Raw genomic sequence first — 109819 nt, 5'->3', positions numbered from 1 at the left:
GTCTGGACGCGCGCGGCGAAGTGCTGACGCCGCTCACTGAAGCCGATCTCGACCGTATGGTCGGGGAACTGTCGAAGCTCGATGTCGAATCCGTCGCCGTCTCGCTGCTGCACTCCTACATCAACACCGATCACGAGAAGCAGATCGAAGCCAGGCTGAAGGCGGCACTGCCGGGTCTCTCAGTGTCGCTCTCCTCGGATCTCGCCCGCGAGATCAAGGAGTTCGAGCGCACCTCGACGGTGGCCGCCAATGCCTATGTCAAGCCGCTGGTCGCGACCTATCTGAAAGAGCTTGGCTCACGCATCGAGGCGATCCGCCCAAGCATTCCGCTGCGGGTAATGGTGTCGAGTGGCGGCTTCAGCTCGGCGGAATCGGGCGCGGAATCCCCCATCCTGCTGCTGGAGTCGGGGCCTGCCGCCGGCGTCATGTCCGCTCTCAACACCGCCCGGCAGAACGGCGTCGACCAGGTGCTCGCCTTCGACATGGGTGGCACCACGGCCAAGGCCTGCGTCGCCGTGGGCGGCGAGGCGCCGATCGCGCACAGCTTCGAATGCGCCCGTGTCGAGCGCTTCAAGCGCGGCTCCGGCCTGCCGATCCTGATCCCGAGCATCGAGCTGATCGAGATCGGCGCCGGTGGCGGCTCGATCGCGCATTGCAACCGGCTGGGCCTGCTCAATATCGGCCCGGAATCCTCCGGTTCGGTGCCGGGGCCTGCCTGCTATGGCCGCGGCGGCACCGATCCCACGGTGACCGACGCCGACCTGCTGCTCGGCTATCTCAGCCCCGACAATTTCCTCGGCGGCGAGATGAAGCTCGATGTCGCCGGCGCCGAACAGGCGATGTCGCGCCTCGCCGGCGAGCTCAAGGTCGGGCCGACCGAGGCGGCCTGGGGCATCTGCAACGTCGTCAATGAGAACATGGCGAGCGCGGCCAGGATCCACATCGCCGAGAACGGGCTCGATCCGCGCGACTTCACCATGGTGGCGACCGGCGGCGCCGGCCCGGTCCATGCCGTCGAAGTGGCGCGCAAGCTGCGCATCCCGCGCGTGCTGATCCCCATCGCCGCCGGTGCGGGTTCCTGCCTCGGCATGCTGGCGGCGCCGGCCCGCATCGATCGGGCCTGGTCTAACCCGCAGCTCCTGGTCGATGTCGATTGGGCCAAGGTGGCGGCAAATCTGGCCGCGCTGCGCCGGCAGAGCGAGGTCGAGTTGGCCGCGGCGGGCGCCGAACAGGTCGAGTGGGTGATCGGCGCGGAGATGCGCTATTACGGCCAGGGCGCCGAGATCAGCGTGTCCATTCCCTATGAGGAGGTCTCGGCGTCGACGGCGAAGGTGTTGCTGGCCGCCTTCGAGGCCGAGTATGAGCGGCTCTATGGCCGCCTGGTGCCCAATGCGGCGCCGCAGGTCATCACCTGGCGCCTCGTCGGCCGGGCGCCGAGCGTAGGCCACCATTTCGAATGGGGCGATGATCGCGTCAAGGCACGGTCAGCGGCGACCGGCGCGCGTGCGATCTATCTGCCGCTCAAGGCCGGCTACGGAATGGTCGAGGTCTATAATCGCTACTCCGTCCAGCCGGGGCAGACGCTCAAGGGACCGCTTATCCTCGAGGAGCGGGAATCCACCATCGTCGTCGCCGTCGAGGCGGACGTCACCATCCGGCCCGATCTCACCGTCGCCGTGACGATCAAGGAATTCGACTGACATGGAAAACCTGGTTGCAGAGCGCCCGTCTTCCCTGGCAAGCGAGGCACCCGTCCCGAACGAGAAGTTCGACGCGATCGAGCTGGAAATCCTGTGGAAGCGTCTCATCAGTGTCGTCGACGAGGCGTCGGCGGCCTTTGTGCGCACCTGCTTCTCGACCCTGGTGCGAGACGGCAATGATTTTGCCATCGTGCTGACCGATGCGCAGGGCCGCTCGCTGGCGCAATCGACCATGAGCCTGCCGGGATTCATCGGCTGCCTGCCGGCGACGGTGCGGCATTTCCTCGACCGGTTCCCGGCCGAGACCATGAAGCCGGGCGACGTCTTCATTACCAATGATCCCTGGAAGGGATCGGGCCATGTCCATGACGTCACCACGGCGACACCGATCTTCCACAAGGGCAAGCTGGTGGCCTTCGCCGCCGTGGTCTCGCACCTGCCGGACATCGGCGGCAAGCTGCGCAGCAATTCCAGCCGCGAGATCTATGAGGAGGGGCTGCAGATCCCGTTGATGCGGCTGCTCGACGGCGGCAAGGCCAATGACATCCTGATCGAGGTGATCTCGCAGAACATCCGCGTTCCCGAACAGGGCATGGGCGATATCTGGGCCCAGGTCTCCGGCTGCCGGACCATGGCCGAGCGCCTGCAGGGCCTGCTCGACACTGTGGATCTCGACGATCTCGGCGCCGAGGTGCGGGCGAGGTCCGAACGGGCGATGCGGGACGCGATCCGGCAGATTCCGGACGGGGTCTATCGCTCGACCGTGCAGCATGATGGCTTCGACAAGCCGATCGTGATCGAGTGCGAGCTCACCGTGAAGGGTGACGAGATCGCCATCGACTATGCCGGCACCAGCCCGCAGCTGCCACATGCGCTCAATGTCGTGCCGATCTACACTTTCGCCTACACCGTCTATGGTCTGAAGGCGCTGCTCTGCCCGGACATTCCCAACAATGAAGGCAGCTTCCTGCCGATCTCGACCAAGGCGCCGCTCGGCTCGCTGCTGAACCCGACCTATCCGGCCGCCTCCGGTGGCCGCAGCGCGATCGGCCACCTGCTGCCGGCAGCGGTGTTCAAGGCTCTGGCCGACGTGCTGCCGGACAAGGTGTGGGCGGCGGGCTCGCCCAATTCGTCGCTGACCATGTCGGGCGAGTATCGCGCCAAGCGTTTCGCCGTCGTCAATTTCCTCAATGCCGGCCAGGGCGCGAACGCCCGGCGCGACGGTTTCTCGGCATTGAGCTTCCCCGCCAATCTCGGCAACACGCCGGTCGAGATGATGGAGAACCTCGCGCCGATCAAGGTGCTGCGCCGCGAGATCCGCCGCGACAGCGGCGGCGAGGGTCGCCACCGCGGCGGCGGCGGCATCAGCTTTGAATTCGAGATCCTGCCGGATGCCTCCGATGTCATGGCCTCGTTCCTGATGACGCAGTTGAAGTCGCCGACCTCGGGCTTCGCAGGCGGCGGTGCGGGCAAGCCGGGCCGGCTCATCATCAACGGCAAGCAGGTCGACCCGACCGAGCCGCGCGTGCTCAAGGCCGGCGACCGCATCCTGATGGAGACGGCGGGCGGCGGCGGCTACGGCGCGCTCCACGGCTGATCCGCCATGGTTTCAATCAGACAGGGAATGTTCATCGTGGACGACATCACGCGCATCGACCAGAACCACCGCCGCAGCCGGGCGCTGACCCATAATGGCATCGCCTATACGGCGGGGCAGATCCCCGACGACATGAGCCTCGATATTGCCGGGCAGGCAGGGCAGGTTCTGGCGAAGATCGACGACCTGCTGAGGGAGGCCGGCACCGACCGCAGCCGCATCCTCACCGCGCAGGTGTGGCTGCGCACCATGGAGGATTTCGCCGCCTTCAACGCGGTGTGGGACGCGTGGGTGGTGCCCGGCCGCACGCCCGCTCGCTGCTGCGGCAAGGTAGAGATGAACAATCCCGCCTGCCGGGTCGAGATCCTGGTGACCGCTGCACTGTAAGGCCGATCGGTCGCGAAGCCGGAGACGATGCCCGGCTGCGCGCCCGCGTCCGGCTAGACCTTGCCGAGATCCTCGTAGCTCGCATGCAATGCCCAGTCGCCCGGGCTGAACCGGTCGCGGGCGAAATTGTGCTGGTGCCAATAGGGATAGATGTACGGCACCCGGCTGGCCTGGTTGAGGCGCTCCAACTCGGCTGCTTCCAGTTCAAGGTCGACGGCGGCGATGTTGTCGAGGAAGTGTTGCTCCTCGGTGCCGCCGACCACCAGCGACGCGACGCCCGGCCGCGTCAGCGTCCACGCCAGTGCGACCTGAGCGGCGGTGACGCCGCGGGCCGCGGCGATGGAATCGAGCACGTCGACGATGTTCCACAACCGCTCGGCATCGCGGATCGGCGGCTCGGTCCAGCCAGCGGCCTGACGGGATGAAGCCGGCGCCCGGTCGCGCCCGAACGCGCCGGAGAGCAGGCCGGCCGCGAGCGGGCTCCACACCATCACGCCGACGCCCTGGTCGATCGCGATGGGGAGCAGTTCGTATTCCGCCTCGCGCGCTTCAAGCGTGTAGTGGATCTGCTGCGCGACGAAACGCGGCAGCCTCATTGCCTCGGCGACACCGAGCGCTTTCATCAGGTGCCAGCCGGAATAGTTGGAGCAGCCGATATAGCGGATCTTGCCCTGCTGGATCAGCGTATCGAGCGCGCCGAGCATTTCCTCGACCGGCGTGACGCCGTCCCATTCATGCATGAAGTAGATGTCGATGTGGTCGGTGCGCAGGCGCTTGAGGCTGCGCTCGCATTCACGGATGAGGTGGTAGCGCGAGGTACCTTCGTCGTTCGGCCCGTCGTCGATGCGCATGCGCGCCTTGGAGGAGATCAGCACACGGTCGCGGCGCCCCTCCAGCACCTCGCCGACGATCTCCTCGGACCGGCCCAGCGAATACATGTTCGCGGTGTCGAACACGTTGATCCCGCCGTCGAGACACACGTCGACGAGGCGGCGCGCCTCCTTGACGCCGTGATTTGCAACCTTGGCGAAATCGCCGACCCCGCCGAACGAGAAGGTGCCCATGCTGAGCGCCGATACCTTGAGGCCGGAACGGCCGAGCGTCCTGTACTTCATCTTCCTGCTCGCGACTGACGGGTGAGAGGGTGCAGCGTCGCCGGCCTTCAGGCCGCGGCGAGCTGCGTGGCAATGTAGGAAACGCCGAGCTCCGGGCTCGTGAGCACCGGCACCGTCGTGGGCTCGGCCGAAGTCAGCGCGCCGGCCATCGATGCCTGCGCCAGCACCACGATGTCGACCCGCGTCGCGAGCTCACCGAAGGCGGCGCGCACGTTTTCGTCGTGGCCGGAGCGGTCCCCCACCATCAGCCGTTCGAATGCGCCGTCGCAGACCCGATCAATCACGGTGCAGTCGCGCCCGGCGATGGTGGCCTCGGTACGGATGAGCCGGCTGGTCGGGCCAAGTGTGGTCGAAAGCGTCGCCAGCACCCCGATGCGCGGCGCCCGCGTGACCGCTGCCGCCGCCATGCCGCGGTCGATGCGGAACAATGGGACCGGAATGAGTGGGCGCAGCGCGTCCGTGGCGTCGCCCAGTGAGGAGCAGGTCACCACAATGGCGTCGGCCCCGGCCTCCGCGGCTCCGCAGACATAGGCGGCGAGCCGGCGCACCGTCACCTCGGAAGGGCTCCCGTCCCGGATCGTATCCTGCAGCAGGCTCTCGTCCGCAATGTTGTAGCTCTGCCAGTCCGGCAGTGCCTGCGCGAACAAAGGTCGGAACCGTTCGATCAGCGCGGGGACGGTATGGACCAGGGCAAGGCGCGGCATTGGTTCCTCCCGTCCCGACGATTATTCGCCGGTTTCTTTCATTCCATCAGGCCGATTGCGTCGCCCGCGGCTGACGCAGAACGCGGGCGATAGTCGGCGCCGAACCGCCGGGCACGTCGCTGGCGCGCGTGATCAGCTCGGCGCCGACGAGGATCTTCACCGGCGGCTGCGTCTCGGGCGCATTGATGATGTCGTCGAGTACCGTGACGGCGAAATAGCCGATCTTGCGCTTCGACACGTCTATGGTGGTCAGCGGCGGTTCCATGGTCGAGCTGAGCGGAAGATTGTCGAAGCCGATGATGGCGACGTCTTCCGGGATCCGCACGCTGAACTCGCGCAGTGCCTTGATGAAGCCATAGGCGATGACGTCGTTGGTGCAGAAATAGCAGTCGGCGAGGTCGATACCTGCGCCGAGCAGGCGGACGGCGTCGGCATAGGCCCCATCGAAGGTCGATTCGACCGAGAGGATGTGGCCGGGATTCGCCTCCAGGCCAAGCCGCGCCATGTTGCGGAAGAACGCCTCCTGTCGCAGGCGGAAATTCGTGGTGTCGACGTGGCTGGCAACGAAGCCGATCCGGCTGAAACCCTGGCTGCGCAGCCGTACCAGCACTTTGTGGACCGCATCCTCGTTGTTCATGTTGACGAAATTGGCGTCGATCACATCGAAGACGGTGTCGATGAACACGGTCGGCAGGCCGAGGCTCTGGATCATCCGGATGTCGGCTTCCGACAATTCGGTGCCGAGCGCGATAACGCCGCTGACCGGCGCGGCGGCGAGCGACTCCGCGACTGCGCCGATCGGCTGGCCCTCGAAGGACACGACCTCGAGCGTATAGCCACGTCGCGTCGCTTCCGCCGACATACCGTCGATGTAGTCGGAGATGAACACGCTGTGGTCGCGGTTCACGGTATGCCCGTGCTTTGCGATCTTCAGGAACCTGATGGTCTCGCTGGCTTCAAGGCGCGGTCGCGGGATTCGGGCGACATAGTTCAGCTTGGCTGCCGCCTCGAGCACGCGCGCGCGGGTGACGCCGGAAATCTCCCCTTTGCCATTCAGCACCAGAGACACGGTGGAGGGTGACACGCCGGCCAAAGCCGCAATGTCCCGGATCGTGAGAGATCGCTTCTGCTTCATCGCCCGAAGCGCGTCCGCGCCCTTTTGCGAGCTGCCGGATGGCAATTTTGTTTAGTAAACAATGCAGCTCTCTCCTTGACGGTTACGGCAAAAAACTACGGCTTGCAACAGGCTTGCCATCCGAGCTGTAGATGATGGCGCGCCGCAGCGAAGTCGTGATGCGCTGCGGTATTGCCGAGCTTCGGAGTCGGCCGGCACTGGGGCCCACGCTCTGAAGGCGTCGAGCGAGGGCCTCCTGTCGGCTTGCGCATCGCGGAAGGCTTTGCTAGGAATTTTAGTGAAGCTGGTCTGAATTTACTAAAAAACTCCGGGAGGAGGCCATGCGGACAGGCGGACAGCTCGTCATGCTCGTCGCCATCAATGTGCTGCTGCTCGCGCTCGGAGCGGTGATCTCCGGCGGCGCGTTCCTGTCCCTGTTCAATCTCCAGTCGATGGCGAGCCAGCTGCCCGAGATCGGCCTCCTCGCCATTGGCGTCACCTTGGCCATGTGCGCCGGCAATGGCGGCATCGATCTTTCCGGCATCGCGCTGGCCAATCTGTCGAGCGTGCTCTCCGCGGTGCTCGTCGGGCTGGTCCTCTCCAGCGCGGATCAGGAGGCCGCCTACTCGCTGGCCTTCATCGTGGTCGCGATCGCCGTGGGCTGCATCGGCGGCACCATCAACGGCGTGCTGATCAGCCGCCTCAACATCACGCCGATCCTGTGCACGCTCGGCACGCAGATGGCCTTTACCGGCGTCGCGGTCGTGGTCTCCGAGGGGAGGGCGGTCACGGTCGGCAGTCCGGAGCCGCTCGCCAGTCTCGGCGAGGGAACGCTCGCGGGCGTGCCGATCGGTTTCCTGATCTTCGTGCTGGTGGCCACCTTCATCGGCGCGATGCTCAAATACACGCCCTACGGACTCTGGCTCATGCTGATGGGAACCAATCCCAAGGCGGCGACCTATGCCGGCTTCCCGAAGACGCGCGTGCTGATCGCCACCTATGCGCTGAGCGGCACGCTGTCCGGGCTCGCCGGCGTCATCATTGCAGCACGCAACGTCAACGTGAAGTGGGACTACGGCACGTCCTACCTTCTGATCGCGATCCTTATTGCGGTCATGGCCGGCGTCCGCCCGGAGGGCGGCTATGGCCGGATCATCTGCGTCGTGCTCGCGGCGATCGCCCTGCAGCTGATGTCGAGCCTTTTGAATTTCGGCGGCCTTTCGAACTTCGTGCGCGATTTCGCCTGGGGTGCGCTGCTTCTCACCTTCCTGGCCGTCGGCCGCTACGACCTGGTCGGCTTCGTTTCCCCGAAGAGGAGGCGAACGCTCGTGTGATGCGAAATCCCTCACGCATCGCGAAGGTTCTTGAGGGAGGCAACAATGGAGGAAACTATGGGCGCATTCTCGAAGAAGATCCTCGTCGGTTCCGTGATGGCGGCGGCGATCGTCGCCGGCTCGGCCGGCGTGCTGGTGGCGCAGGACAAGCCGGTGATCGCCACCGTGGTGAAGATCAGCGGCATTCCGTGGTTCGATCGCCTGAACACCGGCGTCGTGGCGTTCCAGAAGGCCAATCCGGACGTCGTGGCGACGCAGTACGGACCGGCGACCGCCGATGCGGCGCAGCAGCTCCAGATCATCCAGGATCTCACCGCCAAGGGCGTGAACGCGCTCGCCGTGGTGCCGATGGACCCGGCGGTGATTGAAGGCGCGCTGAAGCGCGCGATGGACCGCGGCATCGTCGTGGTGACGCACGAGGCCGACAACCAGAAGAACACCCAGGCCGATGTCGAGGCGTTCGACAACGCCGAATACGGCAAGGCGCTGAACGAGCGGCTCTCCCAGTGCATGGGCGGCAAGGGCAAGTGGACCACCTTCGTCGGCTCGCTCGGCAGCCGCACGCACCTGCAGTGGGTCGGCGCCGGCGAGGCGAACGCCAAGAGCCACCCGGGCATGCAACTCGTCGACCCGAACAACGAGTCGTTCGACGACGCCAACGCCACCTATGAGAAGGCGAAGGAAATCCTGCGCAAGCACCCTGATATCAAGGGCTTCCAGACCTCCGCCGGCAATGACGTGCTCGGCGTCGGCCGCGCCATCGACGAAGCCGGCCTGACCGGCAAGGTCTGCCTGGTCGGCACCGGCCTGCCGAACCCCTCGGCGGACCTGCTCGAATCCGGCGCGATCACCGCCATCGGCTTCTGGGATCCGCAGAAGGCGGGCATGGCGATGAACTCGGTCGCCAAGCTGCTGCTCGCCAAGAAGCCGCTCACCGACGGCATGGATCTCGGCGTGCCCGGCTACAACAAGGTGAAGATCACCAAGGGTCCCGGCGAAGGTGTGCTCATCATCGGCAACGGCATGGTCCTCGCCGACAAGAACACCTACAAGGAATTCCTCTTCTGACCCGTTGCTGTTGAAGCTATCCCGGAGGCTCGACCCGAGCCTCCGGCCGCCGGGTCGTCCGCGTCCCCGGCGTAGCGTGAATGAGGTCGCGCGCGTGTCCGACAATCACAACGATCCGCATCGGCCGGACCATTTCCTCGAAGTGCGAGGAATTCATAAGCGGTTCGGCGGCGTCCATGCCCTGCGCGGCGTCGGCTTCTCGCTCGAGGCGGGCGATGCCTACCATCTGCTCGGCGAGAATGGCTGCGGCAAGAGCACCGTGATCAAGATCATGTCCGGGGCGCTAGCGCCGGACGAAGGCGAGATCGTGCTCGACGGCCATTCCTTCCGGGCGCTATCGCCGATCCAGGCGCTCAGTGCGGGCATCGAGACCGTCTACCAGGACCTCTCGCTCATCCCGAATCTCACCGTGGCCGAGAACGTCGCGCTCAGCGAGCAACTGGTGATGAGCGGCGGCCACCTTGCCCGGCTGTTCGACCGCGGGCGGCTGCGCCAGACCGCGAGCGCCGCGCTCAAGACGGTCGGCCTGCCCACGGACCGGGGCTTCCTCGGCACCGTGGTATCCGAGCTGCCGCTGGCGTCGCGGCAGCTCGTCGCCATCGCCCGCGCCATCGCCACACGGGCGAAGCTTGTCATCATGGACGAGCCGACCACCTCGCTCACGCGCCGGGAGGTCGACAATCTCATCCGTGTCGTCGCGCGCCTGCGCTCTGAGAACGTCGCCGTGCTGTTCGTCACCCACAAGCTGGAAGAGTGCTATCGCATCGGCGGCCACGCCATCGTCTTCCGCGACGGCCAGTGCGTCGCCCAAGGGCCGATCGAGAGCTACACCAGGCGCCAGCTCGCCGAGCTGATGACCGGACGGCAGATCGATTCCCAGCGCTACCGGACCGGGCGGCCGCAGGACGAGGAGCTTCTTCGCGTCGAGCGGCTTTCTCGGCAGCCCGGCTTCGAGCAGATCAGCTTCGCCGTCCGCAAGGGGGAAATCCTCGGCATCACCGGTCTCGCCGATTCCGGCCGCAACGAGCTCGCCACGGCGATCGCCGGCATCACGCCCGCCATTGAGGGCAAGGTGACGATCGAGGGCCGCGAAATCCGCGTCCACCACCCCTCGCAAGCCATCGCCGCGGGCATCGGCTATGTGCCGGAGGATCGTCTGGCCGAGGGGCTGTTCCTCGACAAATCGATCTTCGAGAACGAGATCGCCCTTGTGGTGCGCAAGCTCGCCAACAATTTCGGCATCGTCGACAAGGCAAAGGGCCGCGCGCTTGCCGCCAAGGTGTCCGAAGACATGCGGCTCAATACGCGCGATCTCGAACTGCCGGTGGGCGCGCTTTCCGGCGGCAACCAGCAGCGCGTCCTGATCGGGCGCTGGCTCAGCATCCTGCCCAGGTTCCTGCTGCTTCACGGCCCCACGGTCGGCGTGGATGTGGGCTCGAAGGATACGATCTACCGTGTCATCCAGCAGCTCGCCGAGGCGGGGATGGGACTGGTCATCGTCAGCGACGACCTGCCCGAACTCCTGCAGAATTGCGACCGCATCCTGGTGATGAATGCAGGGCGGATCGTGGCGGAGTTCGACGCCGAACAGGCCGACGAGAACTCGCTCTACCGGGCCATGCTGGATTCAAAGACGGAGATGGTCCAATGAGCTCGTCGCAGCTGGAAGGAATTCAACCCAGCACGCGCGAGGCGCGCTCGTTCGGTCTCGTCCAATTGGTGAGCCGGCGTCCGGAGGCGATCACCTTCGCCCTGCTGGTGGCGATCTGCTTCGCCGTGGCGGTGATCAATCCGGCGTTCCTGCAGCCCTCGACCCTGATCGACATCGGCCGGGCCAGCGTGGTGATGGGGCTGTTCGCCCTCGGCGTCTTCATCATCCTCGCCGCCGGCGGCATCGACGTGTCGTTCACCGCGATCGCCGCGTTCACCATGTATTCGCTGACGCTGCTGGTGGGGAAGTATTTCCCCGGCGCGCCCATCGTCCTGGTGTTGCTCATGGCCATGGCCGGCGGCGCGCTGCTCGGCGTCGTCAACGGCCTGCTGGTGCACCATCTGCGGGTGCCCTCGCTGATCGTCACCATCGGCACCCAGTATCTGTTCCGCGGCATACTGCTTGCCTTCATCGGCACCGTCTGGATCATGTCCCTGCCGCCCCAGATGGGCGCGTTCGGCCGCATGCCGCTGGTGCAGTTCGAGGCGTCGAACGGCGCCCTCATCACCTTGCCGGTCTATTTTCTCATCCTGCCGGTGGCGGCGCTGGTCACCTGGTGGATGCTGAACCGCACGCTGATGGGCCGCGCCATCTTCGCGGTCGGCGGCAACGCCAATGTCGCCGCGCGCGTCGGCTACAATCTGCGCACCGTCCACGTCTTCCTTTTCGCCTATGCGGGCGCGCTCGCCGGGCTGGCCGGCATCATCCATGTCTGCGCCAACCGCCACGCCAACCCGTTCGACCTGGTCGGCACCGAGATCAACGTGATAGCCGCGGTCGTGCTTGGCGGCGCGCGGATCACCGGCGGCACCGGCACGGTCCTCGGCACCATCCTCGGCGTGCTGCTGGTGGTCGTGGTGAACAGCGTGCTGGTGATGGTGGGGATACCGAGCACGTGGCAGCGCGTGGTCGTCGGCGGCTTCATCCTGCTCGCCGCCGCGTTTTTCGTGATGTGCCAGAGAAAAAGCTGAACTGAAACTGCGAACCAGCGATAGCGCGACCGAAGAGGGACAAGATGAAAAAATTTCTCAATGACGCGACGACCTTCGTCGACGAGATGCTGGAGGGCATCTACCGCGCGCATCCGCAGGTGACCTATGTCGGCGACGACAAGCGCTGCCTCGTGGTCGCCAATCGGAAGGCCGGCAAGGTCGGCATCGCCACCGGCGGCGGCTCGGGCCACCTGCCGCTGTTCCTCGGCTATGTGGGCGACGGCATGCTCGATGGCTGCGCCGTGGGCGGCGTGTTCCAGTCGCCGAGCGCCGACCAGATGCACGAGGTCACCAAGTACATCGACCAAGGCGCTGGCGTGCTCTACATCTTCGGCAATTACAGCGGCGACATCATCAATTTCGACATGGCGGCCGAGCTTGCGGACATTGACGGCATCCGCGTGAAGCAGGTCATCGGCAATGACGACGTCGCCTCCTCGGTGGTGGGCGAAGAGCACAAGCGCCGCGGCGTCGCCGGCATCTTCTTCGTTTACAAGGCGGCAGGCGCGGCGGCGGCCGAGGGTCTTTCGCTCGATGAGGTGGCGCGCATCGCCGACAAGGCGCGGCTGAACACCCGGACCATGGGCGTCGCGCTGTCGAGCTGCGTCGTTCCCGAAGTGGGGCACGCCACCTTCTCCATCGGCGAGGACGAGATGGAAATCGGCATGGGCATCCATGGCGAGCCGGGCATAAGCCGGAAGAAGCTCGCCCCTGCCGACCAGGTGGTCGACGAGATGATGGAGCGCATCTTCGCCGAACATCCGCTGACCACGGGCGACGAGGTTGCCGTTCTGGTGAACGGGCTGGGCGGCACGCCACGCGAGGAGCTCTACATCCTGTTCCGCCGCGTGTCCCAGCTGATCGAGGGGCGCGGCGCCAAAGTGAAGCATGTGTGGATCGGCGAGTTCGCGACCGCCATGGAAATGGCCGGCGCCTCGATCTCGGTGCTGACGCTCGACGCGGAACTGGATCGCCTGGTGGCGGCCCCGGCGCACACGCCGTTCTTCACCCACGTCGCGGTGTGAGGAGACGGCCATGGACGCGATCGGACCCGCGGAAATCATCCGGCTTTTCGAAGCCTGGCGAAACGTGTTCGCCGAGCAGCGCGAGTTCCTGATCGCGCTCGACGGCAAGGTCGGCGACAGCGACCTCGGCATCACCATGAGCAAGTCCTTCGCCGCGGCCTACGATGCCGTCGTGGTGGAGGGTGCGCCGGCGGGACTCGCCAAGCTGCTGCGCACCGCCGGTGCGGCCATGGCGAAGGCCGCGCCCTCGACCATGGGCACGCTGACCGCCACCGGTTTTCTGCGCGGCGGCAAGGCGCTGGAGAGCGCCGAGGCGATCGGCACGGCGGAGGCCGCGGTCTTCTGGCGCGCCTTCGCCAATGGCATCGCCGAGCGCGGCAAGGCGAAGGTGGGCGACAAGACCATCCTCGACGTGCTCGATCCTCTCGCCCGCACACTCGAGGCGCAGGCCGAGGCCGGCGCGCCGCTCGGCCCGGCACTCACTGCCGCTGCTGCGAGCGCCGAGCAGGCGCTCGAGGAGACCAAGTCGATGGTCGCCCAGCACGGCAAGGCCGCCGCCTTCCAGGAGAAGTCGCGGGGGCTGCAGGACGCCGGCGCCACGGTTGGCGTGTTCCTGATCCGCACGATGCGGGACGTCGCGCAGTTGGACGCGTGATCGGCCGATATGACCGCGATCCTGCCTGAGATGAGCTGGAGCGCCACCTCGCGATGAGATAAAGGGCTACGACGACGGCAAATAGCGCGCTGAGATGAAGGTGGAAGAATGTCGGCTCAGCAAATAATGATGACCCTTGGACTGGCTCTGATTATCTTCGGCGCGATCCTTGCGGGTGTACAATTTGCTATATCTAGGCGGCAGAGCGTGTCTAATGCTGGAAGCCGAGACAGAGCCGGGGCTCCTGGCAAAACGACATATGTCGGCCTTGTAATCATGGCGATTGGCGCAATTCTGGAGACAGTCGGTTACTTCATGTAGTGGCGCGACCAAGCGGGCAACCGCCGCGATCGAAAGTGTGGCGCCGGGACTTGGCGGCTGCCGAATGGCGCTCGGCTTCGCTTAACCACTGCGAATGGCGCCATTGGACATTGCCGGGATTGAAGAGCAGATTTTCACCATAGCCGGCACGGGAGGAAGTGATGGATAGACGTTCTTTCCTTTTCGGACTTTGTGGAGTGGGCACCGCCGCAGTGGGGGCGGTAGCGCTCAGCCCACTGCTGACGCAGCCTGTTGAAGCGACGCCACTCGACCTGCTCAAGGATGTGCCGGCGCCCGAGCCCGCGCAGAGCGATGACGTCTATGGCGAGGCACCGGACGGCACGCCGGCCGACAGCACCTATTGGGTCTGGCGCAATGGTCGCCGTGTCTGGGTCGCGCCGCGTCGCCGCCGCGTCTGCCGACGCGTTTGGACGCGATGGGGCTGGCGCACTCAGTGCTGGTGGCGCTGAAGCTGCGGTCAGCTTTTGCGTAACATGCTCTAGAACGCTGCCACCTGCCCATCCGAGCGCGGATCCGCGGCGCCGGCCAGGACGCCGTCGTCGCGGATTGCGATGATCTGTGCGTGGCCCATGCGGTCCTCGAACCGCCCGAGGCTTTCGACCTCGTAGCCCAGGCCCTGCAATGCCCAGACGAGGCCGTCGTCGACGCCGTCTTCGATCATAAGGCGCGGTCCGCCCGGCGCGGAGCGGTCGAGATACCAGCGTGGGCGCGACACCGCCTGCTGCGGGTCGAGGCCGCCGTCACACAGATCGCGCAGCAATTGTAGCTGCGTCTGCATCTGGCCGTCGCCGCCCATGCAGCCGAGCACGATGGCCGGTTTGCCCTCGCGCAACGCGATGGTCGGCATCAGCGTGCTCGGGGGACGCAGGCCAGGGGCGAGCCGGGCGACCTTGCCGTCGAGCGTGAAGGCGGCACCACGATTCTGCAGCACGAAGCCGCCTTCCGGCACGGCGATGCAGGCGCCGAAATCGAAGAACAGGCTCTGGATCAGCGACACCGCCATGCCCGAGCCGTCGACCACGCACAGATGCGCGGTGTCGCCGCGGGTGATGCGGTCGGTACCCTGCATGCCCGCCGCACCGCGCGCCTGCCTCGTGAAGGCGCGGGCAAAGGCGGCGCGTCGCTCCTCGCTCCATGTCTGCTCTATCGGCTCGGCAAGCCGCGCGCGGTCGTCATTGACGGCATCGCGGGTCGCGAGCGCCGCGGCCGACGCCTCGATCTCCAGATGCAGGCTTTCCGGCGTGAAGCGCCCCACGCCTTCGGTGGGTACGCTCTCCACAAAGCCAAGCGCCATCAGCAGGCTGAAGCCTTGCGTCGAGGGCGGCGTGGTGAAGACGTCGAGGTCACGGAACCGACCCTGCACCGGCGCCACCCAGTGGCTGGCATGCGCGGCAAGGTCGGCTGCATCGAGCCAGCCGCCGGCGTCGGCAACGGCGCGGGCGATGGCAGCGGCAATCTCGCCGCCATAAAGGTGGTCGGCACCCTGGCGGCCAATGCCGCGCAGCAGCGCCGCCAGCGCCGGCTGCTTCATCCGGTCATAGACCTGTGGGCTCTGCCCGCCCCAGAGGCGCAGCGCATCCTTGGCGGCGAGTTCGCCCAGGCAAACCTGGAAGCTGGCGTGCAGATGGCGGGAGACAACCACGCCATCCTCCGCCAGCGCGGCGGCCGGTTCCAGCAGCGCGGCGAGTGGCAGCGAACCGAAGCGTCGACGCGCGGCGCTCCACCCTTCGACCGCGCCCGGCGCGGTCACCGCGTAACCCGAGCGCGGCGGGATAGTGGTAAGGCCCTGCGCGCGCAGGATTGCCGGGTCGGCGTGGCGGGAGGCCCGGCCGGAGGCGTCGAGCGCGTAAACCTTCCCGTTGGGCTCGGCGATCAGCCAGAAGGCGTCGCCGCCGGGGCCGCACTGCATCGGGCAGGCAACCATCAGTGCGGCGCTGGCGGCGATGGCGGCGTCCACCGCATTGCCGCCGGCCTTCAGCACATCGCAGCCGATGGATGAGGCCATGGCGTGCGGCGAGGAGACCATGCCGCGCGTACCCAGCACCGGTCGATGCCCGGCGAGGTGGGGGAATTGCTCATAGGCGTCGAGGTGCGGCCAGGCCGGGCCGTTCTGCTGGATGCTCATGCCGTGCCCGCTCAGCGCACCGCCTGGAGGAAAGCCCGGGTCCGCTCATGCGCGGGTCGCGCGAACACCTCGCGCGACGGGCCGCGCTCGATGACGACGCCGGCGTCCATCACCATCACATGGTCGGCGACATCGCGGGCGAAGCCCATCTCGTGGGTGACGACAATCATCGTCGTGCCGGACGTGGCGAGTTCGCGCATCGCGTCGAGCACTTCGCCGACCGTCTCGGGATCGAGCGCGCTGGTCGGCTCGTCGAACAGCATCAGCCGGGGACGCATTGCCAAAGCGCGGGCGATGGCGACGCGCTGCTGCTGGCCGCCGGACAGTTGGCCCGGAAAGGCATGCAGCTTCTCGCCGAGCCCGACCCGGCGCAGCAGTTCGATCGCCTCGGGCCGGACCTCCGGCTCCGGGCGATGCAGCACCCTGAGCGGGCCGACCATGACATTGGCCAGCGCGTCCATGTGCGGGAACAGGTTGAAGCGCTGGAACACCATGCCGATGTGGGTGCGCTGGCCGGCAATCTGCCGCTCGGAGAGCCGCTCCATCCGTTCGCCGCGTTCGCGATAGCCGATGAGATTCTCATCGAGATAGATGCGGCCGCCGTCTATGGGCTCAAGCTGGTTGATGCAGCGCACCAGCGTGGTCTTGCCCGAGCCGGAGGGACCGATGACGGCCAGCACCTCGCCTCTCTCCACCTCCAGCGAGACGCCGCGCAGGATCCAGTTGCTGCCGTGCTTCTTGGCGATATCCACCACGCGCAGCACGGGCGCGGATGTCGGCTGAGATGCGGCGGCGAGGCTCATCGCTGGCCCGCCAGCAGGGAGCGCTTGGAGAGCGCAGCGGACAGGCGACGCGCGGCCGGGGCCTCGTGCCGCGCCATGCGGCGCTCCAGCCATTTCTGCGCAAAGCCGAGGATGGTCGTCAGGATCAGGTACCAGATGGCGGCATAGAGGAAGAGTTCGAAAGTGCGGAACGTCGCCGAATTGATGTTCTGCAGCGTCCCGAAGAATTCGCGCACGCCGATGATGCTGAGCAGCGAGGTGCCCTTGATCATCAGGGTGAACTCATTCCCGAGCGGCGGGATGACGATGCGCAGCGCCTGCGGAAAGATCACCCAGCGGAACGAGACGGCGGGCGTCATGCCCAGCGCCCGCGCCGCATCGGTCTGGCCATTGTCGATGGTGGAGATGGCGGAGCGGAAGATTTCGCTCATATAGGCGGCCTCGTTGAGCGCCAGCGTGAGCAATGCCGCCTGCAGTGGACCAGTGAAGACGAAGGGCCCCAGCACCAGATCGGGGTAGCGGTAGATGCCGGCAGCAGCTACGCCGGTATAGGCCAGCATCAATTGCACCAGCAGCGGCGTGCCGCGCCAGAACCAGACATAGAAGATCGCGAAGCCACGCAGCCAGCTACTGGTGGAGAGCCGCGCCAGCGCGACACCAAGCCCCAGCACCACGCCCAAGGCCTGCGCCAGCACCGAGATGTAAATGGTCACCAGCAGCCCCTCCCACACGATGGCGGGAGGGTTGAGCAGGAAGTTGAGGAAGTAGCCGAAATCCATCGGGCGTAACCCTTGCGTCCCGGGTGGATGCTAGGGCGCGATGGCCATTGACTCGAAGCTCCACTTCTTGACGACGCCGTCATAGGTGCCGTCGGTCTGCGCCTTCTTGAACGCGGCATCGATCGCGGCGTGCAGATCGGCGTCATCCTTCAGCGTGGCAATGCCGGTATAGAAGGTCGTCGTCTGCGGGCCGGCCAGCTTGACCTGGACGGTGTTCTTCTTGTTGAAATCCGCCTCCGTGGCGGTGCCGCTGTAGAAGGCATCGACCAGCCCGGCGAGAAGCTGCTGGATGGCGTCCGTTACCTTGGGCAGCGAGACGACGTCGATCGGCGGCTTGCCCTGCTTCTTCAGTTCGTTGCTGGCCTGGACCGCTTCTTCCTCATTCACCGAACCGCGCTCGACCGAGACCTTCTTGCCGGACAAGCCGGAGAGGTCCTTGACCGCGAGCGTGCTGTCGGCCTTGACGATGACGGCATTGCCGACCAGCGCGTAATTGACGAAGTCGACGACGGCGCGCCGCGCCGGCTTGTCATATAGCGAGGAGAGGATGGCGTTGCACTGGCCGGCCTGGAGAGCCGGGATGAGCCCCTCGAACGCCATGTTCTTGTACTCGGCGGTGACACCCATCTCCTTCGCGACCGCGATCCCGACATCGACGTCGAAGCCGTCGGGCTGCATGGAGGTCGGGTTGAGATATATGAAGGGCGGTGCCGAGAGGTCGCTGCAATAGACGATCTTGCCGGATGCCTTAACGGAAGACAGCGCGTCCTTCGCCTGAGCATCGGCGCCGGAAAGTAAGCACAGCCACGAAGCCGCTATGGCCGCAGCGATCGTCGACGAAAGGCGGCTGTCCCTGAGCCAGCAAGAAGGTATCATGTCTTTTGCCCCGCAGCATGAGTGATGTATTCTATCTAGAAATACGTCGCTTCCATTGGCGTAGTGCCTCCCAAGGTCCGGTAGAATTGTAGTTATTGTTGAGATTTGAACGGCATGATCGACCAAAATGAGTTGGTCGAAAATAGAAATAAAGCGAAGCTTACATCGGCTTTTATCGATGCAAGGCATTGATAAGTTCCGTATCGTCAGGCCGTTCCTGCATACAACCTCATCCTGAGGTGCTCGCGTAGCGAGCCTCGAAGGATGCTGACGCAGAAGGCGGCCACCAGTGGGGGCATCCTTCAACGCCCGGCGCTGCCGGGCACCTCAGGATGAGGTCGCCTTCGGGGATGACTTCCGAACGGGAATAAATCCCCGGCTGCCGCGTTTCCTCGGAGATACGAGGGAGAGAACCGGCATGTTTCACTTTACACCCCGAGACCCGGGCATCGTCCGCTTTCTCTGCCGACCGGAGGATCACGGCGTTATCGCGCCGCCGGTGCCGGCCAAGACCGTGCTGCCGGACTGGTTCCGGAAGCTGCCGCCCGTCGACACGCAGCATCGCTCGGTCGCCAATAACGGCCTGACCATCAAGCGCTGCATGCCCTTTCTCGATGCGATGACGACGGGCTGGCTATTGCCGCTCGCCGCCACCGTGCGGCTGGAGATCACCGATGGCGGGCGCTCGGTCAATGCCGGCTGGGAGTTCGATCGCACCATGGTGAGCAATCATGGTGCGCATCAGGTTGCCGGCAATCCGAAGGAGCCGGTGCCGCCGTGCAAGTTCCATAATTACTGGTCGATCCGTACGCCGCCGGGCTGGAGCTGCCTTTTCGTACCGCCGATCAGCCGGCCCGGGCAGCCCTTCGAGTGCGTCGCCGGCCTGGTGGACACCGACACCTACAATGCCGAGATCCATTTCCCGTTCTTCGCTACCGCGCCGGACGGCCTGCATGTGATCGAGATGGGTACACCGCTGGTCCAGGTGATCCCGATCCGGCGCGACGGGCCGGCGCTCGATGTCGAGATCCGGGCGGAATCCGCGCGCGAGGCGATGGAACGCGACACCATCCATCGCCGCACGCTGGCCGGGGAGGGGTGGTACCGCAAATTGGCGCGCGCAGCCCGGTGATGTCGGGTGAAGTCATCGGGCGGGTGCGATGTGAAACGGGGGCCATTCGGCCCCCGTTCCCGTGCTGCGCTCAGCGCCAGGAGCGGCCGCCCCAGCTCTTGGAGCCGTTGGACGAACGGTTCGAGGAACTGTTGGACGAACTGTTCGAAGACCGATTGGACGAAGAATTCGAGCTCGAATTCGAGGAAGAGTTCGAACTGGAGTTCGACGAGGAATTGGAGCTCGAATTGGATGATCCGTTGGACGACGAGTTCGAGCTCGAATTCGACGAGCTATTGCCGGCGACGATGAAGCTGCCGTCGCTGCGATTGGTCGTGGTCGGCGCCTGCCGCTCGACGTCGGGTGCGATGCGCGCATATTCCATGGCGTGCGCCGCCGGAGCGGCGAATGCCGTCAGGCCGGCGAGCGCGGCGGAAGCGATTTTCCAATGTCGTTTCATGTCCGTTACTCCGCTGTGGAACGGGTCTGTTGTGTCGACCCAGCAAAGTAACGGATGGCATCGCAATTTATTCCGATATCATCGCATGTACAGGGCGGGATGATCTGGAAATATTGCACGCGCGCATGAAATGTATTTAAAACTGGAGTTTCAGTTCTGCGAAAAATACTCCCGCAGCACGTCCGCCACCCGCGCCGGCTCGCCGCTGTCGTCGGCGGCCAGGTGCCCGAGCCCGGCGAAATCGACCCGCTGGCAATTCGGCAGGACATCCTCGAGGGCATCGACCGCGGCAAGCAGGAAGGGCGTGCTGCTGGTACCGGCCATAAGCAGCGTTGGAGTGTCGAGGGCCCGGAAGCTCTCGACCCGGCCCGCCATTTCGCGGACCAGGGCGATGTCGAACTGCATGGTGGGAATGAGCCGGCGCAGGGAGTAGCGGCGGTCGCCCAGCATGCTCTGGGTCCACAGCGCCGTCGCGATCATCGGTACGAAGACGAAGCGCGGCAGGCGGGGAAGCATCGAGGGATCGCCGACGCCCTTGATGATGGCGACCATCGCCGCCGCCAGATTTCCGTCCGCCAATTCCGATTCATAGGCCGGCATCCATGCTTGAGGCGACGGCTTGCCGTCGATCTCCAGCGGCGGCTCATAGATCGCCAGTTTGCGTACAGCCGGCAAATTGGTCGCTGCCTGAAGCGCGATCAGGGCGCCGGAACTCAGGCCGAAGACATGGTGCGCTCCGGTCGCCTCGAGCAGGGCCGCGAGGTCATCGACTTCCGCCTGCATGCCGTAGCTGTCACCCGGCGGCCCGCTGAGGCCGCGGCCGCGGCGATCGGGAACATAGATGGTGAAGTTGTCGCTGAGTTCGGCGGCGAGCCGGCTGAAGCTGCGACTGGTCTGCAACGCGCCGTGCAGCAGCACCAGGCCGGGACCGTCGCCGCTCCTGGAATAGCCGATCCGGGTGCCGTCGCGGGAATGGACGGCGTGCGTGGTCATCGGGATCGGCATTCGGGCATCCGTGCGCGTTCGATCGTGCTGGCCTTGAGGCTAGCATGATCGGCGTCACGCCCTCGCGACAGGTCTATCGCCGGCGCGCCGATGCGTAGATGCTCTCCGCCATCTCGGTCTCGTCGAGCGTGAAGCGGTGGTCGGTCTGCGGATGGGCGCGCTGCTCGCAGTCGAGTCGCGGGCAGATCCGGCAGCCGACACCGATCGGCACCGACTGGCTGGGATCGCTCAGATCCATGCCGTCTGAATAGACCAGAGCCGGTGCGTGGCTGATATGGCAGCCGAGCCCGATGGAGAGATGCCGGCGCGGTGCATTGTGTCTATGGCCGCCCTTGGTGATCGCCTTGGCGATGCAGAAATAGCGCTGGCCCTCCGGCATCTGGCTGATCTGCACATTGATCCGCTCAGGATGCAGGAAGGCGGCATAGACATTCCAGCGCGGGCAGGCGCCCGAATGCCGGGAAATATGGATCCCCGACAGCGAGAAGCGCTTGGAGATGTTGCCGGCTATGTCGGTGCGCACCAGATGCAGCGGAATGCCGGCACGCCCGGGCCGCTGCAGCGTGGTCATGCGCTGGCAGACCTGCTCGAAGCTGGTGCGGAAGCGCCGCTGGATGCGCTCTATGTCGTAGCGCGTCTCCTTGCAGGCCTTCAGGAACGGCTCATAGGGCATCAGCAGCGCGCCGGCGAAATAGCTGGCAAGCGCGTTGCGCGCCAGCACCGGTGCGTCGGCCGGCAGGTTGCTGGCCTCGATCAGCGCGTCGATCTGCACCGAGGCCGCCAGGGTTCCGAGCTGGTGGGCAATGCTGAATATGGCGGATTCCGCCGGCAGCACGTCGGAGGTAAGGATCTCGCGTTTGTCCGGATCATAGCGCCGGGCGATGCCGGCGGGCAGCGGCGCCATCCGCCATTGCAGGCCGAACACATTGAAAAGATAGGTCTTCAGCCCGTACTCGAAGGAATCCGAGGCGCTCTCTATGTCGTGCCGCACCCGCTCGGCGGCCTCTTCCAGCAACGGGAAATAATTGCCGGCCTCCTGGATGAAGTCCGACACCGCGTCAGTCGCCGGGTGGTAACCGGCATTCTCGTCCGAGACGGTGCCGGTGAGCTTGGCGGTGCGCAACGCGCGGTACTGGTCGAACAGCCGGACAATGGCGCGGCCCACGGTCGGGTTCGAGGCGGCGAGGTCGCGTATGTCCTGATTGGTCAGTTGGCTCTCGGTGAACACATCGTCGCCGAAGATTTCCATCAGGTCGCCGACGAGGCGCGACTCGTCATTCTCCACCAACTCGCCGGGCTCGATGCCGAACTGCCCGGCAACCTTCATCAGCAGCGGCACGGTGATGCGGCGTCGATTGTGCTCGATCAGGTTGAGATAGCTCGCGGAAATGCCGAGTTGGCCGGCCAGCTCGGCCTGCGAGATGCGGCTCTGGCGGCGCAGCCTCTGAATGCGGCTGCCGATCCGCGGCTCGGTTTCCTGCATGCGCCTGCCTTTGCTCGATTTACAAGATCGGGACCGGAAATTTACAAGGCTTATCAACTTAACCAGCTGATTTTCATATATTTATTGCATAACGAGGTCGCTTGGCAAATCTTTACATCACCACCGCACGGAGATGCAGAGATGGCCAGCCCAGAGACCCGCGACGACGACGAATTCGTCACCATCATCGGCCGCGACGCCGAGGAGATCAGCAAGACCTTCCGCACCGAGGGGCTCGCCGAGCAGCAGTTCACCATCGTGCACCGCATCGGCCGGCACCGCTTCGCCTTCGCCGATGGCGGCCCGATCGGCGGCCTGTTCGACGGACGTCCGATGCTCGCCGCCACCTTCGCCCGCTCCGCCCGACGCTGAGCGCACGAGCCGAACCTTTCTTCCGACCTTCGACAATGAGGACGACAATGCTCGACAAGGTCCGCACCGAACCCGCCCCCGAAACTTTCCCCGCGCCGGAATGGGCGCCGGACCGCTGGCACGGCATTCGCCGCTCCTATGGTCCCGAGGACGTGGCCCGGCTCGCCGGCTCGCTGCCGATCCGCCACACACTGGCCGAGCATGGCGCGCGCCGGCTCTGGGAACTGCTGCACACCGAGGCCTATCTGCCGACGCTCGGCACCTATACCGGCAACCAGGCGGTCCAGCAGGCCAAGGCCGGGCTGAAGGCGATCTATCTCTCCGGCTGGCAGGTCGCGGCCGACGCCAATTCGTCGGGCGACATGTATCCCGACCAGAGCCTCTACCCGGTCGACAGCGTGCCCAACGTCATTCGCCGCATCAACAAGGCATTCCAGCGCGCCGACCAGATCCAGACCATGGAGCGCGCAGACGGCAAGGGTGGCACCGAGATCGATTATTTCCTGCCCATCATTGCGGACGCCGAAGCCGGCTTCGGCGGCGCGCTCAATGCCTTCGAGCTGACCAAGGCAATGATCGAGGCCGGCACCGCCGCCATCCATTTCGAGGACCAGCTGGCTTCGGAGAAGAAGTGCGGCCATCTCGGTGGCAAGGTGCTGGTGCCGACCCGCACCTTCATCCGCACGCTGAACGCCGCGCGGCTCGCCGCCGACGTCATGGGCGTGCCGACCGTGATCATGGCGCGCACCGATGCCGAGGCGGCGCGGCTCATCACCTCGGACATTGACGAGGCAGACGCGCCCTTCGTCACCGGCGAGCGCACCCAGGAAGGCTTCTATCGGCTGAAGGGCGGCTTCGGGGCCGGCATTGCCCGTGCCATCGCCTATGCGCCCTATGCCGACCTGCTGTGGTGCGAGACCTCGACGCCGAGCCTGGAGGATGCACGCCGCTTCGCGGAAGGGGTGCACAAGGTCCACCCCGGCAAGATGCTGGCCTACAACTGCTCGCCGTCCTTCAACTGGGCGAAGCACATGGACCGCGCGGCGATGGCCCGCTTCCAGGCCGAGCTCGGCGCCATGGGCTACAAGTACCAGTTCGTCACTTTGGCCGGCTTCCACAATATCAGCTTCACCACCTTCGATCTCGCCCGCCGCTACCGGGAAGAGGGCATGGCAGCGTATTCGGAGCTGCAGCGCGCCGAGTTCGACAGCGAGCAGCACGGCTTCACTGCCATGCGGCACCAGCGCGAGGTGGGGACCAGCTATTTCGACGCCATCGCTACCGTGCTGAGCGAAGGCGCCAGCGCCACCACCGCCATGCACGACTCCACCGAGACGGCGCAGTTTTGAAGCGTGCCGCAACCCGCCCCACCGGGCGGGTTGCGGGCGCGTCGGCGCCGATCCCGAGTTTACCGGTTACGCTTACGGACCATGATCATGATGAGCTTTGTCAATATTGGCGGTATTCGCGTTGAATCCTCGCTCTATGAATTCGTGACCTTCGAGGCCATGTCGGGATTGCCGCTCGGCCGGATGAATTTCTGGGAAGGCTTCGGCGAGTTGGTCCGCGACCTCGCTCCACGCAACGCCGTCCTGATGGCGCGTCGCGACGAATTGCAGGCGGCGATCGATGCGTGGCATGGCGCGCGCAAGGGCACGCCGGTCGACCCGGCCGCCTATGAGGCGTTTCTACGCGAGATCGGCTATCTGCTGCCGGAGCCGCCCGCCTTCGAAGTGACGACGGCGAATGTCGACGGCGAGCTGGCAGTGCTGCCGGGTCCGCAACTCGTCGTGCCCGCCACCAATGCGCGTTATGCACTGAACGCCGCCAATGCCCGCTGGGGCAGCCTTTACGATGCGCTCTACGGCACCGATGCGATCCCCGAGGACGATGGCGCCGGCCGCGCCGGCCCGTTCAATCCATTGCGGGCGATGCAGGTGGTGGCGCGGGCGCGGGCGTTCCTCGATGAGGTCGCGCCGCTCACGGTCGGCTCGCACGCGGATGCCGTCGGCTATTGCATCTGCGGCGGCCGGCTCGCGGTCGAGCTGGAAGATGGCACCGTCACCACGCTTGCCGACCCCACCCGCTTCGCCGGCCATCGTGGTCCGGAGCTGGCGCCCTCGGCGGTGCTGCTGGTCAATCACGGCCTGCATGTCGAGATCGTCATCGACCGCAATCACCGCATCGGCGCCGATGACGCCGCCGGCATCGCCGACATCGTCGTCGAGGCCGCAGTCACCACCATCGTCGATTGCGAGGACAGCGTCGCCGCCGTCGATGCCGAGGACAAGGTCGCGGTCTATCGCAACTGGCTCGGCCTGATGAAGGGCACCCTCTCCGCCCATTTCGACAAGGGCGGCAAGAGCGTCGAGCGCCACCTGGCGGAGGACCGCGTCTATACCGCGCCAGATGGTGGCACGCTCACCTTGCACGGCCGCAGCCTGCTGCTGGTGCGCAATGTCGGCCACCACATGATGACCGACGCCGTGCTGGATAGCGACGGCAAGCCGATCCCGGAAGCCTTGCTCGATGCCGCGGTGACCTCGCTGATCGCGCTGCATGACCTGAAGGCCTCCGGCCCGATCCGCAACAGCCGCACCGGCTCGGTCTATATCGTCAAGCCGAAGATGCATGGTCCCGAAGAAGTCGCCTTCGCCGTCGAACTGTTCGCAAGGGTCGAGGCCCTGCTCGGCATGGCACCTAGCACGCTGAAGATCGGCATCATGGACGAGGAGCGCCGCACCAGCGCCAATCTCACCGCGGCGATCCACGCCGCCCGCGAGCGGGTGGTGTTCATCAATACCGGCTTCCTCGACCGCACCGGCGACGAGATCCACACCTCGATCGAGGCCGGGCCGATGGTGCGCAAGAACGAGATGCGGGCCCAAGCCTGGATCAAGGCCTATGAGGATGCCAACGTCGATGCCGGCCTGAAGACCCATCTCGATGGCCATGGCCAGATCGGCAAGGGCATGTGGGCGATGCCGGACCGCATGGCCGACATGCTGACGCAGAAGATCGCCCACCCGCTGGCCGGCGCCAACACCGCCTGGGTGCCCTCGCCCACCGCGGCGACGCTGCACGCGCTGCACTACCATGCGGTCGACGTGTTCGCCCGCCAGGCCGAACTGCGCCACCGCCAGCCGGCCTCGCGCCGCGATCTGCTGACCATTCCCGTGCTCGACCGTGGCAATTGGGAGCCGGCGGCGGTGCAGGAGGAACTCGACAACAACCTCCAGGGCATTCTCGGCTATGTGGTGCGCTGGATCGACCAGGGGGTCGGCTGTTCCAAGGTGCCGGACATCCATGATGTCGGGCTGATGGAGGATCGCGCCACGCTGCGCATTTCCTCGCAGCACGTCGCCAACTGGCTGCTGCACGGCATTGTCAGCGCCGAGCAGGTCGAGGAGACGCTGCGCCGCATGGCCAAGGTGGTCGACGCACAGAACGCTGGCGATCCTGCCTACCGGCCGATGGCGCCGTCCTATGACGGCGTCGCCTTCAAGGCCGCCCGCGACCTGGCGTTCGAGGGCCGCACCCAGCCCAATGGCTACACCGAGTTCATCCTCCACGCGCGGCGGAAGGAAGCGAAGGCTCTCCAAGTGAAGGAGGCTCAGGCTGAGGAGATGCGTGCCGCGGCTCCTGCGGAGGCAAGGCCCGCCGAGTTCCTGAAGCCGCGTCCGTTCGAGCGCGAGGTGCCGATCTATCGGAACGCTCGTGTGGCGAGCGCCAGGCGTCCGGGGCCAGAGCGCCAGCCGGCACTCCTCAACGAGCGCTCCTGAGCGCCGGACGGGGGGCGGCACGCAACCTCACGGCAGGTACGCCCCGCCATTGACGTGCATCGTCTGGCCGGTGACGTAGCGCGCTGCCGGGCCGGCGAGGAAGCGCACCATGGCGGCGACCTCGTCCGGCGTGCCGCGGCGGCCCAGCAAGTTCGCCGCGGTCGCATGGTGATGCGGCCGGTTGCCGCCCTCGCGCACGGTCTCGATGAGTCCCGGCGAAACCAGGTTCACCGTGATGTTGCGCTCGGCCAGCTCATGGGCGAGCGCCTTGGTGAGGCCGTCGAGGCCTGCCTTGGCGGCGACCACATGGACCCGGTGCTTGGCGCCGGTATAGGCGGTGAGCCCGCCTATATTGACGATGGCGCCCTGGCCCGACTTCGAGAGCGCGTCGAGCGCCGCCTTCACCGTGATGAAGGGAGCATCGAGCGACAGCGCCATCACCTCGCGCCAGCCCTGGACGGTAAGCTGGTCGATCGGCGCCTCGCCGCGGACCGCGGCGTTGTTGACGAGGATGTCGAGCCGGCCGAAGGCCGAGAGGCCGGCAGCGACGATGGCCTCGACATCGGCCGGCACGACGAGATCGCCGAGCACGCCGATCGCCTTGCCGCCCTTCGCCTCGATGGCGCCGACCACCTCGTCGACCGCCGTCCGGTCGCGCCGCCCGGCGACGATCACCGACGCGCCGCCTTCGGCCAACGCCAATGCGATGGCGCGGCCGATATTGCGCGAGGCGCCGGTAACCAGCGCCACCCGCCCTTCGAGCTCACGCGCGGTGTCGCTCATGCGCGCGCCGCGGCGAGGTCTGCCGGCCCGCCATCGGCGATGCGGCCGAGCGCGGCACGCAGCGCGGCGATGCCGTCGGCGGTGAGGCCGCCGAAGCGCAGATTGGCCTCGAGCTTTTCCGCCAGTTCCTGTTCGGAGAGCGGCTCGCGGGCGCCGCCGCGCATGTGCGGCTGGCGAATCTCCTTGACCGAGCCGTCCTTCAGCACCGCCCTGAGCTGGCCGGAGAAGTTGCGGGGATACTCGTCATTGGGGTCGACCTCATAGGAGATCTTCGCCGCCAGCGCGCGCACCACCGGGTCCTGCGAGCGCTCGTCGGTGAACTGGCCGAGACCGGCCGCGCCGTCGATGAAGGCGACGGCCATGCAATAGGGCGTCGAGAACTTGCCGGCATAGCCGTTCGGCGGGCGATGCTTCTCCTCGAGCGGCGCCCACAGCCGGTGCACCGTGCCCTCCCCAACCGGGCAGATGATCGAGACGATGTCGTCCGCCTTGACGCCGCTTGCCGCCAGCTTCAGCGCGCAGTCGACGAAGGGCTGGGTCATGGTCCCGCAGGCATAGGGCTTGAAGGCGAGGCCCTCGATCACCCAGCGCGTGCCAAGCTCATCGAGCAACCGGTTGAAGTCCGGCGTCTTCGACGGCGCGAACGCCTTGAACATGCCGTGCGCGCCTTCGAACACGGTGCGCGGCCCGGTGAAGCCGGCCTGTGCCAGATGCACCGCGCGCAGGCCCGCCTGCGCATTGGCGCCGGCGTGCAGGCGCTTGGTCGAGGAGCCGTCGGCGAGATATTCGATGATGCCGGAGGCGAGGCTGCCGGCAATGCCGAAGGCGCGCACCGTGGTCTCGGCATCGAGGCCGAGCGCGGCGGCGACGGCGCCAGTGGCGGCCGGGGCACCGAAGATGGCGGTGGGGTGGAAGCCGGCCTTGTGGGTCGCTTGCGGGGCGACGAGGCTGAGCCGGCACATCAATTCCGCGCCGACCGCGATGCCGCGCATCACCGCCTCACCACTGAGGCCGTGCTGCTCGGCGGCGGCGAGCACCGCCGGCACCACCACGGCGCCAGGATGCACCGGGCCGCCTTCGAAGGTGTCGTCATAGTCTTCGCCATGGGCGGCGGTGCCGTTGACCATCGCCGCGTCATACATGCCGAGCCGGCGCGCATGGCCGAACGCGGTGCAGCGGCCTTCATCGACCGCGCTGGCGAGCACGGCGCCGACATAGTCGGTCTCCCGCGCTGCCACTGCGAGCCCGACAATGTCGAAGATCAGGTTCCGGCACACCGCTTCCGCGGCCGGCGAGGGCGCCGCCGAGGTGACGAAGGCGGCGAGTTGCGCGGCGACCGGCGTCGCGGTCACGGGGCTGTGCTGGTTCATGAATGTGCTTCCTGAAGCTTGGCCTTGCGGGCGTCGCGGAGTTCACGGCTGAGCGAGAAGATGACGAAGCCACAGGCCGTGAGCAGCAGGCCGAGGCAGATCGGATCCTGGAGGAAGACCATGAGGTCGCCACCCGACAGCACCAGCGAGCGCCGGTAGCTGGATTCCACCATGTGGCCGAGCACGACGCCGAGGATCATCGGCAGGAACGGGAACTTGGCGCGGCGCATCAGGTAGCCGGTGATACCCAGCGCCAGTGCGAGGCCGAGGTCGAACATCGAGTTGTTCAGCGTGTAGATGCCCGACAGGATCAGCGCGAAGATGAAGCCGGCGCGGTAGGGCCGCGGGCGGTTCACCAGCCAGATGGCGGCGGGCAGGATGATGATGCCGACGCCGATCTGCGCGATGATGGCGATGAGGGAGCCGATATAGAGGCTGTCGATCACCTGCGGGTTCTGCTCGAACAGCCGCGGACCGGGCAGCAGACCGTGCATCAGCAGGCCGCCGAGCAGCACGGCGGTTGAGTTCGAGCTCGGTATGCCGAAGCTCAGGAGAGGGATCAGCGCGGTGCTGGCCACCGTGTTGTTGGCCGTCTCCGGCGCCGCGACGCCTTCCTCGGAGCCCTTGCCGAACTTCTCCGGCGTCTTCGACCAGCGCTTGGCCTCATTGTAGGACATGAAGGCGGCAATCGAGCCGCCGCCGCCCGGGGTGAGCCCCTCGAACAGGCCGAGGATGCAGCCGATGATCTGCGAGCGCTTGAGCTTGTTCATCATGGCAAGGCCGGGCAGCCGGATGCGCACCGAATCCTTGAGCTTGGTGAGATTGGAGGAGCCGGACTGGCTCATCAGCTCGGTCAGCGCGAACAGCCCGACCATCACCAGCACCGGCTCGACGCCGCTCAAGAGGTCGGGAATGTCGAAGGTATAGCGCGTCACGCCGGAGATCGGGTCGGTGCCGACGGTGGAGATCATCAGGCCGATCACCGCGGCGGCGAGGCCCTTGACCAGCGAGCCGCCGGTCATCGAGGCGATGACGCTGAGGCCGAGTATGCCGAGGCCGAAATAGGAAGGCGGGGTGAAGGCCAGCGCCAGCCAGGACAGCGGCTCGGTGAGCAGCACCAGCATGGCGAGGCCGAACAGCGAGCCGACCACGCCGGACATCAGCGAGATGCCGAGCGCCTCGCCGGCACGCCCCTGGCGGTTCATCTCATAGCCGTCGAGCACGGTCGCGGCGGACGAGTTGGTGCCGGGGGTGCGGATCAGGATGGCCGGGATGGAGCCGCCATACTCCGCGCCGATATAGACGCAGGCCAGCAGCGCGATCGCCATGGCCGGGTCCATCGTATAGGTGAAGGGCAGCACCAGCGCCATGGTGATCGAGGCCGAGATGCCGGGCAGCGAGCCGCCGAGAATGCCCCAGATGAGGCCGGCAATGGCGACGAAGACCAACGGCGTGGCCGTGAGCAGATGGAAGATGTCCCAGAACGTCGTCATGAGAACAGACCCTGGAAGAGGATGCCGGCAGGCTGGGGAACGCCAAGCAACTTGACGAAGACCGCCCAATACAGAATGGCGCCGCCGATTGCCGCCACCGGCACGGTCCAGCGGCGCGGGGCGCCCTCATAGAGCGCGACCGAGGCGATCAGCAAAGCGACGCCGATGGCGTAGCCGACATAGGGCACCAGCAGCACATAGGCGGCGCCGAACATCAGGAAGCCGATGGCGCGGGGGAAATTCGCGTCCTTCTCCTCGTCATCCTCGGCATCGCCGGCAGCATGGGCAGCCTTCGCCGGCTTCGGCGCCAGCAGGGATCGGACGATCAGGATCAGTCCCAGCCCGGCGAGGGCGACGGTGAGCACGCGGGGCAGGCCGATCGCCCCCACCTCGTCGGAGAGAGTACTGTCGGCAATGGCGCCGGTCGCCCAATAATAGGCGGCAGCGAGCGCCAGCAGCACGAGGCCGCTCAGGCTATCCTTGTTCATGGCAGACTCTCATCATCAAGATCACGATGAATTTGGATCGAGTTGATCCAAATTCATGCAACGTGATCGAGTCCAATAGACCGGAGCATGAGGTCGCCCGAAAACCGCTTCGCACTTTTCGGCCTCATGCTCTGAGAGTAGCCGGCACGGGTCGCTCGACCCGTGCCGCTCGATAAGTCAGGCACGCAGGAGACGCGCGGTCGTGATCACTTGATCGCGCCGGTCTCCTTCAGGAAGTTCTCGGTGGTGGTGGCGAAGTTGTTGATGAAATCCGGATAGTCCTTGTGCGCGATGAACTTGGGCACAAGCACTTCCTCGGTATAGGCCTTCTTGTAGTCGGGGTCGGCGAGCACCTTCTGCACTGCCGCGTCCCAGGCCTTGGTGACGTCGTCCGGCAGGCCCTTCGGGCCGGCGAGGCCGCGGAACTTCACCAGCTGGACGTCGAAGCCGGATTCCTTGACGGTGGGCACGTCCGGCTTCTGCGGGATGCGCTCGGGATTGAAGGTGGCAAGGATGCGGATCTTGCCGGCTTCAAGCTGCGAACGCACTTCCTGGATCTCGCCGATGCCGATGTCGAGCGTGCCGTTGAGCACGTTCAGCATCATGTCGCCGCCGCCCTCATGGGTGACGATGGCGGCATTGACGCCGGCGGCACGCTTCAGCTGCTCGGCAGCCTGGCGCTCCAGCGAGGCCGGATTGGCGGCGCCCCAGCGACCGCGCTCCTTCTTGGCGTGGTCGATGACTTCCTGCAGCGTCTTGTAGGGGCCGTCGGTGCGCGTGTAGATGATCTCGCTGTCGGCGAAGACGTTCACCAGCGGCTCAAGATCCTTGTAGGTCTTAGGCGGCTTGCTCATCAACGAGGTGTAGATATAGGTCGGCGTCGTCGCGTAGAACACGCTCCCGTCCGCCGGCGCGGAGGCGGTGCGGGCAATCGCCTTGGCACCCGAACCGCCCTGCACGTTCTCGACGACGAAGGTGGCGTCGATATATTTGCCGAGATACTTGGACAGTTCGCGCAGGAACACGTCCGAGCCGCCGCCGGGGCTGGAATGGGTGACCAGAGTGACCACCTTCTGCGGATAGGGCGCCGGCTGCGCCGCTGCCTTGTCCGCCAGTCCGACCATGCCAGTCACTGCGCCGGCTAATAGAATTGCGATACCTGCCTTGAGGTTCATCGTCTTCCTCCCATGGATGGCGGCGCCTCTTCGCTGAGCGCTCGCCGATTAGAGATACTTCAGCTCATTCGGCGACGGCGCGCACCGCGTGGGCGGCGGCGCCGGTGCCGGCGATCAGGCTCATCAGGCGGGCGAGGTCGGCGCCCTGGTCGATGGTGCGCACCAGGCCGAGCAGCTCGCGCTGCGAAGCCTCGTCGAGCACGCCCTCGGCGCACATGAAGAACTTGCCGTCGAGGTCGGCGTCGCTGATGGGGTTGAGCGGGCCGCCGCGATAGCGCTCGTCCGCCCACTGCACCAGGGTGCGTCCGTCCTTGGTCTCGACCTCGATGCGCGAGCGGATCAGGTCATAGCCGCGGGCATCGATCTCGGGATCGTTGATCACCTCGGTGCGGGCCTGCAAATCCTGCATCGCCGGGCCGGCGACGAAGGCGTCCTCGAACTCGTGATGGCTGGCGCGGCGGCACAGCACGATCATGGCGAGCAGCGCCGGCATCGAGAACTTGGCCTGCAGATGGTTGCGGGCGATCGGATAGCGGATCGGCTCGATGATGTTCTTGCCGGCGAAGAAGCGCACGCGCTCCACCTGCTCGGGCTTCAGGTCGTTGTCGAGCACCAGCTTCAGCATGGCGTCCATCGACTGGTGGGTGAGGATGCCCGACGGATAAGGCTTGATCGACACGCCGGGGCTCTCGATGGTCAGCGGAGCGCCGAAGCCTTCATTGGCCTTGGTGGCGTCGAAGCCTTCGCCCATCACCGAGAAGAAGCCCCACGGGCCGTCCAGCGCGGTCGGATCGGCATCGAAGCCGCGAGCGGCCAGCAGCGCCGCGGTCACGCCGTTCTCGCAGGCCCGGCCGACATGCAGCGGCTTGGTCATGGTGCCGAAATTCACCCGGATGCCGGCGGCAAGGCTCGCGGCGATGCCGAAGGCGTGGGCCAGCCTGTCGCCGGTGAGGCCGAGCAGCCTGGCGGCGGCGACGCAGGCGCCGAAGGTGCCGACGGTGCCGCTGGAATGATGGCCGCGACGATAGTGGCGCGGTGTCATCCATTCGGAGATCTTGCATTCCACCTCGAAGCCGAGCTGGAACGCCAGCATCACTTCGCGTCCGTCGCGCTGGCCGATCTGCTCGGCGACGATGAGCGCTGCGGTCAGCGGCGGGATGGTCGGGTGGGTCAGCAGCCCATAGACATGGGCGGGATCGTTGGAGACCTGGGTGTCGTCCCAGTCATGGGCGTGGCCGGCGGTGCCCCATACCCGGGCGGCGAGCGCCGCCGGAACCTTGGTCGTGCCCGCGGCCGGCAGCGCGGCGTCGCCCCGACCGCCCTGGTCGAGCGCGTCCTCGACCAGGATGCGCACCGAGTGCTCCTGGCTGCCCGCAAGATAGAGGCCGACGGCGTCGACCATGCAGCGGCGGCCGATGCGCAGCGCTTCCGCGGGGAGGTCGGCATAGGAGGTGGATTCCACGAAGCGCAGGGCCTGGCGGGTGATATCGGTGGCTGGTGCGCTCACGCGGAAACTCCTTGGGCGTTTCTTCAGGTTCGGGCGTTCTTCAGGTTCGGGCGTTCTTCAGGTTCGGACAGGTCTTCAGGTTCGGACAGGTCTTCAGGTAAGACTGGGGTTCGACATCAGGCGCTCTTTCGCCGTTGCCACATGCTTGAGATGGACGGCCTGGGCACGGTCGGGATCGTGCGCGGCGATGGCATCCACCATCTCGTGATGCTCCTTGTTCGAAGCCTCGATCGAGTCCCTGAGCATCAGGTTGCGGCTGCGATAGAGCCGAAGCTGCTTGATGAGCGAAAGATACTGGCTGGCCAGCACCGGGTTGCCGGCATGCTCGACGATGAATTCGTGCAGGGCGAAATTCTCCCGCACATAGCTCTCGAAATCGTCCCGGGCGATTGCCTCGTCCATGGCGGCGACGAAGGCGCGGAGCTGGGCGATCTCCTCGTCGGTGGCGCGGATCGCCAGCAGCCGGCCGGCGAGGGCGAACAGGAAGGCGCGCACATCATAGATGTCGGCCGCCTGCGCCGCCGTGAGCCGGCGCACAAACACGCCGCGATTGGGAACCTGCTCGATCAGGCCGCTGGCCTCGAGCGAGCGCAGCGCCTCGCGCACCGGGCCGCGGCTGATGCCGAAGCGCAGCGCCAGCTCCTTCTCATTGATGCGATCGCCGGGAGCGTACTCGCCGCCGAGGATGACCCGCTGGATCTCCTCCTCGATGAGCATCGGCAGCGATCGGGACTTGAGCAGTTCGATGGCGCTGGTGGGCACAGGCGATCCTCCCTGCGAGAATTCTGTAGGACTCGTCCTCCGTGCTGTCAACGGAAGATTGCCCTATGTTCAACTGTTGACACTTTAAAGATCGAAATAATGTGACGCCGCTGAGAAGGTAGCGCGGTCTGTCGAGAGAGGTTGACAGACAATTCAATATCGCCCTCATCCCCGGACTTGATCCGGGGAGCCAGACTTCGACCGGGGGCATGCGGATGGGCTGAATCCCCGGATCAAGTCCGGAGATGAGGGCGCGAGGGGATGGGCGCGTCGGCTTCCGGAGCCGAGGCAACGCAGGCGGCTATCGGGCTTGCGCCAGCGGGCAGCTTAAACGGCGGCTCACGCCGCCTGTTCGCTGCCCTGGTTCAGCAGCCGGGCGCCGAACGGGACTGTCCCGGCGGCAATCCGCTGCTGCCAGTCCGAGTAGGTGATCATCTCGATGCCGAGCCGATCATAGATCACACGGTAGAAGCCATCCGCGTCGATCAGGACTGCCGAAGGATCGATCAGGAGCACTTCCTGCGCCATCACGCCGACCACCGCCTGGTCGCTCCAGCTATAGACGAACCGGTAAAGATTGAGCCCGGAAGGCAGCACGGCCAGCCGCACGACCTTGTGCTTCAGGCGAACATCGGAAAGCGTTCCGGTATGACCGGCACGGCCTGGGTTGCCGGCGCACGCTAGGCTCAGTGGCTGCTCACCCAGCTCTCTCTCAAGAGCCATGTTCACCTTCCCGAAATCAACGCGGTCGAGATTCAATCAACAGCCTGTTTCTACTTGGAAATCCGAAGCGCCACCGTCGCTTGATGACTGCATAGGTTGATGGAGGGGAAGCGATTCCACAACGGCGCCGGCCGTTGGAACGTCCTCCGCATTTAAGAATACGAGGACGAGTTGCGCCGAGGGCACAGCTATCCATAATCAGTTACCGATGGTCCGGGCCGTTCAGGCGTGCGCCGCCCATCCGACCAGCGCGCGCTCCAGCAGCCGGATGCTCAGTTCCAGCGCGAAGGCCACCGCGGCGATGACCAGGATGCCGGCGATCACCACGTCGGTGGCGAGGAAATTGGCCGCGGACTGGATCATGAAGCCGACGCCGCGCGTCGCCGCCACCAGTTCCGCCGCCACCAGCGTCGACCAGCCGGCGCCGAGCGCGATCCGCGTGCCCGTGAGGATCGAGGGCAGGGTGGAGGGGATGACCACCAGCCGCACCAGCTGCGCGCGCGTCGCGCCGAGCGCCCGCGCCACGTTCAGCCGATCCTTGGCGACGCCGCGAGTGCCGGCGGCGGTGGCGATGATGATCGGCGGCAGCATGGCGAGCGCGATCACCAGCACCTTCGCCGCTTCGCCGATACCGGCCCAGATGATGACGAGCGGCAGATAGGCGAGCGGCGGGATCGGCCGCAGGAACTCGACAATGGGGTCGAGTATGCCGCGCCCGACCGTGCTGAGCCCGATGGCAAGCCCGGCCGGCACGCCGACGACCAGCGAGACGGCGAGCGCGGTGAACACCCGAAACAGGCTGGCGCCGAGATGCTGGGCCAGCGTCGCATCCATGAAGCCGTCGGTGGCGATGCGCCCGAGCCGCGCCAGCACCGTCGCCGGCGAGGGCAGGAACAGCGCCGGCACCGCGCCCGAGGCGCTCGCCGCCCACCACAGCGCCAGCAAGCTGGCGATGGTCGCCGCCGAGATCAGGAGGCGCGACGGAATCGCGGGCCGCGTCGCCCGCCGTGCCGGCACCGCCTCGTAGACGCCGCGCGGCAGCCCTTCCATCGGCACCACCAGCGGCAGCGCGATCTCGGTGACCGGAATGGGCAGGGGCGTGGACATCATTCGGCCCCGCTGAATATGGCGGTGCGCAGCCGGTCGCGCGCGGCGGCGAATTCCGGAACCGACTTGATGCGGGGACCCAACCCCTGCTCCAGCGCCAGGCGTCCGAACTCGCAGGGCTCGTCATGCACCACGTGGCCCGGCCTGCCGGCCAGCACCACGATGCGGGTGCCGAGATAGAGCGCCTCGTCGAGGCCGTGGGTGACGAACAGTATGGTCTTGGCGGTGCGCCGCCAAACATCGAGCAAGAGGTCCTGCATCTGCTCGCGGGTCAGCGCGTCGAGCGCGCCGAGCGGCTCGTCCATCAGCAGGATCTGCGGATCGGCGACGAGGGCACGGGCGAGGCTGACGCGCTGGCGCATGCCGCCGGAGAGCTGCCACGTCGCGTGGTCGCCATGCTTGCCGAGGCCGACCAGATCCAGCGCTTCCTCGGCGCGGGCGTCGCGCGCCCGCTTGTCGAGACCGCGCAGCTTGAGGCCGAAGCCGACATTGTCGCGCGCATTGAGCCAGGGATAGAGCGCGTCGGTCTGCAGCACGACGCCGCGATCGGCGCCGGGCGCGCGTACCGCGCGGCCGTCGACGCGGATGGTGCCCTCGAACTCCGCATTGAAGCCGGCGACGGCGTTCATGAGGCTCGACTTGCCGCAGCCGGAGGCGCCGAGCAGCACCACCAGTTCGCCGGCGGGAACCGCGAGGTTGATGCCCTCGAGAATGGTGGCGGTGCCGCCATCCGGCGCAGCAAAGCGGATGGCGAGACGCTCGATGCTGAGTTTCGGATCGGTCATGGTCGATCACCGGTGAATAAAAATGCCCGGCATCCGCCCCCGCCAGAAAGCGTTCGGATGCCGGGCCAGGCTACGCCGCGGGGTCTCACCCAACCACGACGCTCGGGAACGTCAGTTCAGCTTGGAGGCCTGCTCGGCATAGGCGCGGCCGACATAGGTCTTATAATCCTTCAGCACCGTGTCGATGCGGCCCTGCTCCTTGAGGAAGCCGGAGGTCTGGACGATGGCGTCCAGCGTGCCGCCGCCGAGCAGTGCTTCGGAGAGCTGTTCGTCGAGCAGGGGATATTTGTTGCCCTTGAGCAGATCGGGGATCTCTTCCGGCTTGGCACCGGTGAGCTTGGCGATGGCGGCGACCTGCGGCGAACTCGCCGTCCAGGAGGCGCCGTTCTTCGCATAGTCGGCATAGGAATCCGCCGTCACCTTCACGAACTGGGCGACGATCTCGGGGTCCTTCTGCGCGAAGTCCTTGCGCACGATCCAGGCATCGAAGGTCGGCGCACCCCATTTGGCGACGTCGGCGGAGGTTGCGAACACCTTGCCGGTCTCCTTGATCTTGCCGAGCGCCGGATCCCACACATAGGCGGCATCGATGTCGCCGCGGGTGAAGGCGGCGGCGATCTCGGGCGGGCGCAGGTTCAGGATCTGCACGCTTTTCGGATCGACGCCCCAATGCTTCAGCGCGGCGAGCAGGCTGTAATGCGTGGTCGAGACGAACGGCACCGCGACCTTCTTGCCGGTGAAGTTCTCCGGCTTCTCGATGCCGGCGCCGTTGCGCACCACCAGGGCTTCGGCATCACCGAGCAGGGCGGCGACATAGATGGTCTCGATCGGCAGTTCGCGGCTGGCGCCGGCGGCGAGCGGGCTCGAGCCGACATAGCCGATCTGCACGTCGCCCGAGGCGATGGCGGCGATCACGTCGGCGCCGGAATCGAATTTGCGCCAGGCGATGTTCGACTTGGTTGCCTTCTCATAGGCGCCGTTTGCCTGCGCCACCTTCGCCGGGTCGGCGCCGGTCTGGTAGGCGACGGTGAAGTCGGCAGCGTGCGCCGGAAGCGTGGGAAGAGCGACGCCGAGGGCGAGAGCTGCCGTGGCCGCGAGCGTGGCGCGGCGGGAAAACCGGGACATTGAAATTTCCATGGAAAAGGCCGCGCGGCTGAGGTCGCCGACGTTCGGGCCGAGTGCGATATCAAGTGAAAACCGGCCGTGCCGGCGGTGTCAGCAGCGTCGACAGATCCAGGTCATGGATGCACCCCTTATCGAACGGACGCCGAGCCCGCAGCGCTGCGCGCGGGCCGTGTCCAGCGTGGCAACGCCATGTGAGCAAAGTCGACGGGTGGCGTCAATCTATTTCCTATAAAAAAGATAGGAAATTAAGTTGACCATTGGGTCGACTATTTCAGCAGCCCCAGCCGAACCAGGCTTTCCGCTGTCGCGACAATGGCTTCCTCGCGCGGCCGCGGCGTCCAGCCGAGCACGCGCTGCGCCTTGGCGCTGGTGGAATTGCGCACCTTGCCGAGGTCCGGAAGCACCCGGCGCGCATTCGCGTTCCACAGCGCCACGATGCGCACCAGCCAGTCCGGTGCCTCGCGGGTCGGCACCTTGGCGGCGCGCGCACCCATGCCCTGCCGCAACGCCTTTGCGACATCGAGCAGCGACAGGCAGTCGCCGGCAATGGCCAGGAAGCGTTCGCCCTTCGCCTCCGGGTGCAGCATCGCCCGGATATGGAGGTCGGCGGCGTCGCGCACGTCGACCGCACCGAAATGGACCGGCGGGCAAAGCGGAATGCCGCCGTCCATTAGGGTCTTGACGATCAGCGTCGAAGCCGCGAGGTCCGGGCCCAGCACCGGCCCGAATATGCCGACCGGATTGACGACGGAAAGCTCCAGGCCGCCGCCCTCGCGCGCCATGAAATCCCAGGCCGCCCGCTCCGCCAGCGCCTTCGACTTAACATAGGCGCTGAGATTAGGGGCCTGCGTATTGGTCCAGGTGGTCTCGTTGAACGGCGTCGCGCGCGGAGCGTGGCCATAGCCGACCGCGGCGAAGGACGAGGTCATCACCACGCGGCGGACGCCGGCATCGCGCGCGGCGCGCAGCACCCGCAGCGCGCCCTCGCGCGCCGGCACGATCAGTTCGTCTTCATGGACCGGTTCGCCGGCCGGGAAGGGCGAGGCCACATGGATCACGTAATCGCATCCAGCGACGGCGCCCGGCCAACCCGTGTCGTTCTCCAGATCGGTGGCAACGAACTCCACATTGCCCGGCGCGGTCGCACCGCCTTCGGCCAGCATGGCCCGCACCTCATCCGCACGAGCGAGGTTGCGCAGCGTGGTGCGCACCGTGTGGCCGGCTGTGAGCAGTTGCACAATGACGTGACTGCCGAGAAAGCCGGAGCCGCCGGTGACAAGAACGGTGCTCATCTGATCCTCACTCCGGTCGCACGCTCACAGCTGACCTTCTCCGCCAAATGCCCTGTCGTGGCCACCGTTCGTGGCAACATGGCTGATCCGCGATTTCCATCCGTCGCGGTGTCCGGATGGGGTGACCAAACGTAAGGTTGTGGCACCTTACCTAACGTCTTATTTCTAAACAGGATTTAATTTCGTCGTCATGTACCTGCGATGCAGCATGGGCCATTGTGCGCATGGTGAGACAGGCGAGGTGACGGAATGACGGCGACGGACGAGACCCCTATCCGCAAGCGAAAGCGAGGATCGGTCGCTTTCGTGCTTCTTGCGATCGCGGCGCTCGCCGTTGGTATCTATGTGTGGCGTGAGAACGCTGCTGTCGCCGCCCCGCCGCCTGTTGCCGGCGCTGCCATCCGCGCCGCCGTGCCGGTGAGCGTCGCCTCTGTCGAGCGCCGCGACGTGAGCGTCATCCTCTCCGGGCTCGGTACGGTCCAGGCCTCGCAGACCGTCAATATCCACACCCGGGTCGACGGTACGCTGCAATCCGTGACCTTTACCGAAGGCCAGAACGTGAAGGCCGGCGACGTATTGGCCAAGCTCGATCCGCGCCTCGCCGAAGCGGCGCTGGCACAGGCCCAGGCCGGCAAGGCTAAGGACGAAGCCCAGCTGCGCGGCGCGCAGGCCGACCTCGTCCGCTTTTCCCAGCTGGCGCAGAAGGATTACGCCAGCAAGCAACAGCTCGACCAGCAGCAGGCGACCGTCGATCAGCTGAAAGCCTCGATCGCCGCCGACGTCGCCGCCATCCAGAGCGCGCAGACCGATCTCGACTACATGACCATCACCGCGCCGGTGGATGGCCGCATGGGTATCCGTCAGCTCGATGCCGGCAATGTCATCCACGCCAGCGACTCCACGCCGATCGCCGTGCTCGCCACGCTCAAGCCGATCTCCGTGCTGTTCACTCTGCCGGAGAAGGACCTTGCTGCGGTGCAGCAGGCGATGGCCGCCGGCCCCGTCACCGTGGTCGCCACCCGTGAGGACGGCACCGTGCTCGGCACCGGCACGCTGTCCGTGGTCGATAACGAGATCGACTCCACCACCGGCACCGCCCGCCTCAAGGGCGTGTTCCCGAACAAGGATGAGCGCCTTTGGCCGGGCGCCTTCGTCCATGCCAGCGTGAACATCGCCACCTTGAAGGATGCGCTCACCGTGCCGGAAGCCGCGGTGCAGCGCGGGCCGGACGGGCTGTACGCCTGGGTGGTAACGGCCGACGGCAATGCGGTGATGAAGCCGATCGAGACCGGACAGGTCACCGACGGCGCCGTCGTGGTGCAGAAGGGCCTCGCCGCCGGCGATCAGGTGGTTACCAACGGCCAGTACCGGCTGCGTCCGAAGAGCCGCGTCGCCATCATCGCCAAGACCGCCAACGAAAACGTCGCCGAAGACGATGCCGGCAAGGACACTGCCGCCAAGGGTGGCGCCACCAGCGCCCGGCCGTAGGAGCGCGGCATGAACCTCTCCGCCCCCTTCATCACGCGCCCGATCGCGACCTCGCTCATCATGACCGCATTGGCGGTGCTTGGCGTCGTCGCTTATCCGCTGCTGCCGGTAGCGCCGCTGCCGCAGGTCGACTTCCCCACCATCCAGGTCTCGGCGCGGCTGCCCGGCGCCAGCCCCGACACCATGGCCTCCGCGGTCGCCTCGCCGCTGGAGCGCCGCTTCGGCCAGATCGCCGGCATCAGCCAGATGACGTCGACCAGCACGCTGGGCTCGACCTCGATCACCATCCAGTTCGATCTCGACCGCGACATCGATGCCGCCGCGCAGGACGTGCAGGCCGCCATCACCGCGGCGCAGCGCCAGCTGCCCGACGACCTCACCTCGCCGCCCAGCTACCGCAAGGTCAATCCGGCCGACAGCCCGATCATGATCCTTGCCGCCCGCTCCGAGACCATGCCGATGACGCAGGTCGACGACTATGCGGACAACGTGCTGGCGCAGCGCCTGTCGCAGGTCGAGGGCGTGTCGCAGGTCGTCATCGGCGGCGAACAGAAGCCGGCGATCCGCATCCAGATCGATCCGGCGCGCCTCGCCGCCAGTGGCCTGACCTTCGAGGATGTGCGCGCCACGCTGAATGATTCCACCGCCCTTGCCGCCAAGGGCACGATCAATGGTTCGGTGCGCAGCTTCACCATCGCCGCCAACGACCAGATCACCAAGTCGGGCGACTATGACAACGTCATCCTCGCCTATCGCAACGGCGCGCCGATCCGGGTGCGCGACGTCGGCCATGCCGTCGAGGGCGCCGAAGACGTCGATGTCGCGGCCTGGGACACCAACAAGCCGGCCGTCGTGCTGCTGGTGTTCAAGCAGCCCGGCGCCAATGTCATCGCCACCGTCGATGCCATCAAGGCGACGCTGCCGACGCTCGACGGCATCATGCCCGCCGGCATCACGATCGACACCATCGTCGACCGCACCACCACGATCCGTGCCTCGGTCTCGGACGTGCAGTTCACGCTTGGATTGACCATCGGCCTCGTGGTGCTGGTGATCCTGTTGTTCCTGAGGAATCTCCGGGCGACGATGATCCCCGCCGTGGTGGTGCCGCTCTCGCTCGCCGGCAGCGCGGCCATTATGTACGCGTTGAATTTCAGCCTTGATAACCTCTCGCTGATGGCGCTCACCATCGCCGTCGGCTTCGTGGTCGACGACGCCATCGTCGTCGTCGAGAACATCGTGCGCCACATGGAGGAGGGCGAGCCCGCCTTCCAGGCGGCGCTCAAGGGCGCGCGCGAAATCGGCTTCACCGTGCTGTCGATCTCGATCTCGCTGATCGCGGTGTTCATCCCGCTGCTGCTGATGGGCGGCATTGTCGGCCGGCTGTTCCGCGAATTCGCCCTCACCGTCACCGCGGCCATCGTGGTCTCGGCCTGCGTGTCGCTGACGCTGACGCCGATGCTGTGCTCGCGCTTCCTGAAGCCGCCGCCGGAGAAGCATGGCTGGCTCTATCGCGTGATCGAGGCCGGCTTCGACGGCATCCTTGCCTTCTACATGGCGACGCTCGCCATCGCGCTGCGCCACCGCTTCATTACGCTGATGGTGTTCTTCGCCACGGTTGCCGTCACTGGCTGGCTGTTCGTCGTGGTGCCGAAGGGCTTCTTCCCGACGCAGGATATCGGCATCATCTCCGGCCTGTCGGAAGCCGCCCAGGACGTCTCGCCGGACGAGATGAAACGGCTCCAGCAGCAACTCGGCGAGGTCATCGCCAAGGATCCCGCGGTTGCCGCCTTCGGTTCGGTGCTCGGCTCCGGTGGCGCCAACACCGTGAACAATGGTCGCTTCTTCATCGCCCTCAAGCCGCGCGATGAACGCGACGTCTCCGCCGCGCAGGTGATCGAGCGGCTGCGGCCCAAGCTGGCCACGGTCTCCGGTGCCGCCGTGTTCCTCCAGCCGGCGCAGGACATCACGGTCGGCGGGCGCGTTTCCCGCGCGCAGTACCAGTACACGCTGACCGACGTCGATCTCGACGAGCTCAACACCTGGGCGCCCAAGCTGGTGGCGAGCATGCGCGAACTGCCCCAGCTCGCCGACGTTTCCAGCGACCAGCAGGGCAATGCACCGCAGGTGAAGATCAATATCGATCGCGACCAGGCGGCACGCTTCGGCATCCAGCCGGCGGTGATCGACGCCACGCTGAACGATGCCTTCGGCCAGCAGCAGGCGACGCAATACTTCACCCAGCTGGATTCCTACTCGGTGATCATCGAGGCGACGCCGGACCTGCAGAAGCACATCGGCACGCTGGACCAGATCTATGTGAAGTCGCCGATCTCCGGCCAGGCCATCCCGCTCTCCACCTTCGTGTCGCTGGACACCAAGGCGGTGGGGCCGCTCTCGGTCTCGCACCAGGCGCAGTTTCCCGCGGTGACCATCTCCTTCAACGTCAAGCCCGGCGTCTCGCTGGGCGAGGCGGTGGAACTGATCAACCAGGCCTCCACCCAGCTCGGCGCGCCCTCGACGCTGACCGGCAGCTTCCAGGGCAATGCGCAGGCGTTCCAGAGCGCGCTGTCGAGCGAGCCGGCGCTGATCGCGGCGGCGTTGTTCGCGGTCTATGTCATCCTCGGCGTGCTCTATGAGAGCTATGTCCACCCGCTGACCATTCTCTCCACGCTGCCGTCGGCCGGCATCGGCGCGCTGCTGGCACTCTGGGGCGGCGGCTTCGATCTCTCGGTGATCGGCATCATCGGCATCATCCTGCTGATCGGCATCGTGAAGAAGAACGGCATCATGCTGGTCGACTTCGCCATAGCGGGCGAGCGCGATCGCGGAATGAGTTCGGAAGAGGCGATCCGCGAGGCGTGCCGGCTGCGCTTCCGCCCGATCCTGATGACCACCATGGCGGCGCTGCTGGCCGGCGTGCCGCTGATGCTGGGCCATGGCACCGGTTCGGAGCTGCGCCAGCCGCTCGGCTACGCCATGGTCGGCGGCCTCGCGCTCAGCCAGGTGCTGACGCTCTACACGACGCCGGCGGTCTATCTCTATCTCGCCCGACTGCAGCGCTGGGCGGCGGGCGCGCCGGAGCGCAAGCCTGTGGTGGGCGCGCCCCACGCCGTGGGACATGGCGTCCAACCGGCGCCGACGCCGGCGGAGTAAATTTCACACTCATTTAGCGACCTCATCCTGAGGTGCCGCGAAGCGGCCTCGAAGGATGCCCGCCTCGGGTGGAGTTGCCCTGCTTCAGCATCCTTCGAGGCTCGCTACCCATCGCACCTCAGGATGAGGTGGTCCTTACGAAGAGCCTAGCGAGGCCTACTCCCGCCTCCGCCCGGCCGATCGGGCGGGGAGAGCGCCAGCATCGTCGTCACCGCCTCCGGCGCCGGGCCGGGCGGCGCGCTGCGTTTCGGCATACCCTCGATGAAGGGCACCAGCTGTAGCCGCGCGATCTCCAGCACGCGGCGCAATTCGCGAACCGGCTCCGCATGATCGTCGACCCGCAGGTCGAGCGCCGGATAATCCTCCATGCCATGGATGCGCAGCGACGCCGACTGCTTGCCGCGCTTGTCGCCGCCGGCCGCGTCGCCTGCCTCCATCGCCCGCATTAGCCGCTCGTCGAGCGGCGCGCCGGCACTGGTGCGCCAGGCATGCGCCATCGCCGCGACCACTTCCGGCCCGGTCAGCATGTTGCCCTGCACCGCGAAGCCGGGGCCGATCGCGTGGCCATACCAGAGCGTGCACTCCGCGCCGGACCAGGCAGCAGCGCGGCCTTGCGCGTCCACCACGCCGATCTGCCGCAATTCGCGGGCCTCGTCCGTCGCCATCACGGCAGCCAGCGCATCGGGCGCGGAGGCGCCGCCGGCCATCGAGTCGAGCACGGCAATGGCGAGATAGGGATTGACCCAGGACTGGGTCGACACCGCCCCGACGCCGGCGCGGGTGAACGGGCACATCGAGCCCACTGCCGGCACCGCGGTCGCCACCGCGACGCCGAGCCGGCCGGATTGTTCGCAACGCGCAGCGATGGAGAAGGTCATGATGGCCTCACACGCTCAGGTGTCGCAGCACGCGGCCGGCGGCGTCCGGCTCGCTGGTGGCGCCGGTCTCCGCGATCTCGCCGCGATCGAGCACCGCCCAGCGGTCCGCCACCGCCAGGGCGAAGGGCAGATGCTGCTCGACCAGCAGCATGGTGGTGCCGTGCCGCGCCCGTGCATCGCGGATGACACCCGCCAGCCGGTCGATGACCGAGGGCTGCAGTCCCTCGGTGATCTCGTCGACCAGCAGGAATTTGGCGCCGACCGCCAGCGAGCGCGCCATCAGCAGCATCTTCTGTTCGCCGCCGGAGAGCGTGCCGGCGCGTTGCCTCAATCGTTGCAGCAGGAAGGGGAAGGACTTTTCGACCTCACTCAGCGCCGCGTCGAAATCCGGCCCGCGCACCGCGAGGCGCAGATTCTCCTCTACGGTGAGATCCTGGAACAGCGCCTTCTCCTGCGCCACATAGCCAACGCCGAGCCGCGCCACCCGGTGCGGCGGCAGCCGTGTCGCCTCCGTGCCGCCGATGGTGACGGCGCCGGTCATCTTCGGCAGGAAGCCCATCATGGCTTTGAGCAGCGTGCTCTTGCCCATGCCGTTCTTGCCGAGCACGGCAAGGATCTCACCGGGCGCGAGCTCAAAGCTCACCTCGCGCACCACCACCGCGCCGGCATAGCCGCTGGAGAGGTGATCGACCGAAAGCCCGCTCATGCCGGCACCTCGTGGCTGGAAGGCGAGGCCGCCTGATGCGCGATGCCGGCATGACCGGAGCCGGCATAGACCTGCTTCACCAGCTCCGACTGCACCACTTCCTCGACCGAGCCGTCGAGCACGATGCGGCCCTGGTGCAGCACAATGACCCGCGATGAGATTTCGCGTACGAAATCGAGGTCGTGCTCCACCAGCAGGATGCAGAGCCCCTGCTTCTTCGTCAGCTCGATCAATATGTCGCCGATCTGCATGCGCTCGGTCTTGGTGAGGCCGGCGGTGGGTTCGTCGAGCAGCAGCACGCGCGGCTCCAGCGCCAGCACCATGGACAATTCCAGCGCCTGCTTCATGCCGTGCGAGAGCAGATGCGCCGGGGTCGACAGCTGCCGGTCGAGCCCGGTGGTCGCCAGCACATGCATTGCCGCCTCAGGCAACGGTAGCTCGGACGCACGACGCCACAGCGAGGGGCGCTGGTGGCGGACCCGCGCGATCTGCAGGCACTGCGCCACGGTCAGCGTGTCGAACACGTTCGCCATCTGGAACTTGCGGCCCACCCCGAGCGCGACGCACCCCTCGGGCGGACGGCGGCCGATGTCGTGGCCATTGACGATGATGGTGCCGGCCGAGCGCTCGGCGCCGTCGGCGATGCAGCGCATCAGCGTGGTCTTGCCGGCCCCATTCGGCCCGACCAGGCTGACCAGTTCGCCGGCGCGGGCCGAGAAGTCGATGCCGTCCAGCACGGTGAGGCTGCCGAAATGCTTGGCGACGCCCTCGACTGCGAGCGCCGGCCCGTCGCCGGGCTCCGCTCCTTGCGTCTCTATTGCGTCGAGCGTGGAGAGCGTCACGATGGCGGGCACTGCCTCCGGGCGCTTGCGCACCAGCCCGATCAGCTTGCGCGGAATATCGAAGACCACCGGCAGCAGGCCGCGCGGAAAGGCGACGATGACCAGCACGAACACGGTGCCGATGATGAGCTGCCAGATGAAGGGATAGTCGCCGGAGAGCTGCGCGCTCTCATAGTCGACGATCAGCGCGCCGAACACCGGGCCGAGCAGCGTGCCGCGCCCGCCGAGCGCGGTCCAGATCACCAGCTCGGTGCCGAACACGAAGCCGGCCAACTCCGGCGCCACCACCATGGCGTAGCAGGCATAGATGTAGCCGGCGATGGCGCCGATCACCGAGCAGGCGAGATAGACCACGATCTTCAGCCGCGAGGTGTTGAGGCCAAGATATTTGCAGCGCTGCTCGTTCTCGCGCACCGCCACCAGCAGCCGCCCGGCATCGCTCTTGACGAAGATGTAGGCGAGCGTCGTCACCGCGACGAGGAAGCCACCGGCAAGCCAGAACCACGCCTCCATCGAAAGGTCGAAGCTCATGAAGCCGGACAGCCCGCTGGATGAGCCGGTGAAGGTGCCGCCGGAATAGAGCAGCTGCGTCGCCACGATCGGCAGCACCAGCGTGATGACCGAGGCATAGAGCGCCGAGGCGCCGTGCCAGAAGGCGAGCCAGCCGACGATGGAAGCGGTGAGCAGCGCCCCGCCGATGCCGAGCCCGAGCGCCAGCAGCGCGTTGGTCTCGGTGAAGTCCATATGGGTGAAGACCAGCCCCGCCGCATAGGCGCCGGCGGCGAAGAACACCGATTGGCCGAAGGTGAGGATGCCGAGATAGCCCCACAGCAGGTCGACCGTCAGCGCCACCGCGGCATAGAGCAGCGAGCGGGTCAGCACGTTCACCGAATAGGTGTCGAGCACATAGGGACCGACGCCGATCACCGCGAAGGCGAGGATCGCGCAGCCGAGGATGAGCGAGAGGCGCCGGGTCTCAGTCACGGGCGAACCCCTGCGGGCGGATGCGCAGGATGATGGCGGCCAGCACGGCGATGGTGAGCCCGCCCAGCACCGGGCTGAAATAGGTGCTCACCAGAACCTGCGCGCCGCCCAGCACCAGGCAGGAGATCAGCAGGCTCGCCAGCGAGGCACCGGAGACCAGCACCAGCATGAACGCGTTCACCAGCCAGGGCACCCCCATGTTCGGATCGACGCTCGACAGCGGGGTAATGAGCGCCCCGGCAATGCCGGCCAGCGCCGAGCCGAGCGTGAAGGTGAGGAAGCGCACCAGCCCGCTATTGATGCCGAGCCCACGGGCGAGGTCTTCGTTCATGATGACGGCGCGGGTCTCCAGTCCCAGCCGGGTCCCCTGCAGCAGCACGGTGAGCGCGATGCCGAGCAAGGCGGCGATCCCCACGAGGGCGAGCCGATAGGCCGAATAGCTCTCGCCGAGCAGATCGAGCGTGCCTTCCAGCGGCGCCTGCGCGAACTGCACGCCGCGCCCGAAGGCAATCGTGATGACTTGCCCGATGATGATGCTCAGTCCCCAGGTGGCGAGGATGGCATCGAGCGGGCGGGCATAGAGCGGGCGCACCACGAAGCGCTCGATGGCCATGCCGGCGACACCGCCGAACAGCGCGGCGACGGGAATGGCGAGCCACGGGTTGAGCCCGAGCTGGGTGGTGACGAGCGCGGCATAGCCGCCGAGCGTCATCAGTCCACCATGGGCGAAATTGATGATCTTCATGACGCCGAACACGAGCAGCAGCCCGGTCGCCACCGCATAGAGGATGGCGGCGGTGGTCACGATATCGAGCGTCTGGCCGATCATGCGGTGTCTTTCATGGGTGCTGCGCACGACCTCATCCTGAGGTGCGAGCGCAGCGAGCCTCGAAGGATGTTCAAGCAGAGGGCGCCATCGGGGGCGGGCATCCTTCGAGGCCCGGCTGTGCCGGGCACCTCAGGATGAGGCCGCTCCCGATAGGACGTTGCAAGAAGCAAACCGGGGCGGCACGGGCCGCCCCGACGCACAACCTCAGTTCAGCTTCGGGCACTGGTCGCCCGGATCGACGTCCTTGAAGGTGGAGAGCATCTTCACGCTGCCGTCGGCCTGCACCTGGCCGAGATACATGGTCAGCGGCGCATGGCGCTGCTTGCTCATGGTGATGGTGCCGCGCGGGCCGTCGACGCTCACCTTGGCGAGTTCCGGGATCACCTTGGCGGCGTCCGTCGTGCCGGCCTTTTCCACCGCCGCCTTGTAGGCATAGACCGCCTCGTATTGCGGGACCGAGAGATCGTTCGGGGTCTTGAGACCGGTGCCGAACTTCTTCTCCATGGCGGCGAGGAAGGCCTTGTTGGCCGGGCTGTCGATATTGGTGAAGTAGGAGCCGGAGATGAAGATGCCCTCGGCATCCGCGCCCATGCTCTTCGCCGTGCCTTCATCGACCGCGAGATTGCCGTAGAGCGACTTGATGCCTGCGGCGCGCAGCTGCTTGGTCAGGGTCACGTTCGGCGCGCCGCCGGCGGTCGAGGTGATGATGGCGTCGGGGTTGGCCGCCTTCACCTTGGAGAGGATGGCGGTCCAGTCGGTGGCGTCCATCGGCGCGTATTCGTCGCCGACCACCTTGCCGCCGACCTTCTCGATATAGCTCTTGGTGAAGGCCAGCATGCCGCGGCCGAACGCATAGTCCGAGCCGATCAGGAAATAGGTCTTGGCGCCCTGGTTCTTGAAGTAGTCGACGATGGGGGCGACCTGCTGGTCCGGCACCCAGGCATTCACATACATGTACGGGCTGCACGAGCGGCCTTCATAGAAGGACGTGTAGATGTAGGGGGTCTTGCCGCGATTGACGATCGGCAGGCCGGCATTGCGCGCGGCACTGGTTTCCATCGAGATCAGCACGTCGACCTTCTTCTGGAAGATCAGCGAATCGAACGCCTTCTGTGCGCCTGCGGCGCCGGAGGCATCATCCGCAACTTCCAGCTTCACCTGCTTGCCCAGGATGCCGCCCTTGGCATTGATCTCCTCGACCGCAAGCTCGGCCGACTGCACGACGGACGGCGCGACCACGCTGTTGGCGCCGGAAAGGCCGACCGGGATGCCGATGGTGATGACGTCCGCAGCGAAGGCGGCGCTGGAGAGAAGGCTCGCCGCAAGTGCGCCGGCGAGCAGGAGAGATGAGCGGGACATGTCGTGTTCTCCGGAAGGTTTATGATTGTTGGCGATGCCGCGGCGGGCTCAGTACCAGCCGCGGGTGATGTCGGAGCCGAGCATCTCGGCGTAGACGTCGGTGCGGCGGTCGCGCAGCACCTGGTTGAAGTCGTTCCAGTTGCGATCGCGCCGGGCGGCGCCGAGATCGATCTCGGCGCTGACGATCTCCTCGTCGGTGCGGCTTGCCGGTCCGGCGACCGGCCAGCCGGTATGGGCGACGATCAGGCTCTGGCCCTCGAAGGGCTGGCCGCGCTCGGTGCCGATGCGATCGGCGCAGGCGATGAAGATCGAGTTGGAATGCGCGGCGGCCATGGTGAGGATGTTCGCCATCGCTTCGCGGCCTTCGGCCTGGCCGGGGATCGGCACCCAGTTGGTGGGCACGCAGATGATGTCCGCGCCCTGCAGCGCCTGCAGCCGGTAGGTCTCGGGGAACCAGCCGTCGTAGCAGATGGCGACGCCGATCCGGCCGATGGCGGTGTGGAACACCGGGAAGCCGTTATTGCCGGGCTCGAAGAACAGGTTCTCCGCGCCCCACAGATGCATCTTGCGATAGGTGCCGATATGGCCTTCCGGACCGATCACCACGGCGCTGTTATAGAGCGCGGTGCCGGCGCGCTCGGTGATGCCGGCGACAATGTGCAGGCCGCGGCGCGCCGCGACCTCGCTCCAGGCGATCGAGGTAGGCCCGCCGGGAATGGTCTCGGCCAGCGCGAAGGCTTCCTCGCGGGTCTCGAACACATAGCCGGTGTTCGCCAGCTCCGGCAGCACGATGAGCTTCGCGGCTGCATCCGCCGCGCGCTCGATCAGCTCGACGCTGTGCGCGACATTGGTAGCGGTGTCGCCGAAGCGCGGCTCCATCTGGATGCAGGCGACGCGAACGAGGCTCGAGCTCGGCATTTGGATGCACTCCGCCAGGCGCCGCGGTTGCCCGCGTCGCGAAAACAAAAAAGCCCCCGCAGCGCCTTCCGGCGCCGACGAGGGCTGCACAGCCTGAATGTGGGACGGCAACGCTGCCGCCGCGCTCATGGAGCGCTAAGGGTTACGATCGAAACGCAGGGAGGGGACCAAGTCAAGGTAAAACTGCCGAAGACGGCGGCAATTTCGAACGTGCACATAATGTGTGCGACGCGCCTATTTCCGAGCCTTACTTCTCTCCCTCGCCGTCGCGGCTCAGCTCCGCGAGCATGGCGTGGGCATTGATGATCGAGCCCGCAATGGTGCCCATCGGCACGCGCTTGGCGGTCGCCTGCTTGCGGATGAACTGGTAGGCGTCATCCTCCGAGAGGTTGCGCAGGTTCATCAACAGCCGCGTCGCCTTCTCGATCTCGCGCCGCGTGCGCAGCGTGTCCTCGAGCTTGGAGATCTTGGCCAGCAGCCGGCTTTCATAGCCGCGCATGGAGAGCGCCAGCACCAGGTTCGACAGCACGCCGGAGGCACGGATCGGACGCACCAGCACGCCGTGGGCGCTGGAATCCAGCAGCGCCTTCAGCACCGTCGGGTTCTCGTAATCGACGATGGCGATATGGGCGATGCTGAGATCGGCCATGCGCCAGGGCATCGAGCTCTTGGTGTCGCGGTCGAGCAGGAAGAACACCGCATCGAGCGGCTGCGGCAGCTGGGTGGGCGGCGGCCACACCATCTGCACCTGGCAGCCGATGCGTTGGAGCTGGCGCACCAGGTCGTCGCCATCCTGGTCGCGCGGATGCACCACGGCGACGCGCGTGTTGCGCAGATTCTGGATGAGCGAGGAGGCGCTCACGCCGCCCGCCTCTCGCGGGAGCGCCCGTCACGCATGGTCGTACACATGGTCGACGAGATAGGGGTCGGGCTTCACCGCGGCCTTCGCCTCCCACACCACGTCGAAATCGCCATGCTCGTTCACCATGCCGATGCGCGGGCGCAGGAAGGTGTGGTTGTTGTCCGGATCGATGCGGATGCGGCCCTGCGGCGCGTCATACTCGGTGCCGAGCGCGGCTTCCGCCAGGCGCTGGGTGTCGAGTGATTTCGCCCGGCGCAGCGCATCGGCGAACACATGGATCTGGAAATAGGCGGCTTCGGCATACATCGTCACCGGCGCATCGCGGCCAAAATGGGCACGATAGGCCTCGACGAAGCGGCGATTGGCGGGCGTCGCGACCGTCGAGAAATAGGGTGCGGAGGTGATGTGGCCGACGCACAGCTCCGGGCCGATGGCGCGGATCTCGCCTTCGCCCATGGTGAGACTGGCGATCGGCATGGTCCGCGGATCAAGGCCGGCCTCGCGGAAGATGCGGTAGAGCGCCTGCCCGCCCTGTCCGACCACGGTGGAGAACACCACGGAGGGCGCCTTGCGGCGGATGTCCTCGACCACGCGGCGGATCTGGTCGTGATGCGGCGTCACCGGCACATAGGTCTCGGCCACCACCTCACCGCCCTCGCGGGCGACGACATCGCGCATGATGCGGTTGGATTCGCGCGGATAGATGTAGTCGGAGCCGACAAGGTAGAAGGTGCGGCCATAGGTGGCGAACAGGTAACGGGCAAGCTGCAGGCTGTTCTGGTTCGGCGCCGCGCCGGTATAGATCACGTTCGGCGAATACTCGAAGCCCTCATAGAGCGAGGGATACCACAGCAGCGCATTGCGGCGCTCGACGGTAGCGAGGATCGCCTTGCGGCTCGACGAGGTGCAGCAGCCGAAAATGGTGCTGATGCCGTCCTCGGTCAGCAGCTTCTCGGCGGAGCGGCGATACAGCTCCGGGCTCGATTCCGGATCGTAGCAGACCGGTTCGATCGGCCGGCCGAGCACGCCGCCGGCGAGGTTGATCTCCTCGATGGCGAGCGCGGTGCCGCGGAAATGCTCGCTCTCGGGCACCTGCATATAGCCCTTGCGCGAGAACAGCACGCCGACCCGCCAGGCATTGGCGGCCCCGGATAGATGATCGCTGGAATCGGAACCCACGAGCGCTCTCTTCCGCTCAACTTTGCTGCTGCCTCTTAGCAGGGCCGGACGAGGAAGGCCAAGAGCGAGGGCAAAGCCGGCTCAGATACGCCGCCGGAACCGTCGTTCCACCTCGCCGAACGCCAGGTCCACCGCGACCGCGAACAGCGCCACCAGCACCGTGCCTTGCAGCACGAAGGCGGGATTGCCGCCGGAGAGGCCATCGATGATCGGTGAGCCCAGCGTGAGCGCGCCGACCGTCGAGCCGATCGTCGCGGTGCCGATGCCGATGATCACCGAGGTCCGCACTCCGGCGAGGATGAGCGGCGCGGCGAGCGGCAACTCGATCCGCCACAGCCGGCCGAACGGCGAGAAGCCGGTGCCGTCCGCCGCCTCGATCACGCTTGGCGGCACGCTGCGCAAACCGGCGAGCGTGCCGCCCATTACCGGCAGCACGCCATAGAGCACCAGCGCCAGCACCGTCGGCGCCGCGCCATAGCCCATGGCCGGCACCGCGAGCGCCAGCACCGCCACCGGCGGGAAGGTCTGGGCAAGCGCGGTGATCATCTCCAGCGTCGCCGCATAGGCCCGCCCTCTCGGCCGGGTGGCGAAGATGCCGGCCGCGGTGCCGAGCACGACGGCGATCAGGCTGGCGCTGCCGGTCAGCAGCGCGTGGGAGAGCGCCAGTTCGGGGAAGCCGGCGCGGCTATAGACCAGCCTCGTGCCTGCCGGGAATAGCGGGCCGAGATGCGGCGCGATGGCATTCATCGCGAAGGTGAGGCCGAGAAAGGCAGCGCCCACCCAGAGTACCGGGCGCGCCACCAGGTGGATCATCGTGCCACTATGGATTTTTGATAAATAATTGATAAATATCATATATTTATGAGGCTCGCCGGCAGGTGCCGCAGGTGATTTAAACCTACTGCGGCTTCAACGCCGTTCACGCTTTGCATTAGAAGCCCTGCGTCTCGATGAGGGATCCGTCGCCGAGACGGCGATCAACGATACCATTGACTCAACGTGTCCTGAACTGAAGGGTTCGGCGGTATTCGTGCCGCTCACGGCTCAAAAACAATCATCGATATGTGAGGTGACGATCAGGACACGCCGCACGCTTTAGTTTACCCTCTCAGGCTCGCGGCGGCCTCAAGGTCCGCGTTGAATTAAACGATCAGGCAACGCCCATCCTGGCCGCCTGTCATTCTCAAGTGCGAACGCTCATCAGATGACGAACCTTGCCGCACCCTCGACCTGGGCGGCCTTCGAACAGCTGTTTTCGGACGGCTCGGCCCGCGAAGGCGCTTGCATCATCGTGCCCGTCTTGCGCGATGAGGCGGGCTCCTACCTGCTGGGCGAGAAGGTCAAAGCGCCCGATTGCACGCGAGCGATCCAGTCGGCAGGCGAGATGTCCTCCCGCGAGCCGGGCGTACTCGTCGTGGCCTATTTTGAGGGAGCGCCTCTGGTGCTCGCGCGCTACGGCGACACGCCGCCTGACCTGATCTGAGCGGCGCTCGACTCCCCAGATTTGGGGATGCCTATCGCGCCTGCGTCATCCCCACGCCGCCAAGGTTCACTCCCAGCGCCCGCCGTCCATCTTCGCGATGTCGATATACCGCTCTGTGACCTCAGTCTCCGCGCTGGTCGTCGGCGTCAGTGCCGGGCTGGGTCGGCGTTTTGTCACGGCCGAAATGCCGGAAGCGGATCTTCCCGCAGTCCGCACATTCAATTTCCATGACAGCGAGGCGGGTCTTATTGACCACGATGGCCTCGGAGCCACATCCGACGCACCGCAAGGTGCGGGTCACATCGAATTCGAAGTCCATTGGTGGAGGTCCAAATCTCAGCCACGCTGAGCCGACCCACGGATGCCAAGATTGGGTTACCCGGTCGTTTTGTTTGCGCTCGCGTTCAGTTCAGCGGCGGATTTTGGACGGTAATCTCATTGGGCGCCGTGGCGCTATGAGATTCGAAATATCGGCGGTCAACAAAAGGTGCGGAGTTCCGTCACCCTCGTGTCAGAAACCACTATGTGATGAGCGCATGTCTTTTGAACAACTCGTTTTTTTGCACGTGGGTCATCTGGACCAGGCAATGGCATCCCTCGCACCTGAACCTGCTGAACGCGAGAAACCAGCTCCCAAGCCGGACGAACGGATGGCCGCACTTCGTGCATGCAAAGGTAAGATCGGAATTCAGTACTGGGCCTGACAGCGCCATTGCAATGCGTCCTGCTTGAAGGCGGGAGCGCTGGAGCGTCTCTCAGTCACCTGGTGCCCGGGAAAAGCGATGAGCAGGTGATGTGCGACCCTACGCGTCATGAGGGATAACGCAAACCCTGACTTGACGTTGCTGGTGTCTGAAGGATGCCTGCGGACAGCCACGGACGCTAGTATAATGGATCATCGCGCCACCAGATCGCTGAGCGTGATCACGCCGTGCCGGCCATTGGCGCGGTCGATCACCGGCAGGCGTAGCGCACGTTCCGTGATCATGCGCGCCAGTGCTTCTTCCAGCGGAGCGCTCGCATCGATCGGTTCGCCGTCGGCCGCCTCGCCGAAATCGGCGCGGGCGCCGATCATGGTCGCCTGCAACAGATGCAGGCCGAGCAGCGGCCCGCCGAAGAAGCGCGCCACCTCCTCATCCGCCGGCCGGCGCAATATCTCGGCCGGCGGGCCGAGTTGCAGCAGCTTGCCGTGTGACAGCACGGCGATGGTGCCGGCGAGGCGGATCGCCTCCTCGACATCATGGGTGACGAACAGCACGGTCTTGCCGGTGCGCCGCTGGATCGCGGTCAGGCTGTCCTGCAGCCCACGGCGCGTTGGCGGATCGACCGCGCCGAACGGCTCGTCCATCAGCAGCACGTCGGGATCGGCGGCGAGCGCCCGCGCCACGCCGACGCGCTGCTGCTGCCCGCCGGAAAGCTGGTCCGGATAGCGCGCGCCATGCTGAACCGGGTCGAGTTCGACCAGCTCCATCAGCTCGCGGACCCGCGCCTTGATGCGCTCGCGCGGCCAGCCGATGAGGCGCGGCACGGTGGCGATGTTGCGCGCCACGCTCCAGTGCGGGAACAGCCCGATGGACTGGATGACATAGCCGATGCGCCGGCGCAGCTCGACCGGGGGCAGGCCGGCAATGTCCTCGCCGGCGATCAGCACGCGCCCGGCATCGGGCTCGACCAGCCGGTTGACGAGGCGCAGCAGTGTCGACTTGCCGGAGCCGGACGGGCCGAGCAGCGCGCACAGCGTGCCCGGCTCGACGTTCAGCGAGACCTCGTCCACCGCCCGCAACGCGCCGAAAATCTTGGTGACGCCTTCGAACCGGATCATGCCGCGCCCCGTCTGGACGCCAGCCGGGCGAGCGCGCGCAAAGTGAGGTCGGCGACCAGCGCGAGGCCGATGGCGGAGAGCGCGCCGAGCAGCACGAGGTCGCTCGCCGTCTGCCCCAATCCCTGGAAGATGAAGGTGCCGAGCCCGCCGGCGCCGATCAGCGCGGCGAGCGTGGCGAGGCCGATGAGCTGGACGACGGTGATACGCAGCGTCTGCACCAGCGCCGGCGCGGCGAGCGGCAGCAGCGTGTGCACGAGGATCTGCCGTCCGCTCATGCCCATGCCGCGCGCCGCCTCCACCACGGCGCCCGGCACGCTGGCCAGGCCGGCATGGACGCCGCGCGCCACCGGCAGCAGGCCATAGAGGCCGAGCGCCAGGATCGCCGGAAAGCTGCCAATGCCGCCAATGCCGGCATCTCCCAGTATCGGCACCAGCGTCACCAGCGCCGCCAGTGGGCCGATGAGCAAGGCGAACAGCGCAAGCGAGGGGATGGTCTGCACGATGTCGAGCACCGCAAACACCGGACCGGCGCGGCGCGGATTGCGAAAAGCGAGGATGCCGATGGCGCCGCCGAGCGGCAAGGCCAGCGCAAGGCCGGAAGCGGTCAATCGCAGATGCCGGCCGAACTCATGGAGGTAGCTGTCGCGCCGCACCGCGAATTCGCGGGCCATCGACAGCTCGGAAAGCTGGCCGGAGGCGGCAAGCATTGCCAGAGCAATGCCGACCGCCAGCACCAGCAATGCCTTGGCAATGCCATGGCTCAGCCGCCCCACCGCGTCGGCCAGGGCGAAGAAGCCGCTGGCGGCGACGCACCAATAGGCCGGGCCGAGCGCCACCCGCGTCAGCGCTCCGGCGTCCGCCATATGCGCGCTCGCCGCCCATCCCGCCGCGGCCGTGGCGCCGACCAGCAGCACGCCGGCGGCGACGGCGATCAGCATCTGCCGGCCGGGAACCTCGCGTAGCCAGCCGAGCGCCGCCAGCGCCAGCAGCGGCAGCGCAACAGTGAGCGTGCCGCCAATGCCGGCGGCACGCCACAGGGCGAGCGGCGCGCCGGAGAGCAGGCGGTTCGGCGCCACCGTCACGAAGCCGAAGGAAGCGAGCGCCACACAGGCGAAACCGGCCAGCAGCAGCGGCAAGGCGCTGGCATCCGCGACCGGCGTGACAGGAGAGGAGCGCGCTAGTGCGGGCAGCGGCGCGTCCTCATCCGAGCAGGCCTTTTTCGCGCAGATAGGCTTCCGCCACCGCCCGGGCATCGAGCCCTTCGAGCTGCACCTGGGCGTTCAATTTCTGCAGCACCGGCAAGGTCAGGCCGGCAAAGGCCGGGGCGAGGATTTCCGCGATCTTCGGATAGGCGTCGAGCGTGGCTTTGCGCACCACCGGCGCCGGCTGATACACCGGCTGCACGTGCTTGGTGTCTTCCATCACCTTCAGCCCGAGCGCCGAGATGGCGCCGTCGGTGCCATAGACCATGGCGGTGTTGACGCCCGAAGTGCCTTCCGCCGCCGCCTTGATGGTGGCGGTGGTGTCGCCGCCGGAGAGCACCAGCAACTGGTCGCCGCTCAGCTTGAAGCCATAGGCCGCCTGGAATGCCGGCAGCGCCGCGGCGCTCTCGACGAACTCGGCCGAGGCGGCGAGCTTCACGTCGCCGCCGCCATTGGTCCAGCGCGCAAAATCCTCCAGCGTCGCCAGCTTCTGGCTTGCGGCGACATCGCCGCGCACGGCGATGCCCCAGGTGTTGTCGGCCGGCGCCGGCGCCAGCCAGACCAGCCCGTTGGCCGCATCGAGGTCGCGCGCCTTCTCATAGGCCGCCTTCGCGTTCTTCCAGAGCGGATCGCTGTCGATATTGAAGAAGTAGCCGGCATTGCCGGTATATTCCGGATAGATGTCGATCTCGCCGGCGAGCAGCGCGGTGCGAACGATCTTGGTCGGGCCGAGCTGGATGCGCCGCGTCACCGGTATGCCGCCCTTCTCCAGCAGCAGCGCGATGATGTTGCCGAGCACCGCACCCTCGGTGTCGATCTTCGAACCGACCACCACATTGGCCGCCGCGCGCGCCGCGCCGGGGCGCAGCACAGCGAGGGCACCTAGCGAGAGCAGCAGGATGCGCCGGTCGAGGGTTGCGTGCATGAGATGTCCCCGGGGTGCGAAGGCGGAATGTCCGTCTAGGCGGTAAATTGGCAGGCCAGCAAATGGTTTCAACCCGTTTGCCTCGCAACGGTCCGCTTTTGGTGACGGCTTTCTGCAAAACCGCCACGTCCGGGAAATATCGGGTGCGTCCTTGACGTTGCGGCAGGGTTGCCGCGCCGGCGCGGCCATGGAATGTCTGCGCCCTCGGCACACCTCGGCGGGTACACGAAGAATGGCGGCACGCATGGTGGGCGAGGACACCGCACCGATCGCACGCGGCTCACATTCGGGCGCGCGGGCCTATGCGTTCCTGCTCCTGGCGCAGACCGCCGCGGCGAGCGTCCTGTTCTGGACCATTTTCCCGATCTTCCGGCGGATCATCGCGCAGATCGGCCAGCCGCAGGAACTGAACGGCGCGACCGAGTTCACCATCGTCGGCGGCGTCATCATCCTGCAATGCTGCTATTGGGTGCGGCTGCGCTTCGTGAAGGTGCACGCGCCACTGCACAGCGTCTTCATCGGCCATCTCTTCCTGTTCGCCAGCCGCGCCAGCTTCTTCTTCGGCGGCGCGCTGTTCTCGGTATTCTTCTTCCGACATATCCCCGAATTCGACGCCCTGCCGCCGCTGGCGCAGAGCTTCGCCACGGTGTTCGCCGTGCTGGCGGTGCTGTTCTCGCTGTTCTGCTATTCGCTGGAGCTTGAACGGCTCGGCAGGGCGATCGAGGAGCGGCCTGCCAGATGAGCCAAGCGTCCGGTGGGCTACGACATCAGGCCGCCCCGGTGCGATCCCGAGACGGGCCTGGCGAATGAACGCGTATGAGGAGACTAGCGCCGCTGCGTGTGGCTGCCGCTCTTGCCCTTCTCGCTCTCTTCCATGTGGCGGGTCTTCTCGCTGCCGCCGGCCTGGCTGGTCTTGCCGGCCTGCTGCTCGTGCTGCTTGTTCATGTCGGAGGGTTTGCCGGAATGTGCGCCGGCACCATGCTGGGTACCCTTGTCCTTCTCGTGGCTAGCCATCGAAATTCTCCTGATCGAGCAAGGCACCGGGTCGGCGGCTTGCTGGCGTACGACATAGGGCGCGACTAGAGAGGAGAAGGGTGCATCGCGGGAACGTGACGATTGTTCGTCGTGAGGCCAGAGGAGGCTAACGCTTCAGCCTCGCCCGTATGCGCGCCGCCAGTCGCCACACCGCCGTTTGCCGCGCCCACGCCGATACGGCCTCGCGCACCCCGGTCACGACCCCCATGAGCCATGCGAACCAGCCGATGGTGAGCAGCTTGTCGCGTCCGGCGCTGTAGACCCGCTCCACCAGCACGAAGCCGGCGAGATAGGCGAAGGCGAGCAGGATGCCCCCCGGCACCACCGCGCCGCGGCCGATCCACAGCAGCGCGAGCACTTTCAGCGGCTCGACGATGGCGAAGGGGATGGCGAGCAGGACGAGGATGGTGAAGCGATGCCGTGCCGCCACCCACGCCTCCAGCCGGTGCATGAGCCGCCACGTCGCCACCCACCGCAGCAGCGGCCGGTAGAGCGGGCGGGCAAGCTCATCCAGGACGATGAGGAGTGTAAGCAGCGCCTCCAGAGGGAGGAGAAGCAGCCGGGCGATGCGCTTAGCCATGAACATGTGCCAGCGGCAGAACCGCGCCGTCGGTGCCGGACATCAGGGATGGATCAGGAAATTCATGGTGCTGCGAGAGAGGATTGAACTCTCGACCTCTCCCTTACCAAGGGAGTGCTCTACCACTGAGCTACCGCAGCGCCGCGTGCGGGGGAGGTGGGCTCCCCGAAGCGGGGGGACGTTTGCCACAGCGACGGCATGTGCGCAAGCGTCTGGGTGCAGCTTCGAACAGCGAAGCGGCTCCGCGGCATGATCATCCCCGGTAATGGTGTTCTGTTTCAACATCCTTCGAGGCTCGCCGATCGCTCGCGCCTCAAGATGAGGTGGTTGCCACAGGCCGGCTTGGCCTCAGCCCGGCTCGGCCTCAGCCCTTGTCCACCCCGGCGTGGCACTTTAAGCCTTGCCGGATCACGCCATCCAGGCACGCCAGCCATGAGCCGCATTCCCGATTCCGAAGCCAGCCGTGCCGAGCGCCTTGCCGCGGCGCTGCGCGAGAACCTGAAGCGGCGCAAGGTGCAGGCCAAGGGACGGGTTGCCGAAGAACGCGCCGCTGTGGCCGCCGCGACACCCGCCGTGGACAGCGCTTCCCCCGAGGTAGCCGAGGAAGCAGGCCGCGTTGCCGCGCCGCCTCACAAGCGCTAGAGAACAGGGTTCGGGTGTGGGGCTGCGGGAGTCGTGCGTAGCGCCCATATGCATGCCGGTATTCCGGGGCGGCGATTGCCGGCCCTCGGCTTTCAGGAGGCGTTGAGCAAGATGGACCGCATCCGCATTGTCGGCGGCAACCCGCTCTCAGGCAATATTCCGATCTCCGGCGCCAAGAACGCCGCGCTGCCGCTGATGATCGCCGGCATGCTCTCCGAAGAAAAGCTGGTGCTGGAGAACGTGCCGCGTCTCGCCGACGTCGCCCAGCTGCAACGCATCCTCGGCAATCACGGCATCGATATCACGGTCAACGGCAAGCGGCGCGGCGACGATGCCTATGCCGGCCAGACCATGGAGATCGACGCCCGCGTCATCGTCGACACCACCGCGCCGTATGAGCTGGTCTCCAAGATGCGGGCCAGCTTCTGGGTCATCGCCCCGCTGGTCGCCCGCATGGGTGAGGCGCGGGTCTCGCTGCCGGGCGGCTGCGCCATCGGCACACGGCCGGTGGACTTCCACCTCGATGCGCTGCGCGCGCTCGGCGCCGAGATCGAGATCGACGCCGGCTATGTCGTCGCCAGGGCGCCGAAAGGCCTGAAGGGCGCGCGCATCGTGTTCCCGAAGGTCTCGGTCGGCGCCACCCACACCGCCATCATGGCGGCCAGCCTCGCCGACGGCGAGACCATCATCGAGAACGCCGCGCGCGAGCCGGAGGTCGTCGATGTCGCCGATTGCATCAATGCCATGGGCGGGCGCGTCGAGGGCCAGGGCACCGAAACCATCCGCATCGTCGGCGTGCCGCGGCTGCGCGGCGCCCGCCACGCCGTGCTGCCGGATCGCATCGAGACCGGCACCTATGCCATGGCGGTGGCGATGACCGGGGGCGACGTCATGCTCGCCGGTGCCCGCGCCGATCTGCTCGACACCGCGCTCGACACGCTGCGCGAATCCGGGGCCGACATCACGGTCTCGAACGAGGGGCTGCGGGTGAAGCGCAACGGCGCCGGCATCGCGCCGGTGGCGGTGACCACCGAGCCGTTTCCGGGCTTCCCGACCGATCTTCAGGCCCAATTGATGGCGCTGACGACGCGGGCCAAGGGCACCTCGCGCATCACCGAGACCATTTTCGAGAACCGCTTCATGCATGTGCAGGAACTGGCCCGGTTCGGCGCGCGCATCCAGCTCGACGGCCAGAACGCCACCATCGAGGGCGTCGAGCGCCTCACCGGCGCACCGGTGATGGCGACGGACCTGCGCGCCTCGGTGTCGCTGGTGATCGGCGCGCTCGCGGCGGAAGGCGAGAGCATGATCCACCGCGTCTATCATCTCGACCGCGGCTTCGAGCGGCTGGAGGAGAAGCTCTCCGCCTGCGGCGCCGAAATCGAGCGCATCTCCGGCTAACACCCTATCGAAGCGGGCATTCCGCCCCTTGCGGTAATGCCCGTCCATTGCCATCTGCGCGAGCAATGGATGCGGCGCGGGGATAGTCGTGGAGTTAAGAACATGGGCGGCGTGAAACTGATCGCGCTCGACGGCGAGGACCTCGCCGTACTGTCAGCGCATTTGCAGGACGCTGTCATCACCGTCGGCGACATGGCCTATCTGCCGCGCGAGCGCCGCTTTGCGTTGCTCGCCAACCGGTTCGACTGGGAAGCCGCGGTGAAGGCGGAGGTGTTCGGGCTGGTGCCGGCTGGTGCCGCCGAGGAGCGCCCTGCCAAGGGGCCCTGTGTGCGCCGCCGCGCCGGCATGCATTTCGAGCGGGTGCTGAACGCCAAGGTGCGCGGCTTCGACCTCACGCAGAAGCAGGCGGTGCTGAACCTGCTGGCGCTGACCTTCGAGGAGACCGACGCCCCGTCCGGCGTCGTCACCTTCCTTTTTTCCGGCGGCGGCGAACTCCAGCTCACCGTCGAGTGCATGGAAGCCGGCCTAGAGGATCTCGGCCCCGCCTGGGACGCCAAGGGCACACCCTGCCACGACGCGCGGTGATTTCGCTTTCTTGGAGTTATAGGGATGTCGTCATCCCGGAACGGCCGTCAGGCCGTATCCGGGATCGCGCAAACACTCTTCACCTTCCTACGATCCCGGCTCTCCGCCCTGCGGGCTGCGGCCGCGATGACGGCGTATGTGGACGGAAAGTCAGTCCTCCGCCTTGGCGATCCAGCCATCCAGGTACTTGGCGATCTCCAGATTGTTCTTCTCCAGCATCATCATGTGACCATTGCCCTTGATGCCGACATCCGGCAGGCGGACGAACTGGTTCTTCACGCCGGCCTGGGTCAGGAAGCGCGAGGTGCAGTGATCGTAGGGCACATGATAGGAGGCCTCGCTGGTCACGATCAGGATCGGTAGCCCGGCGAGCTTCGGCAACTTGTGCACGGGTTCGCCCTGCAGCCAGCAGCGCACATGGCCGGGATCGTCGGAGGTCGCCTCGCGGGTCGGCGCCAGGTCCTCGGGCTTGGTCACCGGCGGATCATAGGTCAGCGCGGTGCGGGTGATGCCGTAGGGCCGGCCGATCTGGCCGTCCTTGAACCAGTCCGGCGACCCGACCAGCGTATTCTCATAGAAGGGCGGGCCGTTCGGCTCCACCGCGACGATCGCCTTCACCTTGTCCGGCCGGTCATTAGCGAGCCCCCAGACGATGGCGCCGGATTGCGAGTGCACCAGGATGACCGCCGGGCCGATCCGGTCGAGCAGCGCCGCACCCGCGGCACGGTTCAGCGTCTCGATGGCGGAGACGTCGGCGATGTCCTCCACCTGCGAGGCGAAGAACTGGTCGAAGACGGGATCGCCGGCGCGTCCGCCGCCCGGCCACTGGGTATGCAGCTTGGCCTGCGGATAGAGGCCGGAGGATTGCGGATCGGTGAAGCGGTCGGCCATTGCCTTGGTGTTGGGCCGCCGCGTCGGGCCATAGGCATCGGTGAAATAGCCCGAGCGCCCGCGCGCCGCCTGGTCGACCACATAGACCGCATAGCCCTGGCGCAGGAAATAATCCGCCCAGCCCGGCCGCCCGTCCGGCGTCGACAGGAAGTTGGAGCCGGTCTGGCCGCCGCCATGGATCATCACGATCGGGTAGGGGTGCTTCTTCTCGGCGGGGATCTGGTACTGCACGAACATCTGGCCGGTGGTGATCTGGCCGTCCTTGGACTGCGTATAGGCGCCGCCGGCATAGAACACGCCCTGGCTGGCGATGGTGACCGGCGGCAGCGCCGCCTCCTGCGCACCGGCGCTGGCGGCGAACAGCCCCGCGCCGGCGAGGGTGAGTCCGGCGAGGAAGCCGCCGAAATGGCCCCGTTTCATGCGTTAACTCCCAATTATTTGTAGGTTCTTGATCAAGTAATTTAGCGATCTATAAAATATCGATTGGAGAATTGTCACCTGTCAACAGAATGCAGTTCACAATTCGACGAGAGATGTTTGTCATCCCCGGGCTCGCCCGGGATCCACGACCGCGACGGGTGAGCAACCGTGGATGGCCGGGACGAGCCCGGCCATGACGTCTGGGGGTGCTTCCCTGATGTTGGCGCCTGCCGCTCTTGTGTTCCGAGGTGCCGATTGCGATAGGACTGTCGGAACTATGCGACTGGAACCCGACATGCCGCTTCGCCTCGACACCCGCTCGCCCGACTTTGCCGCGCGCTTCCAGGCCTTTCTCGGCACCAAGCGCGAGGTGGCGGAAGACGTCGTGCAGGCGGTGGCCGGCATCATCGAGGATGTGCGCTCGCATGGCGACGCCGCGCTGGTCGAGCTGTCCCGCCGCTTCGACCGGATCGACCTCGCGGAGCGCGGCATCCGCGTCACCAATGCCGAGCTCGATGCCGCGCTGGCTGCCGCCGATCCGGAGACGCTCGACGCCCTGAAGCTCGCTCATGAGCGCATCCGCTCCCACCATGCAAAGCAGCTCCCCGAGAGCGGACGCTATGTCGACCCGCTCGGCGTCGAGCTCGGCAGCCGCTGGACGCCGGTGGATGCCGTCGGCCTCTACGTGCCGGGAGGCACCGCGGCCTATCCCTCCTCGGTGCTGATGAATGCGGTGCCGGCCAAGGTCGCCGGCGTGCCGCGCATTGCCATGGTGGTGCCGGCGCCCGGCGGCGTGCTCAATCCGCTGGTGCTGGCCGCAGCAAAGCTTGCCGGCGTCGACGAGGTGTATCGCGTCGGCGGCGCGCAGGCGGTGGCGGCGCTGGCCTATGGCACTGACACCATCGCCCCGGTGGCGAAGATCGTCGGGCCCGGCAATGCCTATGTCGCCGCCGCCAAGCGCCAGGTGTTCGGCACCGTCGGCATCGACATGGTGGCCGGCCCGTCAGAAGTGCTGGTGGTGGCGGATGGCCAGCAGAATCCGGACTGGATCGCCGCCGATTTGCTGGCCCAGGCCGAGCACGACACCGCTGCCCAATCCATCCTGATGAGCGACGATGACGCGCTGATCGAGGCGGTGATCGCCGCGGTGAAACGCCAGCTCGTCACGCTGCCGCGCGAGGCCATCGCTGCGCAGAGCTGGCGCGACTATGGCGCGGTGATCCGGCTCGCCTCGCTCGATGAGGCCCCGACCCTGGTCGACCGCGTCGCGCCGGAGCATCTCGAGATCATGGCTGCCGACGCCGAGGCGCTGGTGGAACGCATCCGCCACGCCGGGGCGATCTTCATCGGCGCCCACACGCCGGAAGCCATCGGCGATTATGTCGGCGGCTCCAACCATGTGCTGCCGACCGCGCGCTCGGCGCGCTTCTCTTCCGGGCTCGGTGTGCTCGACTTCATGAAGCGCACCTCGATCCTGAAATGCGGGCCGGAGCAGCTTCGCGCGCTCGGTCCCGCCGCCATCGCGCTCGGCGAGGCGGAAGGGCTCGACGCCCACGCCCGCTCCGTCGCAATCCGCCTCAATCTCTAGCGGGAGCGCCGATGGCCGAAGGCGATGATCCGCATCATGCCACGCGCCGCCTCGCCGCGGTGACGCTGGACGCGGCGTCGATCGGCCATGCCTCGCGCGATATCGAGCATGAGCGCGCCATCGCCATTTACGACCTGGTCGAGCAGAACAGCTTCTGCCCCATCGGCGATCCCGAGCCCGGACCTTATCTGCTGGCCATCGCGCTCGCCGACAACCGGCTGGTGCTGGAGATCACCCGCGAGGACGGCGCCCCGGTCGTCACCCACCACCTCTCGCTCAGCCCGCTGCGCAAGGTCGTGAAGGATTATTTCCTGGTCTGCGAGAGCTATTACGCCGCCATCCGCACTTTGACCCCCTCGAAGATCGAGGCGATCGATATGGGCCGGCGCGGCTTGCACAATGAGGGCTCCGAAGTCCTGCGCGAGCGGCTGCAGGACAAGATCGACGTCGATTTCGGCACCGCCCGGCGGCTTTTCACGCTAGTCTGCGCGCTGCACTGGAAGGGCTGAGATGGACCTGGCCCCCATCCTTCCCGGCGCGGCGCCGCGCCTTGAGCATTTTCCACAAAAGTTGAATGACTTTTGCGATGAGAAAATGCTCCAGCCTGTTGAACCTAGAGCACTTTCTTGGCGACCGGATGATTCCATCCGATCGGAAAGGGCTCTGGCGCGTCCGCAATCCGTGCTCTTCATGTGCGGGCAGAACAGCGTCCGCTCGCCGCTGGCCGCGGCGCTGGCCAAGCATTTGTTCGGCCGCTCGCTCTATATCGGCTCGGCCGGCGTGATGAAGGGCGAGATCGACCCCTTCGTCAGCGCCGTGCTCGATGAGGTCGGCCTGGAGAATCGCCGCCACCGCCCGCAGACGCTGGAAGAGCTGGAGGAGAATGAGGGCCTCGGCTTCGACCTCGTCATCACCCTCTCGCCGGACGCCCATCACCGCGCGCTGGAGCTGACCCGCACCAATGCCATCGCCATCGAATATTGGCCGACGCCGGATCCGACGCTGGCGACGGGAAACCGCGAACAGCAGCTCGACGCCTATCGCGCAGTGCGTGACGAGCTGGAGATGCGCATCCGCGCCCGTTTCCGTGCACGGTGAGGCCGCGCCCCGTTCACAGAAGCCGAGCTTTCCATTAGCGTGCCGGCGCATTCGAATGCCGCCGGGTCCTCCGGCGGAACAAGGAGTTCCCGCGTGAACGGCCGCCCGACCCTGGTGCTGGCCTCGGGCTCGCCGCGCCGTCTCGCGCTGCTTGCCCAGGCCGGCCTCGAACCTGATGCGCTCATGCCCGCCGAGATCGACGAGACGCCGGAGCGCGGCGAGCTGCCGCGCCGGCTTGCTTTGCGGCTCGCCAAGGAGAAGGCGCAGGTGGCGCAGACCAGGCGCGAGGCCAGCGGCGAGTTTCCCGGCGCCTATCTGATCGCGGCCGACACCGTGGTCGCGGTCGGCCGGCGCATCCTGCCGAAGCCCGAGATCGCGGAAGAGGCGGCCGATTGCCTGCGCCTGCTCTCCGGCCGCGCCCACCGCGTCTATTCGGGCGTGGCGGTGGTAACGGCGAAGGGCGCGCTGCGCTCGCGCCTCGTCGAAACCCGGGTGCGTTTCAAGCGGCTGTCGCGCGAGGATATCGAGGCCTATCTCGCCTCCGGCGAATGGCGCGGCAAGGCCGGTGGCTATGCCATCCAGGGCTTTGCCGGCACCTTCGTGGTGAAGCTGGTGGGCTCCTACACCAATGTGGTCGGCCTGCCGCTCGCCGAGACCGTGGCGCTGCTGGCCGGCGAGGGCTATCCGGTGCGCTACAGCTGGACCAACCCGGCATGAGACGGAACGTACAATGAGGCGGGACGTATCATGAGCGCGCCCGCGAAATCCTCTCAGGACAAGCCTTGCCCGATCTGCGGCAAGCCGGCGGTGGAGAAGTATCGCCCGTTCTGCTCGTCGCGCTGCGCCGATGTCGACCTGCACCGCTGGCTGAGCGGCAGCTACGCCATTCCGGCAGTGGAGGAGGACGACGAGGACGGCGACACCCCGCCGCTGGCGCCGGAACCGCCGCGGCGCGGCTGAGTAGCGTCGGAGCGGAAGCGTCTGGGGAAGACCGCTATTTTCCGCCTGGCGTCGTATGGACAGAGCGGAAACGAGACTCTATAACCCGCCCGCTCCGCACGGCCCTGGCCGTTGCCGGCTACGCCCAGGTAGCTCAGTTGGTAGAGCATGCGACTGAAAATCGCAGTGTCGGCGGTTCGACTCCGTCCCTGGGCACCATCCATTTCTCATCATATTGATAAATAAGGGTTTTTCGCCCTATTTTTCCCACCGGACAGGTGGGAATGATTTGGTGGGAAAGAACTATGTTCCGGATTTGACCGGGACGACGAGGTGCATGGCGTCGCCTGCGAGCTTCTTTCGGTTCGCCTTCTTCGTGTAGACGGCGGCCTGCTTCGGGCTTTCCCATCCATAGATCGCCATCAGCTGATGCTCCGTCGCGCCGTTGTCCGCTGCGATCGTGGCGCCGGCCTTGCGCAGGCCGTGGGCCGAGCACTGCGGAAGCCCAGCCGCGTCGCACCGGTCGCGAAACCAGTTGCCGAATCCGGCCTCAGTGAACGGCGCACCGAACTCGGTCACCAGGAAGGTGAGGTGATCGCCCGGCATGGCGTCGATGCTCTCCTGAAGCTGCGGCAGCACCGGCAGCTCCCGCTCCTTGAGGACGCGGCGTCGCCCCTTCATCTCGGTGAAGTGGATCTTGCCGTTGCGAATCATCTGCCGGCCGAAGGTGACTGCGTCGGAGCGGCGGGCGCCGGTGTACTGCAACAGATCCTTTGCCAGCCTGGCCTTGGTGCCAAGCGGCCAGCGGGCGTCGAACTGCTCGATCTCTTCAATGGTCCAGGTGTGGAACCCGTCCTTCGATCCCTCAAAATAGGGAACGTCGCGGGCATAGTTCACCCTGACGCCCGGTACCTCTTCCTCGATCGCCCATTTGAACACCTGGCGGAGGGCCTTTACCCGGCCATTTCCGGCCTCGGGATACTCTATCTTCCGATCGCGCAGTACCCGGATGGCTTTGACGCTGAGGCGATCATTCGGGAAGTCGCCATAGAGCGTGGATGCGCCGGGCTCGGTCGGCTCCTCGTAGATGCTTTCGAAGATCAGGCCGCGCACGTGCCGCGTCTGGTCGCCCAGCAGCAGGAACTCGGCGCACTCCTTGCGGTAGCGCTCGCACAGCCAGCGAAGGGTGTCCGGCTTCGGAGGCTTGCGATCCTTCCTCCCGACCGCGACCACGGGATCGGCGGGCTCAGCCTCGGCCTCCAATGCCGCGTCATAGGCGCGGCGAAACGCGGGCGTGCCGACCTCCTCGCGGATCCGGACCTTCTTGTGGCCCTTGCCGCGCCAGACGTAGATCCGCACGTTGCCGTGGCGGTCCAGATCCTCATAGAGGTATTTGTACCGTAGCTCCATTCTGCCCGTCAGGCCCTGCAATTTGCCCAGGGATCATAGCCCCCGGCGCCCTGCGCCGCCGCGCTCCTGGCAGCATCGCCCTTATCGGGGAGCGCGGAGAAGCATTCGTCAAGCCGGTGTCGATCCCACACCGTACGCGCATTGATAGACTTGGGCGGCGGCATGCGGCCATCCACAACCATGATGTCGAACATCGAGGGCGAAACGCCGACATAGGCCGCCGCCTCGATACGCGAGAGCCCGCGCGGCGGCAGGGACATGGGGAGCACCTGGTGACGGTGTTCGACACTCATGCTGCGACCTCATCGGTAGCGATGCTTTTGTTGATGCCCTCGACAAGCAGGGCGGCGGCCTGCCGAGCGCCGATCACCGGCACCGCGTTGCAAGGGCCTTTGATCTGGATGATGCGCCAGCCCTTGCCGAACGGCTGCAGCTCCATGGTCGCCACACGGCGCTCGCCGAGCGTGATCGAATAGATCCGACTCTTGCCGGTCATCACGTCGCGGACATAGGTGGAGACGCAGTGGCGCATCGCGGCGCCTTCCGTCCAGAGATCCTTGCCGGAACGCAACGCGGTGAAGCGGACGCCGTGCACATCGGCGCTCTCCGGCAGCGGCGTATAGTCAACCTGCTGCTCGAAACGAAAGCCGTGCTGATGCAGGAACTTCTCCTCGTTGCTGCGCTTGGCGAGTACCTGATGCCACTCCTCCATGGAGCCGAGGGCGGCCATCCAACTCCATTTCGGACTGAATCGGGTGGGCTCGCGCATAATGAAGTCCGTCAGATCTCGGACTTGTCGCTGCGGATGGTGCCCAGCCACGATTTCGCGGCTGAGGGCCAGGCCCGCCCAGCGCCGCATCTCTGGGCTCGCAAGCCGGGAACACCACTGCTCCCGGCCGCGCCACTCACGCATGGCGCGAAGCCATTCACTCTGATGGCGCGACTTCTCCGGCACCATCTGAGCGAGATCCGACGGCGCGATCTGACGCAGCATGAAGATGGTCGCGAAGCTCTCGCGGCAGACTGCCGAGCTACTGATGCGACGGATTGGCAAAGGCGCCTGCCATCTGGCAAGCAGATCCTTGAGGCGCGGCCCGGAGTGAACTGCTTCGCCGAAATGCCGGGAGATCATCATTCGCTCGGGGCGCGTCTTCGCCCAACCGCCAGCGGTGATGAAGGGGATGATTGCCGGCGCCTGTTCAAGATATTGGATGCCAAAGCGATGGCTGCGCGCCATCAGGCCGGCCAAGGTTTGCATGCCGCGATTGGACGGGAACAGCGCATGCGCTCGCGCGCCGGCTTCCTCGCGCCAGTCCTCGTTTACGAACAGAGTGCCGGGATCGTCATCACCGACCAGCATGGCCGGCCCTCTGTATGGCCGCCTGGCCAAGAGGCGTGTCGCCGAGCATGCCGAGCGCCTGCTTGTAGAGATCGACGATCGCTTCGTGCTCGGCGAGCTGGTCGGCGTCCTGCCTGCGGATGCGCAGGATAGTGCGCAGGGCCTTGGTGTCGAAGCCGTTGCCCTTTGCCTCGGCGAAGACATCCTTGATGTCGTCGGCAATGGTCTTCTTCTCCTCATCGAGGCGCTCGATGCGCTCGATGAAGGATTTCAACTGATCCCTGGCGAAGCCGGCAGCTGCATCGGACAGGGGTTGATCGTTCGGCTCGGGCTCCGGTGCGGGCATGCCGCGCGGGCCGACATCGCCCCATCGCTCGGTGGCGGATTTCTTTGCGCGCGCCATCTGCCAGCCCTCAGATGCGACGACGGCGCGGATGGCCGCCGGCGCCGACAAACAGGATGGCGCCGACGCAGCCGATGATGGCGGCGCCGGTGACGACGCCGAGCGCCATCAACTGGCCGACGGGCTGGCCCGTCGGGGCGATGATGTCGAGCGGGCCGGCCGCTGCGGCGGGACGCAGCGTGGCGACGATGAGGATGGCACCGACAGCAATGGCCGTGAGAAGCCAAAGCACCGCGGCGAGGCGGGCGGGGCCGGACATGCGCGGGAACAGCAGGCGGCGCGGAAATACGCTCGGCATGACAGCCTCCTGAGTGGTGAATGAAATTGGCCGGAGCGCGCGTTGGGGGATCGCGGGAGGAGTGCGACGCATGCTCCGGCCTGGCCCTGCGGCGGGCCGAGTTTGGGGAGCTAGGCGATGCGGCGCTCGGCGCGGGCGCGGACCGTCTGCAGCGCCTCGTCCTGCAACTCGTTCAGTGTCGGCAGCGACCAGCCGAGGGTGAGGAGATCGACATCCTTCACGTGACCCTCGCGGGCCACGACGTTCTCGATGTCCTGCGCGAGGTGCTGGACCTTCTCATTGTGCTCGGAGATCTCGCGCTCAGCGCGCTGCGCCGCGGTTTCGCGGCGGGCGGCGACCGGCTGGCCGGGCTTGAGGATGCGGTAGTTCGGTTCGGTGTGCGGCTGCATGGCCGAGTTCTCCCATCGGGTGGTTCGATGGAGAAAATGAAAGCATTGCTTTAAATCACGGTCAAGGCAAAATTAAAGCAATGCTTCAATCTGCAAGTCGACGATTGTGTGCGCACGAATCATTCGTTCTTGCATTGTTCTCGTTAAGGGAGTCAGAATGATACCGTAAATAGAGGGGACCAATGGATGGCCAAGCTTACCTATCACGTCGCGATGCCCTACCTGCCAACCGCCAAGGGCCGGTTGAAAGAGGGGGAAGCGCAGCCGGCCGCAAGCGCACTGCAGGCGAGGCGCATGGCGGAAGCGATGGCGAAGCGGGTAGGGGCGGCAGGTGGTGCGGTGGCCTTTTCAAAGACTGGCGATCCCGACCTTGGTGACTGGGAAGACGCTGTGGTGCTGGCGACGTTCGGAGAGGTGCCGATGCAGGTTGCGGATGCAGTTGGCGGCCGCCGGCGCGAATGGCCGGAGGCAATTCCGGCCTAGTTATCAGCGATCGCCAATAGAGTGGGCGCATTACTGGGTCGTGAACCAATAACCGGAACGGCCGAGATGAGTGGATTCCGGCCGTTCTGCTGTGTGGCTACACACAGCGAATCTCGATACGCCGTCATGCGGCGAATGCTCGCTCGACCTCGCTCGCAGGAAAATAACGAATGGCGAATGATGATCGCACCAAGATAATTCCCAGGAGAACGCCGGAATCTGCGGCCATGTCAGCGAACGTCAAACGAGCGATGGCGATCACCGCCATCCTCAACCGTTTGACGTTCGACGATGCGGATGAAGTCCGGGCCTTGTTCAGCGATCTCATCGGCAAGAAGGTGGACGACAGTTTTTTATTGATCCCGCCATTCTACACAGCCAACGGGGTCGATATTAGTGTCGGGCGCAATGTCTTCGTAAATCAGAATTGCACATTCTATGACCTCGGCGGGCTCGACATTGCCGACGACGTGATGATTGGGCCGAACGTGAGCATCATCACAACTGGGCATCCCATTGAACCTTCCCAGCGGCGCGCCTTCGTGATCGCAGAGCCCATCGCGATTGAGAAAAACGTCTGGATCGCAGCCGGCGCAACGATCATCGGCGGAGTGACGGTGGGCGAAAACTCTGTTGTTGCGGCGGGCTCCGTAGTCACCAAGGACGTGCCCGCGAATACCCTTGTCGGAGGAAACCCGGCGAGGATCATTCGTTCGATCGCCGACTGAGGAAGCGTCTGCCATGGGGTCGGGAGCTGTCTCGCCTATCGCGCGTCATACCTGCCGACGACGCGGTGGGCTGTAGGCCAATCGATCTTATCGACGTCGAAAAGCTTCGCTGGATTGTACTGCTCCAGCTTCCACTTGTCGTTCGTCCAGCCGACCAGGTTCTTGATCATGGCTTCCACCTCTCCGGCCTCGCCGAAGGGTGGGTGATCATAGAAAATGTGGATCTTATCGCGCGCGGTCGGCAGGCCAGGGTGCACCAGGGCCATATCGCCATGGTTGAAGGCCGGGCGCATCGAGTCACCGCTGATCAGCAACGCATAAGCATTGCGGACGCCCTCGAGGATAGACGGCCGCTTGACCGTCTCGATCTGCTCGAAACTGACGATCAGGTGGCCCTCGCCGCCCATTGCGGCAGCGAAAACAGGGAAGTCTCGCAAGCCGATAAGGTCTTCCGCGGGAATTGGGCGCTGAGCTTCGATTGTAGGCCGGGGCTCAACCAGCTGTGCGTCGCCTTTGCCGCTGGCCAACCACTCAAAGTCCACCGCAAATTGGCCCGCAATGGCCTGCAGGCGGTCGAGTTCCGGCTCAGTTAAGCCTCGCTCCCACTGCGAGACGGCTTGCGGCGTGACGCCGACCCGCTCACCAAACTCCGTTTGGTTGAGGCCAATCTGTTTCCGGATCTGACGAATTCGAGTGCCGCGCGACATGAAGCCGAGAGTAAAGCGCTCCTTTACATCAGGCGAGAAAGTGTCACTTGATTTTTGATTAAAGCACGGCTTAAATTCCGCAGCCATGGACACCCGCGACGAAGCGCTACTCAAAGCGATCACCCATTCGGAAACGTCGAGCGCCCTCGCGCTCGCGATTGGCGTGCGACCTCAAGCCATTTCGCAATGGAAACGCGTGCCGGTTGCACGCGTCCTGGCCGTCGAGGCCGCCACCGGCATCCCGCGCCACGAATTGCGGCCGGACATCTATCCGCCGCCGACAGTGCCGGACCGCCGGCTTGCCAGCAATTCCAACCTCTCAGAGGCCTTGCCATGATGAAGCGCGCGAACCCCGGTTCGGCGCACGACGCGCTCGTGCATCTGTTCGAAGCGATCGGCCGGACACATGGCGCCAATGGCGCGCCGACCGAAGGCCTGCCGCTGGCCGCCGATTTCCTTGGCGTGACACACTGGACGCTGCGCAAGCAGATCGACCCGGACCAGCCCAGTGATCTCGGCTTCGGCCGCGTTGCCATGCTCACCCGGCATTTCGGTTGCCCCGACGCGGCGCAGCACCTGGCGCTCGCCGCGGGCGGCGTTTTCGTGCCGATGCCGGACGGTGACGCCGGCAAGGTGGCGACGCTCTCTGCCGAAGTGATGCGCGAGACCGGCGAGGCCATCGCGCTGCTGTTCGCCGATATCTCCGAGGGCTCCGCCGGCGGCGCCGAACTGACGCCGGCCGAAGCGCGCGAGGCGGTGAAGCCGCTGGGCGAGGCACTGGCAAAGGTGGCCGACCTCTATGCGCTGGTGGCCGAGATCGCCGGCCGCCGCGGCAGGGGGTGAGGGCGCCATGAGCGATGATCGTCGACCTTCCATGCCGCGCATCGCCTGGCTGGAGCCGGCAGCCAGAACGCCGGAGCCGACCCTGCCGCCACGCCCGGAACCCGTCGAACTGTTCCGCCCGAGGAGCGCTTTCCGCGCGAAGATGTTGCCGGCCGCGGTGCCGGTTGTCCAAGCCATCGCTCGAGTGACGGATGGTGGCGTAACGCGTCTGGTGTTCCGGCTCGGCCCGCCGCCACTCCGGGTGGATTTCGATGACGATGATGAGGACGACACGCCGCCTTCGCCGGCGCCGAAGATCGAGGCGCCCCGCGACTGGCTGAGCGTCGCGGCGCGCCCAACGCGGCGCGGTTCGTTCGGTGTGCCGGTTGCGACGATCATCGCAGCTACCGCCGCATTCTATGATGTCGCTGTCGGCGACATCCTTGCGCGTCGACGCAGCGTGGGCGTTGTCCGGCCGCGCCAGGTGGCGATGTACCTGACCAAGGTGCTGACCACGCGCTCCTATCCCGACATTGGCCGCCGCTTCGGCGGGCGCGACCACACCACCATCCTGCATGGCGTCCGCAAGATCACGGGCCTGCTGACAACGAATGCCGCGCTCGCCGCAGATGTCAGCGCGCTGCTCGGTGCCCTGTCAGCGGTGAAGCCTGCCGAAGGCGAGACGCCGGAGGCGGGCCGATGAGATTTTCAGAATGCTGGCAGCTTGCCGGTGAGGATGAAAATGGCCGTCGTGTCGCTGGCGCCCAGGTCAACGAAGCGAACATCGACCGCTTCGCCGGTGTCGAGCATCAGGATCGCACTGCCGTCGTTTCGTGCCGCCACAACCGCCCAGGGCGCCGTGGCGAGAACCCCTTGCGTGACCGTTACGCCCTGTTGGGGGCCAGACGTGTGTCGATATATGGCAATTCGATAGGTGGCGACCGCGGATGCAGCTTCGCGCGTGAGAAGGGATCCCGTGCCGGACAGCGTTGCGAGGTGGTGCATAGCCCGTCCTCAAAAAGCCCAGGCGCGCCGATCTCGCCCCCGCGGTTATTGGTGTCGGGGAAACGACCCGCGAAGTTGTGGCGCGCCTGGGTAGAGTGGAATGGGGCTGCAGGGTCCCCATGCGGAAGTAACAGAACGCAGTCTGCAAGGTTCCCGAGGCCAAGAATTTTAGCCGTCAAGCAATTACTTGTTATTTCAAGGAATTGCAGCGCGGAAGCCGCTCGACTGGAGGGGCGTGACTTCGCAGCGGCAAAAAAATGGCGCCGCTCTCGGGGTAAGAGCGGCGCCTTGGTCCGGGCGACCGGGGTGCGAGACTTGGGGGGAGATTGTCGCCCTTACTACTGTGGATCCGTTGCGTTCGGTTATGTAACGCCGACCGCGAGGTCCGGTTCCACGCGATCAATCCTGTCGATGCGTCGTGATATCCCAGGCATCGATAACGATCGTGCTTTGGGGGGTGCGGCTCCATTCGATCCGCTCCGCCGCAATGCCTTCCAAGAATCTGCGATGGCGGCTGGAGAGCTTTCGCTCGGCCGCGCCCAGCGCTTCGACCGCGTCCTTGGTGACGAGGCAGTCGATATCGCGCGTGCCGTACTGGACGCGGAAGCGAAGGGCAGTTGCGGCGGGGTTCGTACCTGTCATTGCGACACCTATGGGGAGGTGAGTTGTGCCGGCTTAACGCCGCGATTTAAGGCGGGTTTCTTCACGATTTGTCGCACGTCGCGGATGGCCAGCGCGCGGAGGGCTGCGCCATGAGCGAGCGCGCCGCCTACCTCATCGCCGACCTGCCGCCGCGGCTGCGGTTCATGGTGGAAGAATGCCCAAGGCTGGGCTGCTGGCTTTGGATCGGCTCCACCAGCGGCACCGGACGCGGCGGCGGCTATGGCCGGGTGAAGTGGCAGGGCGTGACGCAGGCCGCTCACAAGGTGGTGTGGCGGCTTTCCGGCGGGCGGCTGCTGCGCCCGCGCGAGCAGCTGGATCACGAATGCAGGGTGCGCCGCTGCTGCAACCCGGCGCACCTCTCCCCGCTGTTCCAGAAGCGGAACATGAAGCTGGCCTATTCGCGCAAGCGGATGGCCGTGGTCGTGGCGGAGGCTGTGCGATGACAGCCATGGCCTTGATAAACCCAAGGGAAAACGAGACACCTCAAAAAGTCGAGCATCGCCACCTACTTGCTGTTGAATACTTCAAGGGCAGGATGAGTTGCCGGTTCGTCGATGGGCTGGCCGGGCGCAGCTCGGAACAAAGCAGACATCGCGATCTTCTTACCATCGTTGTCGAGCGTGCTTGCTGGATCGCTAAGAAGTCTCAAGTACATATCCGCCAGCGCCATTCTCTGAAGTGCATCTTCTCGAAGGGCAAGATTTGTGGTCGCCGACCTTGCGACAATCCGGATTGCCATAAAGGCAACTATCAAGGGTATAGCAAGCAATGCCGCCGCAGCAATGGCGTTGGTTGCAGAAATTGCACGAATTATATCAGAAAATGCCTCGTTGGCCCGATAGCAGAGGTAAATGACGCCAGCGCTTGCGGTCCACATGAATATAGAGGCTCCCCAAAAGCCACGCCTGTGCGCCGCGGCCTTCTTCTTCCATGTTTCTACAGGCTTTTCGAGCACAATTTTTGTAGCGAACGCCGCCTCAAGTGCATTGAAGCGCGCGCTTCTTTCACTTTCTATCTTCTCCCAGTTCAGGTGAGCTTGCTTACCATCGGCAATGTCGCCGCTGAGCGTCTTACTGAGATCTTTAACCTCACCTACCGCCGCACTAAGCATGGTCTTTTCGTCGGCATAAGCTTGGCTGACCAAGCTGGTAAATTCGTTCTCCGCGCGTTTGAGTTCTCCTGGAAGGCGAAACTCCGAGATATATGCTCGGCTTGCAGAAGCTGCCATTCCTGCGGCAGAGAGTGGCTGCAGCATCGGGGCGTTAGTGGAAGTCGGCCCAAAGGAAGCAAATATCTCGCAATAGGCAATAAGTATCTCGCCAATTGCTTCATTTCGACGTTCAGAGATCACTGCTTGTTCGGCATCGGACAAATCTCGTACCAATATTGGGCAAGGAGCGGTCAGCCGTTGTCCGTTATTGGCTATATGAGCGATCGCCTGGTCGATAAATTGACTTATGACTTCGGGAGTAAGCAAACGCTCCAAAGCGACGATGGCAAAAAGGTCTCGCAATCTTTGTCGCTGAGATGTGCGCATTTCGCCGGCGATCGGACTGGCAGTGGCGGTGAAATGTCTATGTGCAAAGTAGTTATGAAATATTGCGGGAATAGAGTTCTCGGCGGCGCCATCCATATTGCCAACTCCTCAGCATGCGCTAAGCGCGGATATGGTGCAGCAAATGACATAGCGTACGGATGTTATGCAACCACGAATTGCTCGGAGAGGCTTCGCAGTCGCGCTGGTTCCGCCGCAGAGAGCGTTGCGGCATGACAGGCCTCATCATCGACAGCTTCGCCGGCGGCGGCGGGGCATCCACCGGGATCGAATGGGCGCTTGGACGCTCGCCCGACATCGCGATCAATCACGATGCCGAGGCGCTATCCATGCACGCGGTGAACCACCCCGCGACACGGCACCTGAATTCCAACATCTGGCAGGTGGATCCCGACGAGGTGTGCGCCGGACGACCTGTGGATCTGCTGTGGGCATCGCCCGACTGCAAGCACCACAGCAAGGCCAAGGGCGGGCGCCCGCTGAAGCGCTCGATCCGCGACCTGGCGTGGGTGGTGGTGCTGTGGGCGAAGCGCGCGCGGCCCAAGGTGATCCTGCTGGAGAATGTCGAGGAGTTCCGTGACTGGGGGCCGCTGGTGCAGAAGACCGACGCCGAGGGGCGCCCGGTGCTCGATGCCGAAGGCAATCCCTTCATGGTGCCGTGCCCGGAACGGCGCGGGCAGACCTTCGACCGCTGGGTGAGCGAGCTGCGGAGGCTCGGCTACAAGGTGGAATGGCGCGAGCTGCGCGCCTGCGACTTCGGCGCGCCGACGGTGCGCAAGCGGCTGTTCCTGATCGCCCGGCGCGACGGGCGCAAGATCGTGTGGCCCAAGCCGACGCACGGCGCGCCGACCGATCCCGACGTGATCGGCGGGCGCAAGAAGCCCTGGCGGACCGCGGCGGAGATCATTGATTGGTCGCTGCGGTGTCCGTCGATTTTCGCCACATCGGCGGAGATCAAGCGCGATTTCGGCATCGCGGCCAAGCGCCCGCTGGCCGAGGCGACGATGGCGCGCATCGCCAAGGGGGTGAAGCGCTATGTGCTCGATGCGGCCGATCCGTACATTGTCGAGATGCACTCGCGATCGAGCGCAAATCGGTTGAGCGAGCCGCTCCGCACCGTCTCCACAAAGGCCACGCCCGGGCTCGTCGCCCCTTTCGTCACGAAATTCCACACCGGCGCGACCGGCCACGATCTGCGCGAGCCGTTCCATACGGTGACGGCGAACAGCTTCATCAAGCGGCCAGGCGGTGCTGCCCCCTTCGGTGTGGTCGAGCCGGTGCTGATGCCCTTTTCCAGCTATGGGCAGCAGGGCGGAGCCTCACGCCCTCTCGACGCGCCGCTGCACACCATCACGGCCAGCCGGAAGGACACCGACCAGATCGTTGCTGCGTTCCTCGCGCAGCACAACACCGACATGGTTGGCCACGATGCGCGCGAGCCAGTGTCGACCATCGTCGGCAAAGCCTGCACGCAGGCCGTCGTTTCGGCCGGCCTGCTGAACCTGAAGGGCAGCGACCGACGTGCGGCCGATGTCGATGCGCCGGCACCGACCATCTGCGCCGGCGGCGGGCATGTCGCCGAGGTGCGCGCCTTCCTGATGAAATACTATGGGGTTGATCAGGATCCGCGCCTCAAGGAGCCGTTGCACACGATAACGACGCGCGACCGGTTCGGTCTCGTCATCGTGCCAATCCGCGGCGAGCCCTTTGTGCTGGCCGACATCGGCATGCGCATGCTCACCTCGCGCGAGCTGTTCCGCGCGCAGGGCTTCCCCGACAGCTACATCATCGAGCACGGCTATGACGGTCAGCCGTTCACCGGCGAGGCGCAGAAACGCATGGTCGGCAACAGCGTGTCGCCGTACATGGCCAAGGCCCTGGTGCGGGCGAATTGCCTTGGACTGGAAGATGAGGCGCCGAAGGGGAGGCCAGCCGCCCGCGCAACGCACGCGCCGATCATGTCGGCTCCGCTGTTCGATGGAGCTCTTGCGTGAGGTTCCATCAACGTTTGCTACTTGAGCTTTTCGCCGGTCAACAGCAGATCGAGCAGTCGCGTCGCGTCGTAGATCTCATCGCGGTTGCCGCTTTCCGCCGCGTCCGCCAGCGTCATTATGGTGGCGTCGAGCACGAGGCGGTTTCGCTTCCCGTCGAAACGCGCGTTCAGCAGCTCATAGCTTTCGCGCAGCGTCCGCAGCGTCGTGCCATCGTTCAGCACGATCGGCGCGCTGAGCTCCATGTGCCAGTTCGGGTGCTGATCTCGTTCCATGCCGCCCAACAACGCGATACCTCCCGAAAAGTTTCGCGGCTGAATGCGCCGCCCGGGGTCGGGTTAACCGGGCGGCGCAATAGGCGGAAAGCGTGCGGGGTTGATCTACCCACCTCCCACAGTGGCGACAGTTGCACGGCCTACGCTTACACGCGTGGTCATTTGATGTGTGCGATGGGGAGGCCGGCATGAGTGTCGAAGCCTCCTATTGGGCGTGGCGGATCACCTCGCTGGCGCCGGGCGCCAAGCTGGTGCTGATGGCGCTCGCCGACTATGCGGACGAGGAGCATTGCTGCTGGCCGAGCCGGCGCATGCTGGCCGAGCGCAGCGTGCAGAGCCCGGAGACCGTCTCGCGCCGCCTGGCCGACCTTGAGAGCGCCGGGATGATCGAGCGGACGCCGCGGATCGGGCCGAATGGCGGGCGCACCAGCGACATGATCCGCCTGCTGATCTCTGCGCAAAAGGGCACCCCCCCTTGTCAGATTGACAAGGGCCCCCCTCGTCAATCTGACGAGGCCCCCCTTGTCACCCGTGACGAGGCCCCCTTGTCAGCTGTGACAACACAGGAACCGTCAATTGAACCGTCAATAGAAGAAACCCCCATGGCCCCCGAGGGGGGCGGAGCGGGGAAGGCGGATCATGGATCGGAAAGTGAAGCGGTGCCGGACACGCAGCTCGACGTGTTCATCGCCGCCTATGACCCGGATCCGGCCTTCAGCCGAAGCCGAACCAGATCGGCCTGGGCACGGCTGTCCGCCGTCGAGCGGGCCGAGGCCATTGCTGGCGCGCCGCGCTACCTCGACCACTGCCGCAGCAGCAAGCGGCGCAAGTGCGATCCACCGGCCTATCTGAACGATCGCCGCTGGAAACCCTTCCTCGGCCAGCCGGCCAAGGCCGAGCCGGTGACGCGCCCTGCTGAGGACGATCCGGTGAAGCGGGCGGTGCAGTGGGCGATGTGCGGCACCGATCGCGCCGATTGGGTGTTCGTCGCGGAAGGCTCGGATGCCTGGGCGGCATGGCAGGCGGCTTATCGGCAAGCCGGCTTCGGGCATCGCTTTACCATGGGCCGGCACGAGCTGGTGCGCAGCAATGATGGCGGCTGGGTGCAGAGCGAGCACAAGGGCCGCACCTTCCCGCGCCGCTATCCGCCGAGGGCCGACGCTGCCAGCACCGACCCGCCGCGCGGCATGACCGCGGACGATCACGACGTGCTGGCAGGCGGGATTTGAGGAGGCGAGGGACATGGCGAAGAAGGGTCGAAAGAGGAAGGCGGGAAACCGCACGGCGTCGGGTCAGCTGTCGCGCTCGATGTCGGCGATCCTTGAACGTGGCGAACGCGATCTCGCGATGATGCAGCCGCATCGCGCCTGGTTGCCAGAGGCGAGGCGGCTCGACCAGCGCGCCGAGAGTGAGCTCGGGCGCCTGCACCTTGCTGGCCATATCAGCGAGCCGCAGTGCGGGGCGGGCGAGCGCTGGCGTGGGATCGTCGCTGAGTATCGCCGCTTCCTCGCGTCGCCTGTCACATCGGGCTCGGCGCTTGGACAGATGGTGGCGAACAACGTCGGGCCGGATGATTGGCGGAGCGGGGAATCGGGCAAGTGCGAGCGGCCCGAGACGGACGAGGAAAAGCGCGCGCGGGTGCTCACACAGCACGGGGCAGCTCTGCGTGCGATCCCACGCAGTTCGTTCCTCGTGATGGAGGCTGTTGTCATCCTCGATCGCACCCTCGATCGGGCTCAGTTGCCGGCTTTGCAAATAGGCTTGTCGGCTCTTGCACAGCTGTGGAGGATGACTGACGACGTGCCTCGCAGCGTGCGTGGGAGCCGCACTGAGCGCCCTTCCTGGGGACATGACGAAAAAGAAGTCCGGATTGTCTATTCCAATCCTTGACGCTCTTTGCCAAATCAAACTACATCTGAGCGCACGAAATGGGATTGTCGAAGTTGTGCCCGGAGCGGAGACGCTGCCGGGCATTTTCATTTCGGTCAGTTGATGAAGCCGGCTATGTGCCCCTTATTCCACCGCGCCGGGGTGGATATTCAAGCCTGCCTAATTCAATCCAAGGCGTTCTAACTCTTAGGTATTCACCTAAGTGGGCAAACGACCTGAAAGTCAGGTCCGTAAAAAATCCGGGTCCTTCCCGGCCCCCATACGTATGCGGGCGGCGATAGTGCTTGGGTTTGCTAGTGGAACCGGAATTCGGAAGCCTAAACAACTAAAGACGACCTAAAGTCCAGGGGCTAAAGAGATGGACGAGGTGGTCTCCAAGGGCCAGTTCGCCGCTCTCGCAAACGTCTCGGCCGGGCGTGTTTCGCAGTGGATATCGGAGGGCAAGATTGCCGGCGAAGCCATCGTCGGCGAGGGGCGCTCGGCGAAGATCCGCGTTGTGGTCGCCATGGCGCAGCTCCGGCAGAAAATCGACATCGGCCAGCGCTTCGGCAACGGGCTGGATACCAATCTGGTCGCCGCGCCGGCGCCGATCGCCAGCTCGCCGCCGCCACCTGTCGGTGACCCGGTCGAGGAGCGGATCAAGCGCGAGCGGCTGCGGGAAATCGAGTTCCGCAACCGCGACGCCGCCGAAAAGGAGTTGGCCCGGCGCGGCGCCTATGTCCGCACGCGTGACGCCGCCGAGCAGATGGCCGGCCTGGTGGCCGCCATGTTGAACGTGTTCGAAGGTGCGCTGCCGGACTTCGCGACCGCCGTCGCCGCTCGCTTCCAGATCCCGCAGCGCGACGTGCTGCACCTACTGCGCGGCGAGATGCGCGGGGTGCGTGAGCGCGCTTCGCTATCCGCTCGCAAACGCATGGAGACGCTGCCGGCCGACGTCCTCGATGACATCGCCGGTGTCACCGACGAGCCGGAGGCGACGGAGCCGGGCACGACCTGACCGGAAGGCAGCATGTTGATCCACCTCGCCAATGCGGCGCACCTTGCGGCATGCGCCATGGCTGACGTGCTGGAGCCGCCGCCGCCAGTCGACTATCTAGCGTGGGCCGAGCGCAATATCGTGTTCTCGGAGCGCGAGAGCCAGTTCTCCGGCCCGTACAACCGGGCGCTATTCGGCTATTTCGACGAGATCCTGCGGGCGCTCGGTCCGGATGACCCCTGTCGCACCGTCTCGCTGGTGAAATCAGCGCAGCTTGGCGGCACGGTACTCGCCAACATCTTCGTCGGCGGCTCGCTGTCGATGGACCCGGGCGATGTGCTCTACGTCCACCCGACTGCGGACAATGCCGCCCGCTGGTCAAAGATGAAGTTGTCGCCGTTCTTGCGCGGCACGACGTGCCTCGCCGGCGTGTTCGACTCCAAGTCGCGAGATGGCTCGGATTCGGTACTCTACAAGGAACGCCGGGACGGCCGCGGCGCCATCCAGATATCCGGCGCCAACTCGCCGGCATCGCTTTCTCAGGTTACCATGCGCCGGCAGGTGCAGGATGACCTCGCGAAATGGGAGGTGAACGCCGCCGGCGACCCGGAATCGCAAGCCGACAGCCGATCTCGCGCCCATGAATTCGCGAAGATCTTCAAGGTCTCGACGCCACTTGTGATGCCGGGTTGCCGGATTACCCGCAATTTCGAGGCAGGAAGTCAGGAATATCCATACGTCCCATGCCCGCATTGCGCAGTGATGCAGGTGCTGGAATGGGACAATATGCTGGCCGACCTCAACGAGGCCAAGCCGGAGCTTGCGCACTTCACGTGCGTCGACTGCGGCGTCGAAATCGAGGAACATCACCGCCCGCAGATGCTGGCCGGCCTGGAATGGCGGGCACGCAACCCGGCGGCCAAGCGCGAGCATCGCTCGTTCTACATCTGGAGCGCCTATTCCTATCTCCAGAGCTGGGAGCGCATCGCCCGCGAGTGGCTGAAGGCCAAGGGCGACCCAGCGTCCGAGCAGACCTTCACCAACGACACCGTCGGCCTCGCCTATCGAGGGCTCGGCGAGGCGGTGCCATGGGAGACGCTGCGTGATCGGGCGGCGGAATCGTCCTACGCGAAGGGTACGCTGCCCGCGGGCGCACTGTTCGTCACCGTCGGCGTCGACTGCCAGTCCGACCGCGTCGAATGGCAGGCCGTAGCCTGGGGCCGCGAGCGCCGGCGCTGGATCGTCGATGCCGGCGTGATACCCGGCCACATCAGCGCCACCGGTTGCCAGGACAAGCTCGACGGGTTGCTGAAGCAGACTTGGCCGAACAGCGTCACCCGCCGCCTCGGCATCGACCTGCTGGCGATCGACGGCAACGCCTGGACAGAGGATGTCTGGTCCTGGGTTAAGCGCCACGCCTCATCGCGCGTCATTATGGTGCGCGGCCGTCACGAGGAGCACGTCCCGCTGCTGGAGCGGGTGAAGCGCGAGACCGACCGCGCCGGCCGCAAGCTGAGGTACTCGACGCGGTTCTATAATTTCGCGTCCTCGGTCCTGAAAATGGCGCTGTACCGCAACCTCGCCAAGACGGACCCGCTGGAGCGGGGCTTCATCGGCCTGCCGCGCGGCCTCGATGATGAATTCTTCCGCCAGATCACGGCGGAGCATCGCAAGCCGAAGCGCAAGCGCGACGGCTTCATCAAGTACGAATGGGTGAAGGACCCTAACCAGGCCAACGAGCAACTCGACACGCACCTGCAGGCAGAGACCGCGGCCAACCGGCTCGGACTTCGCGATCTGCCGGATGCGGTGTGGGACAAGGCAGAGGCCGAACGTGAGAAACCCCCCGAGGAAGTGCAAGGCGACCTCGAGGACCTTCTGCTGCGACCACTTCCGGCGGCTCCGCCCGAACCGCTGACGCCTGTACCGACACCGGCCGTGCTTCCGGCCGCACCCAGCTTTGCCCGCCCGCACAGCGGCGGCAGCTGGCACGATCGAGGATGAGATGGCATACACGCAGACCGATATCGACCGGCTGAAGGCTGCCATGGCCGCCGGCGTGCGCAAGGTCACCTATTCCGACGGCAAGTCGCATGAATTCTTCTCCATGGCGGAGATGCGGGCCCAGCTTGCCCGGATGGGGAACGAGGTTTCCGGCGCGGCCGCCTCCGGCGCGTCGCGCAGCGTCGTGCTTGTTCCCTGCCGGACCTGGTGAGGCGATGAACCCGCTCGATCGCCTCGTTTCCTGGGTGGCGCCGCAGGCTGGGCTTGCCCGGGTGCGCGCCCGCTCGGCGCTGACCCTGATCGATGGCGCGACGCGCTCCTATGAGGGCGCCAAGCGCCGCCGCGGCAATGGCAAGGCGCCTGGCACGTCGGCGAACGCCGAAATCGGCCCGGCGCACGTGGAATTACGCAATCGCGCCCGCAGCCTGGTGCGGAACAACCCGCACTGTGCCCGCGTGGTCGACATCCACACCGGCAATATCGTCGGTTCCGGCATCATCCCGGTGCCGAAGACGGGCTCCAAGCGCGCCAATGCGCAGGTCGCCGCGTTGTGGCGACAGTTCGTCGATACCTGCGACGCCGACGGCCAGCTCGATTTCTATGGCCTGCAGGCGATCGCCATGCGCGAAATGGTCGAGGCCGGCGAGGTGCTGGCCCGTTTCCGCCCGCGCCGGCCGAGCGATGGGCTTCCGGTGCCGCTGCAAGTGCAGATGCTCGAGGCGGATCACCTCGACAGCTCGCGCGACGGCCCGCTGCAGGGCGCGCGTACCATTCTCGGCGTCGAGTTCGACGCCATCGGCCGCCGCAGTGCCTATTGGCTCTATCCCGAGCACCCCGGCGAGCGCCGCCAGCTTCGTTCGCTGCGGAGCGTGCGGGTCGAAGCCGCGGATATACTGCATCTCTACCGCAAGCAGCGCGCCGGCCAGGTGCGCGGCGTCACCGCCTTCGCCCCCGTGGTGATGATGTCGCGCGATCTTGCCGACTTCCACGAGGCGGCCATCGTCAAGGCGCGGATCGAGGCCTGCTTCGCCGGCTTCGTGACCAATCCGGAGGGCGATAAAGTCACGGTTGGCACCTCCGCCGGCGACGATGCCGGTCAACGGGTGCAGACCATCGAACCCGGCATGCTCAACTATATGCAGCCGGGCGAGCAGGTCTCGTTCGCACAGCCGACCGCCTCGCCGGTGTTCGACAGCTTCATGATCCACACGCTGATGGCCATCGCCGTCGGCGCTGGCATCACTTACGACCAACTGACCGGCGACCTGCGGCAGGCGAATTATTCCAGCCTGCGCGCCGGCAAGATCGAGTTTCGCCGGCTCACCGAGCAGATGCAGCACCAGGTGTTCATCCCGATGTTCTGCGCCCCGGTGTGGCGGCGCTTCGTCGAGATGGCGGTGCTCGCCGGCAAGCTGCCTGCCCGCGAGGGTGGCTATCCGTGCGAGTGGATCACGCCGGCGAACGAGCCGATCGACCCGGTCAAGGATATGACCGCCGACATCCTGGCGGTGCGCTCCGGCCGCATGACCTTCGACCAATTCGTCGCCTCCTGGGGCAACGACCCGGCGACGCAGATCGCGGATATCAAGCGGATCAACGCTCTGTTCGATGCCGACGGCATCATTCTCGACATCGACCCCCGCAAGGTGGCCCGCACCGGCAACGCGCAGGCGACGCAGGGCGCGCCCGCCGCGCCGGACGACACGCAGGCCTGATTTTCAACCCATGGAGATGGTGATGAAGCGTTCCGCGCATCCGCGGACGACGCCGGACGGATTCGAGCCCGGCGCATCGGTCCAGCGTGGGGCGAGCGACGACATGCTCGCCCGCCTGGCGCCTACGACCTATGACGAGGGCGCCCGCACCGTCGACGCCATCTTCTCCACCGGCGCCCGCGTGCGGCGCTGGGGCATCTTCGAAGAATTGGCGATTTCGGCGGATGCCATCGACATCCGTCGGGTTGAGCAGGGCCAGGTTCGCCTGCTCGACACCCACGATTCCTCGTCGATCGACAAGGTGCTCGGCGTCGTCACGTCGGCCCGCGTCACCAATGGCCAGCTGGTCGGCAGCATCCGCTTTTCCGACACCGAGGCCGGCCGCCGCGCCGAAGCCATGGTGGCAAGCGGCGACCTCGTCGGCATCTCGGTCGGCTACCGCGTCACCACGTGGACCCTCACCGCGGTCGAGAACAACCAGGAGATCTGGCGGGCCGACCGCTGGGAGCTCCTCGAGGTCTCGCTCGTGGCCATTCCCGCCGACCCCGGCGCGATGGTCCGCAACGAATCCACCGATCCGTCCCGGGCTTCGGCCCATATTGAGGAGAGCGACGACATGCGTCGTAATGTGACCCCGGCGACGCCAACCGTCGCTCCGCTTGCTGCCCCGTCGCCGGCCCCGGCGCCGGAGGTTCGTGCCGTCCCGGCGGCGCCTGCCGCTCCGTCCATCGAGGACGCGGTGCGTGCCGAGCGTGCCCGTGTCGCCGAGATCACCACCATCGGCCGCGCCCACGGCATGGCGGATGCTGCCGTGACTGCCGCGATCAATGCCGGCACCAGCATTGATGCCTTCCGCGGCATCGTGCTCGACGATCTCGCCGCCCGCTCCGAGCGCACAACCATCGTCAACGCCCATATCGGCCGTTCCGCCGAGAACCCGGAGGTGCGCGGCCCGTTGCTGCGCGAGGCTCTCGTCGCCCGCATGCAGGAATCGTCCGGCCAGCGGTCGACGCCGTCGGACGCTGCCCGCCAGTATATGGGCCATTCGCTGTCCGAGATGGCTGCGGTGGCCATCAATGCGCGCTCCATGCCCCGCACCGCGCGCGAGCGCATCGAGGTGTTCGAGCGCGCCTTCCACACCACCAGCGATTTCCCGATCATCTTCTCCGGCGCCATAAATGCTCGCCTGGAAGCCCGATATGTGATCGCGGAGCCGACCTACCGGCGTCTTGCCCGCCAGCAGAATTTCAATGACTTCCGTCCGCACGACGTGATCCGCCCGGGCGATTTCCCGACGCTTCTGCCGCTCAGCCAGGCAGGTGAGATCCAGTACGGCACCTTCGGGGAGAAGAAGGAAAGTGTGATCGTGGTGCCCTACGGCATCGCCATCAACTTCACCCGCCAGATGCTGGTGAACGACAATCTCGGTGCAATCGACGAGGTGATCTCCAACCAGGGCACCATGGTCGCGCAGTTCGAGGACACCACTTTCTTCGCCATGAAGGCGGTGAATTCCGGCGCCGGCCCAACCTTGCTGGAAGACAGCACCGCGGTGTTCCACACCAATCACGGCAACCTTGCCGCTTCCGTGGCGGCCATCAATGTGACCTCGGTTTCGCTTGGCCGTGCAGCGCTGCGCAAACAGAAGTCGCTCGGCGGCCAGCCAATCGACCAGGCGCCGCGCATCCTCCTCGTGGGCCCGGACAAGGAAGGCGAGGCCGAGCAATTCACGGCGCCGCTGCAGGCGACCCAGCAGTCCAACGTCAGCATCTTCTCGGGCAAGCTCGAGACGGTGGTGTCGAACAAGATCACCGGCAACGCCTGGGAGCTCTATGTCGACCCGACCTTCGGTGCGAACTGGCAGTGGGGCCTGCTTGACGGCTACACCGCGCCGCGCATCCGCGTCGATGAGCCTTTCGGCATCCAGGGCTTGGCGGTGAGCGTCGAGCACGACTTCGGCTGCGGTGCGGTCGACTTCCGTCGCGGCTACCGCAACACCGGCGCCTGATCCCCGCACCTCACGCGGCTGAATCTCCGGGCGGTGCGTACGGCGCTGCCGCTCTCCCTCTTTGGCTGGAGCCATCCCCATGAAGACCTATCTCGGCAAGGGCGACACCGTCGACCTCACCGCTCCGTCCGGAGGCGTCGTCAGTGGCGTCGCCTATCTCCTCGGCGTGCTCGTGGCCGTCGCCAATGTCACGGCTGCACAGGGTGTCACCGTCGCCTTCTCCCGCTCCGGCGTCTTCACGCTGCCGAAGGCGACCGGCCAGACCTGGACCGAAGGCGCGGTGCTCTATTGGGACAATACCGCGAAGAACTTCACCACCACGGCATCGAGCAACACCAAAGCCGGCGTAGCGCTCGCCGCGGCGGCCTCCGGCGACACCAGCGGCAAGGTGCTGCTGCCCGGCATCGTCTGAGCGAGCCGATGGGCGTCTATGACGAGCAGGTGGACGTCTATTTCCGCGATGCCCACTTGCCGCACGACGCGCTGTACAAGGCGGGCGGGGTTGGGGCTGGGGTGGCTTGCCGGGTGATTACCCGGCAGCCGGACGAGCTCACCGAGTTCGGCGGCACGCAGCTGGTGCGGGCGACGACGCTGGTCGATGTCCGCATTGCCGAAGTGGCGGCGCCTCGCGAGGGGGATTCCTTCGTCGTCGGTGCCACCACCTACACCGTCGCCGGCGCGCCGCGGCGCGATGCCGAGCGGCTGGTGTGGACATGTGGCTGCCGAGGCACCTGATGCTGGTGCCCACTGTCACCATCGAGGGCGACCTGCGCCAGATCATGGCGGAGGAGCTCGCCGCCACCGAGCAGGCGGTGACCAAGGGCATCCGCGTCGCCACCGAGGGCCTCAAGGGCGATCTGCGCGCGCAGGTCACCTCCGCCGGTCTCGGCCAGCGGCTGGCCAACACCTGGCGCTCGGAGGTCTATCCGCGCGCCGATGTCTCGCTGCGCGCCGCCGGACTCGTCTTCTCGCGGGCTCCGGACATCGTCTCGGTGTTCAATTCCGGGGTGCCGATCAAGTCGCCGAACGGCTTCTTCCTCGCCATTCCCACGGCGGCGGCCGGCGCCAAGGGCCTGAAGCGCGACGGCTCCGGCACCGAGCGGCTCACGCCCGGCGGCTGGGAACGGCGCACCGGGCTGCGGCTGCGCTTCGTCTATCGGCGTGGCCGGCCCTCGCTGCTGGTGGCGGACAATGTCCGCGTCAATGGCCGCGGCGTCGCGGCGGCGAACATCACGAACCGCAAGGGCGTGAAGTCGACCCGCCTCGCCGGGCGCACCACAACGGTCATCTTCATCCTGGTGCCGCAGGTGCGTCTCGGGAAGCGCTTCGATGTCGAGGGCGCCGCCGATCGCTGGCGCTCGCGCCTGCCGGATCTCATCGTCAACAGTTGGCCAGCGAGGCGGAAGTGAGCAAGCGCGAGACCGCCCTGGAGGCACTCAAGGCCCTTTTGGTGGCGGCGTGTCCCGGCGCGGATGTGAAGCGCAACGCTGACGTTCCCAACAATGTTGGTCCCGGCGGCTACCTCATCCTGCGCGACGGCGACCCCGGCGAGCCGGAAGTGACGCTGTCGCCGCCCTCCTATGCCTATGAGCACCGCGCAGTGCTCGAAATTCTGGTCGAAGGCGGTTCGGATGGCACGCCCGAGACGCTGCTCGACACCATTTTCGGCGATATCGACATGGCGATCGCCACCGACCCGATACTTGGTGGCGCGGTCGATCATTGTGAGCCGGAAGCGCCGGATGTCGACGTGCTCGGCTCGGATGCCGGTTCGCCGCTGCGCACCGCCCGGCTCAACATCGTACTGATCTACCTCACCTCGTCGCCGCTCGGCTGACCCTCACCCGCACATCCGGAGATTGTCCCATGGGTCGCGCCCTTGGCATCAATGCCATCATGGCCATCGCCTTCGAGTCGGTTTACGGCACCGCGCCGGTCTCCGGCTTCAAGAAGGTGCCATTCGTCTCGACCGCCTTCGGCAAGGAACAGGGCCTGCTCGCCTCCGACCTGCTCGGCTTCGGCCGCGACCCGCTGGCCCCGGCCGGCGATGTCATCAATGCCGGCGGCGACGTGGTGGTGCCGGTCGATCTGCGCTATTTCGGCTTCTGGCTGAAGGCGCTGTTCGGCGCCCCGGTCACCACCGAGCTTGATGACGATGTCTACAGCCACGTGTTCACCACGGCCTCGGCCGCCCTGCCCTCGCTATCCGGCGAGGTCGGGCATCCGGAGATCCCGGCGTTCTCGATGCACAAGGGCTATGTAGCCAATTCGCTGGCGCTGCAGCTGCAGCGCTCCGGCCTTGTCAACGCCACTATCGGCTTCATCGGCCAGGACGAAGACGAGCCGACCTCTTCGACCGCGACGGGCACGCCGTCCGAGCTGGAGCTCACCCGCTTCAACCAGTTCCAGGGCTCGGTGAAGCGCGCCGGCGCCGCGCTCGGCAATGTGGTGTCGGCACAACTCAATTACGCCAACACGCTGGAATCGGTGGAGGTGATCCGCGCCGACGGCCTGATCGCCGGCGCCGACCCGGGCCTTGCCGTGCTCGGCGCATCGCTGGTGGTGCGGCACGACAGCCTGACGCTGTACAACCAGGCGATCGCCAAGACCCCGGTGGAGCTGGAATTCGGGCTCACCATCTCGGCGACGGCGAAGCTCGCCTTCACCTTCGCCGCGGCCTATCTGCCGGTGCCGAAGCGCCCGGTGAGCGGCCCCACCGGCATTCAGGCCACCTATGCCGTGCAGGCGGCCCGCCCGGCGGTCGGCGACCCGATGATGACGGCGACGCTGGTGAATGACGTGGCTTCCTACGCCTGATTTCTGACGGTATTGTCGCCCTCCTTGCAACCTGGGAGGGCAACGTGTTCAACACGTCACAAAGCACATGGCAGGCATTCGCGTATCCATCCGAGCTAGTTTACCGTCACTTGTTGAAAGCAATTCCCGCCGCGGGGTTGTCGCTCAAGTCAGCAGATGAGGCATTGCTTCGCGTAACGGCCTCGGCCGGCATGTCGTTGTTCTCCTGGGGCGAGAACATGACCTTTATTATAGAGCCGCAAGCCGACGCAAATACACGTGTCTATATCGATAGTTCCTTGAAATTCGGGCCGTCCGGCGGCGGTCGCCACCAGAAAAACTTCAACGCCGTCATCGCGGCTCTCGGCAAATCGCTCAGGGAGTCGGCACAACGCGAGGCAACATGATCCGACTTAATCTCGCCAGCGGCCCCTATTGGTTGCCGCTGGGCCGTGGCGTTGAAGTTGAGGTCCGGCCCTTTGGAACCGAAGTCGACACCCGGGTGCGCGACGAGATGCCGGAGGAAATCCGCGCCGCCATCCTCGCCGGCGGCGTGGCACGGTCGGTCGCACTGATCAAGGCATTCGCGCGCGCTTCCATCATTGGATGGAAGGGGGTGGCCATGGTTGGTAGCGATGAAGATGTGCCGCCATGGCCAGAGGGCATCGACGCGCTGATGGAGACCTATCCGCTCGGCGATGTGTTCCGCGAGGAATATGTGGTGCCGGCCCTGCTGCTGGTCGCCGAAAAAAACGGATCAGCGCCCTCGCCGAATGGCACTTCGGCGGCGGCGCAGCCTATTGTGCCGCCTGCCCCGGCCGCTGCGATGAGTGCGCCTATCGCCTGAACGCGCCGTGCTCGCTCGATGGCGAGCAGTTCTGGAGCGCGTTCCGCGCCTCATCCAACCAACTGCGCACGCTGGGCCCGATGCCGATCGGCTTTGATTATGCCGCCGTGGCAGCGCTCGCCGCGGCCAAGGGCTGCCCGCCCGCCGTGACAGCCGAATTCTTCTCCGAGGCCGAGCGCGCCGCGCTCGGTGCCATCCATGCGCATTTGAGGGAGCACGACGTTGGCTGATCGCAATGTCAATGTGCGCCTTCAGGTGATCGACGGCGGCAAGGTGCGGGCGGAGCTCAATGCCGTCGGCAATGAGGGTGCCGTAGCACTCGACAAGCTGTCCGCCAGGTCCCAGCAGGCCGCGGCATCCGTCAACAAGCTGGCGACGCACGAGGTGGGCAATCTCGCTGCCCAGCTTTCGGATATTGGCGTTTCGCTTGCTTCCGGACAGTCGCCCTTCACCGTGCTGATTCAGCAGGGTGCCCAGATCAGCCAGATCATGGGCGATCGCGGCGTGAAGGGCATCATCGGCGCGGTTGGGCAGGGGTTGCTTAGCCTCATCAACCCAACGACCTTGGCACTCGGTGGCCTTGCTGCCGCCGGCTATGTCGCTTCGTTTGCACTCGATGCCTTGTCGGGCGACACCGAAGATCTGAACGGTGCTCTCGACGAGAGCAAGCAGCTGACCGATGACCTGAAAGCGTCGATGGATAGCGCCGGCAAAGGCGCCGAAAACTTCGCCCAGGAGATTCGGGAAGTTGCGTCCCTGCAGGCCACGGAAAACCTTCGCAAGCTGACCGTGGCCTATGATAATTGGTCGGCGAAGTTTGCGGCGGGTTTCAATACTTCCTCTCTCGACCCGCTTGGCAATGTCACCGGCGGCGATGAACTGAACCAGCGGTTTGCGCCGTTCGAGGACGCGATTCGCCGCTTCCAGGAGAGTGTTGCGGCCGGACGACCGGACGTGACCGCATTCGCACGAGATGTGGCCGAGATCGGCAATGCGACGCCGTCGCTGCGGGATATGTCGACTGAGTTGATCAAGGCGGCGGAGCGTGGTGGGGAATTCCACCGGGCAATGGATATTGCCGCCGCCCGTACCGCCTATCTCGCGGGCACGGCCTCCGACGCGCAACTCGCGCTGCTCGGCCTCAGCAACACGATGAAGGGGATCAGCGACAGCATCAATGTGCTGCGCGAGATCGAGAACTCCCTGAAGCTTGCCGGCGACGAGCGGTCGAAATTCATCGAAGGTTTCGCGGCACGCGGCCAGGGCGGCCCCGACTGGCTGACCGAGGCAATCCGCAAAAGCGCCGGCGCGCTGTTCGACCAGAACAAGCAACTGGAGGAGAACAAGAAGAAGGCGCAGGAGGCCGACCGCGCGCAGGAGCAATATGCCCGCCGGCTCGAATCCGATGGCCAGCGCGTCTATCGGGAAACGCGCACTGCGGCGGAAAACTATGCCGACGAGATCTCCCGCCTCAACGAATTGCTCGGCAAAGGCAAGATCACGCAGGACACCTATAGCCGCGCCGTGGCGAATGCTGGAGATGAGATGGACAAGGCCAGCCGTCAGGCCTTGGACAAGGCCACGGACGCCGGCTCCGGGTTCACCCGTGCCTTCGACGACTATCTCAAGAGCGCGCAGGACATGGCCACGGCCACCGAGAATCTGACGACAGACGTGCTCGACGGCATCGGCGATGCGTTCGCGCGCTTTGCCACCACAGGAAAGCTGAGCTTCTCGGATCTGACGAATTCGATCATCGCCGACCTCACCAAGTTGGCGACGCAGCGGCTGCTCTCGATGCTGCTCGGCTCGCTGTTCCCCGGCGCAGGCGGCGCGGCGGTTGGCGTGGTCGGCGGCGCCGGCCCGATGGTGGTGCCGACCTTCCGCCACTCCGGCGGCCTGGTCGGTGCCGGTGGCGGCAATCGCGGCGCATTTCCGGCCGAGATGTTCCTCAACGCCCAGCGCTTCCATAGCGGCGGTGGGTTCCTGGCGCCGGACGAGCGCCCGGCGATCCTGCAGGTGGGTGAGCGCGTGCTCTCTCGCGCCGAGGTGGCCGGCGGCTCTCGCCGGCCCACCGTCGTGAACAAGATCACCAACTACCTCGGCGCCGACGTGCAGGCGCGCGATGGCGGCGAGGATTCTGACGGCAACCAGGTCAATGAGGTCATCATCGGCACGGTGCAGCAGGCCATGGGGCAGGGTAAATTCAACCCGACCATGCGCGGCTCGTTCGCCGTCGGCAATCGCCGCATCATACGGGGCGCGTGATGGCTGATTTCCCCGCGCTGCTGGTGAGTGCCTTCCTGCGCGAGGGCTTCACCTATCAGCCGATGGCCGGGCTCACCGCGGTGGTGGATCCGGAGATCGGCGCGCCGCTCACCCGCCGGCGCTACTCCGGCAAGCTGTCGGACCTTTCCGGCTCGGTGCGCCTTATCGGGACTGAAAAGGCCACGCTCTACAATTTCTGGTTCGACACCTGCGCGGCGGGGTGCCTGCCCTTCATTTGGACCGACCCGCTGCTCGAGGAAGCCTGCACCTTCATCTTCCTGGCCGAGCCAGTCTTCACCCCGATGGGCGGCGCGCGCTGGCACGCGAGCCTGCGCTTGCGCCGCGTCCCGACCTGATCTTTCCCCCTCCCAAGCCGACCTCAATGCGTCCCAGGAGCCAATAGCCATGGCCGTGAATTACGCCGCCGCCCTGAAAACTGCCCGCATGCAGGCCGTCGCCGATGCCATCGACGCCGGCTCCGGCCCGGGCACGCTGGAAATCGCCACCACCGGCTTTGCCTCGGTGCTCGCCATCCTGACGCTGGCCGATCCGTGCGGCACGGTGTCGGGCTCGGTGCTCACGCTTGACACCACGCCGGCGATCGAAGACAGCGCGGCCAATGCCACCGGCACCGCTGCGGTCGCCCGCATCAAGGACAGCAACGGCAACGTCATCGTCAACAACCTGACGGTCGGCACCAGCGCCACCGACATCGTGCTGACCTCGACCAGCATCACCACCGGACAGCTGGTGCAGGTGACCTCGGCGACCTTCACGCACGCAACTTGAGAGCTTGCGAAGCGGTCTTTTCCTGATGCTGGGGTAGCGCCGTGTCCTTTACCTTCATCGGCAGCACCACCTCTTCAGGGGCCACCATAGCGGCGCATGCCAGCGCCGCGAACGGTGATCTCGGCATCCTCATCCAGGAGGCGCAGAATAATTCCGGCGTGCCGACCGCTGTAACTCCCGGCACGTTTTCGAATGTGGTCAATACGAGCAACGGCTCGGATCCCATTCGGTGCTTGATCGACATCGGCCCGATTACCGGCAGCGGCCAAGTCCTCACCGGGATGGACGGGACTTCGGCCGATCTGAAGATCCTGCTCATCTTCCGCCCGAACGGCGTGATGACCGGTCTCACTGGCTCGTCGCCAAACGGGCAGATGACGGCAAGTGCCCCGACGACCCAGAATATCGCGGTTACGGGCTCTCCGCCGGAGGGAATATATATCGGCGCCGCCTTTGGCGTCACGGCTGCGCCGACTCCCAGTGGGACGCTGGCGTCTACCGGCACGATCGTCAATGGCTCCTCGACAAATCTGAAGGCCGTCTATCTCGTCAACAATTCGAGCCCCACAGCCACGCTCACGTGGGGCCAGAACGACACCGGGCCGCTCAATTGCCTGCAAAGCTGCTTTGTAACCGCGACCATCACGAATGCCACCACTGGCACGCTTGCCGCGACCGAAGGCGCGGATGCTGCCGCCCTGGTCGGCAGCCTGTCGGTGCTGGGCACCATAGCGGCCACAGAAGGGGCTGACAGCGCCGGTATCGTCGGCCGCACTGGCTGGCGCGGAACTTTCGCCGCGAGCGAGGGCAGTGACGTCGCTGCCGCCCTCGGCCGCGTCGCCTGGACCGGCACGCTGGCGGCGACAGAGGGCAGCGATACCGCATTCTTCCTTTCCACGAATGATGTACTCGGCGCGCTGGCGGCGACCGAGGATGCAGACGCGGCGTCGTTCGCTGGTTCGGTGGTGGTCGCTGGCGGCCTGGCAGCGACTGAGGCCTCCGACGTCGCGAGCCTGTCGGGCGGCGTGCCAACTGCCACCGGGGCGCTCGCCGCCACTGAGGCCGGCGATGTCGTGGCGATGGCCGGGCGCATCGTCGTCACCGGCGCGCTCGCGGCCACTGAGGGCGCCGACATCGCCGCCTTCTCGGGCCGCATGGTCGTGTCCGGCCTGCTTTCCGCCACCGAAGGCGCGGATGTCGCTGCGGCGGTCGGGCGTGTCGGCATCATCACCGGCACGCTGGCTGTCAGCGAAGCAGGCGATGTCGCGGCGTTCACGGATATTCCGCCGGCCCTGGCCTTCCGCCATGCCGTGGCGGCGCAGCATAGCCGAGTGCCGCTGCCGTGGCTGGTGACGATTGACCACCCGTCGCTGCCCAACATCATCCGCTGGGTGAACAACCCGGTGCCGGTGGTCTCGCGCGGGCAGACCTTCATCGCCCGCGCCTTCAAGGTGCAGCGTCCGGCGGATGGCGACGAGACGCCTTCGCTGGTGGTGACGCTGTCGAACCATGACCGCGTGCTCGGCAAGGCGCTGGAGGCGCTGGAAGGGTTTCCGGGGCTGAAGCTGGAGCGGATCCTGCTCAGCTTCCCCGACGACCCGGTGGAGACATACGAGGATTTCACCTCGGCGAGCTCCCGCTGGGATGCCTCCGCGGTCGAGGTCACGCTGAGCCAGGAGGTGTTCTGGAACGAGACCTATCCGCTGGTGCGGGTGACCCCGCGCAAGTTCCCCGGCCTGTTCCTGTCCTGAGGATTTCATGAGCTGGACCGACGAGCTTATCGGCATCCCGTACCGGGAGCGTGGCCGGGCGGAGACGCTCAGCCAGGCACACTCGCTCGGTGTCGATTGCCTCGGCTGCACCATGCTGGCGCGGCTGGTCCGCACCGGCGAGCGCATGCCGGAAGCCGGCATCGACATCACCGCCAATCTGCGCGCCGCCGTGCTGCGGGCGCGCGATCTGATGGGCGACCCGGTGTGGCAGTTCCGCAAGGTTGGCGAGCATGTGCCGGAAGAAATGGACATCGTGGTGATGCTGCGGACGATCGAGCACGGCGACCGGCGGCAGCCGCTGCATGTCGGCACGTGGCTGGCGGACGGCCGCATCCTTCATACCCAGGCGCCGGCGCATGACGGGCAGGACATGGGATCCTGCCTGATCGACAGCCGACACCCGAAAGTGGCCGCACGCATCGCCGGCTTCGCAAGGTGGAGCCCAACGGTTGGGAGCCCCACCTGATGCGGCCGTTCAATCTCGCCGACGCCATTGCCGGAGCGGTGCCGCTCGATGGCGTGCTGGTGGAATATCGCCCGGTGCTGTTCGATGCCGCATCGAGCCTGTTCTTCACCGTGGCGCCGGGTGGCTCGATCGCCGACATTGTCGACGGGCTGATTGCCGCCGGCGCCATCCCGCGCCCGTTCCCGGCCTATGGCTCGGCCTTCATCGGTTCCGACGAGGTGCCGTCCTGGTGCTGGCACCAGATCCGGCCCAAGGCCGGGGCGATGCTGTTCCTCGGCCCGGTGCCGGAGAATGGCGACAATACCTTTGCTCTCATTGCCGCGCTGGCGCTGGCGGCGGTGGCGATCGCCATTTCCGGCGGGGCGCTGGCCACGCTCGCCCCGGCGATCTTCGCCGGCGCCGCCGGTTCGGCCGGCGCGTGGGCGACCGCGGCGGTCGGCGCTGCCGTCACCGTCGGCGGCGGCCTGCTGGTGCAGTCGCTCACCAAGCCGCCGCAGCTCGGCGGCGGCGGGGCGAGCGGTGCGTCGCTCGGGGTCGCCGGTGTCGGCCAGAACCCGATCGGGGCCTACCAGCCGGTGCCGATCGTGCGCGGCCTGCTGCGGCTATCGCCGCCGCTGCTGGCGCGGCCGTGGAGCGACATCGTCGCTTCGGGCCAGGTGGTGAATGCCATTGCCGGCGTGCGCGGCCCCTGCGAGACCTCAGACCCGCTGTTCGACAAGGTGGCCTTCGCCGACATGGTGGGCATCGAGCTCGAGCAGACCGTCGGCTATGACGACGACCCGCCGCTGACGCTGGTGACGCAAAGCGCGGCGGAGGAAAGCCAGCCGGTGGCGCTGCGCAAGCAGGAACTGAAGGACGATCAATCGACGCTGTTCACCCCGGCGCCGGAATCCTACCCGCTGCCGCATGTGGTGCGCTGGGAGCCGAACAGCCCGCTGTTTCGCACCGTCCTGCACTTCCCCGGCGGGCTCGCCGATTCCGACGACCCCGGCCATGCATGCCTGCTGCCGCTGCGCATCCGCATCAAGGCCGACGGCGGCAGCTGGGTGAACTTCCCCGAGATCATCCTGCGTGGATCGAACATGAACCCGATGCGCCGCATGATCATCATGGACCGCTCCGGTGGCCCGGGATCGGTGGTGAGCAGCGGCACCATCGTCGACAGCCTCTATGCCTCCAACCCGGTGTGGACCGCCGACGCCTATTTCAATGGAGGGGTGACGCCGACCGGCATCGACCGCACCGTGACCAATGTGGACACCGCCCCGGATGGCATCACCTTCCGGCTGGACCCCGAGGTGTTCGACCCGGCTGCCGGCTTCACGGTGGAGTACACACGGGGCTATGCCACCTCCGCCGCCGACTTCATCACCGCCGATTATGAGATCGGCGGCATCGCGCCCGGCTTCTTCACCTATTACCAGAATTCACCGCAGCGGATTCCGGTCCAGAATGGCTATATCAGCGAGGTCTATGTCGAGAGCTGTGCCTCGCAGCGGCCGGTGTATCCGATCGAGCAGAAGGGGTTGTGCCTTTCCGCCTTCCGGGTGCGCAACCGCAAGGTCAACAGCTTCTCGCAGATCTATCACAGCATCGTCCCGATCTGGAACGGCACCGACTGGAACACCCTGGCGCCGAGCCGGAACAACGCGGCGCTGGCGCTCGACATCCTGGTCAACCCCGCGAATTACGTCTTCCCGCAGAAGCCCGGCAAGATCGATTGGGCGAGCTGGCAGGCCTATTACGAGCACTGCGAGGCGGCCGGCCTGACCTTCGACGGGCTGCTCTCCGACGGCTCGGTGGAAGATCATGTGCGCATGATCCTCAATGCCGGCGATGCCGAGTTGCGCCGCGACGGCCAGGTGAGCGGCGTGGTGATCGACAAGGATCGCTCGGCCGAGGGCATCAGCTGCCTGTTCACAACGGCGGTGATGGTGCGCCCGCTCACCATGGAGCGCACCGACGCGCCCTTCACCACGGCGATCATCGCCAGCTTCCGCGACGCCGCGAACGATTACGACCCGCGCGAGATCATGGTCGATGACGGCTACATGCAGAATGGCCGGCACCTCTATGAATCGATCGAGGTGCCGGGCCTCACCTCCGAAGCCGCGGTGCGGCGCTGGTGCCTGATCTATCTGCGCAAGCTGCGCTATCGCCGGGTGAAATATTCCTTCGCCGTCGACCTCGACCATCTGCTGGTGAAGCGCGGCCACCTGGTGGGCGTGGCGCACGACATGCTGACCAACAGCTATGGCTCCGGCCGGCTGGTGAGCTTCGCCCGATCGGGCAGCAATCTCACCAGCCTGACGCTCGACACCGACATGTTCGATGCGCCGCCGGACAATTACGAGAGCCTGTTCGACGTCGACAACGTGTTCACGCTCTCCAATTTCTTCACGCTCGCCCGCGGCGCGTTCGGTGCCTGCGTGCGGCTGAAGGATGGCAGCACGACGGTGGTGCCGATCGCCTCGGTGGACGGCAAGACGCTGAATGTCGAGGGCGCCTTCGCGGTGCCGAATGGGCTGGAGGCGACCAGCCTGGTGGCGCTCGGCCCGCGCGAGCGCACGGTGCACCGGGTGGTGGTGGGCGACATCGGCAAGGAAAGCGACCGGCAGGCGCTGATCACCGGCTTTGCCGAAGTGTCGAAACCGATTTTCGCGGGGCTTTGAGATGGGCATCATTCCGACGCCGGAGAACACGCCCGGCGGCATCAGTGGGGCCGCGTTCGCGCGGGCCGTGGCCAATGGCGGCAGCATTGACCCATTCTATGGCTACATCCCGGTGGTGGCCAATGAGACCATCCCGATCGTCATTTCATCGGAGCGGCCGTTCGCCATCCCCAAGGTGGTCACGGATTGTGGCTCGGGCACCTGTCAGGTCGAAGTGCGGATCAATTCGACTCCGCTCGGCGGCGGCGCCAACAGCGTCTCGACCACGCGGCAGACCAAGGATCACACCAGCGCAAACTCTGGGCAGATCGGCGATGACGTATCGCTGGTGTTCAGTTCGAACTCGAACTGCCAGCGCATGAATTGGGTGGTGATCTTCGAGTATCCCACGGCGGACCCGGAATGAAGTTCTTCCACATTCCGCCGCCACCGCCGCTCTCGACCATCGCGGCGGTCGGCGCGAACACGGTCTCGTCCGGCACCAGCATCGATTTTCCCTCGGGCATCCTGCCGGGCGATATCCTCTGGCTGCAGGCGGGCGTGGCGGCGTTCGACCCGATGCACTCGACGGGCCCGGATGGCATCGCGGCGACGCCGGCGGATGGGTTCGTTCTCGTCTATGACGAGCCGCCGGCCGAGGGGCAGGTCGATCGCGTCATCTTCCAGGCCAAGATCGCCGACGGCTCCGAGAACGAGGTCGGCAGCGTCGTCATCTCGTCGCAGTCCGGCCACCACAGCCTGATGCAGATTTTCCGGGGCGATTTCCCGGCGGTCGGCTTCACGCTGTTCGACGGCAACCAGACGCCGTCAACCGGCGATCCCTCGGCGCAGACTATCGACGTGACCGGCGCGATCTTCGGCAAGCCGGCGCTGCTCGCCGGCATCGCGCTCGGCACCACCGGCGCGCCGACGATATCCGGCACGCTGGCGAGCGGCGGCGTCGCCTTCACCGCGCCGGCCAGCATCTACAAATCGTCCTACCAAATCCAGAACGGCAGCAAGGCCAGCCGCACCTGGGACATGAACGACGCCGGCTTCAACACGCTGTGGAGCACCGGCGTCTCGGTGTTCTGAGCCTCCCCGCACCCCCCTTCCGCGCCGCCTTCGGGCGGCTTTTTCATATCCGGAGCCCTGCTATGGCTGACCCCTTCGCATCGCATTCCGTCGACCTCGCCAGCCCTGGCGCCTATGCCGCGGCGGTGACGCCGGCGGATTCCGAGATAACCGCCTGCCGCGCGCTGTGGGTCGGCACCGCCGGCGATATCAAGGTGACCACGGTGGGCGGCGATGTCGTCACCTTCATCGGGTTCGCCGGCTGGCTGCCGCTGCGCGTCAAGCAGGTTTGGCTGAGCTCGACCGCTTCCAACATCGTCGCGGTGCGCTGATGCTTGGCCTCGGGCTCGGGCTGTTTGATGTGGCGGCGCGGGTGCAGCCGGACGCGGGCGAGCCGTTGCCGGATCCGCTTGCCCCCACCGAGGCCAGCCAGCCGCTTTCGTGGATGTTGAGCGTGCGCAAGGCGGTGCCGGCCTATGCCGGCAACTGCATGCAGTGGCGGGACAGCGGCAATACGCTGCGCACGCTCGGCTTCACCGCCGATCCGACGCCCGTCATCAATCTCGCGAGCACCCCGAGTTGGGGCAACGGTACCTTCTTCTCGGCCGCGACATGGTACGACCAGAGCGGCAACGGCCGCAACTACACCAGTATCAACAGCGTGCGCCCGCAGTGCGTGCTCAATGCGCTGACCAGCCGCGACGGCTATGCCATGCCGGGCATCGACTTCCGCGACAAGTCCCAGCACCTGGCCACGACCGCGACCTTCCTGAATGTGGGTGGCACGCAAAACCTCGCGGTGTTCTTCGTCGTCGGCACCTATGGGTGGAGTTCTGCCGGCGCCCATGCCCGCAATCCCGGCGTGTCGGGCGTCAACGGCGCGCTCATGGGGTATGGCACCGGAACGAACGATATCCTCGTCCACGGCGCCTACACCGGCAACGGCGAAAGCGCCATGTACTTCCGCAACGGCGAGTTGTTCGTCGAGCGGGGGCCGATCCCTGACCTGAGCCGTGTTCGGGTGATCTGGTTCAACCAGAAGGGTGCCGTTGTTTCCGGCGGCTCGGACTCCCGCATCCTGTTTCAGGATCGGCCGCACGGCGTTGCCGAGGTGCTCGGGGTTCGCGCCACGCTCGGCACCAATGGCGCGCTGACGCAGTCGCACAACGGCCCGGTGTGGGAGCACTTCGGTTATCAGAATGCCGAGCCGATGTCCGACGAGGAATGCCAGCGCATCGCCATCGGCCTCGTGCAGTGGTGGGGGACGCAGATCGGCAAGGCCCGCTATCCCGACCAGCACGAACTCATCATCTCCGGCCAGTCGCTCGCGCAGTATCTCGCGACGGCCGACAGCGCCGCCTCCGGCCTTACCGCTGACGCGGTGACGACGCGGCTCATGGTGCCGGCGATCAAGTCGCGCCTGAGCATCAACGACTCGACGAAGACGCTGGAACTCTACTGCGGCGACGTCGCCTATGGCGGCACCTCCTGCCTCAAGAAGTCCGACCAGACCACGGGCTATTGGTGGAACCAGGATCTCGACATCCCCGGTGACATGCTCCTGCAATGGCAGACGAACGCGCTGTCGCAGCTGCGCCGCGCGCCGCGATACAAGAAGACGCTGCTCATCGACTGCCAGGGCGAGGCCGACGCCCTGGTGTTCAATGGCGGCGCGGGCAGCGGTTCATACACGCTCGCAAACTGGAAGGCCTGCAAGATCAAGCAGCTTACGCAGCAGCGGGCATGGATCGGCCGCGACGTACCAATCGGGCTCGGCTGCCTCGGTCGGCAGAACGGCCAGGACGTCAGCATGCGCAACCTGCGCAAGCTGCAAGCCGAGATCGCGGCGGAGATGGACGACGTCTATCTGATGCCGGACATCTACCACCTCGACCGACAGGATACCGTGCACCTCGCGAAATGCCCGCCCGACAGCGACGGCTTCGCGGTGCGCGGCGAGCAGATCGTGCGCCTGTTCTGCTTCCTGTTCGGCACTGGGCAGTTGCCTTGGGATGCGCCCTATGTCTCAGGCTGGACCTTCATCAACGCTACGACGGCCGACGTCCGCGTGTTGTGGCCGAACACCGGAGGCGGCAACGACATCTCGCCTTCAACGGGCATTCTTGGCTTCGCGATGAAAAGCAGCGGCGGCGCGGCGCGCACAATAAGCTCCGCCGTTCGCCAGAACTCAAACACCATCCGCCTCACCGGCATCGATCTCACGGCCACCGATCTGCTCGATTACAACCCGTTCCCGGCCGCGCTCGACCGTACCAAATTCGTGGTCGACAACACCCCCGGCCTGCCGATGCCGCTCCGCCCGGCGTGGGATATTGTGGCAATGTGAGCTTCAGCTTTAGGGCTCGTCGGCGCCCTGAAACGGATGTCAGATTTGAGCGATTTTGATGATTAAGCCCTGGCGCAGAGCCCTTAGCTTCCTGCTTGTCCTTCGCGACACGGCTCGGAAATGGATTTGGCTGTTCTTTGGTTTTGCGCTCTTGGCGCTGATGCGTGAAATCAACGCGACGGGAGGTCACGGATCCTTTGTGGAGGCGATGTCCCGTTGTGTCTTGGCATACGCGTTTGTTGTTATTTTCTTCTCTGTCGTTCGGCTATGCTACGCGTTGATTGGGAGTACTCAAATCCGCAGACAATATTTGGCGGCGGAATCAGAAGCGGATTTTGAGGAGGTTACGGGGCTGATCATCACGTTTGCCAATAGGCTTTGAGCCAAGCGATGGTGGGCCACCAGCACCGCGTTGGGTGGGGGGCAGCTCCGATCTTAACCCTCTTGTTCTCAGTTTGTTCTCATGACATCGTCACCGTCATCAGCACCGGAGACGACCATGCCGAGCGAGCTAGCGCCCGCCGAACGCTATTCCATTGTCGGCAGCGATGAGGATGTCGACGAGGTCATAGAGCTGTGCGACGGCGATCCGCGCGAGGCGGTGCGGGTGCTGCTGCTGGCCTGCGCGGCGCTTGAGGAGGATCTGCGCCGCGCCGAGCACAAGCTCTCCAACGGCTATGTGCGGGGCCGGCGGAAGGCGGGTGTGTGATGGTGTTCATCCTTCAGCGCCGCAGCGTCGGCATCAATCACGACAACTACTTCGTCATGAGCGGGAGGGCCGAGGTCGGTCACATCTGGCTCGCCCACGGCTATGATATCTGGCACTGGAACATCATCGGGTTCCGTATCCATCCGCTCGAGGTCGGCCCCGATCATGGCGTGACGCGCACGCGCGAGGAATCCATGGCGCAGTTCGCCGCCCGCCTGCGCGCCGGCCTCGCCTATGCCGGCTTCCGCGAGATGGAGCCCGGCGAAATGCAGATCGAAGACGAGAAGCCTGCAACATGAGCAAGCCAGACCTGAAACTCGTGACGCTGCGCACGCATCCTCGCGTAAAGGCCGCCCGCGCCGAATGCCTGGCCATGTTGAAGGACATGGAGCGCAGGGTGCGCGCCGGCGACATCGAGAGCATCGGCGCCGTCATGGTGACGCGCGATGGCCGTGTGTTGCACCAGCGGACGGAGGTGACCAGGCACGCAGCGATGCTAGGTGGCATCACCCTGCTGGAGCGTGACGTCCTCGCAGCCGTCGACGATGTCGAGGCGGCGGAGGGCTAGTTCGCCAACCGTGCGCGAAACTCGGGCAGGGATCTGAGGGCAAAGTCGATCAGCTCATCCTTGTTGCCGATCTCTGCATCCGCGCCTTCCATGATCGCCGAGGCGAGCCGCTGGCGGAGTTCCTCGCTCGGCAGCGCGCCGGTCACCCGGCAGGCCGCTTCGGTCGCGATATCAAGGCACTGCTGAAGAAAGGCAATGGTCTCCGGATCATAACCTTTGCTTCTGAATGGCATTGTGCTCCTCCCTGAATCCGCTCCTCCGCGCGGATATTGGTAACGCAAAGCCGCCTCGCAACATCCTTTGATGGCCGCCCCTGACCGGGCGGCTTTTTTCGTTTCACAAACCGGAGATTCCCATGGTCACCATTACGGCCGGCCAGTTGCGCACGCTCGCGCCGCGCGGGCGCGCCGATATCCTCGACGCCGTCGCCCGCGGCGACGCGGTGCTGGCGAAATACGCAATCACCACGCCCTCGCGGCTGTGCCACTTCCTGGCGCAGATCGCCCATGAGAGCGCTGGCTTCCGCACCACGGAGGAGTACGCCAGCGGCGCCGCCTATGAGGGCCGGCGCGATCTCGGCAATGTCATCCGCGGCGACGGCATTCGCTACAAGGGGCGCGGCGTGCTGCAACTCACCGGCCGCGCAAACTATCGCGCCTATGGCAAGCGGCTCGCGCTCGACCTCGAGGGCAATCCGGAGATGGCGGCGGTGCCGGCCATCTCGCTGCAGATCGCCTGCGAGTATTGGAAGGCGAAGGGGCTGAATGCCCTGGCCGACCGTGACGACATTACCGGCATCACCCGCAAGATCAATGGCGGCGCGAACGGGCTCATCGATCGCAGGAAGTATCTCGCCAAAGCCCGCGCGCTGTGGGGTGCGGCGCCGATCGAGACGCCGAAGTCCGAAGACGAGGTGCGCGAGCTGCAGCAGGATCTTGTCGCCCTCGGCTATGAGCTGACGGTCGACGGGTTCGACGGCAAGAAGACCGAAGCGGCGATCAGGGCCGTCCAGAAGCAGGCTGGGGTCCTCGTGGACGGCTTGGCCGGCCCCGCGACCAAGGATGCCATCCGCAAGCGCCTGGAGCGCCGCACCGCGGGCGGCGAGCCGCCGGCCGACAAGACCATCATCGACGTGCTGAAGACGCCGGAGGGCATGGCGACGGGCGGCGGCATCCTCACCACCATACTCGGCGCCGCTGCCAATCCGGGGCCGTTGCAATGGGCCATCGCCGGCGTCGTGGTGGTGGCACTCGCCGTCGGCGTTGCCTACCTGGTGCGCTCGATGCGGAGGGCGGACGCATGACGTGGATATTCACCACCGTCCTCAACTGGTTCACCGGCGGAGGCTGGAAGGCCCTCGCGGAAATCTACGCCAAGGGAAAGGATAGCGCCGTCGAGAGCGAGCGCATCCAGGCCGACGTCGCCAAGGCGAAGCTGGACGCCATGATCGCCGCCCAGGCGCAGGCCACCGAGGTGCGGCTGCAGACGTCCGGCTTTTGGGAGATGCGCGTCCTTACCTTCCTTATTGCCGGTTGCTTCGTTTTGCACCTGGTGCTGGTGACGGCCGACACCTGTTTCCAGCTCGGCCTCAAGGTGCCTGCCTTCCCGCCACCCTTCGATGAATGGGAGGGGCAGGTGCTGCTCTCGTTCTTCGCCCTGCAGGCTGGGCTCAAGGGTATCGACGCGATCGCCGGCGCCATCGGCCGGCGGAGGGGCGCATGATGCAGGGGCCGGTGACCTGGGAAACATTGATCGGCATGGGCGTCATCCTCGGTGCCGTCATCGGTGTCTGGCTGCGGATCGAGTACCGCATGACCACAACCATTGCTGAAGCGCTGAAGCCGCTTCGGGATACCCTGCAGCATATCGAAGGCCGGTTCACCGCGAGCGACACGCGTATATCCGCGCTGCATGCCGAGGTGCGCATGCTCGAAAAGTCGCTTGCCGACCACAAGCTCTATGCAGCCGAGCACTATTCGAGATTGAGCGACGTCCGGAACGTCCGCGACGAGGTGATCGAGCGGCTCGACAAGATAGAGCGGCGGATCGACGAGGCGGTGAGGGTGCCGACAACGCCGGCGAGGCCGCGCGGATGACGGCGCCGGCCGCCATCATCCGTCCGGGTACGCTCATCGTCTCGATGCCTGCCCGCGCGCACGACAACCTGTTCTGCGGAACCGCGGACGAGGCCGAGGCCTTCGCCGCGAAGCTGATCGAGGCGGCGTGGGATGCGCGGCATCCGGCGCCAGCGGCCGCCGGCAATCGAAACGACATTGCGCCGCGCGCGCAAAGGGAAGCCGCCGACTGACCGTCCGGCGGTGACGTGCCTGCGCCTTCTCCGGGCGTTTCCTCTCAAGACTTGCCCCGCCTCTCCTTCGGGAGGGGCGGGGCATTTCTGTGTTGCTTCCTGGATGTGCTGCAGATTTGGCTTCCCAAGGGAACCAGATTACACATAACTGAACAAGGCTTATGTTAGCAGCCAGCAACGCGCGAGGTTGAAGGCTGTCTGATGGCGGGATCTGTGAATGTATAAAGCGCTTGAGATTAGTCATTTTAAAAGTGTCGAGCAGGCGTCAGTTGAATTCGGACAAATAAATGTCCTTGTTGGTGGCAATGGAACTGGTAAAAGTAACGTTGTAGACGCGTTAAGGTTTGTTCGAGATGCGGCCATGCACGGGTTGGATCGAGCGATATCTGACAGGCATGGTATAGATAGTATTCGGCAGTGGTCTCCCACGAGGCCATTTCGTATAAGAATTGCCGTCGCCTTTGAAATCGACGACGGAAGAGCCGCATACGACTTCTCTATTGATTCGAAGAATGGACAATTCTCGATATCGAAGGAAGATGCGTTATTGGAGCACGTTCAGGAGGTTTCTTCCGAGGATGAGGACGGAAAGCCTGAAGATTATTGGTTTATGGCGCGTACGCGACTTCTGCGCGCATTAGATGGAAGCTATCAGATCACGAAGCAGCAGGTCGGTATCGAGCCGACCGACGGCCCGCCAGATTGGCGGCTATTGGACAAGGCTACTGCCACTGGCTCTGGTGGCAAATTGGATCAATCCGATGACCTTGCGTTGTTCACGCGTCACGCGTGGGAATTGACTCGACTTCGGAGGGCTTGTTCCCAGTTCCAAGCCTACTCAATATTTCCGAATACGCTTCGACAACCGCAAGAGCCTTCGAATGAAACGTATTTATTACCCGAGGGTCGAAATCTTGCTTCCGTTTTTAAGCGAATGCGTCGAACCCGGCGCGGTGTGGAGGCAATAAATCAAATAACCGAAGCCATGCGCAAGCTTCTTCCTTCTCTTGAGCGAATTAGCATCCTAAGTGTTGGTGGCTATCTCGTGCCTCAGTTTCATATGATGGAAAGAGAAAGGCGTCATATATTCAATGTATCGCAGCTCTCCGACGGCACCCTCCGTGTCTTTGGTCTGTTGACCGCGCTGTATCAGGAGCCAAAACCTGATGTTATTGCGCTGGAAGAACCTGAGCAGACTATAAATCCTGGAGTATTGCCAGTATTGGCCGATTCGATCAAGGAGGTTAGCAAAAGAACCCAAATTTTCATAACTACGCATAGTCCGCATTTGTTAGATCAGTTTGATCCAAATGATGTGATTTCTGTAGATATTGAGAATGGAAGGACAAGGGTTGGTAAAGTCGGTCAGGTACAAATTGATGCAGTGAGGCATCGATTATTCACCCTCGGCGAGTTGCTTATTTCCGAGGGCTTGCATCCGTGATTCGATACTGCAAGCGGCCAGTTCTAATCGTTGAAGGGCAGGGCGATAGTGAGGCTATTCCCGTTCTAATGCGTCGAACGTATGAAATCAACGAGATCTACGACGTGTACGCAGCGCCCCGACCCAAACAGATTGGTTCTATCCCAAGATTTTTAAGGGAAGGCGAGATGGAGCGCTGGATTCAATATGGGCTCCAATCAGACGGGGATTCCGTGCTAGTCGCGCTTGATTGCGAGGATGATGATCCAGAGGCAGTACGCACCGAAGTATCTCGGCGATTGCATACCATGAATCGATGTAAAGATAAGAAAGTCGCATTCGTGTTATTTGTGCGAGAGTACGAAACAATGTTTTTGCACGGGATCGACGAAATAAAGATGACGTACCCCCAAAATGGTTGGATACCCGGCGCGAACTTAGAGCTGCAGCCGGAGATGTATCGTGATGCAAAAGGCTCGCTGTCGCGATTAATGAATAATGACTACGCATACAAACCAACACGGGATCAAGCTAGATTCAGCAACTGCTTGGACCTTCCCGTGCTCAGGGAAAAGTCGGAGTCGTTCGCTCTGTTTGAGAGAATATTATTGGGGTTAGCGAACGGAAGTGACAGGACTGTAATCTAGAATATAAAATCTATACTTGTAGGCGGAGATCTTCCTTTGAGCTCCCTCGTGCCACGACCTCCAACGCATCACTCGGCAACGGCCGCTGCAGCGCCTTGGCCTCGGACCATGGCGCGCGCATCCAGACGTCGTGTTCCTCCTCGGTCGTGAGGATCACGGGCATCGCCTTGGCGTGGATCGGCCGCACCACCTCGTTTGGTTCGCACGTCAGGAAGCCGTAGAGATCGGCGGTGACCTCACCTTCCTTGGCCTTCCTCACCGAGGTCCAGGGCGTCCACAGGCCGGCGAAGAAGGTGAGGGGGCGGCTCTCGTCGAGCGCGAACCATACGACATCGCGCTTGCCGGTCACCGGATCCGGCTCGGGCGCGTACTCGCTGAACGAAGTGAAGGGCACCAGGCAGCGATGCGCCTCGCCGGTCCAGCGCAGCCAATGCTTGCTGGAGAGGTTGCGGATGTTGGTGACGCCGGCGTCCGGCTCCATCCGCAGCAGCTCGGTGAAATCGACCGGCTTGCCCTTGGCCTCAATCTTCGCGGCGCGTTTCTTGGCGGCTTCGAACATGACATTGCCGGCCGTCGGCATGCCCCATCGGGCGGAGGCAAGTTCGCGCCCGTCGACGCTGTTGCGCACGATCGGCGCCGGATAATCCGGAAACACGCTGAGTGTGGGCGGCAGATTGCCCAGCCGATCGATCAGCGCCCGCGTGATGCGGATGATCGCTTCCTGGTTCGTGGTGATGCTGTAGAGGTTGCACATACCTCCAACCTAGCCGCGCCGCCTGCGCTTCGCCAAGCCGGGAAGAATGGCCCACTCGGCCGTGCCCTGCCGAGTGGGCCGTTCCGATCAGCCATTCTGCTGGATCGGCTTCGCCTTCTTGCCGGAGAAGTTGGCGCCGGCGGTGACGGACGAAAGCTTCTCACCTTTGATGAGGCGAGGTGCGGTATACGACTTCATTGGTAGGCCCCCAATTGCTAGAACGTTAGCCCGCGAAGCTTGGGAGCGGTTCAATCGAGCGTCAACGTTAGATGAAGGCACTTTCCGAAAGACTGCTCATGTGTTGCACAATGGCAGCTTTCTGCGCATCGGGCTACCGAGCGCTCCGAATTGTCATGTCGCGCGGGCGACACAGGCGCCCTGAACCAAGTGCTAGGCTGGCCGTTGGCGTAGACCTCGGAAGCTCTCCGATCCGGGGTCTTCATGGCGCCTGCGCCACCCTACTTGACGGTCGGGGTGGCGCTTTTTTGTGTGCTGGCAGCAGCTTCCGGTTCGAAGATCTGTATCGTTGCGACGTCGGGCGGGAAGGCTCAGTGACGAGGTGGCCTACCAATCACCTTGAACTCCGCCTCTTCGCCCGAGGCGTTGCCGATTTCAACGGCAATAGGGTCGCCGTCAGTGAGCACAAGCACGGCTCGGCCATTTGCCCGGGCTTCCGCTATTGTGAGCAATTCGGCCGTGAGTTTCCCTTCGCTCACCAGTTCCCCGGCGCTTGGGCCCGTGACGCGCCGCCAAATGTCGAGATGGTAGGTGGCGGTCGATGAACCCGAAGATCTGGTC

At 65.7% G+C, this 109819-nt stretch carries 117 protein-coding genes, 2 tRNA genes and 1 pseudogene (2 of these 120 only partly in view); 68 read left to right on the top strand and 52 right to left on the bottom strand.

All coding sequences use genetic code 11. The annotated features are described in order from the left end of the window. The 3 genes in view from G3545_RS14595 to G3545_RS14585 are tightly spaced (at most 27 nt apart) and all read left to right on the top strand, a layout consistent with a single transcriptional unit that may run on beyond the window. A protein-coding gene (locus G3545_RS14595) for a hydantoinase/oxoprolinase family protein (protein WP_170013771.1) crosses the window boundary here: on the top strand, positions 1–1700 show its 3' portion. 415 nt of this gene lie to the left of the window's left edge; the window shows 1700 of its 2115 coding nt (coding positions 416–2115); its start codon lies off the left edge, out of view; it ends in the stop codon at positions 1698–1700. A gap of 1 nt (position 1701) precedes the next feature. Beyond that, on the top strand, positions 1702–3297 hold the full coding sequence (locus tag G3545_RS14590; RefSeq protein WP_170013769.1) for a hydantoinase B/oxoprolinase family protein: 1596 nt from the start codon (positions 1702–1704) through the stop codon (positions 3295–3297). Between the two features lie 27 nt (positions 3298–3324). After that, positions 3325–3684 carry a RidA family protein gene (locus G3545_RS14585; protein WP_206151433.1) on the top strand — a complete coding sequence of 120 codons (360 nt, stop codon included), beginning with the start codon at positions 3325–3327 and terminating at the stop codon, positions 3682–3684. A 53-nt stretch (positions 3685–3737) separates the two neighbouring features. Here the strand turns inward: G3545_RS14585 and G3545_RS14580 are convergent, their stop codons facing one another. From G3545_RS14580 to G3545_RS14570, 3 genes are read right to left on the bottom strand one after another with little or no spacing between them, the layout of a single operon-like run. Beyond that, the gene (locus G3545_RS14580) at positions 3738–4799 is read right to left on the bottom strand and encodes an aldo/keto reductase (RefSeq protein ID WP_170013765.1); all 1062 of its coding nucleotides are present in this window, start codon (positions 4797–4799) and stop codon (positions 3738–3740) included. Positions 4800–4846: 47 nt separating this feature from the next. Further along, positions 4847–5503, bottom strand: a complete 657-nt coding sequence (locus tag G3545_RS14575; RefSeq protein ID WP_170013763.1) for an aspartate/glutamate racemase family protein — start codon at positions 5501–5503, stop codon at positions 4847–4849. Between the two features lie 46 nt (positions 5504–5549). Beyond that, the gene (locus G3545_RS14570; RefSeq protein WP_170013761.1) at positions 5550–6638 is read right to left on the bottom strand and encodes a LacI family DNA-binding transcriptional regulator; all 1089 of its coding nucleotides are present in this window, start codon (positions 6636–6638) and stop codon (positions 5550–5552) included. A gap of 320 nt (positions 6639–6958) precedes the next feature. On the opposite strand from G3545_RS14570, the gene G3545_RS14565 reads away from it, so the two are divergent. The 7 genes from G3545_RS14565 (at position 6959) to G3545_RS14535 (ending at position 14193) form a co-directional block, all read left to right on the top strand. Further along, positions 6959–7951, top strand: coding sequence for an ABC transporter permease (locus G3545_RS14565; RefSeq protein ID WP_170013759.1), 993 nt, complete (start codon positions 6959–6961; stop codon positions 7949–7951). 57 nt (positions 7952–8008) lie between these two features. Then, positions 8009–9019 carry a substrate-binding domain-containing protein gene (locus G3545_RS14560; protein WP_170018088.1) on the top strand — a complete coding sequence of 337 codons (1011 nt, stop codon included), beginning with the start codon at positions 8009–8011 and terminating at the stop codon, positions 9017–9019. Positions 9020–9113: 94 nt separating this feature from the next. Then, positions 9114–10670 carry a sugar ABC transporter ATP-binding protein gene (locus G3545_RS14555; protein ID WP_170013757.1) on the top strand — a complete coding sequence of 519 codons (1557 nt, stop codon included), beginning with the start codon at positions 9114–9116 and terminating at the stop codon, positions 10668–10670. Continuing rightward, positions 10667–11701, top strand: coding sequence for an ABC transporter permease (locus G3545_RS14550; RefSeq protein WP_170013755.1), 1035 nt, complete (start codon positions 10667–10669; stop codon positions 11699–11701). Before G3545_RS14555 ends, G3545_RS14550 begins: the two co-directional genes overlap by 4 nt. A 44-nt stretch (positions 11702–11745) precedes the next feature. After that, a complete protein-coding gene (locus G3545_RS14545; protein WP_170013753.1) occupies positions 11746–12747 on the top strand; it encodes a dihydroxyacetone kinase subunit DhaK in 1002 nt (333 codons plus the stop codon). A 10-nt stretch (positions 12748–12757) separates the two neighbouring features. Then, positions 12758–13402: a dihydroxyacetone kinase subunit L gene (locus tag G3545_RS14540; RefSeq protein WP_170013751.1), complete on the top strand. Its 645-nt coding sequence runs from the start codon at positions 12758–12760 to the stop codon at positions 13400–13402. Between the two features lie 518 nt (positions 13403–13920). Continuing rightward, entirely contained in the window at positions 13921–14193 is a 273-nt protein-coding gene (locus G3545_RS14535) for a hypothetical protein (RefSeq protein WP_170013749.1), read from the top strand. Between the two features lie 29 nt (positions 14194–14222). Here G3545_RS14535 and G3545_RS14530 read toward each other — a convergent pair whose 3' ends face one another. The 4 genes from G3545_RS14530 to G3545_RS14515 are packed head-to-tail and all read right to left on the bottom strand — an operon-like array spanning position 14223 to position 18306. Further along, on the bottom strand, positions 14223–15869 hold the full coding sequence (locus G3545_RS14530) for a gamma-glutamyltransferase (RefSeq protein WP_170013747.1): 1647 nt from the start codon (positions 15867–15869) through the stop codon (positions 14223–14225). Between the two features lie 11 nt (positions 15870–15880). Beyond that, the gene (locus tag G3545_RS14525) at positions 15881–16672 is read right to left on the bottom strand and encodes an amino acid ABC transporter ATP-binding protein (RefSeq protein ID WP_170013745.1); all 792 of its coding nucleotides are present in this window, start codon (positions 16670–16672) and stop codon (positions 15881–15883) included. Continuing rightward, positions 16669–17430: an amino acid ABC transporter permease gene (locus G3545_RS14520; RefSeq protein ID WP_170013743.1), complete on the bottom strand. Its 762-nt coding sequence runs from the start codon at positions 17428–17430 to the stop codon at positions 16669–16671. Before G3545_RS14520 ends, G3545_RS14525 begins: the two co-directional genes overlap by 4 nt. 30 nt (positions 17431–17460) lie before the next feature. After that, entirely contained in the window at positions 17461–18306 is an 846-nt protein-coding gene (locus tag G3545_RS14515) for an ABC transporter substrate-binding protein (RefSeq protein WP_170013741.1), read from the bottom strand. 418 nt (positions 18307–18724) lie between these two features. Here G3545_RS14515 and G3545_RS14510 point away from each other — a divergent pair, with 418 nt between their 5' ends. Continuing rightward, positions 18725–19438: a DUF6065 family protein gene (locus G3545_RS14510; protein WP_170013739.1), complete on the top strand. Its 714-nt coding sequence runs from the start codon at positions 18725–18727 to the stop codon at positions 19436–19438. Between the two features lie 131 nt (positions 19439–19569). Beyond that, positions 19570–19980 carry a hypothetical protein gene (locus G3545_RS14505; RefSeq protein WP_170013737.1) on the top strand — a complete coding sequence of 137 codons (411 nt, stop codon included), beginning with the start codon at positions 19570–19572 and terminating at the stop codon, positions 19978–19980. A 47-nt stretch (positions 19981–20027) separates the two neighbouring features. Here G3545_RS14505 and G3545_RS14500 read toward each other — a convergent pair whose 3' ends face one another. Both G3545_RS14500 and G3545_RS14495 read right to left on the bottom strand, forming a co-directional pair. Then, entirely contained in the window at positions 20028–20882 is an 855-nt protein-coding gene (locus G3545_RS14500) for an alpha/beta hydrolase (RefSeq protein ID WP_206151431.1), read from the bottom strand. 73 nt (positions 20883–20955) lie between these two features. After that, positions 20956–22365 (bottom strand): helix-turn-helix transcriptional regulator, encoded by a 1410-nt coding sequence (locus G3545_RS14495; protein ID WP_170013735.1) that lies wholly within the window; start codon positions 22363–22365, stop codon positions 20956–20958. 141 nt (positions 22366–22506) lie between these two features. On the opposite strand from G3545_RS14495, the gene G3545_RS14490 reads away from it, so the two are divergent. From G3545_RS14490 to G3545_RS14480, 3 genes and pseudogenes are all read left to right on the top strand, one after another. Continuing rightward, on the top strand, positions 22507–22737 hold the full coding sequence (locus G3545_RS14490; protein WP_170013733.1) for a hypothetical protein: 231 nt from the start codon (positions 22507–22509) through the stop codon (positions 22735–22737). 47 nt (positions 22738–22784) lie between these two features. Next, complete coding sequence (gene aceA / locus G3545_RS14485; protein WP_170013731.1) at positions 22785–24086, top strand: isocitrate lyase; 1302 nt, start codon at positions 22785–22787, stop codon at positions 24084–24086. A gap of 90 nt (positions 24087–24176) precedes the next feature. Then, a pseudogene (locus G3545_RS14480) lies at positions 24177–26354 on the top strand (malate synthase G); the annotation flags it as partial. Positions 26355–26546: 192 nt separating this feature from the next. On the opposite strand, the gene G3545_RS14475 reads toward G3545_RS14480, so the two are convergent. The 12 genes from G3545_RS14475 to G3545_RS14420 form a co-directional block, all read right to left on the bottom strand. Next, positions 26547–27302, bottom strand: coding sequence for an SDR family oxidoreductase (locus G3545_RS14475; RefSeq protein WP_170013729.1), 756 nt, complete (start codon positions 27300–27302; stop codon positions 26547–26549). After that, on the bottom strand, positions 27299–28672 hold the full coding sequence (locus G3545_RS14470; RefSeq protein WP_170013727.1) for an MmgE/PrpD family protein: 1374 nt from the start codon (positions 28670–28672) through the stop codon (positions 27299–27301). Before G3545_RS14470 ends, G3545_RS14475 begins: the two co-directional genes overlap by 4 nt. Beyond that, on the bottom strand, positions 28669–30165 hold the full coding sequence (locus tag G3545_RS14465) for a tripartite tricarboxylate transporter permease (RefSeq protein ID WP_170013725.1): 1497 nt from the start codon (positions 30163–30165) through the stop codon (positions 28669–28671). Before G3545_RS14465 ends, G3545_RS14470 begins: the two co-directional genes overlap by 4 nt. Further along, a complete protein-coding gene (locus tag G3545_RS14460) occupies positions 30162–30653 on the bottom strand; it encodes a tripartite tricarboxylate transporter TctB family protein (protein WP_170013723.1) in 492 nt (163 codons plus the stop codon). Before G3545_RS14460 ends, G3545_RS14465 begins: the two co-directional genes overlap by 4 nt. Before the next feature lie 206 nt (positions 30654–30859). Next, positions 30860–31828, bottom strand: coding sequence for a tripartite tricarboxylate transporter substrate binding protein (locus tag G3545_RS14455; protein ID WP_246702834.1), 969 nt, complete (start codon positions 31826–31828; stop codon positions 30860–30862). Positions 31829–31892: 64 nt separating this feature from the next. Further along, complete coding sequence (locus G3545_RS14450) at positions 31893–33335, bottom strand: MmgE/PrpD family protein (protein WP_170013721.1); 1443 nt, start codon at positions 33333–33335, stop codon at positions 31893–31895. 93 nt (positions 33336–33428) lie between these two features. Continuing rightward, entirely contained in the window at positions 33429–34097 is a 669-nt protein-coding gene (locus tag G3545_RS14445) for an FCD domain-containing protein (protein WP_170013719.1), read from the bottom strand. A gap of 339 nt (positions 34098–34436) precedes the next feature. Further along, on the bottom strand, positions 34437–34856 hold the full coding sequence (locus G3545_RS14440; protein WP_170013717.1) for a hypothetical protein: 420 nt from the start codon (positions 34854–34856) through the stop codon (positions 34437–34439). A gap of 186 nt (positions 34857–35042) precedes the next feature. Continuing rightward, positions 35043–35927, bottom strand: coding sequence for an ABC transporter permease subunit (locus G3545_RS14435; RefSeq protein WP_170013715.1), 885 nt, complete (start codon positions 35925–35927; stop codon positions 35043–35045). Continuing rightward, positions 35927–36712, bottom strand: coding sequence for an ABC transporter ATP-binding protein (locus tag G3545_RS14430; protein ID WP_170013713.1), 786 nt, complete (start codon positions 36710–36712; stop codon positions 35927–35929). Before G3545_RS14430 ends, G3545_RS14435 begins: the two co-directional genes overlap by 1 nt. Before the next feature lie 111 nt (positions 36713–36823). Next, a complete protein-coding gene (tauA, locus tag G3545_RS14425) occupies positions 36824–37837 on the bottom strand; it encodes a taurine ABC transporter substrate-binding protein (protein WP_170013711.1) in 1014 nt (337 codons plus the stop codon). A gap of 266 nt (positions 37838–38103) precedes the next feature. Next, entirely contained in the window at positions 38104–39129 is a 1026-nt protein-coding gene (locus G3545_RS14420) for an aldehyde reductase (RefSeq protein ID WP_170013709.1), read from the bottom strand. A gap of 306 nt (positions 39130–39435) precedes the next feature. Here G3545_RS14420 and G3545_RS14415 point away from each other — a divergent pair, with 306 nt between their 5' ends. Together G3545_RS14415 and G3545_RS14410 are read left to right on the top strand one after the other, a co-directional pair. Further along, on the top strand, positions 39436–40617 hold the full coding sequence (locus G3545_RS14415) for an efflux RND transporter periplasmic adaptor subunit (protein WP_206151430.1): 1182 nt from the start codon (positions 39436–39438) through the stop codon (positions 40615–40617). Positions 40618–40626: 9 nt separating this feature from the next. After that, positions 40627–43773, top strand: coding sequence for a multidrug efflux RND transporter permease subunit (locus G3545_RS14410; RefSeq protein ID WP_170013705.1), 3147 nt, complete (start codon positions 40627–40629; stop codon positions 43771–43773). 146 nt (positions 43774–43919) lie between these two features. On the opposite strand, the gene G3545_RS14405 is transcribed toward G3545_RS14410, so the two are convergent. The 9 genes from G3545_RS14405 to G3545_RS14365 form a co-directional block, all read right to left on the bottom strand. Continuing rightward, positions 43920–44651, bottom strand: coding sequence for a DUF1028 domain-containing protein (locus tag G3545_RS14405; RefSeq protein ID WP_170013703.1), 732 nt, complete (start codon positions 44649–44651; stop codon positions 43920–43922). Positions 44652–44658: 7 nt separating this feature from the next. Beyond that, positions 44659–45357: an ABC transporter ATP-binding protein gene (locus G3545_RS14400; RefSeq protein WP_170013701.1), complete on the bottom strand. Its 699-nt coding sequence runs from the start codon at positions 45355–45357 to the stop codon at positions 44659–44661. After that, the gene (locus G3545_RS14395) at positions 45354–47183 is read right to left on the bottom strand and encodes an ATP-binding cassette domain-containing protein (RefSeq protein ID WP_170013699.1); all 1830 of its coding nucleotides are present in this window, start codon (positions 47181–47183) and stop codon (positions 45354–45356) included. The genes G3545_RS14400 and G3545_RS14395 overlap by 4 nt, the downstream gene beginning before the upstream one ends. Next, on the bottom strand, positions 47176–48012 hold the full coding sequence (locus tag G3545_RS14390; RefSeq protein ID WP_170018084.1) for a branched-chain amino acid ABC transporter permease: 837 nt from the start codon (positions 48010–48012) through the stop codon (positions 47176–47178). The genes G3545_RS14395 and G3545_RS14390 overlap by 8 nt, the downstream gene beginning before the upstream one ends. 204 nt (positions 48013–48216) lie before the next feature. Next, entirely contained in the window at positions 48217–49371 is a 1155-nt protein-coding gene (locus G3545_RS14385) for a substrate-binding protein (RefSeq protein ID WP_170013697.1), read from the bottom strand. A gap of 48 nt (positions 49372–49419) precedes the next feature. Beyond that, positions 49420–50289: a nitrilase family protein gene (locus tag G3545_RS14380; RefSeq protein WP_170013695.1), complete on the bottom strand. Its 870-nt coding sequence runs from the start codon at positions 50287–50289 to the stop codon at positions 49420–49422. Positions 50290–50536: 247 nt separating this feature from the next. Next, complete coding sequence (locus tag G3545_RS14375; RefSeq protein ID WP_170013693.1) at positions 50537–51151, bottom strand: ANTAR domain-containing protein; 615 nt, start codon at positions 51149–51151, stop codon at positions 50537–50539. A 27-nt stretch (positions 51152–51178) separates the two neighbouring features. Next, on the bottom strand, positions 51179–52330 hold the full coding sequence (locus tag G3545_RS14370; protein ID WP_281411721.1) for a transporter substrate-binding domain-containing protein: 1152 nt from the start codon (positions 52328–52330) through the stop codon (positions 51179–51181). 81 nt (positions 52331–52411) lie between these two features. After that, complete coding sequence (locus tag G3545_RS14365) at positions 52412–53143, bottom strand: ABC transporter permease (RefSeq protein WP_281411720.1); 732 nt, start codon at positions 53141–53143, stop codon at positions 52412–52414. Between the two features lie 391 nt (positions 53144–53534). Here G3545_RS14365 and G3545_RS14360 point away from each other — a divergent pair, with 391 nt between their 5' ends. Then, entirely contained in the window at positions 53535–53813 is a 279-nt protein-coding gene (locus G3545_RS14360; RefSeq protein ID WP_170013691.1) for a hypothetical protein, read from the top strand. A gap of 121 nt (positions 53814–53934) precedes the next feature. Here G3545_RS14360 and G3545_RS14355 read toward each other — a convergent pair whose 3' ends face one another. The 4 genes from G3545_RS14355 to G3545_RS14340 all read right to left on the bottom strand — a co-directional run bounded on the left by G3545_RS14355 (position 53935) and on the right by G3545_RS14340 (position 57762). Beyond that, positions 53935–54132: a hypothetical protein gene (locus tag G3545_RS14355; protein ID WP_170013689.1), complete on the bottom strand. Its 198-nt coding sequence runs from the start codon at positions 54130–54132 to the stop codon at positions 53935–53937. Between the two features lie 576 nt (positions 54133–54708). Further along, on the bottom strand, positions 54709–55635 hold the full coding sequence (locus G3545_RS14350; RefSeq protein ID WP_170013687.1) for an ABC transporter ATP-binding protein: 927 nt from the start codon (positions 55633–55635) through the stop codon (positions 54709–54711). Next, positions 55632–56771, bottom strand: coding sequence for an ABC transporter permease (locus G3545_RS14345; protein ID WP_246702832.1), 1140 nt, complete (start codon positions 56769–56771; stop codon positions 55632–55634). Before G3545_RS14345 ends, G3545_RS14350 begins: the two co-directional genes overlap by 4 nt. A 64-nt stretch (positions 56772–56835) precedes the next feature. After that, positions 56836–57762, bottom strand: coding sequence for an ABC transporter substrate-binding protein (locus G3545_RS14340; RefSeq protein ID WP_170013683.1), 927 nt, complete (start codon positions 57760–57762; stop codon positions 56836–56838). 244 nt (positions 57763–58006) lie between these two features. Here G3545_RS14340 and G3545_RS14335 point away from each other — a divergent pair, with 244 nt between their 5' ends. Further along, positions 58007–58504 (top strand): hypothetical protein, encoded by a 498-nt coding sequence (locus tag G3545_RS14335; protein WP_246702831.1) that lies wholly within the window; start codon positions 58007–58009, stop codon positions 58502–58504. Positions 58505–58587: 83 nt separating this feature from the next. On the opposite strand, the gene G3545_RS14330 is transcribed toward G3545_RS14335, so the two are convergent. From G3545_RS14330 to G3545_RS14320, 3 genes are all read right to left on the bottom strand, one after another. After that, positions 58588–58776, bottom strand: a complete 189-nt coding sequence (locus G3545_RS14330; protein ID WP_170013681.1) for a hypothetical protein — start codon at positions 58774–58776, stop codon at positions 58588–58590. A gap of 127 nt (positions 58777–58903) precedes the next feature. Next, positions 58904–59377, bottom strand: a complete 474-nt coding sequence (locus G3545_RS14325; protein WP_170013679.1) for a hypothetical protein — start codon at positions 59375–59377, stop codon at positions 58904–58906. Positions 59378–59442: 65 nt separating this feature from the next. After that, positions 59443–59517 (bottom strand) — tRNA-Thr (locus G3545_RS14320). Positions 59518–59809: 292 nt separating this feature from the next. On the opposite strand from G3545_RS14320, the gene G3545_RS14315 reads away from it, so the two are divergent. From G3545_RS14315 to G3545_RS14305, 3 genes are all read left to right on the top strand, one after another. Beyond that, a complete protein-coding gene (locus tag G3545_RS14315) occupies positions 59810–60019 on the top strand; it encodes a hypothetical protein (protein ID WP_170008855.1) in 210 nt (69 codons plus the stop codon). A 111-nt stretch (positions 60020–60130) separates the two neighbouring features. Beyond that, entirely contained in the window at positions 60131–61420 is a 1290-nt protein-coding gene (murA, locus tag G3545_RS14310) for a UDP-N-acetylglucosamine 1-carboxyvinyltransferase (protein WP_170013677.1), read from the top strand. Positions 61421–61522: 102 nt separating this feature from the next. After that, entirely contained in the window at positions 61523–62005 is a 483-nt protein-coding gene (locus tag G3545_RS14305; RefSeq protein WP_170013675.1) for a DUF2948 family protein, read from the top strand. 150 nt (positions 62006–62155) lie between these two features. On the opposite strand, the gene G3545_RS14300 is transcribed toward G3545_RS14305, so the two are convergent. Next, entirely contained in the window at positions 62156–63316 is a 1161-nt protein-coding gene (locus G3545_RS14300; protein ID WP_170013673.1) for an alpha/beta fold hydrolase, read from the bottom strand. 295 nt (positions 63317–63611) lie between these two features. Here G3545_RS14300 and hisD point away from each other — a divergent pair, with 295 nt between their 5' ends. The 6 genes from hisD (at position 63612) to G3545_RS14270 (ending at position 67160) form a co-directional block, all read left to right on the top strand. Continuing rightward, positions 63612–64904, top strand: a complete 1293-nt coding sequence (hisD, locus tag G3545_RS14295; protein WP_170013671.1) for a histidinol dehydrogenase — start codon at positions 63612–63614, stop codon at positions 64902–64904. 11 nt (positions 64905–64915) lie between these two features. Next, positions 64916–65413, top strand: a complete 498-nt coding sequence (locus tag G3545_RS14290; RefSeq protein WP_170013669.1) for a UPF0262 family protein — start codon at positions 64916–64918, stop codon at positions 65411–65413. A 181-nt stretch (positions 65414–65594) separates the two neighbouring features. Next, positions 65595–66002 (top strand): low molecular weight phosphatase family protein, encoded by a 408-nt coding sequence (locus G3545_RS14285; protein WP_246702830.1) that lies wholly within the window; start codon positions 65595–65597, stop codon positions 66000–66002. Between the two features lie 93 nt (positions 66003–66095). Then, positions 66096–66719, top strand: coding sequence for a Maf-like protein (locus G3545_RS14280; RefSeq protein ID WP_170013664.1), 624 nt, complete (start codon positions 66096–66098; stop codon positions 66717–66719). A 30-nt stretch (positions 66720–66749) separates the two neighbouring features. After that, the gene (yacG, locus tag G3545_RS14275; RefSeq protein ID WP_170013662.1) at positions 66750–66962 is read left to right on the top strand and encodes a DNA gyrase inhibitor YacG; all 213 of its coding nucleotides are present in this window, start codon (positions 66750–66752) and stop codon (positions 66960–66962) included. A gap of 122 nt (positions 66963–67084) precedes the next feature. After that, positions 67085–67160: transfer RNA gene (locus G3545_RS14270), tRNA-Phe, on the top strand. An 84-nt stretch (positions 67161–67244) separates the two neighbouring features. Here the strand turns inward: G3545_RS14270 and G3545_RS14265 are convergent. The 6 genes from G3545_RS14265 to G3545_RS14240 all read right to left on the bottom strand — a co-directional run bounded on the left by G3545_RS14265 (position 67245) and on the right by G3545_RS14240 (position 70780). Beyond that, a complete protein-coding gene (locus tag G3545_RS14265) occupies positions 67245–68351 on the bottom strand; it encodes a tyrosine-type recombinase/integrase (protein ID WP_170013660.1) in 1107 nt (368 codons plus the stop codon). An 8-nt stretch (positions 68352–68359) separates the two neighbouring features. Next, positions 68360–68644, bottom strand: a complete 285-nt coding sequence (locus G3545_RS14260) for a hypothetical protein (RefSeq protein ID WP_170013658.1) — start codon at positions 68642–68644, stop codon at positions 68360–68362. Then, a complete protein-coding gene (locus G3545_RS14255; RefSeq protein WP_170013656.1) occupies positions 68641–69711 on the bottom strand; it encodes a PcfJ domain-containing protein in 1071 nt (356 codons plus the stop codon). Before G3545_RS14255 ends, G3545_RS14260 begins: the two co-directional genes overlap by 4 nt. Then, on the bottom strand, positions 69698–70036 hold the full coding sequence (locus G3545_RS14250; RefSeq protein ID WP_170018080.1) for a DUF2312 domain-containing protein: 339 nt from the start codon (positions 70034–70036) through the stop codon (positions 69698–69700). The genes G3545_RS14255 and G3545_RS14250 overlap by 14 nt, the downstream gene beginning before the upstream one ends. Positions 70037–70103: 67 nt before the next feature. Continuing rightward, a complete protein-coding gene (locus G3545_RS14245) occupies positions 70104–70391 on the bottom strand; it encodes a hypothetical protein (RefSeq protein ID WP_170013654.1) in 288 nt (95 codons plus the stop codon). A 110-nt stretch (positions 70392–70501) separates the two neighbouring features. Further along, entirely contained in the window at positions 70502–70780 is a 279-nt protein-coding gene (locus tag G3545_RS14240) for a hypothetical protein (RefSeq protein WP_170013652.1), read from the bottom strand. A gap of 186 nt (positions 70781–70966) precedes the next feature. Here G3545_RS14240 and G3545_RS14235 point away from each other — a divergent pair, with 186 nt between their 5' ends. Together G3545_RS14235 and G3545_RS14230 are read left to right on the top strand one after the other, a co-directional pair. Then, complete coding sequence (locus G3545_RS14235; RefSeq protein ID WP_206151429.1) at positions 70967–71263, top strand: hypothetical protein; 297 nt, start codon at positions 70967–70969, stop codon at positions 71261–71263. A 170-nt stretch (positions 71264–71433) separates the two neighbouring features. After that, the gene (locus tag G3545_RS14230; protein ID WP_170013650.1) at positions 71434–71991 is read left to right on the top strand and encodes a sugar O-acetyltransferase; all 558 of its coding nucleotides are present in this window, start codon (positions 71434–71436) and stop codon (positions 71989–71991) included. 35 nt (positions 71992–72026) lie between these two features. Here G3545_RS14230 and G3545_RS14225 read toward each other — a convergent pair whose 3' ends face one another. After that, positions 72027–72785 carry a helix-turn-helix domain-containing protein gene (locus G3545_RS14225; RefSeq protein ID WP_170013648.1) on the bottom strand — a complete coding sequence of 253 codons (759 nt, stop codon included), beginning with the start codon at positions 72783–72785 and terminating at the stop codon, positions 72027–72029. On the opposite strand from G3545_RS14225, the gene G3545_RS14220 reads away from it, so the two are divergent. Genes G3545_RS14220 through G3545_RS29910 form a run of 3 tightly spaced genes read left to right on the top strand, consistent with a single transcriptional unit; the run spans position 72784 to position 74223 of the window. Continuing rightward, positions 72784–73035 carry a Cro/CI family transcriptional regulator gene (locus tag G3545_RS14220; protein WP_170013646.1) on the top strand — a complete coding sequence of 84 codons (252 nt, stop codon included), beginning with the start codon at positions 72784–72786 and terminating at the stop codon, positions 73033–73035. The genes G3545_RS14225 and G3545_RS14220 overlap by 2 nt on opposite strands. Then, positions 73032–73541, top strand: a complete 510-nt coding sequence (locus G3545_RS14215; protein ID WP_170013644.1) for a phage regulatory CII family protein — start codon at positions 73032–73034, stop codon at positions 73539–73541. The genes G3545_RS14220 and G3545_RS14215 overlap by 4 nt, the downstream gene beginning before the upstream one ends. Next, positions 73498–74223, top strand: coding sequence for a helix-turn-helix domain-containing protein (locus G3545_RS29910; protein WP_170013642.1), 726 nt, complete (start codon positions 73498–73500; stop codon positions 74221–74223). The genes G3545_RS14215 and G3545_RS29910 overlap by 44 nt, the downstream gene beginning before the upstream one ends. A 5-nt stretch (positions 74224–74228) precedes the next feature. Here the strand turns inward: G3545_RS29910 and G3545_RS14205 are convergent, their stop codons facing one another. After that, a complete protein-coding gene (locus G3545_RS14205) occupies positions 74229–74525 on the bottom strand; it encodes a hypothetical protein (RefSeq protein ID WP_170013640.1) in 297 nt (98 codons plus the stop codon). Positions 74526–74924: 399 nt separating this feature from the next. Then, positions 74925–75167: a hypothetical protein gene (locus tag G3545_RS14200; RefSeq protein WP_170013638.1), complete on the bottom strand. Its 243-nt coding sequence runs from the start codon at positions 75165–75167 to the stop codon at positions 74925–74927. A gap of 110 nt (positions 75168–75277) precedes the next feature. Between G3545_RS14200 and G3545_RS14195 the strand changes: the two genes are divergently transcribed. Beyond that, positions 75278–75631, top strand: a complete 354-nt coding sequence (locus G3545_RS14195; RefSeq protein WP_170013636.1) for an HNH endonuclease — start codon at positions 75278–75280, stop codon at positions 75629–75631. 62 nt (positions 75632–75693) lie between these two features. Here G3545_RS14195 and G3545_RS14190 read toward each other — a convergent pair whose 3' ends face one another. After that, positions 75694–76821: a DUF6161 domain-containing protein gene (locus G3545_RS14190; RefSeq protein ID WP_170013635.1), complete on the bottom strand. Its 1128-nt coding sequence runs from the start codon at positions 76819–76821 to the stop codon at positions 75694–75696. A gap of 134 nt (positions 76822–76955) precedes the next feature. Here G3545_RS14190 and G3545_RS14185 point away from each other — a divergent pair, with 134 nt between their 5' ends. After that, entirely contained in the window at positions 76956–78737 is a 1782-nt protein-coding gene (locus G3545_RS14185; protein WP_170013633.1) for a DNA cytosine methyltransferase, read from the top strand. Between the two features lie 17 nt (positions 78738–78754). On the opposite strand, the gene G3545_RS14180 is transcribed toward G3545_RS14185, so the two are convergent. Then, positions 78755–79021 carry a hypothetical protein gene (locus G3545_RS14180; protein ID WP_170013631.1) on the bottom strand — a complete coding sequence of 89 codons (267 nt, stop codon included), beginning with the start codon at positions 79019–79021 and terminating at the stop codon, positions 78755–78757. 176 nt (positions 79022–79197) lie between these two features. Between G3545_RS14180 and G3545_RS14175 the strand changes: the two genes are divergently transcribed. From G3545_RS14175 to G3545_RS14040, 28 genes are all read left to right on the top strand, one after another. Next, on the top strand, positions 79198–80238 hold the full coding sequence (locus G3545_RS14175) for a helix-turn-helix domain-containing protein (RefSeq protein ID WP_281411719.1): 1041 nt from the start codon (positions 79198–79200) through the stop codon (positions 80236–80238). A gap of 13 nt (positions 80239–80251) precedes the next feature. Further along, a complete protein-coding gene (locus G3545_RS14170; protein WP_170013627.1) occupies positions 80252–80899 on the top strand; it encodes a hypothetical protein in 648 nt (215 codons plus the stop codon). Between the two features lie 358 nt (positions 80900–81257). After that, the gene (locus G3545_RS14165) at positions 81258–81896 is read left to right on the top strand and encodes a hypothetical protein (RefSeq protein ID WP_170013625.1); all 639 of its coding nucleotides are present in this window, start codon (positions 81258–81260) and stop codon (positions 81894–81896) included. A 12-nt stretch (positions 81897–81908) separates the two neighbouring features. Then, positions 81909–83879: a terminase gpA endonuclease subunit gene (locus tag G3545_RS14160; protein ID WP_170013623.1), complete on the top strand. Its 1971-nt coding sequence runs from the start codon at positions 81909–81911 to the stop codon at positions 83877–83879. Between the two features lies 1 nt (position 83880). Then, positions 83881–84090 (top strand): hypothetical protein, encoded by a 210-nt coding sequence (locus G3545_RS14155; protein ID WP_170013621.1) that lies wholly within the window; start codon positions 83881–83883, stop codon positions 84088–84090. A gap of 4 nt (positions 84091–84094) precedes the next feature. Next, positions 84095–85594 carry a phage portal protein gene (locus G3545_RS14150; protein WP_170013619.1) on the top strand — a complete coding sequence of 500 codons (1500 nt, stop codon included), beginning with the start codon at positions 84095–84097 and terminating at the stop codon, positions 85592–85594. 22 nt (positions 85595–85616) lie between these two features. After that, on the top strand, positions 85617–87602 hold the full coding sequence (locus G3545_RS14145; RefSeq protein WP_170013617.1) for a prohead protease/major capsid protein fusion protein: 1986 nt from the start codon (positions 85617–85619) through the stop codon (positions 87600–87602). A 79-nt stretch (positions 87603–87681) separates the two neighbouring features. Next, complete coding sequence (locus tag G3545_RS14140; RefSeq protein ID WP_170013615.1) at positions 87682–88014, top strand: DUF2190 family protein; 333 nt, start codon at positions 87682–87684, stop codon at positions 88012–88014. Positions 88015–88022: 8 nt separating this feature from the next. Then, positions 88023–88337 (top strand): hypothetical protein, encoded by a 315-nt coding sequence (locus G3545_RS14135; protein WP_170013613.1) that lies wholly within the window; start codon positions 88023–88025, stop codon positions 88335–88337. After that, positions 88337–89011, top strand: a complete 675-nt coding sequence (locus G3545_RS14130; protein WP_246702829.1) for a DUF6441 family protein — start codon at positions 88337–88339, stop codon at positions 89009–89011. The genes G3545_RS14135 and G3545_RS14130 overlap by 1 nt, the downstream gene beginning before the upstream one ends. Next, positions 89008–89439: a hypothetical protein gene (locus G3545_RS14125; RefSeq protein WP_170013611.1), complete on the top strand. Its 432-nt coding sequence runs from the start codon at positions 89008–89010 to the stop codon at positions 89437–89439. The genes G3545_RS14130 and G3545_RS14125 overlap by 4 nt, the downstream gene beginning before the upstream one ends. Before the next feature lie 29 nt (positions 89440–89468). Next, positions 89469–90419: a phage tail tube protein gene (locus tag G3545_RS14120; protein ID WP_170013609.1), complete on the top strand. Its 951-nt coding sequence runs from the start codon at positions 89469–89471 to the stop codon at positions 90417–90419. A 44-nt stretch (positions 90420–90463) separates the two neighbouring features. After that, positions 90464–90805 (top strand): hypothetical protein, encoded by a 342-nt coding sequence (locus tag G3545_RS14115; RefSeq protein ID WP_170013607.1) that lies wholly within the window; start codon positions 90464–90466, stop codon positions 90803–90805. A 95-nt stretch (positions 90806–90900) separates the two neighbouring features. After that, a complete protein-coding gene (locus G3545_RS14110; RefSeq protein ID WP_170013605.1) occupies positions 90901–91245 on the top strand; it encodes a hypothetical protein in 345 nt (114 codons plus the stop codon). Positions 91246–91325: 80 nt separating this feature from the next. After that, complete coding sequence (locus G3545_RS14105) at positions 91326–91475, top strand: hypothetical protein (protein ID WP_170013603.1); 150 nt, start codon at positions 91326–91328, stop codon at positions 91473–91475. Further along, positions 91468–93513 (top strand): phage tail length tape measure family protein, encoded by a 2046-nt coding sequence (locus G3545_RS14100; RefSeq protein ID WP_170013601.1) that lies wholly within the window; start codon positions 91468–91470, stop codon positions 93511–93513. The genes G3545_RS14105 and G3545_RS14100 overlap by 8 nt, the downstream gene beginning before the upstream one ends. Beyond that, the gene (locus G3545_RS14095) at positions 93513–93869 is read left to right on the top strand and encodes a hypothetical protein (protein ID WP_170013599.1); all 357 of its coding nucleotides are present in this window, start codon (positions 93513–93515) and stop codon (positions 93867–93869) included. Before G3545_RS14100 ends, G3545_RS14095 begins: the two co-directional genes overlap by 1 nt. A gap of 49 nt (positions 93870–93918) precedes the next feature. After that, positions 93919–94302: a hypothetical protein gene (locus G3545_RS14090; protein ID WP_170013597.1), complete on the top strand. Its 384-nt coding sequence runs from the start codon at positions 93919–93921 to the stop codon at positions 94300–94302. A gap of 41 nt (positions 94303–94343) precedes the next feature. Beyond that, the gene (locus G3545_RS14085) at positions 94344–96053 is read left to right on the top strand and encodes a hypothetical protein (RefSeq protein ID WP_170013595.1); all 1710 of its coding nucleotides are present in this window, start codon (positions 94344–94346) and stop codon (positions 96051–96053) included. Between the two features lie 7 nt (positions 96054–96060). Next, entirely contained in the window at positions 96061–96540 is a 480-nt protein-coding gene (locus G3545_RS14080) for a hypothetical protein (protein WP_170013593.1), read from the top strand. Beyond that, complete coding sequence (locus G3545_RS14075; RefSeq protein ID WP_170013591.1) at positions 96540–99212, top strand: phage tail protein; 2673 nt, start codon at positions 96540–96542, stop codon at positions 99210–99212. Before G3545_RS14080 ends, G3545_RS14075 begins: the two co-directional genes overlap by 1 nt. Position 99213: 1 nt before the next feature. Then, positions 99214–99618 carry a hypothetical protein gene (locus G3545_RS14070; RefSeq protein ID WP_170013589.1) on the top strand — a complete coding sequence of 135 codons (405 nt, stop codon included), beginning with the start codon at positions 99214–99216 and terminating at the stop codon, positions 99616–99618. Next, positions 99615–100286 (top strand): hypothetical protein, encoded by a 672-nt coding sequence (locus G3545_RS14065; protein WP_170013587.1) that lies wholly within the window; start codon positions 99615–99617, stop codon positions 100284–100286. The genes G3545_RS14070 and G3545_RS14065 overlap by 4 nt, the downstream gene beginning before the upstream one ends. A gap of 166 nt (positions 100287–100452) precedes the next feature. Beyond that, positions 100453–102612 carry a hypothetical protein gene (locus tag G3545_RS14060; protein ID WP_170013586.1) on the top strand — a complete coding sequence of 720 codons (2160 nt, stop codon included), beginning with the start codon at positions 100453–100455 and terminating at the stop codon, positions 102610–102612. Between the two features lie 58 nt (positions 102613–102670). Continuing rightward, complete coding sequence (locus G3545_RS14055) at positions 102671–102994, top strand: hypothetical protein (RefSeq protein WP_170013584.1); 324 nt, start codon at positions 102671–102673, stop codon at positions 102992–102994. A gap of 117 nt (positions 102995–103111) precedes the next feature. Continuing rightward, positions 103112–103321: a hypothetical protein gene (locus tag G3545_RS14050; protein WP_170013582.1), complete on the top strand. Its 210-nt coding sequence runs from the start codon at positions 103112–103114 to the stop codon at positions 103319–103321. Continuing rightward, positions 103321–103620, top strand: a complete 300-nt coding sequence (locus G3545_RS14045; protein ID WP_170013580.1) for a hypothetical protein — start codon at positions 103321–103323, stop codon at positions 103618–103620. The genes G3545_RS14050 and G3545_RS14045 overlap by 1 nt, the downstream gene beginning before the upstream one ends. Beyond that, a complete protein-coding gene (locus tag G3545_RS14040; RefSeq protein WP_170013578.1) occupies positions 103617–103889 on the top strand; it encodes a hypothetical protein in 273 nt (90 codons plus the stop codon). Before G3545_RS14045 ends, G3545_RS14040 begins: the two co-directional genes overlap by 4 nt. Here the strand turns inward: G3545_RS14040 and G3545_RS14035 are convergent. Beyond that, entirely contained in the window at positions 103886–104170 is a 285-nt protein-coding gene (locus tag G3545_RS14035; RefSeq protein WP_170013576.1) for a hypothetical protein, read from the bottom strand. The two genes, G3545_RS14040 and G3545_RS14035, sit on opposite strands and share 4 nt — an antisense overlap. A 74-nt stretch (positions 104171–104244) precedes the next feature. Between G3545_RS14035 and G3545_RS14030 the strand changes: the two genes are divergently transcribed. From G3545_RS14030 to G3545_RS14010, 5 genes are all read left to right on the top strand, one after another. Beyond that, a complete protein-coding gene (locus G3545_RS14030; protein ID WP_170013573.1) occupies positions 104245–105192 on the top strand; it encodes a peptidoglycan-binding protein in 948 nt (315 codons plus the stop codon). Beyond that, positions 105189–105611, top strand: a complete 423-nt coding sequence (locus G3545_RS14025) for a hypothetical protein (RefSeq protein WP_170013571.1) — start codon at positions 105189–105191, stop codon at positions 105609–105611. The genes G3545_RS14030 and G3545_RS14025 overlap by 4 nt, the downstream gene beginning before the upstream one ends. Beyond that, entirely contained in the window at positions 105611–105985 is a 375-nt protein-coding gene (locus G3545_RS14020) for a hypothetical protein (protein ID WP_170013569.1), read from the top strand. The genes G3545_RS14025 and G3545_RS14020 overlap by 1 nt, the downstream gene beginning before the upstream one ends. Beyond that, positions 105982–106197, top strand: a complete 216-nt coding sequence (locus G3545_RS14015; protein WP_170013567.1) for a hypothetical protein — start codon at positions 105982–105984, stop codon at positions 106195–106197. The genes G3545_RS14020 and G3545_RS14015 overlap by 4 nt, the downstream gene beginning before the upstream one ends. Before the next feature lie 217 nt (positions 106198–106414). Further along, entirely contained in the window at positions 106415–107641 is a 1227-nt protein-coding gene (locus G3545_RS14010) for an AAA family ATPase (protein ID WP_170013565.1), read from the top strand. 636 nt (positions 107642–108277) lie between these two features. On the opposite strand, the gene G3545_RS14000 is transcribed toward G3545_RS14010, so the two are convergent. After that, positions 108278–109021: an SOS response-associated peptidase gene (locus G3545_RS14000; RefSeq protein ID WP_170013561.1), complete on the bottom strand. Its 744-nt coding sequence runs from the start codon at positions 109019–109021 to the stop codon at positions 108278–108280. Between the two features lie 548 nt (positions 109022–109569). Further along, a protein-coding gene (locus tag G3545_RS13995) for a hypothetical protein (protein ID WP_170013559.1) crosses the window boundary here: on the bottom strand, positions 109570–109819 show its 3' portion. 41 nt of this gene lie beyond the right edge of the window; the window shows 250 of its 291 coding nt (coding positions 42–291); its start codon lies off the right edge, out of view — the gene reads right to left on this strand; its stop codon occupies positions 109570–109572.

It is taken from the genome of Starkeya sp. ORNL1 (assembly GCF_012971745.1).
Taxonomy (GTDB): domain Bacteria; phylum Pseudomonadota; class Alphaproteobacteria; order Rhizobiales; family Xanthobacteraceae; genus Ancylobacter.
The sequence above is the reverse complement of the archived record's forward strand: the minus strand, read 5'-3'. Positions and strand labels throughout refer to the sequence as shown.

What these genes read in the sequence shown, in the direction of transcription:
- G3545_RS14285 (WP_246702830.1), top strand. Translation starts at nt 65,595, where the DNA reads ATGTGCGGGCAGAACAGCGTCCGCTCGCCGCTGGCCGCGGCGCTGGCC.
- G3545_RS14495 (WP_170013735.1), bottom strand. Translation starts at nt 22,365, where the DNA reads ATGCAGGAAACCGAGCCGCGGATCGGCAGCCGCATTCAGAGGCTGCGC.
- hisD (WP_170013671.1), top strand. Translation starts at nt 63,612, where the DNA reads ATGCCGCTTCGCCTCGACACCCGCTCGCCCGACTTTGCCGCGCGCTTC.
- G3545_RS14140 (WP_170013615.1), top strand. Translation starts at nt 87,682, where the DNA reads ATGAAGACCTATCTCGGCAAGGGCGACACCGTCGACCTCACCGCTCCG.
- G3545_RS14405 (WP_170013703.1), bottom strand. Translation starts at nt 44,651, where the DNA reads ATGACCTTCTCCATCGCTGCGCGTTGCGAACAATCCGGCCGGCTCGGC.
- G3545_RS14365 (WP_281411720.1), bottom strand. Translation starts at nt 53,143, where the DNA reads ATGATCCACCTGGTGGCGCGCCCGGTACTCTGGGTGGGCGCTGCCTTT.
- G3545_RS14165 (WP_170013625.1), top strand. Translation starts at nt 81,258, where the DNA reads ATGGACGAGGTGGTCTCCAAGGGCCAGTTCGCCGCTCTCGCAAACGTC.
- G3545_RS14230 (WP_170013650.1), top strand. Translation starts at nt 71,434, where the DNA reads ATGGCGAATGATGATCGCACCAAGATAATTCCCAGGAGAACGCCGGAA.
- G3545_RS14075 (WP_170013591.1), top strand. Translation starts at nt 96,540, where the DNA reads ATGCGGCCGTTCAATCTCGCCGACGCCATTGCCGGAGCGGTGCCGCTC.
- G3545_RS14545 (WP_170013753.1), top strand. Translation starts at nt 11,746, where the DNA reads ATGAAAAAATTTCTCAATGACGCGACGACCTTCGTCGACGAGATGCTG.
- G3545_RS14570 (WP_170013761.1), bottom strand. Translation starts at nt 6,638, where the DNA reads ATGAAGCAGAAGCGATCTCTCACGATCCGGGACATTGCGGCTTTGGCC.
- G3545_RS14315 (WP_170008855.1), top strand. Translation starts at nt 59,810, where the DNA reads ATGAGCCGCATTCCCGATTCCGAAGCCAGCCGTGCCGAGCGCCTTGCC.
- G3545_RS14515 (WP_170013741.1), bottom strand. Translation starts at nt 18,306, where the DNA reads ATGATACCTTCTTGCTGGCTCAGGGACAGCCGCCTTTCGTCGACGATC.
- G3545_RS14255 (WP_170013656.1), bottom strand. Translation starts at nt 69,711, where the DNA reads ATGCTGGTCGGTGATGACGATCCCGGCACTCTGTTCGTAAACGAGGAC.
- G3545_RS14250 (WP_170018080.1), bottom strand. Translation starts at nt 70,036, where the DNA reads ATGCCCGCACCGGAGCCCGAGCCGAACGATCAACCCCTGTCCGATGCA.
- G3545_RS14340 (WP_170013683.1), bottom strand. Translation starts at nt 57,762, where the DNA reads ATGCACGCAACCCTCGACCGGCGCATCCTGCTGCTCTCGCTAGGTGCC.
- yacG (WP_170013662.1), top strand. Translation starts at nt 66,750, where the DNA reads ATGAGCGCGCCCGCGAAATCCTCTCAGGACAAGCCTTGCCCGATCTGC.
- G3545_RS14070 (WP_170013589.1), top strand. Translation starts at nt 99,214, where the DNA reads ATGGGCATCATTCCGACGCCGGAGAACACGCCCGGCGGCATCAGTGGG.
- G3545_RS14205 (WP_170013640.1), bottom strand. Translation starts at nt 74,525, where the DNA reads ATGCACCACCTCGCAACGCTGTCCGGCACGGGATCCCTTCTCACGCGC.
- G3545_RS14220 (WP_170013646.1), top strand. Translation starts at nt 72,784, where the DNA reads ATGGACACCCGCGACGAAGCGCTACTCAAAGCGATCACCCATTCGGAA.
- G3545_RS14410 (WP_170013705.1), top strand. Translation starts at nt 40,627, where the DNA reads ATGAACCTCTCCGCCCCCTTCATCACGCGCCCGATCGCGACCTCGCTC.
- G3545_RS14430 (WP_170013713.1), bottom strand. Translation starts at nt 36,712, where the DNA reads ATGACCGATCCGAAACTCAGCATCGAGCGTCTCGCCATCCGCTTTGCT.
- G3545_RS14080 (WP_170013593.1), top strand. Translation starts at nt 96,061, where the DNA reads ATGAGCTGGACCGACGAGCTTATCGGCATCCCGTACCGGGAGCGTGGC.
- G3545_RS14145 (WP_170013617.1), top strand. Translation starts at nt 85,617, where the DNA reads ATGAAGCGTTCCGCGCATCCGCGGACGACGCCGGACGGATTCGAGCCC.
- G3545_RS14240 (WP_170013652.1), bottom strand. Translation starts at nt 70,780, where the DNA reads ATGCAGCCGCACACCGAACCGAACTACCGCATCCTCAAGCCCGGCCAG.
- G3545_RS14380 (WP_170013695.1), bottom strand. Translation starts at nt 50,289, where the DNA reads ATGCCGAGCTCGAGCCTCGTTCGCGTCGCCTGCATCCAGATGGAGCCG.
- G3545_RS14510 (WP_170013739.1), top strand. Translation starts at nt 18,725, where the DNA reads ATGTTTCACTTTACACCCCGAGACCCGGGCATCGTCCGCTTTCTCTGC.
- G3545_RS14575 (WP_170013763.1), bottom strand. Translation starts at nt 5,503, where the DNA reads ATGCCGCGCCTTGCCCTGGTCCATACCGTCCCCGCGCTGATCGAACGG.
- G3545_RS14055 (WP_170013584.1), top strand. Translation starts at nt 102,671, where the DNA reads ATGATTAAGCCCTGGCGCAGAGCCCTTAGCTTCCTGCTTGTCCTTCGC.
- G3545_RS14260 (WP_170013658.1), bottom strand. Translation starts at nt 68,644, where the DNA reads ATGAGTGTCGAACACCGTCACCAGGTGCTCCCCATGTCCCTGCCGCCG.
- G3545_RS14050 (WP_170013582.1), top strand. Translation starts at nt 103,112, where the DNA reads ATGCCGAGCGAGCTAGCGCCCGCCGAACGCTATTCCATTGTCGGCAGC.
- G3545_RS14000 (WP_170013561.1), bottom strand. Translation starts at nt 109,021, where the DNA reads ATGTGCAACCTCTACAGCATCACCACGAACCAGGAAGCGATCATCCGC.
- G3545_RS14090 (WP_170013597.1), top strand. Translation starts at nt 93,919, where the DNA reads ATGGCCGTGAATTACGCCGCCGCCCTGAAAACTGCCCGCATGCAGGCC.
- G3545_RS14130 (WP_246702829.1), top strand. Translation starts at nt 88,337, where the DNA reads ATGCTGGTGCCCACTGTCACCATCGAGGGCGACCTGCGCCAGATCATG.
- G3545_RS14135 (WP_170013613.1), top strand. Translation starts at nt 88,023, where the DNA reads ATGGGCGTCTATGACGAGCAGGTGGACGTCTATTTCCGCGATGCCCAC.
- G3545_RS14215 (WP_170013644.1), top strand. Translation starts at nt 73,032, where the DNA reads ATGATGAAGCGCGCGAACCCCGGTTCGGCGCACGACGCGCTCGTGCAT.
- G3545_RS14150 (WP_170013619.1), top strand. Translation starts at nt 84,095, where the DNA reads ATGAACCCGCTCGATCGCCTCGTTTCCTGGGTGGCGCCGCAGGCTGGG.
- G3545_RS14530 (WP_170013747.1), bottom strand. Translation starts at nt 15,869, where the DNA reads ATGAGCATCCAGCAGAACGGCCCGGCCTGGCCGCACCTCGACGCCTAT.
- G3545_RS14390 (WP_170018084.1), bottom strand. Translation starts at nt 48,012, where the DNA reads ATGATCGGCCAGACGCTCGATATCGTGACCACCGCCGCCATCCTCTAT.
- G3545_RS14040 (WP_170013578.1), top strand. Translation starts at nt 103,617, where the DNA reads ATGAGCAAGCCAGACCTGAAACTCGTGACGCTGCGCACGCATCCTCGC.
- G3545_RS14550 (WP_170013755.1), top strand. Translation starts at nt 10,667, where the DNA reads ATGAGCTCGTCGCAGCTGGAAGGAATTCAACCCAGCACGCGCGAGGCG.
- G3545_RS14475 (WP_170013729.1), bottom strand. Translation starts at nt 27,302, where the DNA reads ATGAGCGACACCGCGCGTGAGCTCGAAGGGCGGGTGGCGCTGGTTACC.
- G3545_RS14170 (WP_170013627.1), top strand. Translation starts at nt 80,252, where the DNA reads ATGGCGAAGAAGGGTCGAAAGAGGAAGGCGGGAAACCGCACGGCGTCG.
- G3545_RS14325 (WP_170013679.1), bottom strand. Translation starts at nt 59,377, where the DNA reads ATGGCTAAGCGCATCGCCCGGCTGCTTCTCCTCCCTCTGGAGGCGCTG.
- G3545_RS14560 (WP_170018088.1), top strand. Translation starts at nt 8,009, where the DNA reads ATGGGCGCATTCTCGAAGAAGATCCTCGTCGGTTCCGTGATGGCGGCG.
- G3545_RS14470 (WP_170013727.1), bottom strand. Translation starts at nt 28,672, where the DNA reads ATGAACCAGCACAGCCCCGTGACCGCGACGCCGGTCGCCGCGCAACTC.
- G3545_RS14350 (WP_170013687.1), bottom strand. Translation starts at nt 55,635, where the DNA reads ATGATCCGGTTCGAAGGCGTCACCAAGATTTTCGGCGCGTTGCGGGCG.
- G3545_RS14385 (WP_170013697.1), bottom strand. Translation starts at nt 49,371, where the DNA reads ATGTCCCGCTCATCTCTCCTGCTCGCCGGCGCACTTGCGGCGAGCCTT.
- G3545_RS14355 (WP_170013689.1), bottom strand. Translation starts at nt 54,132, where the DNA reads ATGGACTTCGAATTCGATGTGACCCGCACCTTGCGGTGCGTCGGATGT.
- G3545_RS14305 (WP_170013675.1), top strand. Translation starts at nt 61,523, where the DNA reads ATGGGCGGCGTGAAACTGATCGCGCTCGACGGCGAGGACCTCGCCGTA.
- G3545_RS14465 (WP_170013725.1), bottom strand. Translation starts at nt 30,165, where the DNA reads ATGACGACGTTCTGGGACATCTTCCATCTGCTCACGGCCACGCCGTTG.
- G3545_RS14490 (WP_170013733.1), top strand. Translation starts at nt 22,507, where the DNA reads ATGGCCAGCCCAGAGACCCGCGACGACGACGAATTCGTCACCATCATC.
- G3545_RS14460 (WP_170013723.1), bottom strand. Translation starts at nt 30,653, where the DNA reads ATGAACAAGGATAGCCTGAGCGGCCTCGTGCTGCTGGCGCTCGCTGCC.
- G3545_RS14500 (WP_206151431.1), bottom strand. Translation starts at nt 20,882, where the DNA reads ATGCCGATCCCGATGACCACGCACGCCGTCCATTCCCGCGACGGCACC.
- aceA (WP_170013731.1), top strand. Translation starts at nt 22,785, where the DNA reads ATGCTCGACAAGGTCCGCACCGAACCCGCCCCCGAAACTTTCCCCGCG.
- G3545_RS14185 (WP_170013633.1), top strand. Translation starts at nt 76,956, where the DNA reads ATGACAGGCCTCATCATCGACAGCTTCGCCGGCGGCGGCGGGGCATCC.
- G3545_RS14585 (WP_206151433.1), top strand. Translation starts at nt 3,325, where the DNA reads ATGTTCATCGTGGACGACATCACGCGCATCGACCAGAACCACCGCCGC.
- G3545_RS14520 (WP_170013743.1), bottom strand. Translation starts at nt 17,430, where the DNA reads ATGGATTTCGGCTACTTCCTCAACTTCCTGCTCAACCCTCCCGCCATC.
- G3545_RS14565 (WP_170013759.1), top strand. Translation starts at nt 6,959, where the DNA reads ATGCGGACAGGCGGACAGCTCGTCATGCTCGTCGCCATCAATGTGCTG.
- tauA (WP_170013711.1), bottom strand. Translation starts at nt 37,837, where the DNA reads ATGTCCCGGTTTTCCCGCCGCGCCACGCTCGCGGCCACGGCAGCTCTC.
- G3545_RS14120 (WP_170013609.1), top strand. Translation starts at nt 89,469, where the DNA reads ATGGGTCGCGCCCTTGGCATCAATGCCATCATGGCCATCGCCTTCGAG.
- G3545_RS14065 (WP_170013587.1), top strand. Translation starts at nt 99,615, where the DNA reads ATGAAGTTCTTCCACATTCCGCCGCCACCGCCGCTCTCGACCATCGCG.
- G3545_RS14045 (WP_170013580.1), top strand. Translation starts at nt 103,321, where the DNA reads ATGGTGTTCATCCTTCAGCGCCGCAGCGTCGGCATCAATCACGACAAC.
- G3545_RS14015 (WP_170013567.1), top strand. Translation starts at nt 105,982, where the DNA reads ATGACGGCGCCGGCCGCCATCATCCGTCCGGGTACGCTCATCGTCTCG.
- G3545_RS14025 (WP_170013571.1), top strand. Translation starts at nt 105,189, where the DNA reads ATGACGTGGATATTCACCACCGTCCTCAACTGGTTCACCGGCGGAGGC.
- G3545_RS14190 (WP_170013635.1), bottom strand. Translation starts at nt 76,821, where the DNA reads ATGGATGGCGCCGCCGAGAACTCTATTCCCGCAATATTTCATAACTAC.
- G3545_RS14095 (WP_170013599.1), top strand. Translation starts at nt 93,513, where the DNA reads ATGGCTGATTTCCCCGCGCTGCTGGTGAGTGCCTTCCTGCGCGAGGGC.
- G3545_RS14155 (WP_170013621.1), top strand. Translation starts at nt 83,881, where the DNA reads ATGGCATACACGCAGACCGATATCGACCGGCTGAAGGCTGCCATGGCC.
- G3545_RS14590 (WP_170013769.1), top strand. Translation starts at nt 1,702, where the DNA reads ATGGAAAACCTGGTTGCAGAGCGCCCGTCTTCCCTGGCAAGCGAGGCA.
- G3545_RS14175 (WP_281411719.1), top strand. Translation starts at nt 79,198, where the DNA reads ATGAGTGTCGAAGCCTCCTATTGGGCGTGGCGGATCACCTCGCTGGCG.
- G3545_RS14420 (WP_170013709.1), bottom strand. Translation starts at nt 39,129, where the DNA reads ATGAGCACCGTTCTTGTCACCGGCGGCTCCGGCTTTCTCGGCAGTCAC.
- G3545_RS14580 (WP_170013765.1), bottom strand. Translation starts at nt 4,799, where the DNA reads ATGAAGTACAGGACGCTCGGCCGTTCCGGCCTCAAGGTATCGGCGCTC.
- G3545_RS14435 (WP_170013715.1), bottom strand. Translation starts at nt 35,927, where the DNA reads ATGTCCACGCCCCTGCCCATTCCGGTCACCGAGATCGCGCTGCCGCTG.
- G3545_RS14525 (WP_170013745.1), bottom strand. Translation starts at nt 16,672, where the DNA reads ATGAGCCTCGCCGCCGCATCTCAGCCGACATCCGCGCCCGTGCTGCGC.
- G3545_RS14160 (WP_170013623.1), top strand. Translation starts at nt 81,909, where the DNA reads ATGTTGATCCACCTCGCCAATGCGGCGCACCTTGCGGCATGCGCCATG.
- G3545_RS29910 (WP_170013642.1), top strand. Translation starts at nt 73,498, where the DNA reads ATGCGCTGGTGGCCGAGATCGCCGGCCGCCGCGGCAGGGGGTGAGGGC.
- G3545_RS14235 (WP_206151429.1), top strand. Translation starts at nt 70,967, where the DNA reads ATGGCCAAGCTTACCTATCACGTCGCGATGCCCTACCTGCCAACCGCC.
- G3545_RS14020 (WP_170013569.1), top strand. Translation starts at nt 105,611, where the DNA reads ATGCAGGGGCCGGTGACCTGGGAAACATTGATCGGCATGGGCGTCATC.
- G3545_RS14030 (WP_170013573.1), top strand. Translation starts at nt 104,245, where the DNA reads ATGGTCACCATTACGGCCGGCCAGTTGCGCACGCTCGCGCCGCGCGGG.
- G3545_RS14335 (WP_246702831.1), top strand. Translation starts at nt 58,007, where the DNA reads ATGGTGGGCGAGGACACCGCACCGATCGCACGCGGCTCACATTCGGGC.
- G3545_RS14300 (WP_170013673.1), bottom strand. Translation starts at nt 63,316, where the DNA reads ATGAAACGGGGCCATTTCGGCGGCTTCCTCGCCGGACTCACCCTCGCC.
- G3545_RS14455 (WP_246702834.1), bottom strand. Translation starts at nt 31,828, where the DNA reads ATGAACCTCAAGGCAGGTATCGCAATTCTATTAGCCGGCGCAGTGACT.
- G3545_RS14245 (WP_170013654.1), bottom strand. Translation starts at nt 70,391, where the DNA reads ATGCCGAGCGTATTTCCGCGCCGCCTGCTGTTCCCGCGCATGTCCGGC.
- G3545_RS14010 (WP_170013565.1), top strand. Translation starts at nt 106,415, where the DNA reads ATGTATAAAGCGCTTGAGATTAGTCATTTTAAAAGTGTCGAGCAGGCG.
- G3545_RS14290 (WP_170013669.1), top strand. Translation starts at nt 64,916, where the DNA reads ATGGCCGAAGGCGATGATCCGCATCATGCCACGCGCCGCCTCGCCGCG.
- G3545_RS14195 (WP_170013636.1), top strand. Translation starts at nt 75,278, where the DNA reads ATGAGCGAGCGCGCCGCCTACCTCATCGCCGACCTGCCGCCGCGGCTG.
- murA (WP_170013677.1), top strand. Translation starts at nt 60,131, where the DNA reads ATGGACCGCATCCGCATTGTCGGCGGCAACCCGCTCTCAGGCAATATT.
- G3545_RS14225 (WP_170013648.1), bottom strand. Translation starts at nt 72,785, where the DNA reads ATGGCTGCGGAATTTAAGCCGTGCTTTAATCAAAAATCAAGTGACACT.
- G3545_RS14540 (WP_170013751.1), top strand. Translation starts at nt 12,758, where the DNA reads ATGGACGCGATCGGACCCGCGGAAATCATCCGGCTTTTCGAAGCCTGG.
- G3545_RS14105 (WP_170013603.1), top strand. Translation starts at nt 91,326, where the DNA reads ATGCCGATCGGCTTTGATTATGCCGCCGTGGCAGCGCTCGCCGCGGCC.
- G3545_RS14330 (WP_170013681.1), bottom strand. Translation starts at nt 58,776, where the DNA reads ATGGCTAGCCACGAGAAGGACAAGGGTACCCAGCATGGTGCCGGCGCA.
- G3545_RS14265 (WP_170013660.1), bottom strand. Translation starts at nt 68,351, where the DNA reads ATGGAGCTACGGTACAAATACCTCTATGAGGATCTGGACCGCCACGGC.
- G3545_RS14200 (WP_170013638.1), bottom strand. Translation starts at nt 75,167, where the DNA reads ATGACAGGTACGAACCCCGCCGCAACTGCCCTTCGCTTCCGCGTCCAG.
- G3545_RS14400 (WP_170013701.1), bottom strand. Translation starts at nt 45,357, where the DNA reads ATGAGCGGGCTTTCGGTCGATCACCTCTCCAGCGGCTATGCCGGCGCG.
- G3545_RS14360 (WP_170013691.1), top strand. Translation starts at nt 53,535, where the DNA reads ATGACGAACCTTGCCGCACCCTCGACCTGGGCGGCCTTCGAACAGCTG.